Consider the following 115,343-nt stretch of genomic DNA (forward strand, 5'->3'; position numbering starts at 1 on the left):
AATTCCCGCTTGCGCGTGCGCTTCGTCGACAAGTTCAGTCCAAGGTCAGTTTGTTTCATGGGCTACATGCTCGCTGCCTCGACGATTCATGGCAAGCACTCGCGAAGGCTAGTTGTGCAGAATTTCCTTAAGCGATTAACGTGCCAATTGGTACAGTTCCTTAATATATAAAGACATTGACCAGACAATTCCTACCTGAATATTTTTTCACCAACCGAAAGCGTCTCATTCGCGGACACTTTGATACAGATCGAGCGACAGCAGGTGTCTCATCTAACAATTTCGTAATCTTTACGCAGCCCTTGCCGCTTAGCGCCCAGCCCTTTCGTCACAACGGTTTGCGAACCTTTACAGACAAAAATGGAATGATGTGAACATTTCATCTCAATAAAACTAGTGTTCGCGGCGGTTCTCGGGAAACTGTCTCAGATGTGAGTCAGCGAGAGACGGACACACTCTGTCATCCAGCCCACCCATCTCATGTAAACCATTGATTACAAACAATTTAACAAAAACACAAAAAGCTCACCGAACTTAACCGCCGTAAAAAGGTAAAGAATTCTGAACGGCTTTCCCGGATCGGAAATAGATACCGAAAATGGAGGCACCGGTTCCATTAAAAATGGTAAAACCAATTATCATTTTTCGAGGCAATTAAGCTCGTCCGAAATAAATTTAGGAATATTCCTAAATGTCAAAATTTGTGAAATGCGCATCGCATGCAAACCTCAAAAAATCCGACGTGATAATCTGAAATTGCATTTTCAACGTCAAGCAGAATTAACAAATAAAAATCGTACCTGTCTAGCCAGGCAGGGCCGATTGCGCGCGGCGCCCGGCCAGGCTCTGCGCCGTTGATCCGGATCTCCGATCCGGAAAGGACAAACCGTGACTTACCGCGAATTCAAAGAGCCCGCGACGAGGGCCGGCGGCATCATCGAGCTGCCGCACCGCACCGACGCCAACCGCTTCCTCGCAGCGCTCGGCGTCGCCGAGCGCGCGACGCTCGCGAGCCATCTGCAGCTTGTGCACGTGAAGTCCGGCCAGGTGCTGTGCGAACCGGGCATGCCGCTCGAACACGTCTATCTGCCCGTCACGACTGTCATCTCGATCCAGTACGCATCGTCCGACGGCATGACGCTCGAGATCGCGGAGATAGGCAACGAAGGGATCGTGAGCCCGCAGCTCGTCGGCAGCGACGGCGCGATTCCGTGCCGCGTGATCACATGCCGGGACGGCTTCTCGTATCGGCTCAGCGCGCGCGTGCTGTCGAACCTGCTCGAGGAATCGACGCAGTTGCGCCAGGCAGTCTTTCGCTGCACGCACCTGCTGATGGCGCAGGCGAAGCAGATCTCGTTCTGCAGCCGGCATCACGTGCTGAAGAACCAGCTGTGCCGCTGGTTCCTGCTCGCCTACGACCGCTCGCGAAGCGTCGAGATCCAGGTCACGCACAGCATGCTCGCGCAGATGCTCGGCGTGCGCCGCGAAACCGTCACCGACGCGGCCGGCGACATCCAGAAAATGGGGCTGATCCGCCAGTACCGCAGCTCGATCATCCTCGTCGATCTGCCCGGGCTCGATGCGCAATCGTGCGGATGTCACGCGATCATTCGCGAAGAGATGAAGAAGATTTTGTCCGCGCCGACGAGCGCATCGGGCGCGCTCACCGAATTGCGCAGCTAGCCCGTTGCGCGCCGCTCGTTCGCAGCGTCGCGCCTCGCACGACACCGGCGCCGCACGCGCGGCGCGCGGCTCCCGCCTTCGGCGCGACGCCCGGCAGCGTCGGTTAGGTGCCGAACAGAACCGCCTCATGCCCGATGGTCTACTACCCGTCGTACGCCACGCGGGCGTCATATGTCTTGCCCGCAGATACGGGGACCCTCATCCAAGCCGGAGCCGCCAGATGAAAAACGAATTGAGAACAATCATCAAGGACGTCGCGCATCTCGAAGCGTCGATCGACCATATCGCGGACAGCGACGACCTTTACGAAGCGGGCCTGTCTTCGCTGAACACGATTCAGCTGATGCTCGCCATCGAGAAGCGCTTCAACATCGAGATTCCGGACGAAATGCTGAACCGCCAGCTCTTCCAGAGCATCGACTCGCTTGCCGGAGCCGTCACGCATCTGCAGCGTGCCGCGCAATCCGCATGAAGCGCTTCGACGCCGAAACCGGCAACGCACGCGTCGCTGCCGTCGAATCCCTGCTCGTCGACGATCACACGTTGAACGAAGCCGCGCGCCGCGTCGCGCAAGTCGCCGCGCGCTTCGCCGACGCGGTTGATCGCGACGCGCGCTTTCCGACCGAAGCGATCGACGCAATGCGCGAAGAGCGCCTGCTCGGCGCGCTCGTGCCGACCGAACTGGGCGGCCGCGGCGCCTCGCTTGCAGCCGTCGCCGCCGCATGCCGGATCATCGGCCAGGCCTGCTCGTCGGCCGCGATGATCTATGCGATGCATCAGACGCAGGTCGCGAGCATCGTCGATCACGCGCTGTCGAGCGACTGGCACCGCCGCTTCGTCGAGCAGCTCGCCGAGCGCGAATGGCTGCTCGCGTCGGCGACGTCCGAAGAAGAAGTCGGCGGCGATCTGCGCAACAGCCGCTGCGCGATCGAAGCCGAAGACGACACCTTCACGCTCGCGAAGCTCGCGCCGACGATCTCGTACGGCGCGCAAGCGGACGCGATCCTCGTGACCGCTCGGCGCCATCGCGACGCGTCCGCCGCCGAGCAAGTGCTCGTCACGCTGCTGAAGGAAAACGCGACGCTCACGCGGCGCAGCGGCTGGGACACGTTCGGCATGCGCGGCACCTGCAGCGAAGGCTTCGCCCTCGATGCGCGCGGCCGCTGCGAGCAGATCTTCCCCATGCCGTTCGCGCAAATCGCCGAGCGAACCATGGTGCCGACGTCGCACATCCTGTGGGCGGCCGTGTGGACCGGCATTGCGAACGACGCATTCCTGCGCGCGCATCAGTTCTTCCGCGCGCAGATGCAGAAGCAAGGCGGCGCGCTGCCGCCGTCCGGCCGCCGGATCGCCGATGCGCTCGCGCTGCTGCAGGCGATGCAGGCGCGCATCGACGGCGCGCTGCGCCTGCACGAGCACAGCGCCGCGCGCTCGTGGTCCGCGTCGATGGCGCAGGCGGCCGAGATCAACACGCTGAAGACCTACGTGTCGACGACCGCGCTCGACGTGGTCAAGCACGCGACGATGATCTGCGGGATGGCGTCGTACAAGAACGGCACGCCGTACACGCTCGGCCGCCACATCCGCGACCTGCATTCGGCGCCGCTCATGATCAGCAACGACCGCATCGAAGCCAACACGGCCAACCTGCTGCTCGCGTTGCGCCCGGCAACGCTGGAGAGAGAGATTTGAACGACATGACCCATCCTTCCGCCCGCGCGGCCGAAACGGCTCAGGCGCCCATCGATCGCGACGGCGTGAACGCGCTGCGCGACGAGCTCGTCGAAGCGGGGCTGTTGATCTCAACGGGCATTCAGGGCCTCTTCGGCCGCAGCGAGAAGTTCGAGCGCGTCGTCGACGCGCTCGACGCCTACATCACGCGCCTCGGCGCCGACCAGCATGCGGAAGTGCTGCGCTTTCCACCCGCGATGAGCCGCCCCGAGTTCGAGCGCAGCGAATATCTGAAGAGCTTCCCGCAGCTCGCGGGCACCGTGCACAGCTTCTGCGGCGGCGAGCACGATCAGCAGCGCGTGCTGCAATGCCTCGATCGCGGCGAGGACTGGACCGAGAGCCAGAAGCCGACCTATGTCGTGATGACGCCCGCCGCATGCTATCCGGTCTATCCCGTCATCGCGCAGCGCGGCGCGCTGCCCGCCGGCGGCCGGATCGTCGACGCGTTCTCGTACTGCTTCCGCCACGAGCCGTCGCTCGATCCGACACGCATGCAATTGTTCCGGATGCGCGAATACATCCGGATCGGCACGCCCGAACAGATTCTCGCGTTCCGCCAGGACTGGATCGAGCGCGGCACGCGGATGATCGAAGCGTTGCGGCTGCCGAACAGCATCGACCTCGCGAACGATCCGTTCTTCGGCCGCGGCGGCAAGATCGTCGCGAGCAGCCAGCGCGACCAGAACCTGAAGTTCGAACTCCTGATTCCGATCGAATACGACGGACGCCTGACCGCGTGCCTGAGCTTCAACTACCACATGGACCACTTCGGCCTGCTGTGGGGCATCAAGACGGCCGATGCCGATGTCGCGCACACGGGCTGCGTCGGCTTCGGCCTCGAACGCCTGACGCTTGGCCTCTTCAGGCATCACGGCTTCGATCTCGACGCATGGCCGCAGGCGGTACGTGACGTACTGTGGGGACATCGATGAGCAGCATCCTGCTCGACGCGCCGGCGAACGGCGCATCGCTCGAAGAGATCTTCACCGACATCCGGCATCGCGTGCGGCACTACCGGCCGCATGCGCTGCACGGACCGCAGATGGTCTGGAAGCAGACCAACTGCTACGTCGATCTGTGGATCGAAGTGCTCGGCTGGTGGGGGCTCAATCCGTATGCGGCGCTGCCGTTTACGATCACGCTCGACTTCGAGGGCGACCAGTTCTCGTTCTTCAAGTTTCCGTTCGAGGATCTCGAGACGCTGTACGGGATCGTCGTGCAGGAGCATGCGATTTTCGAGCCGGTCGACGTGCACGTCGAGAACCAGGTCGCGCGCGGCCGTCTGATGCTCGCCGAAGTCGATGCGTGGTATCTGCCGGATACGCGCGGCAACAGCTATCAGACCGATCATACGAAGACGACGATCGGCATCGACGCGATCGACCGCGAACGGCGACGCGTCGGCTACTTCCACAACAGCGGCTACTACCTCGCGGAAGGCATCGACTACGACGGCCTGTTCGGCAAGCACGCGCCGTCGCAGCTCGTGCCGTACGTCGAATGCGCGAAGCGCCGATTCAAGCCGCTCGAGGAACGCGAGCTGTGCGAAGCGTCGCTCGCGCTTCTGGCGCGCCATCTGAAGCGGCGGCCGACGTCGAATCCGATCGCGGCGTTCCGCCAGCGGCTCGCGAGCGACGCGAAGACGATCGCGTCGCAGCCGATCTCGTACTTCCACGCGTATTCGTTCAACACGGTGCGGCAGCTCGGCGCGAACTTCGAGCTGTTCGGCCGCTATCTGCGCTGGCTCGAAGCGAGCGGCTGCAGCGGCCCGTTCGACACGCTCGTCGCCGCATGCGACACGATCGCGTCGGAATCGATGGTGCTCGAATTCCGTCTCGCGCGCGCGAGCGCGCGCGGCAAGGAGGAGCGCGGCGAAAGCAGTCTCGACATTCTCGAGCGCGCGTATGCGTCGCTCGTCGGCGGCGTCGCGCGAATCGCGCCGCCCGGCAAGGCCGAGCCGAATCCGCCATTCGGCACGCTGTACGTGCCGCCGAGGCCCGTCTCCGCGGTCAGATGAAATCCGCGCCGGATCGCGTGGCGCACAGCGCCGCCCAATGGACGTTGATCGCGACGCCCGCTGGCGCGATCGCGCGACCGAGCGAGCTCTGCGATGCCGGCTGGTGCGCCGCGCCCGTGCCCGGCACCGTCGCGCAGGCGCTCGCCGCCGCGCGGCGCTTCGATCCCGCGCATCCGTATCCGCTCGGCGACAGCGACTACTGGTATCGAACGACCTTGCACGGCGCGGGACCGCGCATCGTCCGCCTGAACGGTCTCGCGACGATCGCCGAGGTCTGGCTCGACGATACGCTGCTGCTCTGCTCGGACAACATGTACGTCGCGCACGACGTCGCCGTGACGCTCAGCGGTGCGAACCGTTTCTCCATCTGCTTCCGCTCGCTCGACCGGCATCTCGCCGCGCACCCGCCGCACGGCCGTGCGCGCTGGCGCACGCGTCTCGTCGACACGCCCGCGCTGCGCGGCGTGCGCGCGACGTTCCTCGGCCGGATGCCCGGCTGGTTTCCGGCGATCGAGCCGATCGGTCCGTGGCGCGCCATCGAAATCGCGAATCCGGCCGGCGCGCCGACGATCTTGCGCGACACACTGCGCGCGACGCTCGACGGCCGCGACGGCATCCTCGACGCGACGCTCGAATTCGCCGCGCCGCTCGCGAACGCAACGCACGCGCAACTCGTCTGCGGCGCGCACGCGGCGGCGCTCGAGACAACCGGTCCGCGCACCGCGCGCGCGACGCTCAGGATTCCGAATGTCACGCCGTGGTGGCCGCACACGCACGGCGAGCCGGCGTTGTACGAGGTCGGCGTCGAAGTCGGCGGCGCGACGATTGCGCTCGCCCAAACCGGCTTTCGCACGCTCGCCGTCGAACGCGGCGCCGATGGCCGAGGCTTCGCGCTGTCGGTCAACGGCACGCCGATCTTCGCGCGCGGCGCGTGCTGGACGAGCGCGGACCCGGCTGGCCTGCAGGCCGATCCCGCCGCATACCGCCGCGCGCTCACGCTCGCGCGCGACGCCGGCTGCAACATGATTCGCGTCGGCGGCACGATGATCTACGAAGCCGACGCGTTCTACGCGCTGTGCGACGAACTGGGCCTGCTCGTCTGGCAGGACTTCATGCTCGCGAACTTCGATTATCCGTCGGCCGACTCGCGCTTCACCGAGTCGCTGAAGCGCGAAGCCGAACAGTTTCTCGATCGGCACGCCGCGCGGCCGTCGATCGCCGTGCTGTGCGGCGGCAGCGAAATCGCGCAGCAAGCGGCGATGGTCGGGCTCGCCCCCGACGAGCGTCGCGCGCCGCTCACCGAGCAGTTGCTCGCCGAGCTCTGCGTCGCGCATCGGCCCGATGCGATCTACGTCGCCGATTCGCCGCACGGCGGCGTATTGCCGTTCGCGCCGCGCGAAGGCGTCACGCATTACTACGGCGTCGGCGCGTATCTACGGCCGCCCGAGGACGCGCGCCGCGCCGGCGTGCGCTTTGCGAGCGAGTGCCTCGCGTTCGCGAACGTGCCGTGCGACGCGACGCTCGCCTCGATCGGCTCGCCCGCCGCGCACGAGCCGGGCTGGAAACGCGCGGTGCCGCGCGATCCGGGCGCGCCGTGGGACTTCGACGACGTGCGCGACCATTACCTGCGCACGCTGTACGGCGTCGAGCCCGGGCGTTTGCGCGGCAGCGATCCCGCGCGCTATCTGACGCTGTCGCGCGCGATCGTCGCCGATCTCGTCGCCGAGACGCTGTCCGAATGGCGGCGCGTCGGTTCATCGTGCGCGGGCGCGCTCGTCTGGCAGTTCCAGGACGTGATGCCGGGCGCCGGCTGGGGCCTCGTCGACGCGCATGGCCGGCCGAAATCCGCCTGGCATGCGTTCAAGCACGTGTCGCGACCACGGCAGATCCTGCTGACCGACGAGGGGCTCAACGGTCTCGACGTACACGTGCTCAACGACACGCCCACGCCGCTCGACGCTCGCATCGAGCTCGTCGCGTTGCGTGACGGCAGGACGCCCCTCGTGCGCGTGAACCATGCGTTGCGCATCGGCGCCCACGCCGGCGTATGCATGAACGCCGCCGATCTGCTCGGACGATTTTTCGACTTCACGTACGCGTATCGCTTCGGCCCGCGCGAGCACGACGTCGTGCTCGCATCGCTGTATGCGGCCGACGGCGCGCTGCTGTCGCAGGCCTTCCACTTCCCGGAACGTACCGCGCCGACCGTGTTCGAGCGCGGCGACATCGGTCTCGAAGCAAGCGCCGCGTATCGCGACGGCCGCTGGCACGTCGACGTGCAGACGCGCACGTTCGCGCGCTACGTGCACGTCGTCGCGCCCGGCCTGCTGCCGGACCTCGACTGGTTCCATCTCGCGCCGGGTGCCGCCGCGCGAATCGAGCTCGCCGCCGACCCTCATTCCCCCGCTTCCGACGACAACCAACCCGACGCGCCCGCAGCTCGCCCTGCGCCGCCCGCGATCGAGGTGCGCGCACTGAATTCCAACAAGACCGTTCGCCCGAGGATAGAAAATTGAGACCAGTTCGATTCGACGATTGCTTAGGATGGCTGCATGAGGGGCGCACGCGACGCGGCGCCGTTATTTGCGAGGCGCTCGGACACGAGGCGTTGTGGACGCACAAGGTGGTACGCGCGCTCGCCGAGCGTCTCGCCGACGACGGCATGTGGGTGCTGCGCTTTCATTACCCGTCCGCGGGCGATTCGGCGGGCGACGATCTCGCGCCGGGGCGGCTGCCTGCGAGCGTCGCGAGCGTGCGGCGTGCGCTCGCCGTGCTGCGCGACAGCGCGTCCGTCGACGACGTCACGCTCGTCGGCCTGCGCGCGGGCGCCGCGTTCGCGACGCTCGCGCTCGCGGGCGACGACGCGCCCGCCGTCGATGCATTCGTCGCGCTCGCGCCTGTCGTGCGCGGCCGCGCCTATCTGCGCGAGCTGTCGGTCGTGCAGAAGCGCTGGCTCGACACGACGCCGCCCGCGATCCGCGAACAGCATCACGAAGAACCGTGGCTCAACATCCTCGGCCATCGCTACCCGGCCGATTTCGTCGCCGATCTGAAGCAGATCGATCTGAACGACGCGGTCGCGGCGACGATCGCGCCGCCGCGCGCCGCGCTGCTCGTCGATACCGACTACGGCGACGGTCCCGCGCTGCGCGCCGCGCTCGTCGCGCGCGGCGTGTCGACGGACCTCGAGTGTTTCCCGGAATGGCCGAACGCGCTGCAGGAAGGCGCGCGCTCGCGCGTGCCGCTCGCGGCGCTTGAATCGATCGCGCACTGGATCGGGCGCGGCGAACGTGCGGCGGAGTCGGCTTCGGAGCCGGAGTCGGCTGCGGCCGTGCGCAACGATCTCACGGCCGCCGCACCGGCGTCGGATGAGGCGATCGCGATTGCATCGCGCATCGCCGTGACGGCCAACGCAGCGAACGCTTCAAATGCAACGCGCGCCGCACATCGGGCGAAGGCCTCTGCGCCGATCACGTTCGCGTTCGACGGCGTCGCCGAAACGCTCGTCTACATCGGCGCGAAGCGCCTCGTCGGCACGCTGTGCGAACCCGTCGCGCCTGCGCGCGCCGGCACGCCGTGCCTGCTGATCGCGAGCACCGCGGCGAATCCGCGAAGCGCGGACGGCCGCATCGGCGTGCGACTCGCGCGCACGCTCGCGCAACGCGGCATCGCATCGCTGCGGGTCGACATCGAAGGCATCGGCGACAGCGGCGCACGCGCGCCGGACGATCAGTCGGTGGTGCTGTATTCCGATCCGGCGATCGCGGACGTCGTCACGGCCGCCGACTGGCTCGGCGCGCGCTGCCGGCGGCCGGTCGTCGCGTTCGGCGTGTGCTCGGGCGCGTTCGCCGCGCTGCATGCGGCCGCGCATGCGCGTGCGACCGTCGGCGTGATTGCGGTCAATCTGCCGCGCTTCATCTGGCCGCGCGGGCTCACGATCGCCGAGGCACGCAAGCAGCAGACGAACTCCGCGCGCGGCTATTTCGCGTCGATGCGCGACTGGAGCAAATGGCGCCGGCTGCTGCGCGAAGGCCGCGATCTGCGCCCTGTGCTGAGCGCGCTGCGTCGCCACGTGAGCGCGCGCCTGAGCGGGCCGGCAGGACGCTTCGCCGAACGGCTCGGCCAGCCACCGAAACGCGACACGCCGCGCGGCCTGATCAAAGCGCTCACTGACCGGAATGTCCACACGATGCTCGTCTACGGCGAATTCGACCCCGGCGTCGACGAACTGAGCCGCTACTTCGGCTCGCCGCGCCGCGCGTTCAAGCGCTCGCCGCTCGTGAGCGTCGAGATGATCCGCCTGCTCGATCATTCGGTGTACGGCACGTCGGCGGCCGAAATGGTCATCACGCTCTGCATCGACACGTTGACGGGCTGGGGCGACAAGACGCGCGGACCGCAGCCGCGCATCCGGCCGGCAGGCAGGCGGCACGGCGCGCCGCACGCGGCTTCCGCCGATGCGGCCGCGTCGTCCTGACGGCGATGCCGCTCGCACGAGCGCGCCGCTTTCGCCGCGGCGCACCGGCGCACCGGCGCATCAACTGGACGAAGCTGTGCTGCGCGGACGCTCGATGCCGTACGCTTCCATCCATCGATACAGCGTCGCGCGCGAGATGCCAAGCTCGCGCGCGGTGCCGGCGAGACGCCCGCGATTGCGCAGCAGCGCGAGTTCGATCACTTCCCGCTCGATCGATTTGCGAATCGCGGCGACCGACAGCGGCGCGACCTCGATGCAATGGTCGAGTTCGAGATCGTGCGCGGTGACGAGCCGCCCTTCCGCCATCACGAGCGCACGGCGCACGCGATTGATGAGCTCACGCACGTTGCCCGGCCAATCGTGCTTGTAGAGCGCCGAGATCGCATCGGTCGAGAAGCCGCGCACACGGTGCCGCGCATCGGCGCGAAAGCGTTCGAGCATGTGCCGCGCGAGCAGCTCGATGTCCTTGCCGCGCGCGCGCAGCGGCGGCTGATCGACGCGCAGCACGCAAAGACGGTGATACAGGTCCGCACGAAAGCGCCCGTCGTTCATCGCGCCGCGCAGGTCGACGTGCGTCGCCGAAACGATGCGCACGTCGACGGGCACGGGTTCGTTGCTGCCGAGGCGGTGGATCGTGCGCTCCTGCAGGAAGCGCAAGAGACTCGCCTGGCTTTCGAGCGGCAGATCGCCAATCTCGTCGAGCAGCAGCGTGCCGCCGTTCGCCGCTTCGACGTGGCCGATCTTGCGCGCGCTCGCGCCCGTGAACGCGCCGCGCTCGTAGCCGAACAGTTCCGACTGCAGCAGATGCGGCGGAATCGCGCCGCAGTTCACCGCGACAAACGGCCCCGCGCGGCGCGCCGAATGCTGATGGATCGCGGCCGCCGTGAGCTCCTTGCCGGTACCCGTCTCGCCCGACACGAGCACGGGCGCGTCGGTGCGCGCGATGCGGCGCACCGTGTCGAACAGTTGCAGCATCGCGTCGCAGGTGCCGATCATCCCCTGGTCGGCGGACGCGATGGGCGCCGTGCTCGGCGTGAACAGACACTCCATGCCGTACGCATGGCCGACCGCGTCGGCGATCCGCTGATGCGATGCCGGCAGCGTGATGTAGTCGAAGCAGTAATCGCGCAGCAGTGTGCGCACGTCGGGCACGTTCGCCTGTTGCGCTTCGACGAGCGCGACCCACGCGACGTTGCGCAGCGACGCGCACACGGATGCGACCGCGTTCATCTCTCCGATCGACACGGCGCTCAGATCGAGAATGCCGCCCGTGACTTCGCCTGCCGTCGTGCGCACCTGGTTCGCGCTCGTGACGACCGATATCTTCCAGTCGCGGCGCGCGAGTTCCCGGCGCAGCAGCGTCGACGGCTGATGCGTCCAGTAAATCAGCGGCCGCTGTCGGATAGATCTCCGGGAGAGCCCCCCGATGATCGCGCTAGTCGTCACTGGTGCCTCCGATAATGAACTGACTGTGTGACTCGACGAATCCATGTGTGGGCGAAGCCGACAATCGTCCGCCTGCCGGCAACGCAGCGCGAGACGGGAGCGTGTCGCGCCCCGCCCGTACACGATGCCGGGACGCGCCCGCTCGTATCGTTCGGGAGCGCACGTCAGATGCCTCTTTGGTCTCTGATTGAAGGTTAGATTTCGCAAAGAAAGCGGCGACGTATCGTTTCGGCCGCGTTTTTTTACGTGCGGCGCGCCGCGGGATCGGCAAGCGGCCTTGGACAAGTGACGCAAGCTCCGCTCCGAAAGCCGCGACACGCGTCGAATCGCCCGCGTGGCCGGGCTTGTTGAACTCGTCCGGAAAGATCGCGCGGCACACCGCGCAATCCTCATCACCTCGCTCTCTCAGGATGGCATTACTGCGTCATGCTCATGAAGCCGACTGTCGAAGTTACTCTACCATTCGCACTCTTTTACGATCGAATTCCCAACCTTGATTTGACCATCGTTGACCATTTATTGGGCAATTGCCACGGGCGGAACCGGACACCTTCACCACTGCCTGCCCATTGTGGCGCAGCCGCGCCGTAATGTTTGTGTATGAATGAAACAAATCCTTCCGGATCGATCGATGCCTGCCCGGTTTTTATTGAGATAAGACATTTGCGTTATTCCGTTGAGTCATTTCGTTGAATGTCTGCGTGGCTTCTCTGCGTTGCTTGAATATGGCTCGCGCGTTCAGCGCGTATCGTCGAGCCAGACGCGGCTCCATTCGGCGATTTTCGGCGCGGCATGCGAAATCCATGCGCTCACAGGTGCGCTTCGTCCGTAGCACGACAAGGCGATCGTGCAAGCCGCCGCGATGAACGCGATCGTCGATCGCGAAACGCCCGCGGCACGTCGTGCGGCGACGGCGTCGACGTACACGTGCGTGTTGCGATCCGCACGCATCGACATCGAATGCACCGCGCCTGCATGCGCGTCGCCTGCACGCGCTCCGGCGCGACGCAAGCGACTCGCCGTCGACATCGCGACGCCCGCGCCAAGCAGCCAGCCGGATACGATTTCGGACCACGAATGAAAGCCGAGCAGCACGCGCGAAATGCCGATCGCGAGTGCGAACGCAAGACCCGCCGCCAATGCACGCCGTACGTGTGCGTCGCGCACGCAGATCGCCGCGACGAGCGGGTACACGGCGGCGCCGAGCATCGTGTGACCGCTCACGCCGGTGAATCGCCAGGCGGCGATGCCGATTCCCCAGCCTGCGTAGACAAATTTCGTCGACGCGACCAGGCCGACCGCGCATGCGAAACCGATCGCCCAATACAGCGCGGCGCGACGGCGTCCGGTCGCGGCGAGCCAGCTCGACACCGCGACGGCGAGCGGCGCGGTAAGAAACGGGTCGCCAAAATTGGTTAACAGAACGAGTAATCGCATCACATCAGATAGAAGAAGCGCCCGCGCTCAAGTGCGCGCGAGCGTTTCGTTCCGGGAAGCGTCGTGCAGCGACGTCGTCGCGTCGCGTTCGACGGGCGCGTTGCCCGCCGAAAACAGCGACGCAAGCGGCTCGGCTTGCGTCGTGGGGACGATCGGGGCGCCCGGCGCCGGCACGGCGCCCGACGACTCGCCCAATTCCGCTTGCAAGGCAGCATAGCCTTCGAGCACGAAACGCGAGAATGCCGAGCGAAACCGCGCGGCGCTGAAACGCTCCGCATTCGCGCGACACACGTGCGGATCGAACGCGCCCGCCGGCATTGCATCGAACCGGTCGATCGCATCGATCAGCGCGTCGCACGTCTGCTTCGCATAGAAAAGACCCGTCGGCGCGGTGCCCGCCGCGCGCACCGATTCGCAGACGCCGCCCTTGCCGTACGCGATCACGGGCGTTCCGCATGCCTGCGCTTCGACGGGCGAAATGCCGAAATCCTCTTCCGCCGCGAACACGAACGCCTTCGCGCGCTGCAGATGATCGTGCAGCACGTCGAACGGCTGGTAGCCCAGCAGCGTGACGTTCGGGCCCGCGAGCGCGCGGATCTTGCCGGCCTCCGGCCCGTCGCCGATCACGACGAGCCGGCGCGACGGCATGTGCGAAAACGCTTCGACGATCAGATCGATCCGCTTGTACGGCACGAGCCGCGAGGCGGTCAGATAGAAGTCGTCCTTCGTGTCGCGCAGCGCGAGATGATCGACGTCGACGGGCGGATAGATGACCGTCGCATCGCGTCGATACGTCTTGCGAATGCGGCGCGCGACGAAACGCGAATTCGCCGCGAGCAGATCGACGCCGTTCGCCGAGCGCGCATCCCAATTGCGGATGTAATGCAGCAGCGTGCGCGCGAGCGCCGACTTCACGCCGCGCGCGAGCCCCGCTTCGTTCAGGTACTGATGCTGCAGATCCCATGCATAACGGACGGGCGAATGCACGTAGCTCGCGTGCAGTTGATCCGGCCCGCTCAACACGCCCTTCGCGACCGCATATGAGCTCGACAGGATCAGGTCGTAGCCGGACAGGTCGAATTGCTCGATCGCGAGCGGAAACAGCGGCAGGTAGCTGCGGTATTTGCTGCGCGCGAACGGCAGCTTCTGGATAAACGACGTGCGCACCGGCCGGCCACGCAGGCACGAGCGGTCGTCGAGAAAATCGACGAGGCTGTAGATGTCGGCTTGCGGAAAGCAGTCGATCATCTGCGCGAGCACACGCTCCGCGCCGCCATGCACCACCAGCCAGTCGTGAACGATTGCTACCTTCAAACAGGAAGTCCTTTTGATGTGCGCATAGGCGCGTCGAATCGAACGCAGGTTGCGTCGTCAGCGGGCGGCGCGGCGGGCACGGTGTCGCGTCGTCATCGCATGACGGACATTATCCGAACAAGCGCGGATGCTCTATGTGCGGAAGCGCACAGTACGCAGGGATCGGCGCAGCGGCTCGCGTGCGCAGCGCATCTCGGCATGCAGCACGCCGCGTCGCGCTCGTCACGCGCACGGTACGCTTTCGAACAGAACGGCACGAGGTCCGCCCGTATCTTGGCGACCATAGGCCGCATCGGAAACATCTCATGTCGCGGCGCACAAACCCCCCGCCGCACGACGCGGCACGCGGCCCAGAAACGAGGACCCTCCATCATGGACTGGACATGCTGCGAATTCAGGCATCTGAATTCGAACGAGCTTTACATGATCCTTCGCGCACGCAACGCAGTCCTGGTCGTCGAGGATGCGCACACGTATCTCGACATCGACGGCAAGGACGAATTCGCGATCCACGTATTCGCAACCGACAAGCGCGGCGAACGGCCGTCGATCGTCGCGTATGCGCGTCTTATGCCGGGTGACGACATCGATCCCGAAACGACGATCGACAAGATCCTGACGAGCGCCGCGCATCGCGAAGACAGGACGATCGACGCGCTGATCGAACACGTGCTGGCCGCCGCGCACGCGCGCTGGCCGGACGCGCCGGTGCGCGTTCAGGCGCCCGCGCATCGCGAAGACTTCTACAACCGCTTCGGCTTCCGCAAGGTCGACGGGCCGTATCTCGAGCACGGCGCGCCGTATGTCGGCATGCTGCGCGCGGCGAGCAGCCCGTCGAAGGCCGTGCGCAACCTGCTCGATTTCGTCGGCACCGCGACGACCGCGAGCGCCGTCGCGAAATCGGCGCCGCGCGCGAAGCGCAAGGCCGACGCCGAATCCGCCGCCAACGGCGAGCGCTATGCATTCGCCACCCAACTTCCCGCCGATTCCGGGATGAACCGATGACCGATCACGCCATGAACCCGACTTCCGCCGCGCCGCGCCAAGCGCTGCCGCGCATCCTGCCCGTGATTCTCGCGGGCGGCTCCGGCACGCGCCTCTGGCCGCTGTCGCGCGAGCATCATCCGAAACAACTGATCGATCTGATCGCCGACGAATCGCCGCTGTCCGCGACCGCGCGCCGCCTCACGGGCATCGCGAACGCCGAGCTCGCCGACACGCTGCTGCTCGTCTGCGGCGAGCAGCATCGCTTCACGAGCGCCGCGCAAGTGAGCGCACGCGGCCTCAAGGCGCGCATCCTGCTAGAGCCGGCCGCGCGCAACACGGCGCCCGCGCTCACGCTCGCCGCGCTCGAAGCGCTCGCGCATCACGGCGATCCGGTGCTCGCGGCGATGCCCGCCGATCATGCGGTGTCCGACACGCGCGCGTTCCAGGACACGATCGCGCAAGCCGCGCGCTACGCGCAGGACGGCGCGATCGTCACGCTCGGCGTGCTGCCGCGCCGCGCGGAGACGGGTTACGGCTACATCAAGGTAGGCGCGCCGCTCGCGGATTCGCAGGGCGTCGAAGGCGGCCACGCGATCGACAGCTTCGTCGAAAAGCCGCATCAGGAGCTCGCGCAGCAATACCTGCAATCCGGCGACTACTGGTGGAACAGCGGCATCTTCGTCGTGCGCGCGTCGACGTGGCTCGCCGCGATTCGCGCGCTGCATCCGGACATGCATGCGGCATGCGAGGCCGCATGGCGCAACGGCACGACCGAAGGTCCGTTCTTCAAGGCGGACGCGGCCGCGTTCGCCGCCTGCCCGTCCGACTCGATCGACTACGCGGTGATGGAGCGGTTGACGGGCGCGCGCGAGCTCGACATGCCGGGCGTGATCGTCCCGCTCGCGGCCGGCTGGTCCGACGTCGGCTCATGGGACGCGATCTGGGAACTGCTGCCGAAGGACGAAGCAGGCAACGTCGCGCGCGGCGACGTGCTGTTCGAAGGCACCGAGGACAGTTTCGCGCGCTCCGAGGGCCGGCTCATCGCATGCGTCGGGCTGAAGGACGTGGTCGTCGTCGAGACGCCCGACGCCGTGCTCGTCGCGAACAAGCATCGCGTGCAGGACGTGAAGACCGTCGTCGCGCGCCTGAAGTCCGGGCAGCACGAGCAGGTGCGCGATCACCGCAAGGTGCAGCGCCCATGGGGCTACTACGATTCGATCGATCGCGGCGAGCGCTTCCAGGTGAAGCGAATCGTCGTCGATCCGGGCAAGCAGTTGTCGCTGCAGATGCACTATCACCGCGCCGAGCACTGGATCGTCGTGCGCGGCACCGCGAAGGTCACGCGCGGCGACGAAACGTTCCTGCTGAGCGAGAACGAATCGACGTACATCGCGGTCGGCGCCGTTCACCGCCTGGAGAACCCGGGCAAGATTCCGCTCGAGATCATCGAGGTTCAATCGGGCGATTATCTCGGCGAAGACGACATCGTCCGCTTCGACGACCGTTATGGCCGCGCGAGCGCGCAATCCGCGCCCGAAGCGGCGAAGCCGGCCGCGGCCGGGCTCGAGCCGTCCGCCGAGCCCGCCCGCGCGCTCGGCGAGCACTGAGAATCGCGGGCGGACCGCCCGCGTCGTTTCGCATGAAAGTACTCGTCATCAACGATTTCGCCCGCAAGGGCGGCGCCGAAGAGGTCTACCGGACATCGGCCGACGTGTTGCGTGCGCAGCCGGGCGTCGATGTCGCGACGTTCGACGAAAGCGCGTTCGGCGGCGCATCGAACGGCGCGGCGCGCGCATGGAACGCCCCCGCCGCGCGCGCGCTCGCGGCCGTCCTCGAACGCGAGGCGCCGCAGCGCGTGCTCGTGCACAACTACCACAATCTGCTGTCGCCTTCCGTCGTGCCGGTGATCGCGCGCTACAAGCGGCGCGCCGGCTGTCGCGTGTACCTCACGTGCCACGACTATCACCTCGTCTTCTACAACCCGAATCTGCTGACCTATCCGGGCGGCCGCGCAACGCCGCTGCCGCTCGATGCGCTCGCGCGCGGCACGCGGCTCTTCGAACGCGCGAGCCCGCGCGGCGCGCTGCACGACGCGATCAAGAAGCTGCATTGGCATGCGATCGACGCGCTCGTCCAGCCGGCCGGCGTATTCGACCTGCTGCTCTGCCCGAGCCCGTACATGCGCGACGCGCTCGCGCAGCGCGGGATCACGCGCACCGCGCTGCTGCACAATCCGGTCAGCACCGCGCTCACACCGCGCGAACCGAAATGCGTGAATCGCGAAAAGCTCGACCTCGCGTTCGTCGGCCGCATCGATCCCGAAAAGGGGCTCGACGAATTCCTCGAACTCGCGCGCGCGTCGCGCTTCGATCGCATCGCGAGCGTGACCGTGTACGGCGACGGCGGCCAGCGCGCGGCGCTCGAACGCAAGTACGCGGACCTGATCGCCGCGGGGCAGTTGCGCTTTGCCGGCCGCCTCGATCACGCGCAGCTCTTCGTCGCGCTGCGCGAGCACGACGCGCTCGTGCTGCCGTCGGTATGGGCGGAGAACGCGCCGCTCGTGATCGTCGAGGCGGCGATGATCGGGCTGCCGGTGCTCGTCCACGACGTCGGCAGCCTGTCGAGCTTCGGCGACGAGATCGGCAACAAGATCCGCTACACGCGCAACGCGACGAGCCTCGCGCACGCGCTCGACGCGCTGCGCGCGCATCTGCGCGATCCGCCGCGCCGCTACGACTGGTCGTTCTACACGCGCCGGCATTACGCCGAGCGTCTGACCGCGTTGCTGCAACTGAGCGCCGACGAAATCCGGGAACTCGCGCCACAATGCGATTGATCGATCCGGTTCACTCCGGCGCGTGCGCCACGCGCGCACGCGCCAAGATGTCGCCCGTGCGACGCGAAGGCCACGCATGACGACCGTCCGCCAGAACTTTCTGCTGCTGATGACGCTGCAGATCTCGACCTATGTCGTGCCGCTCGTCACGCTGCCGCTCCTCACGCGCGTGCTCGGGCCGCAGGCATACGGACAGTTGTCGCTCGTGCTCGCCGTCATCACGTATTTCATCAATTTCACCAACTACAGCTTCGATCTGACCGCGACGCCGCGCGTCGCGCTCGCGCGCGACGATCTCGCCGCGCGCTCGAGGATCTTCTGGGCGACCTTCGCCGCGCAGGCCGCGATCACGGTGGCCGGCTTCGCGATTCTGCTCGCGCTCACGTTCGCGCTCGAACGCTTCGCGCTCGACCGCACACTGCTCGTCATCGGCTTCGGGATGACGGTCGGCGCCGCGCTCACGCCCGGCTGGTATTTTCAGGGCATCCAGAAGCTGCGCATCTACAGCATCACGCTGTTCGTGTGCCGCGCGCTCAGCGTGCCGGCGATGTATCTGCTCGTGCGCTCGCCGGCCGATCTGATCGACGCGGTCGCGATCAACGCCGCCGTGCCGCTCGTGTGCGGCGTGCTCGTGTTCGGCTATCTGATCGTGCAGCGCGAAGTCGAGTTCGTGCGCATCGGCGTCGTCGACGTCACCGCGTCGCTCAAGGGCGGCTGGCAGGTGTTTCTCGCGTCGACGTCGGTCGCGTTCTATGCGTCGACGAACACCGTGCTGCTCGGCTTCGTGTCGGGCAACGTCGCGGCGGGCTACTTCGCCGCCGGCGACAAGCTGATCCGCTCGGCGATCAGCCTGCTGCAGCCGCTGAAGGCAGCCGCGTATCCGCACGTCAGCTACCTGATGCATCACGCGCGCGAAGACGCGATGTCGTTCCTGCGCAAGCTGCTCGTCGTGCAGGGCGCGATGGTGCTCGCGATTTCGATGACGATCTTCGCGCTCGCGCCGCTTGCCGTGCATATCCTGTACGGCCCGACCTACGAGCCGACCGTCGGCGTGCTGCGCTGCATGGCGTTCATTCCGTTCATGGCCGGCATGACCGATCTGTTCGGCGTACAGACGATGCTGCCGCTCGGCATGAAGACCGCGTTCAGCCGTGTGCTGATTTCCTCCGGCGTGCTGAACGTCGCGCTGCTGCCGATCCTCGCGAAGTTCTTCGCCGAGCAGGGCGCGGCCGCCGCGGTGCTGATCGCCGAGACCACGGTCGCCGCCACGCTCGCGTATGTGCTGTACCGGCGCCGCGTGTCGATCTTCGCGCGCCCGGCGCCGCGGCCCGCCGCGGACGGCTGACGGACGGCGGTCCTCGGCAGCGCATACGGCGCCAGGGTCCCTTCACGCGAACGACGGGCTGGCGAACGCGCATCGCCGGTCGCAATGACGGCCGCTACGGATACACTGCCTCGCTCCACGGCACGGGCCGGCCGATGTAATAGCCCTGCGCATAGTCGACGCCGAGCGCGGTGAGCTTTTGCAGCGTCGCCGCGCTGTCGACATACTCGGCGATCGTCTTGCAGTTCATCGCGTGACCGATGTCGTTGATCGACGCGACGATGCCGAGGCTCGCCGCATCATCGTTCGCGATGTCCGTCACGAAGCTGCCGTCGATCTTCAGATACTCGACCGGCAGTTGCTTCAGATAGCTGAACGACGCCATCCCCGCACCGAAATCGTCGAGCGCGAATCGGCAGCCGAGCGCTTTCAGTTCGTGCATGAAGCGCAGCGCGCCGGCCAGGTTCGCGATCGCGGCCGTCTCGGTGATCTCGAAGCAGATCAGCGCGGGCGCGACGCCCGTCCGCGCGAACTGGTCGAGCACGTAGCCGAGAAAGCGTTCATCGCCGATCGACATCCCGGACAGATTGATCGCGTATTCGGTGAAACGCCGGTACGGCGTGCGCGCGAGCGCGTCGAGCACGGTGCGCACGACCCAGCGGTCGATGTCGGTCACGAGCCCGTAGCGCTCGGCCGCGCGAATGAACAGGCCGGGCGGCGCATTGCCTTCGCGCGCGCCGAGCGTTCCCATGCGCAACAGCAGCTCGCCGCGGCTTGCATGCGGCAAGCCTGTCATGCCGTGCGTCGCCGTATCGATGATCGGCTGCACATACAGGCAGAAATCGTCGTATTCGAGCGCCTGCCTCACGCGCGCGCACCACGATACGTCGCTGATGTGATGCGCAAGCTCGCGATCGAGCGGATCGGCAAGCTGCACGCGATTGCGTCCGCGCGCTTTCGCGACGTCGCACGCGATGCCCGCGAGGCGCACCGCATCCTCGACGCGCCGCGCGCGTTCGGGCGTACCGAGCAGCGCGACGCCGACGCTCGCCGTCACCGAGAACGGCTGGCCGTCCCAGACGAACACGAAGCCGTCGACGCTCGCGCGCAGCCGCTCCGCCGCGCAAACGGCCGCCGCTTCGTCGCTTGCGTCGAGCAGCACGCAGAATTCGTCGCCGCCGAGCCGGGCGACGACGTCGGTCGACGCCGCGCACGCGACAAGGCGCGCGGCGAGCGCGGCGAGCATCGCGTCGCCCGCTCCATAGCCGCACGTGTCGTTGACGATCCGGAAGCGATCGAGATCGACGAACAGCAGCGCGACCGGTCCACGCGCGCCTCCCGCGAGCGCGAAATCGACATGACGTTCGAATTCGGTGCGATTCGGCAGGCCGGTGAGCGGATCGTGCGCCGTCTGCCACGCGAGGCGCCGCACGAACTCATGCTCGGTCGCGAGGCTCTTCAGCACGAGCACACTGCCGCTGCTGTGCGTGCGCACGGACGGCGGCGCAATCGACGACGCCGTCGCACGCACGGCGATCTCGCCGCCGTCCGCGCGATGCAGCGTCACGTCGCAGCTTCCGCCGTCCTCGAGCTCGCCGAGCGACGCATCGGGCGAATCAGGCGATTCGGGCGGATCGGCCGCGCCGCCGTTCGCGCGCGACAGCCTCAGCGTCGTGATGAGCGGCCGCCCTCGGCAATCGTCGGCGAGCATGCCGATCAGTCGCTCCGCGGCGGGATTCAGGCATTCGACGCGCCCCGCCCGACCGGTGAAGATCACGCCGTCGCCAACAGCGACAAGCGCCGCGCGAGCGCGCGCTTCGCTCATCGCGAGCGCGCCTTCCGCTTCGCCGAGGCGAAGCGCGAGCCGCCTGATCCGAAACACGGGCAGCAGTGCGAGCGCGATCATGCCGAGCAGGCCGAGTGCAAGCGCGATGGCGGCCGGTTCGCGAAGCGTCGAATGGATCATGTCCGAATACGATTGCATGTGGGGGAGCGCCGCGGCGCCCGCATCGGGCTGCCGCGGCATCGAATTCGAAACGGCGCGCGGCGCGACATCGACGCCGACGCCGACGCCGACACTGACACCGCGATCGAGCGCATCGGCCCACGCGGACGGCGCGACCTTGCACGCTCGCACACGCCCGGACCGCCACGCGAGCAGTTCGTCCGACGTCATCACGTTCGCCGTGCACGTCGCACCGCGTGCGCGCGTTTCACGCGTGCCGATTCTGCCGAACACACGCTCGATCGCATCGAAGTCCGACGCCGCGGCGCGATGCGCCGCTTCGACGGACGCCGCCACGCCCATCGACGCCGCACTCGGCGACGATGTCGCCCCGACACGACCCGCGATGTCCACGCAGCGAAGCAGGCGCGCGCCGATGCTCGCCGGCATCGCAAAATACGCATGGCTGCGCGCGATTTCGCGAAGCTCGACCGACAGCAGCGCCATCCCGAACAAGACCGCCGTCAGCGCGGCCGCAATGGCCGATCGCGCGCACCGAACGCGCCATGCGCTCGGACCGCCGGACAGTCGACTCGGAACGGAAGCCATCGATGCATCACCGAAAGCGGCAAGCCGCGATCATTTCGAAGGCGCGTTCCATTAATCGATCGATCTGAAATTCGGATGCCAAATCGATTTCAATTTGCGCCATTCAACCTGATGCGATCATCCACGACATCAAGACACGAGTGTGTGGGCTGGATGACGCAATTCATTTCGAATTAACCGACGCTTCGCACGGCAATCTATTTTTCGTCTCCGTCACGCCTGGCGTGCATTTCCACTATGCGTCCGATGAAATTGAATCAAAGCGTTCCTGCCGCACTCACATACGAAAATAATCGAATGAAATCGAAAATCAAAACATAAACCATCAAATTTCACTTCCGAATGCAGGCGTTCCGGTTCAATTGATTCTTTATATTTGAAGTCGATCCGGTGAACGATTTTGATCGGAACAATCCGCTGCCGGCGCATTCATCCGCGGTAATTCGGATCGATCCGATCGACGATCCGCTGCAGCGCGTCGAACGCATCCTGTCCCGCGCCGTAGCGCGGATCGAGGTTCAGCGAATCGCGCGCGCACGCTTCGAGGATCGGCGTGCCGATCTCGAGCGGCGCACCGACCGCGTGTGTCGCGACCTGCACTTCGCATGCGCGATTGAGCAGCCACATCAGCGAGAACGCGTGTGCGAGCGTGCGTCCGATCGTGACCGGCCCGTGATTGCGCAGCAGCAGCACCGGACGCCCCGCCGCGCTGTCGACGATCCGCTTGCCTTCGTCGAGCCGCACGGTGATGCCCTCGAAATCGTGATAAGCGACCCTGCCGTGCAGCTGCGCCGCATAGAAATTCGAGAACGACAGTCCGTGCCGCGACGCGCAGACGGCCATCGTCGGCGTCGTGTGCACGTGCATCACGCAATGCGCGCCGGGCAGCGCCGCATGAATCGCCGCATGAAACGTGAAGCCCGCCGGATTGATCGGCCAGTCCGCATGGCCGACCGGATTGCCGTCGAGATCGATCTTCACGAGATTCGACGCGCAGACCTCGCGATAATGCAGCCCGAACGGATTGATCAGGAAGTGTGCGTCTTCGCCCGGCACGCGCAGCGAAATGTGGTTGTAGATCAGCTCGCTCCAGCCGAGATGATCGAAGATCCGATACGCGGCCGCCAATTGAACGCGCGCTTGCCACTCCGCTTCGGCAAACCGCGACGGGCGGGCGAACGGCTGGTTCGGCGCGTGAGTCATGTCGTGCGTCCCTTGTCGAATGGCATCGATGCGAACGCGCCGCGCACGCGAACCGGGCGCGGCGCGCCTGATTCCGGCGGCCGAAGCCGCCGGACTTGCCGCTACAGAAACAGCAGCGCGCGATTGAGTGCGTCTTCGTCGCGCGGCCGCTCGCGCCAGCCTTCGAGGACGGGCACCGAATACAGCCGCTGCGCGCCGAAGCGCGGCCAGAAATGGCAAAGGCCGGGCGCGATCACCTGCACGACCGGCAGGCCGATGTCGGGCCGCGTCTTGTCGACGACGAGCGTATCGATTCCCACCGCCGACAGCCGTGCGACGCAGCGCTCGATATCGCCCTTCAGATCGGCGGCGGCGCTCTTCGCGCGCGCCGATGCGCGCGTCGGCGGCAGCGCGGCGTCGGGATGGAGGAGTGCGTCGCTCGACAGTTTGTCGGCGTCCCATGGCGGCGGCGCCGACGCGCCGACGTCGAGCAGCTGGTTCACTTCGGTGAGCGCGCGCTGCAGCGCGATCCGGCTGTCGAGATGGCAGCCGAAGCCGATCGAGAAGCGCCCCGTCGCGGCTTCGCGCGCGAGTGCGACGAAGACGGGAATGCGCAGGTCGTGCGTGATGTCGAGCGCCCACAGACGCCAGCCGAGCGATGCGTATTCGGCGACGAGCGCGTCGAAGTACGGATCGCCGAAGCTCGCGATGTCGATGCTCGGCCGGCAAAGTTCGTTGTACCACCAGATCGCGACCGCATCGCGCTCGACAAGCTCGAGCAAGCCTTGCAGGATCGCTTCCTCGATGCACGCGCCCGCCGCGCAGCCGTTCGGGTTGTGCACGCAATAGGCGGCGCCGCTCGTTGCAGGCGCTTCCGCGTAGCAATAGCCGAGCGGCACGAGCCGCCGCACGCCCGTCGCGATCGACCATGCGGGCGTCCAGTCGATCACGCTGTGCGATGTGAAGCGCCGCGGCACCTGCTTGCGCGGATCGTCGGTCGTCGCGTTGTGGCGCTCGCGCCGTTCGAACTGGCGATCGCTGTACTGCTGCAGTGCGTTGACGTCGATCGGCCCGCCGCCCGGCGGCGCCTGCGCGGACAGTTCCGCGAGACTGCCGCGCAGCGCGGCTTCGTCACCCTGATAAACGCCGCTGAACCGTTCGAGCGCCTCGGCGAGCGCGCTCGCGCGCGCCTGCGCGTCGCTCGCGCCCTTGCCTGAGCACAGCTTGTCGAACCGGTTCTCGCGCGGCGCGCTCTGCGGACACACCAGATAGCCCGCGACGTACACGTGCCGGATGCCGGCGTTGCGCCCCGGCATCGGATGCAGGTAGGCGATCGGGCCGCTCACCGGAGAAACCAGATGTCCGTAGCGTTTGAAGAGTTCGCCCGCGGCGAGCGTGCGATAGCCGCCTTCGCGACCCGCGACCTCGCCCGCGTCCGCGTCCGCCACGGCGAGCGTTACCGGACGTTCGGCCTGCTCGCGCATCCACGCCGGATTCCCGCAGCGCGGGCATTGCGGCCTCCGGACCACACGATGCGCGGCGGTCGCGAGCGTATCGATGCGCAGCGACACGATGTGCGAGCCCGCGTGACGACGACGCTGCACATTCACCGCGAGCTGCTCGACGAACGATGCGACGAGCGCCGCGACGGCGGCGGCGCTCGCGCGGCTGTGCGCAGGCGGCAGACGCGCCGCGTCGCTGCCGTGCATGCGCGCGAGCAGCGCTTCAACCGGACGGTTCAGTGCCGTCCAGTAACGCACGCATTCGATGCAAGGCAGTGCATCGGCCACGCCCGGCGATGCCGCGAGCGGGCCGATCAACGGCCCGAGCAGCGGCTCCACGCGATCGGGGGCGACGACGAAGAGCGCGCCGCGTCGCGCGGCCGCGCGTTCGGCGGCATCGATCAATTCGGCGCGGCCGTATCCGTCAGTCAATGCGATCGTCATCGGCGCATCCGGCGCGACGTCGATCCCGCACGCGGCGAACGCATCGAGCTGCGCGCGCTGATCCACGCCGAACGCTTCGACAGCGACCGCGAGCCGCGATGCGATGCCGCTCGCCGCGTCGCCGTCGACGCCCGTGCGCTCGAAGAAGCCGATCGCGGCGTCGCGCTCGCTCGGCGCATCGGCGCGCACGTAGCCGCGCCGCACGAGATGATCGAGCGCGGCGAGCACCTCCCATTCCGAAAACCGCGCGGCCAGCGTCGCGAATGTCTGCGCGATCGTCAGGCCATCGCGGATGCACGCGGCCAGTGCGGGAAACACGTCGCCCGGCAGCACCGAGCGTCTGAATTCGTCCACCACGTACAACGCGCCGGGACCGGCGTCGCGCACCAGCAGATGCGGCTTGAAACGCAGTACGCGCGAGAAGTCTTCGAGCATCGTCACCCCGTATCGGATACCGCGATCGGAATGGGCGGCGCGGCCCGCGAGCGAAACGCTTCGGGCCGCGCCGCCCGTTGCCGTATGAACGGCTCAGCAGCAGGTGAACAGATAAGCAGGTCCGGCGTCGTTATACGCGGCGAGCGCGATGCCCTCGTCTGCAAGTTCGCCGGGCCGCGTCGGGATGCCGATGCTCATCGCGTTGAGCGGCAGATGCCAGCGCCGCGTATGCGGCTTCCAGCCATATCCGTCTTTCGGGTTCACTTCGACGATCTTGAGATTCAGGATCCACGGACAGCGATAGTCGAGATAGCATTCGAGCGCGTCGTACGGATCGGCGAGCAGCTTCTTCCTGAACTCATCGTTCTCCCAAGACAGCGCGATCGCGCGCAGATAGACTTCCTGAAACTCGAGCATCGATTCCTGCGAGGGGACTGCGTTGTTGTCGGCCATGTCAGATCTCCTTGCGGTCCGGTCCAAACAGACTGATGTGCTTCGCGTTGTACGCGGCGAGCGCGGCCGCCCGCTCTTCCGGCGGCGGCGCCGGCGGCAGCGCGAGCTCGAGCGTGTTGGTCTCGTTCGTCGTCCAGCCGCCGTTTGTACGCGGCGCCCACGTCGCGCTGTCCTCGTGCACCTTCAGATGCATCTTCATCGGGAACCGATAGTCGAAGTACTCGTGCAGCGCTTCGACCGGATCGTCGATCAGTTGCGCGCGAAACTTCGGGTCGTGCCAGGCCGCCGCGATCGCCTGCACGATCACCGCGCGGTATTCGAGAAACTGGTCGTACGACGGCATATTGGGGCTTTGGTCCATCATCGCTCTTCTCCCGTGGTTGAACGGAGTTCTCGTTGCAACTCGCGCAGCTCCGCCTGCGCTTTCTTCACGATTCGAGCCATGCCGCCCTGCTTCGCCGCGGCGGCGGCCTGCGCGCACAACGCCTCGACGGCGTCGCCCGCGCGGCGCCCGTGCGCTTCGTGCACGCAGCGCGCTTTCTTGAGCAGCAGTTCAGCGACGTAGTAGCGCTCGTCCGTCGATTCGGCGAGCGCGAGACATTCGTCGAGCGTCGCGACGGCGGCATGCCAATCGCCGTGCGCGGCGTCGATGTCGGCGACGACCGACGCGTAATAAGTGAGGCCCAGCAAGCATCCCGATACGCGCAGCGCGTCGACGTTCGCGCGCGCGGCGTCGCGATCGCCGTCGCACCACGCGTGCACGACGGCCGCGTAGCGCTCGACCGCATTGAGCCCGTAGCAGCGCGACAGCCGCAGCACCGCATCCGACGTCACGCGCGCGCCGTCGCGATCGCCCGCGCATTGCTGCATCCGCGCGAGATACATCATCGTCACGCCGATCGTCGGCAGATGATCGCTGCAGGTCGCGAGATAAACCGCATCGTGCGCGAGCGCGAGCGTATGCGCGACGTCGTCGTCGATGCCCCACAGCACGCTCGCGCGCGCGGTCAGCGCCCAGGCGCGCGTGTCGAGGCCGAACGTGCGGCGATGGTCGGCGTCGCGGCGCGGGTCATACGCGGCGAGCGCCGCATCGAACGCGTCGAGCGCGAGCGTGTAGTGGCCGTCGATCCAGAGGCTCATCCCGTGCAGCGTATCGGCGGCGACGCCGAGATCCGCGAGCGCCGACGCGCGCGCGAGATCCGATAGCTGCGCGCCGATGCGGCGCACCGCCGCACGATCGCCCGCGACGTGGTGATACACGGCGATCGTCCACAACGCGCTCGCCGCCGCTTTCGCGTCGCGCAGCGCGCCGACGCGCGACAGCACGCGGTCGGTGTGCTCGCGCACGCGCGGCTCGCCCCAGCCGTCGCGCGCCATCTGGGCATGCGCGAGCATCAGGTCGACCGCGACCGCATCTTCCTCCTGCCCCGGGTAGTCGCAATGCAGCAGCCAGCCGCGCACGGCGCCCGCATAGCGGATCGCATCGTCGTGCAGCGCACGCTCCAGCGCGCGGCGCGCCGACGCGATGCCGTGCGGCACCGCTTCGGCGAACGCATGCGCGTGCGCGAAATGATCAGCGATGCTCGCGGAGCGCGCCGCCGGATCGCCGCCCGCGGGACGCGCGAGCAACGCCTGCGCGACACGCCGGTGATTCGCGCGGCGCATCGCGGCCGGCATCGATTCATACGCGGCCTCGCGCAGCAGCGCGTGACGGAACACGTACGTCGCGCCGCCGATCCGGTGCTGCGCGTACAGCACGCGGCCTTCGAGCAGCCGCCTCAGACGATCGTCGAGCGCCGCGCCCGCATGCGGCGACGCGTCGGCGAGCAGCCGCGCGTCGACTTCAAGGCCGATCGTCGCGGCGAGCTGCACGGTGTCGAGCGCGTCGTCCGCGCGTTCGAGCGCGAGCTCGAGCGTCTCGCGCAGGCTGCCCGGCAGCGGGCAGCGCCCCGCCTCGGCGAGATCCTGCAAGCGCCCGCCCGCCGCCGGCACGATGCCGCCGAAAGCGAGCGCGCGCATCGTTTCCTCGACGTACAGCGGCACGCCGCCCGTGCGCTTCACGAGGAAGTCGAGCGCCGCGCGATCCGCGCCGGCATCGGGCATCAGCGACACGATCAGGTTGCGCGTCGCGGCGGCCGACAGGCGGCGCAGCATGAGCCGCTCGGTGCCGCGGCGCCAGCGCTCGAGCTGTTCCGGCCGCGACGTCAGCACGACGCACACTGCCGCGCAAGCCGGGTGATGCGCGAGCGCGTCGAGAAAATCGCCTGTCGCGCTGTCGATCCATTGCACGTCGTCGACGATCAGGAGCACGGGACCGCCGCCGCCGAGCGAGCCGAGCAACTGGCACACCACGTCGAAGAGCGCCTGCTGCTGCCGCGCGCCCGACCAGCGCAGCTTGTCGGCGCCGCCCGGCAGGCCGAGCCACGCGGCGAGCGTCGCGCGCGCGGACGCGCGATCGCCGTCGAACGCTTCGAGCATCCGGTCGAGCGCCTGCGGATCGCCCACATCGAGCTGCCAGTGCGCACGCACGAAGCGCAGAATCGGAAACAGCGCGTGGTTCGTTTGCTCCGGCAGGCACACGCACGCGGCGCACGCGCCGTGCTGCGCACGCACCGTCTCGCGCAGCGCGTGCACGAGCCGCGACTTGCCGATCCCCGGCTCGCCGACGACGAGCGTCGCGCGCCGCTCGGCCGCGTGCTTGCCGCCCGCCGCCGCGCGCACCGCGTCGCGCCACGCGCGCGCGAGCGCCGCCTGCTCGCGATCGCGTCCGACGATCGGCGCCGCGTCGCCGAGTTCGAGCGACTCGAACGGCCCGCGCTCGTAGCGCTCGCCGAGCAGCTCGCGCACCGGCTGCGGCGCCGCGCCGGGCGCGGCGAACGCGAGCGGAGTCGCCGCGGCGTCGACGTGACGCTCGAGCGCGCGCGCCGCTTCGTCGCTCAACAGGATGCGGCCCGGCTGCGCGACGCGCTGCAGGCCGACGGCCGCGCTCGCGATCGCGCCGCCCGACGCGCCGCGCGCATTCGCGAGCGCCGTGCCGACATGGATCGCGCCCGCGATCTCGACGCGCCACGCGGGCTCACCCGCGCCGTCGGCCACCGGCTGCGGCGCGCTCGCCGCCTGCCCCGCCTGCCGCGTCATTTCGAGCGCCGCGCGGCACGCGCGCTGCGCGGGCCGATCGATCCCTTCCGGATAGCCGAAGTAGAACAGCAGCGTGTCGCCGAGCGCGCCCGCGACATGGCCGCCATAGCGCACCGCAATGTCCGAGCAGCGTGTGAGCCAGTGCGCGTGGAACGCATCGAGCGCCTCTTCGGCCGCCGCCGCGTCGTCCGGCTGCGCGCCGTCCGCGACGACCGCGACGCGACAGCACAGCGCAGTGACCTGCCGCCGTCCGACGGGCGCGTCGACGGCGGTCTGCCCGCCGCGCTCGCTGTACGCGACACCCGGCTCCGCCTGCGCGCGCGGCCCGTAGCGCAAGCCGCCGACGAGCGCCGGAAAATGGATCGCGCGAAACCGGTTCGCGAGCGCCTGCGCGGACTCCGCACGCTGCCGCGGATCCTTGTTCAGCGCATCGCGCAGCACGTCGCCGAGCGGATGCGCAGCGATCGCAGGCGGCAGCGCGACGTCGACGGGGCTCAGATGCTGATACAGCACGTCCGCGACGCTCGCGCCCTGCATCACCGGATGCCCGGTCAGGCATTCGATCACCATCAGGCCCCACGCGTAGAAATCGCTTTTCGCGGTCGGCGGCTCGCCGCGCAGTTGCTCCGGCGCGCAATACTGCGGCGAGCCGAGCACCTCGGTCGTCGCGGTGAGCGTCAGCTCGTCGGCCGCATGCGCATCCGGCAGCAGCGCGCCGATCCCGAAGTCGAGGATCTTCGCGCGCGGCTCGCCGTCGATCGTCGTCACCATCACGTTCTGCGGCTTCAGATCGCGATGCACGACGCCGCTCGCGTGCGCGTGCGCGAGACCGTCGAGCACCTGCGCCATCAGCGCGCCCGTCGCCTCGGCGGGCAACGCGCCGTCGGCCGCGAGCAGCGCACGCAGCGTGCGGCCCGCGACGTGCTCGAACACCGCGAACAGCACGCCGTCCGGCGTCTCGCCGCTGTCGAGCAGCGCGACGACGTTCGGATGCGACAGCCGCGCGCACAGCGCCATCTCGCGGCGAAAGCGCGCGCGCAGGCGGGCGCTTTCGCGCACGCCGCGCGGCGCATCCTCACGCAGCAGCTTGACGGCGACGCGCTGCGACGTGTCGAGCCGGCGCGCTTCATGCACACGGCCCGCGCCGCCTTCGCCGAGCACGGCGCCCAGCCGGTAGCGATGCTCGCCCTGCAGCTCGTCGCCTTCGCCGGGCAGCGGCGGCGCCAGCATGCGCGGCGCGCGGCGATTGCCGGCGCACGCGCGTTCGGCCAGAACGGAAGAAGACATGAAGCGCCGCTCAGCCCAGCGGGGCGGGCGAGACGAACGTCGACGCGACGCGCGCGGCCAGTTCGGGCCGCGGCGCGAAAGCGTCGGCCTCGACCGACTGGCATTCGAGCCGGTCGCCGCGCACGACGCGGAACGCGAGCGCGCCGAACCGCACGCCGCCGCGGCGGCGCTCGACGAGCTCGGAAGAGCCGGGCGACAGGAGCGGCAGGAATTGCGTGCGGGCGCGATGGATCTGTACGTTGACGTGCGATTCGTCGAGACCGAGCATGCGCGCGAGCACGTCGAGCTCGATCCAGCCCTGCGATGCGGCGTCGTAGCCTGCTTGAGCATCGGCGAAGCGCGCGCGTGCGAGCGTCACGAGACAGTAATGATGGGCGCGCGCGCCGAGATCGACGGCGCCGCCGCGCGTGTGCAGCGTCGCCGTCACGTGCTCCTCGTCGCGGCTCACCATGAAGTCGATTCGCTGCGGCAGCGTTGCGTCGTGCGCGGCGCGCGGCAGCGCGGCCGTCATGCTCCGATGCGCGAGCACCAATTGCCACGCGAAATCGCCGCAGATCACCGCATCGCCGTCGTGCAGCACGCGCGACGGCGTTGTGTCGTCGCAGAGCCAGTCGCCCTGCGCGGAGCGGCTGACGGTGATCGCCGCGCCCGGCAGCGCCTGCGCACGATCGAGCGCGATCGGCTGCGCGGGCGAACGCAGCGGCCACAGCATGTCGACGGGCTCGCCGAGCTGACAGGCCCGCCAGCGAACCGAGCCGGCGCTGCCGAACTGGATCAGATCGCCGTCGGTCAGCACGACCCGTTCGCCCTCGCCGACGAATTTCCCGGACACGAATGTGCCGTTGCGGCCGTGGTCGTGCAGTTCCCATTGCCCCGCCGCCCAGCGGATGCTCGCGTGGATGCGCGACACGTAAGGATCGGCGATGACCGTGTCGCAACGCTGCGGATCGCGACCCAATACGTGGTGCGCGCGCAGCAGACAGGATTCCCCGGAAAGACCGTTTTCCAATAACGCCATTTCGTCGACCTGCGGAAAAATGCACGACAACCTGTGGCACCCCTATTTGGATATCGCGCGCGTTTTATGTGAATGATTGACGGTCGAATATCAGATTCTGTTGAATCATAGGCAAGCGCCGCATCAGCGACAAGGCGTAATTGGATGTAATGGATTTCGTCGATCGTCTCGCCTACGTTTTGTTTCACCGGCACGTCCGTATGCCGGCGAAGATTCAATATTCCGAAAATGTGACGGATATCTAGCGTTTGGAGACCACCATGGGATTCTATGGACCCGAGCCGTTCGAAAAAGCGCGCGCCACGTACGTGTGGCTGGGCCTGCGCGTACCCGGCGCCCTCATCGTCGAGGTGGAAGGCAACGCGCCTCGCTTCACGACTGGCATTCAACTGGTACGCGATCCGCACTTCGTCGGCGGATTGAAGGTGGACGTGATGGGCTGGACGGGGCCGCTGTCGAGCGGCACGCAGCCATACCGGGTGCGACATACGTTCCAGGGCGTATTCCACCCGACGATCGTCGTCCACGGCAGCAACAAGACCGAGGTCGTCGAGGTCAAGCAGATCCCGCACGAAGAAGCCGACGCGTTCCTGCAGGCGCTCGACGCCGCGTGATCGCGGCGCGCCGGCCGGATCGGAACCGGCCGGCGGCGGCGAACGCCGCATTCCGAATCGTTTGCACGACAATCGAAGACGAGCGCTTTAAAAGCCAGAAAATCGTCGAACAAGAACAAGCGAACGAAAGCACCCGGCGTCCGGCAACGGATCGCCGGGTCTTTTTTATCGCACGTACGCCGGTCTCTCGAAACGGGCGCGCCGCATCGCGATTATCGAGAGGCGAATGTGCAACGCGCCGCGTTGAATATGTTTCGATCCCGATGCTTCGCGATTTGCGAATGCCGGCGACATCGCATTCATTGTCGACTGTCACAGTCGATGAATACGTCAATCGGAATCGCGACGATTTCGCGCATGCATACGTGCATACGTGCACGCGTGCATGCCGGCGGAATCGCCTTGCGACAGGCGGCGGCAAAATCGATTTCGCGCCGAGCCGCGGCTGCGTGCGTCGACGCGAACCGGAGCGCGCCGCACGCCCACGATCCGCCGCGCGCCGCCCGTCGCGCGCGACGTAATCGGGTGTAATGGATTTCGCCGCCCCACCGCCGTACTGTTCGTTTCACCGGCACTGCCGCATGCCGGCAACGATGCTTCTCTCGATACATGACGCTGCGGGAAGCGGCGCGTGGAGACCAACATGAGTTCGTCGGACATCATCCAACCACGCCGGGTCCTCGTCTCGGTCGCGAGCGCAAAGGCTATGTATACGGCCTTGAGCCCGCACGTGCCGGGCTTCTTCCATATCGTCGCGGAAGGCGAAGCGCCGCTCTTCGTCGGCAGCATTCACCTCGCGCACGATCCCGGCTTCATCGGCGGGGTGCTGCTCCAGGTGGTGGGCATCGCCGGACGCCCGTCGCCGAGCGTCAAGAAGTACCGGACGCCGACTTGCTCGTTCGAGAGTCAGTATCACAAGGAGATCTTCATCCGTGGCGCGAACGGGATCATTCCCGTCAGCGTCGGGCTGTTCTGCCATGACGCCGCGCAAGCGCCCGTGGCGACGCTCGACGCCGAGTGAGCCGACGAACGCCGCGCTTGCGCTCCGATCGATCGCCTGACGACAACAACAGAGAACGGGCATGAACCAAGACCTGCTCGCACATATTCGGGCCGACCAGCTCGACGAGAGCATTTTCAACGCGTCCGGACATTCGGTGACGATCGGTCCGGTCACGCTGGAATTTCGCGTCAACGGGGAACCGGCTTCCGCGACGGCCGAGCTATACATCGCGCGGCAGTTGATCGGCGGCTGCACGCTGAACCCCGCGCATCCGAGCGGCAAGTTCGGCGGCGCGGTCGACAAGCTGAAGTCCGAAGTCGATCTGACGCTCGACGTGCCCGGTAAGAAGCTGGACTACAGGCTTACCGTCTGCGCGCCGATCATCGGAGGCACGAGCAAGAGCGGCACGCTCGGCCTTTGACCGTCGAATGAGGGCCGGCTGACTGCGAACCGGCCACCGCGGCAATCCGCGGCGGCGGCAAGCAGGGCACGCGCGACGGACATCGGCTTCGGCAAATCGTGCGCCGTCGATCCGAAACGGCGCCCGGCAGAGCGCGCATCGTCTGTCCGGAATAAAAAACTAAATCGGTAGCACCTTGGTATCGTTTCGCGATAACGCAAGCACGCCCGTCCGAATGCGACGGGACCGACAAAACAAGAAGCGCGCAAACGAAAAACCCGGTGGTCCGGTCAGGATCGCCGGGTTTTGTTTTTTTCGGCCGCAGCCGAGAACGACTGCGAGCGGCGCGGCGATCCCGCTTTCGTTTCTCCGATTCCGACATCGGATTGAAATACGTCTGTCAGGATGCCGAATGAGAAGGCGAGGCGGGCGCGTAGCCGTAGCCGGCTTCCCCACTGATCGATTGCAATCGCCCGCACGCCTTTCGCGCTCGAAGCGAACGCCGCGCCGACACACCGACTGCGCAGCACGGCGAACGCCGCATGCCGTCGCTTCGACACGGCGAAGCCAGTCGCACCGCTGTCTTTCGCCGACATGTAATTCTTAATTAATTGTCGACGCATATTAACTTCCTTTTAAATGAAATCGGCTAGCCGACCCAATGTCGAACGAGTTGCTTTAAAGATGAATTGACTTAATCGAATATCCGCCTAAAGTAGAGCAAGCCACGTTCCGGCAAGCGCGCGAAGTCAGAAAGAAATCGCTTGCGCGCGGCGCACGCCACAACGGGGTCTTCACGCATCCACGCAAGAACAGGACACGTCTCGACCTGGCTGCCGACGGTTTGTCCTTGCGGGCGAGTCTTGGGAATCTCGATAATCGTCGCCGACATCAACATCGCTTACAACGGATGAGCCGCCCCCGCCTGCAACAACAACGACACAGCCACCGAATCAGGCATACCATCCGCGTCGATCGCGCCCGCTCCCGCGAGCGCGCCGAGATCGCTGTCAACGCCCGCTTGTCCGACCACGAACGGCGTCGTCAGAAACGCCGGTGCCGTCAGCATGACCGCATAGCGCTGCTGGAGGTTCGTGACGACTGCCGCTTGCGCGGCCAGCACGTCGGTCTGATTTTCCAACACCTGCTGGAAGCGCGAATTGCTTGGAAAATCCCCGATCAGATGGGCCATGTTCGTACCGAGCTGCGAAGCGAGGTAGACCAGCATCAGCTCGGTCTCGGGCGTCGTATTGAACGTGCCGCCGGCAAATGCCAGCGAATGCAGCGTCGTGCCGCCGGAACTCACGGAGATGACACAGGGAAGCGCGGCGTTGAACGTGATGCTGTAGTGCCCACCGCCGTCCGACAGGGTAGCGCCCGAACCCTGCGCACAGCCGACGTTGACCGTCGCACTCGCCAGCGCCCGGCCGGTGGCGGCCGTGCCGGATAGGGCGATGGTCTGCATGCCGTTATCGTTGAAACACCCGTCGAAGCCGAAGCAGGCGTCGCCGCCGCACGCGCAGAGCGTCGCAAGCGAAGCAACGCAAAGTGCGCCCAGTGCCGGGCGAACGAAGCGCACGCTGTGAATGTTCATGGCCGGTGCAGTCGATAGAAGGAGGAAAAGACGACTGGTTCCACGCCAGACGGCAGGCGCTACGTCCAATTCTAGGTCGTGGGTTCCGAAACCGCTCATCGCGTCGATCCCATTCGCGACCGTATTTGTGCTCGCGTCATGAAGCGCCAGCAGCGTTGGGTCATCGCAGAAGTCGCACAAGGCACGAGGCGCGAGGCACGCGGTGCGCCGTGCCGACTCTTTACGACATCGGATTGGCATTCCACGATCGTCATCGGCAGGAGAAGAGCTAACGGCCTTTTCGACGATTTCCACACCACCTGACGGCCGCTTGACCTTGGAATCCGTCGTTCCCTTGATGATTCGCCGAAGGGTTGCAACGGATCGGCTATCGACACGGCCTTCAGCCGCAAGCGGATAGGCGAAGCGAGGGATTCCCGATACGCTTCACATGTCTGCAAAAACCGAAAACGATACAAAACCCGCACGAACATCAACCTCCCCTCTCCCCTCCCGCCCCTCAACAGGACTACACTAAAGGCGCCGAAAGCGGAGACAACCATGATTCCTCCCGACCCTGAAAGCACCTTCCGTGGCTTGCCGTTGACGCCCGAGCAGGACGCTGAAGTAAGGCATTACATCAAGATTCGAACGCAGCGCGGTCTGCCGTGGGATACGCCCGAGTTGCAGGCGATGATTCACGACATGATGCAGCCCCCGGAAGACGACGCCAACGAAGCCGATTTTCTGTCTGACGAAGCGAAAGCGGTCGCCGAGCGCGCGATGTCGTCGGTGGAAGACGAGATGGACCCCACCGAAGCGCGCGAGGAATGGCGAGCGGCGATGGAAGCGGAAAACATGAAGGGCCTGCGCCGATAGCCGCCCTCTCCGCGTCCAAGGCCGTCACGCACCATGCGCCGCCACGCACGACAGCGAACGTCCGTCATCGACGGTTTCCACGCACACGCGCGAGCCGCCGATCGCGTTGGCGCGACTCGACTCACGCTCCGTCCATTGAACGTCGAACGCACGAGAGGACGACCATGCGACTGATCGAACCGAGCGAACACGCGGACTATCTCGCTGCCCTGAAAAGCTGCGGCCTGTCGGGCAGCGACTTCGCGCTTCGCGAAACGGATACGACCGACCCGAAGAGCGACGAGAACATCGGGCAAATGGGCTTCGTCACGATCACCCGACGATCGACGCACGTGACGAAGGAATACCCGCTCGGCGATGCGAGCGATTGGCTCCTGCACTTCAAGAAAGATCTCGAAGCGGGCGCGTTCGACCAGGCGAACGACAACTCGCATTCCGCCGGGGCGTAACGATCAAACAATGCGCGACCATGCCGCACACGCACGACGACATCACTGCCCACCAATACATGCACGGGGCCGCGGCCTTGACAATTCCGATGTCGCTCGAATCGGGGACATCGCGCGCGCCATCAGCAAGCCGTGGTTGATCGCGCAATGATCGCAACTGCATCGTTCGCGGACGATCAGTGCGAACGAACAACACCGGATATCGCGAACACCTGCGTCGCAATGCCTCCACGGCCGCTTTGTCCGGCGCCTCGTTGCCCGCATCGCGCTCGTTGACGACATCCTCATGCACGATCGGCCGTCGCCTATTGCGCATCGCCCGCGCCCGACGATCTTTCATGCCCGGACATCCCCGGATTGATGCGACCGACGAGGGCCGTTCGAAACGCCGCACGTGACCACGCACGGCATCGATCGGTACGACGATTGTCGCCAATGGATCAATCGCTCCCTGGCACGCATCGCGCAAGTTCGAACACGTGCGATTCGCGCAGGCCGCCGAGGTGGCGTCGAACCGATTTCACCCGCTCCCCCTCCTTCCACGTACCACGGTTTTCGTGCATTTCGTCATTGCCATGAATCGAAGCCATGTTATCTGACGCAATCCTTGCGGCGGATCAGCAACCTGTCACATTAGACAGGAACATTTAAATTAGCTTGCGGCTTATTTATTTAACATGCTAGCCTTCCCAGGCCATGGATAGTTTCAAAATCATGAAATCAATTTTCTCGATTATTTCGATAAATTCCGTGGCGGCAATTTGGCTTCATGCAGACTGATGTCTTCTTATGTTGATCTACCCATTGAGGAGCAATATATGAGTATCGTCGCTGGACCTTTCCCGTATGAGAACATCACGCGCCGCACGACCGACGAGGAACGTGCTCAAATCGAACGCATCGATCTGAACGACGGCGACATCGAGCGTCTCGTCGATCTTTTCCGTGACGGGCTGCGCGAAACAGCGCAATTTCATAGCGCCGCCGTGCAAAACAACTTCCAGATCCGTGCCGAGGTTTCCGTCCGCCTGTCCCGGCCGATCCAGAGCGAGGACGGCTCCAAGGTCGAGGAAATCGTCAGTCGCGGCACCATCGACGAAACGATCGAGTCGAAAAAAGTCTTCAAGAACTGATTCTCTCGCTTCGGCGAATCACCCCTAAAGCAATTCACCTCGCCCCGCAGCGCACCACTCACTGCCGGGCGATTATCGATTCATTCGTCGAATCAATTTTCGTCGTCTTTATTGAGAATGATTGATATGCCACATTTGCTTTTCCTACAGGCAGTGTGATGCAAGAACATCCGATCTCTCTCGAGACATTTTCATCCTCGAACAATTCGTTCATGTCGCCGTCGTCGCAGGTCCTGGCTCGGACGCTTGCATTGGCGGAAGCGTATCTTGAACGCTGCGGAATCACTCGGGTCACGGATATCACCCGGATGGACGTCATCGGCGTCCCGGTGTATTCGGCCATTCGTCCGCTTTCGCTGACGCTCGCCGTCAACGCCGGAAAAGGCATGACGCGCGAGGCGGCGAAGATCAGCGCGATCATGGAAGCGATCGAATATTGGCATGCGGAGCAGATACCGGCCGAGGCCGCGCATTTTGCGTCCTCGGCCGCCATGCACGCCGAGCACGGAATTTCCATACTCGACTTTTGCCCGGAATTGGGCGCCACGCTGGAGCGCACGCAGCCCATCGGCTGGGTGCCGCTCGAAAACCTGTCGGGCGGCGCCGCGGTGTTCGTGCCGATGGAGTGCGTGTTCATGCCGTGCCCGCCTCCATACGGCGCGAATTTCCTGCGAGCCACCAGTTGCGGGATGGCGTGCGGAACGACGATCGAGCAGGCGACCTTGCATGCCGTCTGCGAAGTGGTCGAACGACATCAGCAGTCTTTCGACATCGTCGCGCCAAGATCCCGCGCCACGCCGCTGCGCCTGCCGACCGGAGACGCCGCCGAGCTTGCGGAAAAAATCGACGCGGCGGGACTCACGCTCAAGATGCGCGCTCGGTACGACATGGGCCTGTTCTACGTCGACGCCGTCGTGGCGGCCACCGAGAGCGCCAGCTTGTCGTACGTGAACGGCGGGACGTCGTGTCACTCGGACTTCCAGTTGGCCGCTCGCGCCGCCCTGCTGGAAGCGATTCAAAGCCGTCTAACCGTCATTCACGGCGGCCGCGACGATCTCGACGAACGTCTGGCGCCATCGACGAGCAAGACATACGACGTCAGCAAATCGGAGATCGAGCGAATTCTCAACGCGTATTCGAGCGGCATCGAAGTCACCGCACAGGAAATCCGCATGCACTCGCGCGAACACGCCGTCGCGCGACTGATCGACGAGATTCGGTCGGCCGGCTTTGCGCGAGTCCTGCGCCATCGCTTCACGCAGCCGGACGATCCTCTCCAGGTGGTGCGCGTCGTCATCCCGCAGATGGAGCACTTTTCCCGCGCCACCGGCAAGCTGGGGCTGCGCCTGCTGGACTACATTCGCTCGACGGGAGGGCGGCCGTGACCTGCCACATTTTCGTCGGCCCCACCGCATTCGGCTTGCCGAACCGGCTCTTCGCCCATCCGGATCTGGTGATGCACGGGCCGGCTGCGCGCGGCGACATCCGTGCGTTGAGCGGCGCGCTCTTGCCCGGCGCGTCCGTCGCATTGATAGACGGCCGCTTCGGTGACGTGCCGTCCGTCGCCCATTGGGAAATTCTGGAAATGCTCGATTCCGGCGTGCGCGTCTTTGGCCTGTCCTCGATGGGAGCCATACGCGCCGCGGAATTGCATCGGTACGGCATGACGCCGTACGGCTCGGTGGCGCAACGCTTCGTCGACGACCCCGATCTCCCGGACGACGAAGTGATGATGCTTCACTCGCCCCGCCCTCCGTACGCACCGATATCGGAGCCGCTGGTTCATCTGCGTGAATGTGCGAATCACCTGGTCGCCCGCAAACTCCTGTCTGACGAGCAAGCAGTTCGAATCGTCGACGGTCTGCGCGAACGATGGTTCGGCGACCGGACCTGGGAGACGCTGATCGAATGGGTCGCGCGGCAGGGCGTCGACACGAACGCGGTCCTTCCCGCGCTCGACGATCCGCAGCGCTTCCGGGTCAAGTCCCGAGACCTGGAGCACTTCCTCCATGACGAGCCCTGGGCACACTGACATGAAGAAGATCGACGAGATTTTTCACGGACTGCCTTTCATCGATGCGTCGTTCAAATCAAACCTGCTGCTGACGCTGGTCGGTCGGGTGCGAAAAATCCTGGCCGACGACATCGTCGGCCCCGCAATCGATGTCGACTGGCTCGATCCCGATCAAGCCTCGAGGCTTCGAAGCGCCGCCGGCATCGCATGCGACCTTCCGTTGCTCCCGCTCTCCGCCATTCAGTTGCAGCAAGTCCGGTCGGCGTGCGCGGACATCGTCGAAGAGGCGCCCGAATGGCGGCGACTGATTCAGTTTCCGGTGAAATACCATCGGCTCGAAAGCAGCGACGTGATCGGGTGCTCGTGCTATGCGACGCCGCAGCGCGTCTTTCTCTCCGAAGCCGCCTTCTCCACGAAACGGGAACTCCGCGAGCAGATCATCCACGAGCATTGCCATAACTGGATGTACTTTCTCGAAGAATTGATGCCGTTTCATCGAATCGACTATCGCGAAGTCTTCGTCCTGCCTTCCGGAACCGCCAATCGCAATCCGACGGAAATCATCGGCGCGGCACACGTCGCCGCCACGCTCTCGCAGTGGTATGCGAAGCAGGCCGACGCGGAGTCGCAACAGCGCGTCCAGCACCTGTCCGCGTATTTCGACGGCTGCGTCGGCATTCTTCGCTCGCTGCCGCACGATTCGCTGCTTCCGGCCGGCGCCGAAATCGTGCCGCTCCTCATCCGGTCCAATGAACGATTCTCCAGGAGAGGCGATCTTGTTTCGTGAAATTTCCCCTTCCCTGTGGCAATGCTGGCCCGTGTTCATCTTCCAGCAGGTGCTGGACGACGTCGCCGAGATCAACGCGCGGCTCGCGGACGAGATCTTGCGACGCGCGTCGACCGAGCCGAGTGCGAAAGCCAGCAACGCCGACGCGTGGCAATCCGCGGCGGACTTCTTCGGCCGCGGCGACGCCGACAAGACGTTCCTCGTCGAGCGCGTCACCGCGGCGATGCGCCAGATGAACCGGCTGTCCGGCATCACCACCGAAGACTTCGAGGTCATCCTGGAAGGATGGAGCGTCGTCAACCGAGCGGGGCATCACCACAACCATCACATCCATCACAGCTCGGTCTGGTCCGGCGTGTATTACGTCCGCACTCCGGCCGAATCGGCATCGGCCGCAAGCCGAGACGGCGCAATCGAATTCATCGACCCTCGTCATGCCGCGCCCGTGACCGCGCGCAGCATCCGGACGATCCGCCCGGTCAGCGGATCGCTGCTGCTGTTCCCGAGCTGGCTCGAGCACTGGGTGCATCCTCACTACGAGGCCGGCGAGCGCATCTCCATTCCGTTCAACATCTACCTGATGCCAAGGATGACCTGATGACCGACCTGATACTCGAATGGCCGACCTACATCCTGTCGGGGACGATGCCGCCGGATGCGCTGGCCGCCGCGCGAAAGCGGGCCTCCGATCCGATCAGCATCCGCCGTCTCGAAGACGCGATCGGCCCGATCGTCGCAGATGCGCCGGAAGCGCGGGCGTTCAGAGACGCCGAAGTCAACGCGCCGCGAATCGAAACCTGGTCCGGCGGACATCTCGAAGCACTCTGCGACGACATGCCCGATGCGACGCACATCGTCGTCGTCGTACTCGACGTGTATCGCGAAGAGGCCACGCCGCCAGCGCATTATTCGGGCGCCTTGATGATCCGCGATCCTCGCGCGGGCTGCGCCAACGTCTTCGTTCCCGGCCTGCCGTACGGCAGGCCGTTCGAATTCGTCGCCCGGCCCGGCGCATACGTCTGCTATCCGGCATGGCTGCGCGGCGCGGTCCTGCCCGTCAGCAACGGCCACGAGATCCGCCTGTTGCGGGCCAAACTGGTTACGATGCGCCCCGGCACGCACGATCGGACCGTGGGCCATCAACGCGATTGCAATGCGCGCCCGGACGAAAACGACATCGAACGCGCCGACCGCTCGCGCGCCTCGGCATGAACGCCAATCGAATCCTGAAAATCCTGAAGATCGAATCGATTTCGGGCGACGTGACGCGGCTCCAGATCGGCCTCGTCTGCGTCGGGCTCGCCGGCGACGCTTTCCGCTACGCGTTCGCATGGTGGGTATTGAAGATCAACGGCTCGGTGGTCGAATTCGGCAGCCTGCTCGCCGCGATGACCTTCGCGCAGACAGCGTCCACGCTCGGCGTCGGCGCCCTCGGCGACATGTGGAATCCGATGAAGGTACTGCGATCCGCCGTGTTCCTTCAGGGCGCGACGATTGCGATCCTCGCGGGGTGGGCCGGCTTCGGCCTGTTTCATTTCCCGCTCGCGATGCTGTTGTCGATCGTCTTGTCCTTGTTCGTCGGCGCCATCGAGCCGTTGACCAACGTCGCGATCGCCTCCATCGCGCCGACGGGACAGGTCACGCGAGTCATGGCGCAGCGGGGCGCGCTGGCGAGCGGAACGAAGCTGCTGGGTCCGTTGTTGGCGGGCGCCATGGTGTCGCTCCTCGGCGCGGCCGGAACCCTGCTCGCGGCGGCCTCGTTCGCCGGCGCGTCCTGCCTGATCTTCATTCCGCTTCGAATCGACAACGAGAACCGTGCCGAGCAGCCCGGCGCGATGTCGTTTCTGTCGTTATGGGTGCGCAAGACCGCGGCCGGAATCCGAACCTTTTATCAGGTGAAGGTCGATTTCTATTTTTGCGTGATGACCTGCATGGCGAACTTCGCGCTCCCTGCATTTTTTCTGGTCGCGCTCCCTTACCTGGTGATTCGGGTACTCGATTTCCCCGCAAGCATGCTGGGCATCTTCGACGGCATCTTTTGCGCCGGCATGTTCGTCGGAGGCATGCGCGTGGTGATGTGGCTCAACCGGGCCGTCGGCAAGCAGCATGCGGTGTTTCTGTCGATGGCCGTGCTCGCGGCGATGATCTTTTCGTTCACCCTCACGCATCAGCCCGTCGTCATGGGTGCCGCACTGTTCATCGGCGGGATGTTCATGATGACGATCTTCGTCAATATCGGCGGACTGCGCGCGGTGGCCACGCCGAAGCACTACCGCACCCGCATGTTCGCCACCGCATCGTTTCTCGCGTCTCTTTCGATTGCGCCGGGGATCGCGTTCGTCACGTTCGCCACGCAACGCACGGGCATCGACGCGGCGCTCGGATCGATCGCTGGCATCTGCATCTTGTCGGCGGCCGCGATCTACTTCATTCCGAACTCGCGGAAGGTTCTCGAGATGACGGAGCACGACGCTGAAAATGCCTATCAGCGGCTATACCCCTCGGCGTTTCTCAAGCCGGACACGGGCGGCCGCGAGGTGGCCGGCTGACGAAGCAGCCGGGAAGGCAGCCCATTTCGTCATTCCAATGGCAAACACCATGAGCCCGAACTCACTGGAAATCATCTTTGCGCAGAGCATTCTGCCTTACGCTTTCTTTGCCGCCTTGCGCGTCGGCTTGTATACGGCGCTCACGCGCACGCCCATGCCGGCGGAAGCGATCGCACGAAAGCTCGGGCTGTCCCGGCGAGCGGCCAGCGTGCTGCTCGATTCTCAGGTATTAATCGGGCTGGTCGAACGGGATTCGGATACACGCTATCGCGCGACCGACGAAGCCTCGACGTTTCTGCACCCGGACGGGCCGGGCTATTGCGCGGCCATCTACGACAAATGGCTGCAGTCGCTGCGCAACCTCGACTCGGCGTTGCTGAACGACGCGCCCGTCACGGACGTCACTTCGCCGGCCTTTCAATCCGAGTGGGTTCATTATGCGAGAAAGAGCCTCGTGTCCTGGCCGGACGAAGCCAGACAAGCGATGCAGGATTGGGCCGATCTCGTTTCTCAAGGCTGGGTGCATCCGGGCAGCCGCGTCGCCTACTTCGCGAGCGGCGCGGGGGTATTCGCCGCGGCGTTCGCGCAATTTTCCGAGCGTTGCCGCGTCGTGCTGCTCGATCGACCCGACGTACTGGACATCGCACGCTCCGTTGCCACGCTCATGCGGGTCGGCGAGCGCGTGGCATGCCATCCATTCGAATTGCGGCCGGAAGCTCGGGAGAACGAAGATCCCGCGCCGCTACCCGCGGTCGACATCGCGATCTTCCGCGAAACGCTCCACTACCTTCCGCCCGACGAAGTCCGGGATTTGCTCGCGCGGGCCCGGCACACGTTCGCGGACATCGACAAGATGCTCGTCATCCACCGATTCCTGAACGACGCGCGCACCGGGCCTCGCCCCTGCTTCATCGATAACGCCTATATGGCCGCCACCTCTCCGCACTGGGAAAGCTACACCGAGGCCGAAATCGGATCGATCTTCTCGGATGCCGGCTATCCGGCGCGTACGCAGATCAACGAACGAACCTGGCTCTTCTCCCGATAGCTCCCATCGATCCACTCACTGCTTGGGCCGCCACCAACATGAACGCATCCAATGTCTACAGCAATTTCTACAACGTCGAGCGAACGGGCGCAGATCATCTGAGCGACGGCGGCGGGCCGTTCGGATTCGACATCACCGTAGCGCTTCAGATCGATTATCTGATCCGTTTCCATCGATGCGACGCGATACTCGAAACCGGCAGCTTCCGCGGCGACACGACGGCCTATCTCGGTCACGCTTACCCGGACCTTCCCGTCTTGACTTGCGACATCGATCCCGACAACGCGAAGTTCACGCAAGTCCGCTTGCGCGAACGGACGAACGTAACCGCGACGCATGCGGATTCACGCGAATTTCTCCGCGACAACCTGCCGAAATACCAGCGCCCCTTCGTCTATCTCGACGCCCACTGGTATGACGACTGGCCGCTCGGTCAAGAACTGGACTTGATCGACCGGGGTGTGATCTGCATCGACGACTTCGACATCGGACACCCGAGATTCGCCTTCGATCATTACGACGGCGTGGTGTGCGGGCCTGACATATTGAAGCGGCATCGGAGCCGAATTCCGTTTTTCTATACGAACAATCCGCTCGGAAAATATCCGTTTCCCTGCCTGCAGATCGGCCGCCGAAGCGGCAAAGCGTACATGGAAATCGACATGGGGGATTCGGCGTTGTCGCAAAACGACTGGTTTCTGAAGAGGGAAAATTAAGGCGCCGCCGTCGACATCATGATCGCCAACCCCATTCATTGGCTGAACGCGCACATCCACAGCCTGTATCAAGTCGCCCATCCGGAACGATCGCATGCACGCGACGTGGCGGTTCCCTGCGTGATAGGCACCGTGCTCTTCAAACGCGGCGCGAGTCCGGCGGGACGCAGCGCGATACGTGCATGTGTCGACGACTATCTCGATCTGTTCGGTGAGCACATCGTCGGCGGAAAGAACGGGGACGAGTCTTACCGCGAAAAATCCGCAAAAGGCATCGACGATATCCGGCTGGCGATCACCCGAACCCCCAGCACGCAAAAAGTCGGGATGGAGATCTCGAACGTGCCCGATGCCGAAACGGCGCGCGAATATCACCTCGCAGTGGAAACGGCGGAAGATGTCCATGAAGCGAAATTCGGTCTGGTCTCCTGCCTGAAATTCTCGATGCCAGCCCGCGAATTCCTGCGGATCGAACGCCACCGGGTCTATCAGGATCTGCTGCTCCGAATCTGCTCGCGGCTGGACATCTGCGGCGGTTATGGCGGCTTGTCCGTCGTGCTGCCCCGCCATTACCGGCGCTACCTGCCGCACGAGTATCGGATGGCGCGAACTTTCGCAGGCCTCGAGGTTGACGCGGACCCTTTTGCGGCGCGTCGACTGGGCGCGCCGCTTCATTTCAAGAGCGTCAATTGGTACACGATCCTGAGCGAAAACGCGATCGCCGCGATCGGTGGAGCCGAAGCACTGCACGCGCGGGCAGACGATCGGGAAATCGAAATCATGCCGGCCGGCAACGGCTTGCTCGTCAAAGCAGGCAAATGCCCTTCCCTGGGCGCGCCGCAGGAAGGATTGCCCGCGGCGTACGTTGCGGCGAATCGCCTGCTGAGACGGGCGCGCCATCCGCACCATCCACCGCTTCATCCGAACCCGCTTCCGGGCCTGGGATTCGATCAGGCAGCGACCGACGAGTGGATCAGACGCTTCGACGTCGAAGCCGAGGTTCGCCGATCGGGACAGCGTTGCCCCGAAACAGGCATCTGGGAAGCGCTCGGCACGGACGCCGAACCCAGGCATCTGGCCGCAGGCGATCTCTTTCCGGACATGCGCTATTCGAACCACAACGGGGAGCCGATACTCGGCCCCGTCGACTGGCAGAAAGCCGATTCGCTCATCGGCGCCCCCTGTCGCCATCAATCGGACAACGCCCCATGAAACTGCCCCCGCTCGTCACAAGACTCCCGCCGTTGTCCAGCGAGGAATTGTCCCGCTACAGCCGGCACATCTTGCTTCCCGAGATCGGACTGCGGGGCCAGCAGCGCCTCAAGGGCAGCCGCGTGCTCGTCGTGGGCGCGGGCGGGCTCGGCTCGCCCGTGCTGCTCTATCTCGCGGCGGCCGGCGTCGGCATGCTCGGCATCGTCGATTTCGATCGCGTGGACATCTCCAACTTGCAACGGCAGGTCATCCACCGAATGTCGACGGTCGGCCGTCCGAAGGCCGACAGCGCACGCGACGCGATTCTCGATCTGAATCCCCACGTCGACGTGCGCCCTCACGACGAACGGCTCGACAACGACAATGCCGTATCGCTGTTCCGGCAATACGACATCATCGTCGACGGCACCGACAATTTCGCGACCCGCTACCTCGTCAATGACGCTTGCGTCCTGGCCGACAAACCGTATGTATGGGGCTCGATCTATCGCTTCGAGGGGCAGGCGTCGGTCTTCTGGGAGGCAGCGCCGGGCGGTGTCGGTCTCAATTACCGCGATCTGTATCCCGCGCCGCCGCCGCCGGAGTTGGCGCCGTCGTGCTCGGAAGGCGGCGTGCTGGGCGTGCTGTGCGCATCGATCGCATCGATCATGGCGACCGAGACCATCAAGCTGATCACGGGCGCGGGTGATTCGCTGCTCGGTCGGCTCGCGGTCTACGACGCGCTGGAGATGGACTGCCGATTCCTGCCGATACGGCGTGCGCCCGACCGCCAGCCGATCATCGCGCTCGCCGATTATCCGCATCTCTGCAATCCCGCCGCGCGGCAAACGACAAGCGTGGACGCAGGCGCGCCCGGCATCGACGTTGCGGAACTCAAGCGCTTGCTGGACGCCGGTGCGCCGTTCGAGCTCATCGACGTGCGCGAACCGAACGAATGGGATCTCGTCCGCATCCCGGGAGCCAGGCTTGTCCCGAAACAGCAGATGCTCGCCGACGGCATGACGACGCTCGACAAGTCTCGGCGAACGGTCGTCTACTGCAAGGGCGGCGCCCGTTCGCAAGAAGTCGTGCGGGCGATGCAGCACGCCGGTTTCACGAACGTCAGCAATCTCGACGGGGGCGTGCTCGCATGGGTCCGCCTGATCGATCCGTCGCTGCCGTCATATTGAGCGCGTCGCCGTGCCGACATGCGCGCCGCCCCTCGGCGCAACCGTTGCGATGTCGGCGACCTCCGCATTCGACGGCGACGCATCGCCGCTGAAGCTACGACGGCAGCACATGACACGTCCGCACGGCCGAAAAGCGGCAGGCGACATCCGCCGCCGACCTTACCGGGTGACCGACGAACCCGAGTCCCTCCCAACCGATTTCCTGCTCTCGCCCACCATGACCATTACGGTTCAGATTCCAACCATCATGCGCTCGTTGACGCGCGATCAGAAGTACGTCGAAACGGACGGCCAGACCGTCATCGAAGCCATCGCCCACCTCGAGCGGACTTACCCTGGCCTGCAACGACGACTGGTGCAAAGCGGCCAACTGCACCGCTTCGTCAACATCTATGTCAACGACGACGATATCCGCTTCAACGGCGGCCTCTCGGCTCGTCTGCGGGACGGAGACACGATCACCATCCTGCCGGCCGTGGCCGGTGGATAGCCTGCGCCGCGCACGACGACGCCCGTCGCGCGGCGACTTGGGATGCGCAGTCAACAAAAAAGCTCGCAACCGCGAGGGTTGCGAGCTTTGTAGCTACCGCTGCGTGAGATCCGGGTGGGGAATCAGAACGGGATATCGTCGTCCATCTCATCGAACCCGCCGCCCGCCGGCGCGCTCGGCCGGCTCGCACCGCCGCCGCCGCTGCGCGCAGCCGCGCCGCCCGCCGCACGGCCGCCGCCGCCATTGTTGCCGCCGCGCTCGGCATCGCCGCGACCGCCGCCATAACCGCCACCGTAGCTAGCGTCGTCGCCACCGCCGCCGCCGCCCGAACCGCCACGGCCGCCCAGCATCTGCATCTGGTCGGCCACGATCTCGGTCGAATAACGGTCCTGGCCGTCCTGGCTTTGCCACTTGCGCGTGCGGATCCGGCCTTCGATGTATACCGACGAGCCCTTCTTCAGATACTCGCTGACGATCTCGGCAAGACGACCGAAAAACGCCACGCGGTGCCATTCGGTCATTTCCTTGAATTCGCCGGACGCCTTGTCCTTGTAGCGGTCGGTCGTCGCGAGGCGGATGTTCGCTACCGCGTCGCCGCTCGGCAGATAACGCACTTCGGGATCGGCGCCGAGATTGCCGACGAGAATGACCTTGTTGACGGATGCCATGTGTTTCTCCAGTTGATTCGATGCCAAACAGCGCGGCAAAACCGTTCACGGCTTCATCGGCCGGCGTGTGCCGGACCGGAGCACGCCGCGCGCTTAGAAAGGCGTTCGCGTGTCAGGCTTTGCGCGGCGGCTGTTTCATGCCGGCCGCGATTATAAGCCACACGGCCACGAGTGCCGAGCACGCGAAAAACACCGTATTCGCGCCGCCGCTCTTCAGCAGCAGGCCGCCCAGGCCGCCGCCCAGCGCGAGCCCGATGGACTGCGTCGTGTTGTACACGCCCGTGGCCGCGCCCTTGCGCGATCCGGGCGCGAGCTTCGACACGAGCGACGGCTGCGACGCCTCCAGAATGTTGAAGCCCAGGAAGTAGACGAACAGGATTGCCGCGACAATCAGAATCGTATGTGTTGCAAAGCCAAGCAACAACTGGCCGATTAGGATAGCGGCAATTCCGCCCAACAGCACGGGCTTCATCTTGCCCTGTTTTTCCGCGACGATGATGGCCGGCACCATCATCACGAACGCGAGCCCCATCACCGGCAGATAAACCTTCCAGTGCGACGCGACGGGCAAGCCGCCGTCGACGAGCAGCCGCGGCACGACGAGGAAAAGCGCGGTTTGCGTCGCGTGCAGCGCGAGCACGCCGAAATTCAGGCGCAGCAGTTCGACGTTGTGCAGCACTTCGGCAAACGGCGCCGGTACGTGCACGGGCGGCGGCGCTTCCGGCACGACCCACAGCACGACGCCGATCGCGGCGACCGACAGCGCGCCGACGATCGCGAAGAGCCCGCTCATCCCGACCCAATGGAACACGATCGGCGCGCCGACGATCGCGACCGCGAACGACATGCCGATCGAACCGCCCACCATCGCCATCGCCTTCGTACGGTTGTGCTCGGACGTGAGGTCGGCGATGAACGCGAGCACAGCCGACGATACCGCCCCCATTCCCTGGATGACCCGGCCGACGATGATCCAGGTGATGTCGTGCGCGGACGCGGCGACGAAGCTGCCAAGCGCGAAGATCAGCAGACCCGTGGCGATCACCGGCTTGCGTCCGAACTTGTCCGACGCCCAGCCGTAAAAAATATAAAGCAGGGATTGCGTGACGCCGTACGCACCGAGTGCGATGCCGACGAGCACGACGTTGTCGCCGCCGGGAATCGTCTTCGCGTAGACGGAGAACACCGGCATGATCATGAAGAGGCCGAGCATGCGCAGCGCGAAGATCGCCGCGAGCGACGTGGTCGCGCGCAGCTCGGGTGCGCTCATGCGAGTGGAAGTAGCGGACGGATTGGACATCGGGCGTGTGTTCGAGTGAATCGGTAGTCCGCCCGCTGCCGGGCGGCGGAAGATCCGGGCCGGCCGCCTGCCGCCGCACGCCGCCTCGCTGCGGCTCGGGCGTCGCGAAAGCCCGCCGCCGGTAGGCGCGGGAATTGGTTGGGAGCCTGAAACGACGGACTCGAAAAGTCGTTATAGTAGCAGGTTTGGTTCTCTCCTCTTCCGCCGGGTTCATGGAACAAATTCGTATCCGTGGGGCGCGCACCCACAACCTGAAGAACGTCAATCTCGACCTGCCGCGGCACAAATTGATCGTGATCACCGGGCTGTCCGGCTCGGGCAAGTCGTCGCTCGCGTTCGACACGCTGTACGCAGAAGGCCAGCGGCGCTACGTCGAAAGCCTGTCGGCGTACGCGCGCCAATTCCTGCAGTTGATGGAGAAACCGGATGTCGACCTGATCGAAGGCCTGTCGCCCGCGATCTCGATCGAGCAGAAGGCGACATCGCACAATCCGCGCTCGACGGTCGGCACCGTCACCGAAATTCACGATTACCTGCGACTTTTGTACGCACGGGTCGGCACGCCGTATTGCCCGGATCACGAGATCCCGCTCGAGGCGCAAAGCGTGTCGCAGATGGTCGACGCCGCGCTCGCGCTGCCCGACGAGACGAAGCTGATGATCCTCGCGCCCGTCGTCGCGAACCGCAAGGGCGAGCACGCCGAGCTGTTCGAGGAGATGCAGGCGCAGGGCTTCGTGCGTTTTCGCGTCCGCTCGGGCGGCGGCACGGCGAACGAAGGCGCCGCGAAGATCCACGAGGTCGATTCGCTGCCGAAGCTCAAGAAGAACGACAAGCACACGATCGACGTCGTCGTCGATCGCCTGAAGGTGCGCCCGGACATGAAGCAGCGTCTCGCCGAATCGTTCGAGACCGCGCTGCGCCTGGCCGACGGCCGCGCAATCGCGCTCGAGATGGATACCGACAAGGAGCACCTGTTCAGCTCGAAGTTCGCGTGCCCGGTGTGCTCGTATTCGCTGCAGGAGCTCGAGCCGCGCCTCTTCTCGTTCAACAACCCGATGGGCGCGTGCCCGGAATGCGACGGCCTCGGCCAGATCACGTTCTTCGATCCGAAGCGGGTCGTCGCGCATCCGTCGCTGTCGCTCGCGGCGGGCGCGGTCAAGGGCTGGGACCGGCGCAACCAGTTCTACTTCCAGATGCTGCAAAGCCTCGCGGCGTTCTACGATTTCGACATCGACACCGCGTTCGAGGACCTGCCCGAGAAGATCAAGAAGATCCTGCTGTTCGGCTCCGGCAAGCAGACGATCCCGTTCTCGTACATCAACGAGCGCGGCCGCACGACGATCCGCGAGCACGTGTTCGAAGGGATCATCCCGAACCTCGAGCGCCGCTACCGCGAGACCGATTCGGTCGCGGTCCGCGAGGAGCTCGCGAAGTATCAGAACAACCAGCCGTGCCCGTCGTGCGACGGCACGCGCCTGCGCCGCGAGGCGCGCTTCGTGCGCGTCGGCCAGGGCGACTACGCGCGCGCGATCTACGAAGTGAGCAGCTGGCCGCTGCGCGACACGCTCGGCTACTTCGACGGCCTCTCGCTCGACGGCGCGAAGCGCGAGATCGCCGACAAGGTGATCAAGGAGATCGTCGCGCGGCTCACGTTCCTGAACAACGTCGGCCTCGATTATCTGTCGCTCGAGCGCAGCGCCGAGACGCTGTCGGGCGGCGAGGCGCAGCGCATCCGGCTCGCGTCGCAGATCGGCTCGGGCCTGACAGGCGTGATGTACGTGCTCGACGAGCCGTCGATCGGCCTGCACCAGCGCGACAACGATCGCCTGATCGCGACGCTCAAGCACCTGCGCGACCTCGGCAACTCGGTGATCGTCGTCGAGCACGACGAGGACATGATCCGCACGGCCGACTACGTCGTCGACATGGGCCCGGGCGCCGGCGAGCACGGCGGCACGGTGGTCGCCGAAGGCACGCCGAAGCAGGTGCAGGCGAACGGCAATTCGCTGACGGGCCAGTATCTCGTCGGCAAGCGGACGATCGAGTTCCCGGACGAGCGGATCGAGCCCGATCCGGAGCGGACGTTGCGGATCGCCGATGCGCACGGCAACAATCTGAAGCACGTCGACCTCGACCTGCCGGTCGGCCTGCTCTCCTGCATCACCGGCGTATCCGGCTCGGGCAAGTCGACGCTCATCAACGACACGCTGTACAACGCGGTCGCGCGCCACCTGTACGGCTCGACGACGGAACCCGCGCCGCACGAGTCGATCGAGGGCCTCGAGCACTTCGACAAGGTGATCAACGTCGACCAATCGCCGATCGGCCGCACGCCGCGCTCGAACCCGGCCACCTACACGGGCCTGTTCACGCCGATCCGCGAGCTGTTCTCGGGCGTGCCGATGTCGAAGGAGCGCGGCTACGATCCGGGCCGCTTCTCGTTCAACGTGAAGGGCGGCCGCTGCGAGTCGTGCCAGGGCGACGGCGTGCTGAAGGTCGAGATGCACTTCCTGCCGGACGTCTACGTGCCGTGCGACGTCTGCCACGGCAAGCGCTACAACCGCGAGACGCTCGAAGTCCAGTACAAGGGCAAGAACATCAGCGAAGTGCTCGACATGACGGTCGAGCACGCGTACGAGTTCTTCAACGCGGTGCCCGTCGTCGCGCGCAAGCTGAAGACGCTGCTCGACGTGGGCCTCGGCTACATCCGGCTCGGCCAGTCGGCGACGACGCTCTCCGGCGGCGAGGCGCAGCGCGTGAAGCTGTCGCTCGAGCTCTCGAAGCGCGACACCGGCCGCACGCTCTACATCCTCGACGAGCCGACGACCGGCCTGCACTTCCACGACATCGCGCTCTTGCTCGAAGTGATCCACCGGCTGCGCGACCAGGGCAACACGGTCGTGATCATCGAGCACAACCTGGACGTCATCAAGACGGCCGACTGGGTGATCGACCTGGGGCCGGAAGGCGGCGCGGGCGGCGGCCAGATCATCGCGCAGGGCACGCCCGAGCAAATCGCGAAGACGAAGGCGAGCTTCACCGGCAGGTACCTCGCGCCGCTCCTCAAGCGCGGCAAGTAAACGGGACGCGGCCGTCCGGGCGCACGCCCGGCCGCCGCCCCCCGGTCCGCGCGCAACGCGCGGCCTCCATCCGCGGCCCCCAAAAGCGGCCCCGACGCGCGGCCGATGCGGCGCCAAATTCTTCCTTACAACATCCTAATATTCAGGTCGATAATCGTTGCTATACTTCGCGGCGATGCAAGGTTATGCCCGCTTGCGGCCACAAGCGCGCCGAATAGCCTCCGAATACAGGGATATCATGGAGAAGCAATCTGAGCCGCCACGCGAGCCGCAAACGCGGGAACCGCACCTGCGCAGCGTCCGGCTGACGAGCGATTTCAGCCTGCCGAAGCTTTCGGCGATTGAGATCGGCAGCTACCTCTTCGCCCTTGTCGGCCTGTGGCTCGTCCTGCACCTGAAGCTGCTCGGCGGCCTCTTGGCCGGCCTCCTCGTCTATCAGCTCGTTCACATGATCGCGCCCGCGATCGAACGCCACATGTCGAGCCAGCGCGCGCGCTGGCTCGCGGTCGTGCTGCTGTCGGCGGCGATCGTCGGCGGGCTCGCGGGCCTCACGATCGCGGTCATCGAGCATTTCGAGCACACCGTGCCGAACGCGCAGAACCTGCTCGGCCAGGTGATGCAGATCATCGATCAGGCGCGCACGCGCACGCCCGAATGGATCTCGAACCTGCTGCCCGTCGACGCCGAGCAGATGCGCACGAAGGCCGCGGGCCTGATGAACAAGCACATGGATCAACTGCAGCAAGGCGGCAAGAGCGTCGCGCGCGGGTTCGGGCACGTGCTGTTCGGGATGATCATCGGCGCGATGATCGCGATCGGCGTCGATCGCCACAAGCAGCGCCAGCCGCTGTCGACCGCGCTCGTCACGCGGGTCTCGCGCTTCTCCGACTCGTTCCGCCGGATCGTCTTCGCGCAGATCAAGATTTCGGCGCTCAACGCGTTCTTCACGGCGATCTACCTGCTCGCCGCGCTGCCGATCTTCCATCAGCGGCTGCCGCTGTCGAAGACGCTCGTGCTCGTCACGTTCATCGCGGGCCTCCTGCCCGTGGTCGGCAATCTGATCTCGAACACGCTGATCGTCGCGGTGTCGCTGTCGGTCAGCATGGGCACCGCGATCGCGTCGCTCGTGTTCCTCATCGTGATCCACAAGCTCGAATACTTCCTGAACGCCAAGATCATCGGCGGCCAGATCGAATCGCGCGCGTGGGAGTTGCTGCTCGCGATGCTCGTGATGGAAGCCGCGTTCGGCGTGCCCGGCGTGGTCGCCGCGCCGATCTTCTATGCGTACATCAAGCGCGAGCTGATCTATCTGCGGCTCATCTGAGCGCCGCGCGTCCGCCGGCCTCGCGCCCGCGCATTCCGAGCAAAAAGAAAGGCCGCGTCCGTCGCCGGACGCGGCCTTCGTTCGTTTCGTTGCACCGCCGCCCGCCGCCGCGCATCGCGCGCCGGCCGAGCGGAAAACACGCGCGCGACTTGGCGGCTTAGCGGAACACCACCGTCTTCGTGCCGTTCAGCACGATCCGGTGCTCGACGTGCCACTTGACCGCGCGCGCGAGCGTCACGCATTCGACGTCGCGGCCGACGGCGGTCAGCTCGTCCGGCGTCATGCTGTGATCGACGCGCTCGACTTCCTGCTCGATGATCGGGCCTTCGTCGAGATCGGTCGTCACGTAATGCGCGGTCGCGCCGATCAGCTTCACGCCGCGATCGAACGCCTGGTAGTACGGCTTCGCACCCTTGAAGCTCGGCAGGAACGAGTGGTGGATGTTGATCGCGCGGCCGGCGAGCCGCTCGCACATGTTCGGCGACAGGATCTGCATGTAGCGCGCGAGCACGACGAGGTCGGCCGAATGCGCGTCGTCGATCACCTCGAGCACGCGCGCCTCCTGCGCGGCCTTCGCGTCGGCCGACGCGCCCGCGGCGAGCGGGAAGTGATGGAACGGGATGTCGTAGCTCGCGGCGAGCTGATAGAAATCCTTGTGGTTCGACACGATCGCCGAGATCTCGATCGGAAGCTGGCCGGTGCGGTAGCGGAACAGCAGGTCGTTCAGGCAGTGGCCGATCTTCGACACGAGGAGCACGACGCGCGGCTTCACCGACGCGTCGTGCAGTTCCCAGCGCATCGCGAACTGCTCGGCGAGCGGCGCGAACTCGGCGCGCAGGCCGTCGAGCGCGGTCGCGGCGTCGGCGCCGCTCGTCTGCTCGAAATGCACGCGCATGAAGAATTCGCCGGTGCGGCTGTCGCCGAATTGCGCCGAATCGACGATGTTGCTGCCGCGCTCGAACAGGAAGCCCGAGACCGCGTGAACGATGCCGCGCCGGTCCGGGCACGACAGTTTCAGGATAAAGCTGTGATCGGCCGACATGACCGCTACTCCCTTCTCTAATCTTCTGAACAATGGATTCGATTCGCGCTCAGCGAAGCGGCGGCGGCGCGAACAGCGCGTCGAGCCCGCGCGCGTCGTCGGGCGAGATCGCGCGGTGGCGCAGCAGGCTGTCGAGCATCGCGAGGCTCGCGTCGACGGTGGCTTCGCCCGCGCGCAGCCACGCGAGGACCTCGTCGACGCCGGCGAGCAGGTGCTCGGCGACTTCGCCGTCCTGATTGTGAGGCGCGAAATCGCCCGGCAGCGGCAAGTCGTAGATGAAGATCTGCTCGGCCTGCGTGCCTTCCGGCAGCGAGCACAGCACGTGCGCGACGCGGCCGGGAATCGCGCGCGCGGCGAGGTCGGCCGGAATGCCCGCTTCTTCCCAGCATTCCTTCGCGATCGTGTCCTCGATCCCGAGTCCCCAGCCGATGCCGCCCGCGACGACGTTGTCGAGCATGCCCGGATCGGTCGCCTTGGTCGCGCTGCGGCGGCCGAGCCACATCCGAAGCGGCGCCGAAGGTGCATATTCTACGATGCCGTTCAGATGCACCGCGTACGTCATCGTACCGAAGAAGCGCGACGCCGCCCGCTCGATGTACGCGAGCGGCGGATCGTCGAAGCGGTTGCGGATCGCATAGATCTCGTCGCGCCAGCCGACGATCACGCCTTCCGCCGCGAGCGCGCCGATCGGGCTCGCGAGCGCCATGCTGCGCGCGTCGACGCTGTCGTAGCGCGCGCAAAGCTCGACGCGCCCCGCCGGAAACTCGAACACGTCGGGCCAGCGCGCAAGGTGCGCGACATCGTCGCGGCGCAGCCAGCCGACCTGCCGGCCGGCGATCCGGAACGGCACGTGCGCGGCCGCGTCGAAGCGGCGCGCGGCGGCGATGCACGGAAACGTCATCGCGCGTCTCCTCAGTCCTTCAGCGCGACGCGCAGGCCGAGCGCGATGAACGTCGCGCCCGCGAGCCGGTCGAGCCACACGCCGACGCGCGGCCGGCGCTTGAGCCACACGCCGATCACGCCCGCGCCGACGCCGAACACCGAGAACACGACGGCCGTCTGCGCCATGAAGAGCGCGCCCAGCTCGAGCATCTGCAGCGCGACGGCCTGCGCGCCGTGCGGATCGACGAATTGCGGCAGGAACACGACAAAGAAGAGCGTCACCTTCGGATTCAGCAGATTGCCGATCACGCTCTGGCGGAAGATCGTCGACAGCGGCTGCGGCGCGCGCTCGTGCGCGGTCGCGAGGCCCTTGCTGCGCAGCGCCTTGATGCCGATCCAGATCAGGTACGCGCCGCCCGCGAGCTTGAGCAGATGGAACGCGACGGGCGACGAGCGCAGCAGCGCGGCGACGCCGAACGCGGCGAGCGTCGTGTGAAACAGCACGCCCGACGCGAAGCCGAGCGCCGCGACGATGCCGGCCGCGCGGCCTTGCGAGATGCCGCGCGCGAGCACTTGCAGGTTGTCTGGGCCGGGCGCGACGGTGATCGCGATCGACGTGGCGAGGAACAGCATGAAATTGGGCATCGCGGGCTCGCTTGAATCAGTGGACAAGTGGACTGACGCTGAATGAAACCTGAACCGGGGGACGGACGACGCGCGGCGGCGCGCCGCGCTCAGTGTCCGGAAAATTCGGTGACCGTATAAAGCGGCAGGCCCGCCTGGCGCAGCAGCGCCGAGCCGCCGAGATCCGGCAGGTCGACGATCGCCGCGCCTTCGACGACGACCGCGCCGAGCCGCTCGAGCAGGTTCTTGCCCGCCATCATCGTGCCGCCCGTCGCGATCAGGTCGTCGACGATGACGACGCGGTCGCCCGGCCGGCAAGCATCCTCGTGGATCTCGACGGTCGCCGTGCCGTACTCGAGCGCGTACGACTCGCGCTGCGCCTTGTACGGCAGCTTGCCGACCTTGCGGATCGGCACGAAGCCGACGGAAAGCTCGTACGCGATGATCGGCGCGATGATGAAGCCACGCGCGTCGAGGCCCGCGATGTAATCGAGCTTCGCATCGACATAGCGCTCGACGAACAGATCGACGAGCACGCGCAGCGCCTTCGCGCTCTGCAGCAGCGGCGTGATGTCGCGGAACATCACGCCCGGCTGCGGCCAGTTCGGCACCGTGCGGATGCGGCTGTGAATGAACTCGACGGGATCGAGCTGCGTGTCCGACGACGTGGACATCATGAAAATCTCCGAAAAAACGGCGCCGGAATCCCGCGCCGTTCGTCGATCGCTCGACAACCCCAAAAATCAGCGGCCGCGCGGCATCACGCCGCAGCGGTCGATCCGCCGTCGCGCCGGTGCCGCGACAACCGCTCCTCGGCCTCCGCGAGCGCTTCCGGCAACCCGCGCAGCACGACGATGTCGCTCGCGCGCAGCTTCGTCTCGGGGTCGGGCTCGACGCCGCGAATCCCGTGGCGGCGGATCGCCGTCACCTCGAGGCCGAGCGCGAACAGACCCAGCTCGGCGAGCGAGCGGCCGACCGCGTCCGCGCGCGCGTCGACGGGCACCGATTGTAGCCGCACCTGCTCGTGATCGTCGTCGTCCGCGTCGTCGGCGCCGCGGAAATAGCCGCGCAGCAGGCTGTAGCGCGCGTCGCGCATCTCCTCGACGCGCCGCACGACGCGCCGCATCGGCACGCCCATCAGCACGAGCGTGTGCGATGCGAGCATCAGGCTCCCCTCGACGATCTCCGGAATCACCTCGGTCGCGCCCGCGGCGAGCAGCTTCTCGAGGTCGGCGTCGTCGACGGTGCGCACGATCGCGGGCAGCGTCGGCTCGAGCTCGTGCACGTTGTGCAGCACGCGCAGCGCGGACGGCGTGTTCGCGTACGTGACCGCGACGGCCGCCGCGCGGTGGATGCCCGCCGCGAGCAGCGACTCGCGGCGCGCGGCGTCGCCGAACACGACCGATTCGCCCGCCGCCGCGGCCGCCGTCACGCGATCCGGATCGAGGTCGAGCGCGACGTACGAGATCCCTTCCTGCTCGAGCATCCGCGCGAGGTTCTGCCCGGCGCGGCCGTAGCCGCAGATGATCACGTGCCCCTTCTGCTTGATGCTCTGCGTCGCGATCCGCGTCATCTGCAGCGATTGCTGCATCCACTCGGCCGACGACAGCCGCATCGCGATCCGGTCGGCGTTCTGGATCAGGAACGGCGCGGCGAGCATCGACAGCAGCATCGACGCGAGGATCGACTGCAAGAGCGTCGCGTCGACGAGATGCCGGTCGAGGATCAGGTTCAGCAGCACGAAGCCGAATTCGCCCGCCTGCGCGAGCCCGAGGCCCGTGCGCATCGCGACGCCGGGCGTCGCGCCGAACGCGCGCGCGAGCCCCGTGATCATCACGCTCTTCAGCAGCACCTGGCCGACGAAGAAGCCGAACACGAGGAACGGATGCCGCCAGATCACGCTCGGATCGAGCAGCATCCCGGTCGTCACGAAGAAGAGCCCGAGCAGCACGTCGCGGAACGGCTTGATGTCCTCCTCGACCTGATGCCGGTACGGCGTCTCGGAGATCAGCATCCCGGCGATGAACGCGCCGAGCGCGAGCGACAGGCCGAAGCGGTCGGTGATGAACGCGGCGCCGAGCGTGACGAGCAGCAGGTTCAGCACGAACAGCTCCTGCGAGCGCCGCCGCGCGACGACGTTCAGCCACCGCGTCATGAAGCGCTGGCCGACGATCAGGAGCAGCGCGAGCGCGACGACGATCTTCACCGCCGCGAACCCGAGCGACATCACAAGATCCTTCGACGACTCGCCGCCGAACGCGGCGATCACGATGAGCAGCGGCACGACGGCGAGATCCTGGAACAGCAGCACGCCGAAGATGTTGCGGCCGTGCTCGGTTTCGATCTCGAGCCGCTCGGCGAGCATCTTCGAGACGATCGCCGTCGACGACATCGCGAGCGCGCCGCCGAGCGCGACGCTGCCCTCCCACGTGATGTGCATCCAGCGCTCGAAGAGCGCGCCCAGCAGCAGCGCGATCGCGATCGTGCCGAGCACCTGCGCGAGCCCGAGCCCGAACACGAGCCGGCGCATCGCGCGCAGCTTCGACAGCGAGAACTCGAGGCCGATCGAGAACATCAGGAACACGACGCCGAACTCGGCGAGATGCTCGGCGCGTTCGAGGTCGGCCGCGAAGCCCAGCGCGTGCGGGCCGACGACGATGCCGACCGTCAGGTAGCCGAGCATCGGCGGCAGGTTCAGCGAACGGAACACGACGACGCCCGCCACCGAGGCAAGCAGCAGCAGAAGCGTCATTTCGAGCGGGGAAATCACGGGCGAAGCGTCCTCGTTCGTCGTCGGCGCCGCATGACGGACGCCGGGTTGGGCCGGGAGAATACTCGGGAAAGTGGGCGCAAGGGGCCCGGCGCGGCGAACAAACGCCTTTGCTATACTCCGCGCATGATAGCGAAAATCAATGATGACCGGGCGCTCGCGCTCGCCCGCGACGTGCTCGACATCGAGGCGAACGCCGTGCGCGCGCTCGCCGATCAGCTCGACGGCGAGTTCGCCGCCGCGGTCGGGCTGCTTCTGAATTGCAGCGGCCGCGTCGTCGTTTCCGGGATCGGCAAATCGGGGCACATCGCCCGCAAGATCGCCGCGACGCTCGCCAGCACCGGCACTCCCGCGTTCTTCGTCCACCCCGCCGAGGCAAGCCACGGCGATCTCGGCATGGTCACGAAGGACGACGTGTTCGTCGCGATCTCGCACTCCGGCGAATCGGAGGAACTCGTCGCGATCCTGCCGCTCATCAAGCGGCTCGGCGCAAAGCTGATCGCGATGACGGGCCGCCCGGCATCGAGCCTCGCGACGCTGTCCGACGTCCATCTGAACGCGGGCGTCGCGAAGGAAGCATGCCCGCTGAACCTCGCGCCGACGGCGAGCACGACGGCCGCGCTCGCGCTCGGCGACGCGCTCGCCGTCGCGGTGCTCGACGCGCGCGGCTTCGGCTCGGAGGATTTCGCGCGCTCGCATCCGGGCGGCGCGCTCGGCCGGCGCCTGCTCACGTACGTACGCGACGTGATGCGCATGGGCGCCGAGGTGCCCGCCGTCCCGCTCGACGCGACGCTGTCCGACGCCCTCTTCCAGATCACCGCGAAGCGGATGGGGATGACGGCCGTCGTCGACGAAGCGGGCCGCGTGGCCGGCATCTTCACCGACGGCGACCTGCGGCGCGTGCTCGAGCGCGACGGCGATTTCCGCCGTCTGCCGATCGTCGACGTGATGACGCGCAACCCGCGCACGATCGCGCCGGACCATCTCGCCGTCGAAGCGGTGGAACTGATGGAGCGCCACCGGATCAACCAGATGCTCGTCGTCGACGACAAGGGCGCGCTGATCGGCGCGCTCAACATGCACGATCTGTTCTCGAAGAAGGTGATTTGATGTCCGCGTCCCCTGTCACGGCGGCCGACCGCGCGAGCCGCGTGAAGCTGATGATTTTCGACGTCGACGGCGTGCTGACCGACGGCGGCCTCCATTTCACCGCGACGGGCGACACGATGAAGTCGTTCAACTCGCTCGACGGCCACGGCGTGAAGCTCCTCGGCGAAGCGGGAATCGCAACCGCGATCATCACCGGCCGCCGCTCGGACGCGGTCGCCGCGCGCGCGAAGGAAATGCGGATCGCGCATCTGCATCAGGGCGTCGAGAACAAGCTGGCCGTATTCGGCGAACTGCTGCGCACGCTCGGCCTCGAAGCCGGGCAGTGCGGCTACATGGGCGACGACTGGCCCGACCTCGCGGTGATGCTGCGCTGTGGCTTCGCGGCCGCGCCGGCGAACGCGCATCCGGACGTGATCGCGCGCGCACACTGGGTCGCCGAGGCCCGCGGCGGTCACGGCGCGGTGCGCGAAGTGTGCGACGCAGTGCTGCGCGCGCAGCACCGCTACGACGCGCTGCTTGCAGCCGCCTGCGGAGCCTGACCGAATGGACGGCAAATTCCGGCTGACGTCGATGATCCCGCTCGTCGCGATGGCGGCGCTCGCGGGCGGCACGTACTGGCTGCTGCAGGCGACGCTGCCGCCGCCCGGCGAGAGCGTCGTGCGTCCGAAGTCGCACGCGCCCGACTATTTCGCGGATAACTTTTCCGTCACCGAGCTCGACCAGACGGGCTCGACCCAGTACCGGCTGACGGCCGCGGGCCTCGTCCATTACGAAGACGACGAGACGAGCGACCTGACGCAGCCTGCGCTGCGCGCGTTCCAGCCCGGCAAGCCGACCGTGACCGCAACCGCGAAGCGCGGCACGGTCAACGGCGACGTGTCGATCGTCGATTTGTATGACGAAGCGCGGATCCTGCGCGCGGCGGGCGGCACCGACCCGCAGATGCAGGCGGATTCCGAGCATTTCCGGGTGTTGGTCAACGACGATGTGATCGCGACCGAAAAGCCGGTTAAACTTCAGCGCGGCCTGTCGATCGCGAACGCCGCCGCCGGGATGAAGTACAACAACGTCACCCGAGTCATCGAACTCTACGGCAACGTGCGCGGCACGATCGCCACTTCCGACGCGTCCGGCGGCGCTCCAGGCCAACCCAAGTAACTCACCACGCGGGACTGCATGAACGAATCGTTCCCTTGTTTATTTCAGAGCGGCGCACGCCGCGCCGTCCGCGCCGCACTCGCGGCGGCGCTCGTCGCGGTGCCGCTCGCGGGCGTCGCGCCCGCGGCCCATGCCGAAAAGGCCGACCGCGACAAACCGATCAACGTCGAAGCGGACAACCTGACCTATGACGACCTGAAGCAGGTCACGGTCGCGACGGGCAACGTCGTCATCACGAAGGGCACGATCCTGATCAAGGGCGACCGCGTCGAGGTGCGCCAGGACCCGCAGGGCTACCAGTACGCGACCGCAACGGCGAGCGGCAAGAAGCACGCGTCGTTCCGCCAGAAGCGCGAAGGCATCGACGAATACATCGACGGCGACGCCGAGCGGATCGACTACGACGGCAGGCAGGACCTGACCACGCTCACGACGAACGCGACCGTGCGCCGCTTGCAGGGCCTGTCCACCGTCGCCGACACGGTCCACGGCAGTGTGATCACATATGACGGCCAGCGCGACTTCTACACCGCGCGCGGCGGCAAGGACGTCGCCGGGCCGGGCAATCCGGGCGGCCGCGTGCGCGCGATGCTGACGCCGAAGAACAGCGGCCCCGCGCCGCTGTCCGGCAGTCCGGCTCAGCTCGCGCCGTCGAACAACATCCAGGGGACACCGAACCCGTGAACGCGCTCCCCAATCGCCAACCGGCCGGCACGTCGAGCTCGCTCGTCGTGCGCAACCTGAAGAAGCGCTACGGCACGCGCACCGTCGTCAAGGACGTGTCGCTCGACGTGAAGAGCGGCGAGGTCGTCGGCCTGCTCGGCCCGAACGGCGCCGGCAAGACGACGTCGTTCTATATGATCGTCGGCCTCGTGCCGCTCGACGCAGGCGACATCTCGCTGAACAGCAGCCCGATCAGCCTGATGCCGATCCACAAGCGCGCGTCGCTCGGCCTGTCGTATCTGCCGCAGGAAGCGTCGGTGTTCCGCAAGCTGACCGTCGAGGAGAACATCCGCGCGGTGCTCGAGCTGCAGCACGACGACGATGGCAAGCGGCTGTCGAAGGACGAGATCGGCGCGCGCGCGGAAGCGCTGCTCGAAGAGTTGCAGATCGCGCATCTGCGCGAGAATCCGGCGCTGTCGCTGTCGGGCGGCGAGCGCCGCCGCGTCGAGATCGCGCGCGCGCTCGCGAGCAACCCGAACTTCATCCTGCTCGACGAGCCGTTCGCGGGCGTCGACCCGATCGCGGTGCTCGAGATCCAGAAGATCGTGAAGTTCCTCAAGCAACGCAACATCGGCGTGCTGATCACCGATCACAACGTGCGCGAGACGCTCGGCATCTGCGATCACGCATACATCATCAGCGACGGATCGGTCCTCGCGTCCGGCGCCCCGAAGGACATCATCGAAAACGAAAGCGTGCGGCGCGTCTACCTCGGCGAGCACTTCCGCATGTAAGCGGCGCGGGACACGATCCCGCAGCCGCCCTTTCCCCGGCGCGACCCGCGCCCTCTCTGCGCACGCCCGGCACGCTCCGCGCGTGCGCATTCGCGCGCCGAGCGTCATTCCGGATGCCTCAACGCGCCGCCCTCGTGGCAAACTTCCGGTACGACTCCCTTTTTGCCATGAAAGCCAGCCTCCAACTCCGCCTGTCGCAGCATCTCGCGCTCACACCCCAGCTTCAGCAGTCGATCCGGCTGCTGCAGTTGTCGACGCTCGAACTGCAGCAGGAAGTCGCGATGGCGGTCGCGCAGAATCCGCTTCTCGAAAACGAAGACGACTGGATCGCAAGCCCGCTGCGCCTCGCGGCGGACGGCTCGGTGATCGCGCAGACGCCCGCATCGTCGGCGCCCGAGCCGATGCAAGGCGCATCGAACGGCACGAGTGCGACGAATGAGCGCACCGAGCGCGACGAGCCTGCGGGCGTCGACGAATACGACAGCTATTCGGCCGACAGCGGCGATGCGAGCCAGTGGAACCTCGACGACTTCGGCCGCTCGCCCTCCGCCTCGGACGACGACGATCTGCCGCCGATGCAGATCCACGAAACGGCGACATCGCTGCGCGACCATCTCGCCGCGCAATTGCGCGTCACGCAAGCGAGCCCGCGCGATCGCGCGCTCGTGATGTTCCTGATCGAATCGCTCGACGACGACGGCTATCTGACCGCGTCGCTCGAAGAAGTCCTCACCGATCTGCCGGCGGAGCTCGAGGTCGACCTCGACGAACTGAACGCGGCGCTCGCGCTGCTGCACAGCTTCGATCCGGCAGGCGTCGGCGCGCGCTCCCCATCCGAGTGCCTGAAGCTGCAATTGCTGCGGCTCGATCCGTCCCCGACGCGCACGCTCGCGCTCGACATCGTGTCGCAGCATCTCGAACTGCTCGCCGCGCGCGATTTCACGCGCCTGCGCAAGCAACTGAAGGCGTCCGACGACGAGCTGCGCAACGCGCACGCACTGATCCGCTCGCTCGAGCCGTTCCCCGGCGCGGCGTACGGCAAGGCCGAAGCGGATTACGTGGTGCCCGACATCATCGTGAAGAAGACGGGTCAGAACTGGCAGGCGGAACTCAACCCGGAAGTCGTGCCGCGGCTGCGGATCAACCATCTGTACGCGAACATCCTGCGCAACAGCCGGGGCGATCCGAGCACGGGTTCGCTCAAGCAGCAGTTGCAGGAAGCGCGCTGGCTGATCAAGAATATTCAGCAGCGATTCGAGACGATCCTGCGCGTCGCGCAAGCGATTGTCGAACGTCAGAGGAATTTCTTCGCGCACGGCGAAATTGCGATGCGCCCCTTGGTTTTGCGGGAAATAGCTGATACGCTGGGCCTACACGAATCGACTGTCTCCCGTGTGACAACCGGCAAGTACATGCTGACCCCGTTCGGCACACTTGAATTTAAGTACTTCTTCGGATCGCACGTTTCGACAGACACCGGAGGTGCCGCGTCGTCGACGGCAATCCGCGCCCTCATCAAACAACTGATAGGAGCCGAAGACCCCAAATCCCCTCTTTCGGATAGTCGCATAGCCGAACTGCTAGCGGAACAAGGGTTCGTGGTCGCGCGCCGCACGGTTGCCAAATATCGCGAAGCCCTCAAGATCCCGGCGGTGAATCTGCGCAAGTCTCTGTAGCCCGTCGCCACGCGGTGGGCGTTTTCCGGCCGCCGCATCGTCGACGGTAAAGTCGGCCGACCGATCCGCTCGCTGCGGCGAGCGTCGGCAAACGAAATCGGCAGGCGCTGCCGCCTCTATGCGGAAGGTGGTCATTAGCTTGGAGAAGCACTATGAACCTGAAGATCAGTGGACACCATCTCGAAGTCACGCCTGCTATCCGCGAATACGTGATCACCAAGCTCGACAGGGTGCTACGGCATAGCGATCAGGTCATCGATGGCGCTGTGATCCTCACGGTCGACAATCACAAGGAGAAGGACAAGCGGCAAAAGGCGGAAATCACGCTGCATCTGAAGGGCAAGGATATCTTCGTCGAAAGCGCGAACGGCGATATGTACGCGGCGATCGATCTGCTGATCGACAAGCTCGACCGGCAAGTCGTCAAGCACATGGAGCGTCTGCAAACGCACGCGCACGAGCCGATCAAGCACCATCAGGTAGCCGAGCAAATCGAACTTCCGCCGCAATGAGCCGTGGCGCGACAGCGCCGGCCGAACCGCCCGCTTCGACGGGCGGTTTTTTATTGTGCAAACCGCTGTGGCGCGACGCACGCACACTGCGCAATAGAAGCGTTTCTCGACGTTTCGCACGGCGCGCGGCGCCGTCTGCAGTGCTCTATAATGTCTCGGTTATTATCGGGGGCGATGAGCCGGTTCGCCGCGCTTCAGAGGTCTCCGTCGCCTAACGCCGTCCTTTTTGACCGACATGGAAAATCAGTCCGCCGCGAGGAGACCCCAGGCCGCCCCTATGCCTGCCAACATGAATCGCCTAGCCAAAATCCTGCCTCTGGAGAACGTCGTCATCGACCTCTCCGTCACCAGCAAGAAACGCGTCTTCGAACAAGCCGGCCTGATCTTCGAGAATCAGAACGGCATCGCCCGCAGCACCGTCACCGATAATCTGTTCGCGCGCGAGCGGCTCGGCTCGACGGGGCTCGGCGAAGGGGTCGCCATTCCGCACGGCCGGATCAAGGGGCTCAAGCACCCGCTCGCCGCGTTCGTGCGGCTCGCCGAGCCGATCCCCTTCGAGGCGCCGGACGGCCAGCCCGTCTCGCTGCTGATCTTCCTGCTCGTGCCGGAACAGGCAACGCAGCAGCACCTCGAAATCCTCTCCGAAATCGCCCAACTGCTGTCCGATCGCGACACCCGCGAGCGTCTGCACACCGAAACGGACCGCGACGAGTTGCATGGACTCCTGACTCAGTGGCAACCTTAAGCTGATCGGGGCGGTTCGTTCCCCATTGCGTCGCGGCCCGCGCCGCCGAGCCGAGCCGCCCGCCGCCGGGCCGGAGCCGCAACCTTCGTTGCAGCGTCCGGGCGCCGGCTCCTTGGAGTAACGGACTCATGGATACGTCCAGCATCAACGCCCAGAGCATCTTCGACGACAACGCGGCCATGCTGAAGCTCAGCTGGCTGACGGGGCATGAAGGCTGGGAACGCGGGTTTTCCGCCGACACGGTCGCGAATGCGACGTCGAGCGCCGACCTCGTCGGCCACTTGAACCTGATCCACCCGAACCGGATCCAGGTGCTCGGCGAAGCCGAGATCGACTACTACCAGCGCCAGACCGACGAAGACCGCTCGCGCCACATGGCCGAGCTGATCGCACTCGAACCGCCGTTCCTGGTGGTCGCGGGCGGCGCCGCCGCGCCGCCCGAACTCGTCCTGCGCTGCACGCGCTCGTCGACGCCGCTCTTCACGACGCCGATGTCGGCCGCCGCGGTGATCGACAGCCTGCGCCTCTACATGTCGCGGATCCTCGCGCCGCGCGCGACGCTGCACGGCGTATTCCTCGACATTCTCGGGATGGGCGTGCTGCTGACAGGCGATTCGGGCCTCGGCAAGAGCGAGCTCGGTCTCGAACTGATCAGCCGCGGCCACGGGCTCGTCGCCGACGACGCGGTCGATTTCGTCAGACTTGGCCCCGATTTCGTCGAAGGGCGCTGCCCGCCGCTCCTGCAGAACCTGCTCGAAGTGCGCGGCCTTGGCCTCCTCGACATCAAAACGATCTTCGGCGAGACCGCGGTCCGCCGGAAGATGAAGCTGAAGCTGATCGTCCAGCTCGTGCGCCGGCCGGACGGCGAATTCCAGCGGCTGCCGCTCGAAAGCCAGACGGTCGACGTGCTGGGTCTGCCGATCAGCAAGGTCACGATCCAGGTCGCGGCGGGCCGCAACCTCGCGGTGCTCGTCGAGGCGGCGGTGCGCAACACGATCCTGCAGCTGCGCGGCATCGACACGCTGCGCGACTTCATGGACCGCCAGCGCCTCGCGATGCAGGACCCGGACAGCCAGTTCCCCGGCAAGCTCGTGTAACCCGCGCCGGCTCCCGCCGCCACGCTGGCGCAACGAGCCGGTGCTATGATGAAACGTCAGGATTTTCTCTTTCCATGCGCATTGTCCTCATCACTGGCATCTCCGGCTCCGGCAAGTCCGTCGCGCTGAACGCGCTCGAGGACGCAGGCTATTATTGCGTCGACAACCTGCCGCCCCACGTGCTGCCCGAGCTCGCCCGCTACCTTGCCGCCGACGGCCAGAACCGGCTCGCCGTCGCGATCGACGCGCGCTCGAGCGCGTCGCTCGACGAAATGCCGGGCCTCATCCGCGCGCTGTCGCGCGAGCACGACGTGCGCGTGCTGTTCCTGAACGCGAGCACGCAGGCGCTAATCCAGCGCTTCTCCGAAACGCGCCGCCGCCATCCGCTGTCGGGCTCGCCGTCGCACGACGCGGACGTCGGCCTGCTCGTGTCGCTCGAAGAGGCGATCGAGCGCGAGCGCGACCTCGTCGCGCCGCTCGCCGAATTCGGTCATCAGATCGACACGAGCAACCTGCGCGCGAACGTGCTGCGCACGTGGGTCAAGCGCTTCATCGAGCAGAAGAACGACGATCTCGTGCTGATGTTCGAATCGTTCGGCTTCAAGCGCGGCGTGCCGCTCGACGCCGATTTCATGTTCGACGTGCGCGCGCTGCCGAACCCGTACTACGACAACGAGCTGCGCCCGCTCACCGGGCTCGACCAGCCGGTCGTCGCGTTTCTCGACGCGCTGCCCGTCGTCCATCAGATGCTGGACGACATCGAGTCGTTTCTCACCAAATGGCTGCCGCATTTCCGCGAAGACAATCGCAGCTACCTGACGGTCGCGATCGGCTGCACGGGCGGCCAGCATCGGTCGGTGTTTCTCGCGGAGACGCTCGCCGCGCGTCTTTCGCGGCAGGCCAACGTGATCGTGCGGCATCGTGACGCGCCCGTCGCCGTGGACGCGTCGTCGCGGCTGGTGACCTAGCGCCGCTCACTTTTTCCGTCCTAGCCATGTCCTCTCTGTCGACCACGCTCATCGATTTGCCGCTCTTTCCGCTGCATGCGGTGTTGTTTCCCGGCGGACTGCTACCTCTGAAAGTCTTCGAGGCGCGCTATCTGGACATGGCGCGCGCGTGCCTGCGCGACGACGCGCCGTTCGGCGTGTGCCTGCTGAAGAGCGGCCCCGAAGTCGCTCAGGAAGGCGAAGTATCGGTGCCCGAGACGATCGGCTGCATGGCGCGGATCGTCGAGTGCGATACCGGCGAATTCGGCATGCTGTTCCTGCGCACGATCGGCACGCAGCGCTTCGAGCTGCTGTCGCATCGGGTCGAGGCGAACGGCCTGATCATCGGCATCGCCGAGCCGATGCAGGACGACATCCCGCTCGAAGGCGATGAAGCGCTCGCGCAATTCGGCGCGTGCGCGGAGGCGCTCGACCGGATCGTCGACGTGCTGCGCAAATCCGAAGCCGAGTTGCCGTTCGCGGAGCCGTTCCGCTTCGAAGACCCGACGTGGGTGTCGAACCGGCTCGCCGAAGTGCTGCCGCTCGATCTGCGTGCGCGGCAGAAGCTGATGGAGTTTCCCGACGTCGGCGCACGGATCGACGCGGTTCATCGGGAATTGAATCGTCACGGGTGGCTGTAGGCGCGAGGCGTCGTTCGATCGCCGGGGCCTTGAGACAGGACGGCCGGAACTGCTCGGCGTTTTTGGGCGTGAGCCGCATGAGCCGCGCTCGACCTGATCCTTGACCAGCGACAGGCACGTTCGTACGCGACGATTCGTGCCACCGCCGCGAACATTGCTCCATGACGAAGGCTCGTCGGCCGCAATCCGCCGCCCTTTCGCAGCGTGCCTTCGATGCCGCACGCCATCGCCGCACGGCTCGCCGGCGCGCGCATCATCCGGCCTTTGACCGACTACCCCGCCTACAGCAAAGACCCGCTCAGCCCATCGAGCAGCTTGCGCACGGGCGCCGGCACGCCGTATGCATCGAGCTTGTCGAGCGCGACCCATGCGGCCTCGTCGTCGGCGGCCTGCAACACGCCGCCCGCCGCGCTGTCGAGCTCGGCAAGCCGCGGCTCGATCTCGAGCTTGAAGTGCGTGAACGTATGCGTGAGCGGCGCGAGCGGCACGAGCTCCGCGCCGCCGAACGCGCGCGCGCGCAGCGCAAGCGAGGCATCGCCGTCCGCTTCGGGCAGGCTCCACAAGCCGCCCCAGATGCCCGCGGGCGGACGCCGCAGCAACAGCACCGCATCGCCGTCGCGCAGCACGAGCATCCATGTGCGGCGCGTCGGCACCGCCTTTTTCGGACGCGCGGCGGGCAGCTCGCGCTGCCGCCCGCTCCGCTCGGCCACGCAGTCGCCCGCGAACGGACAGCGCGCGCAATCGGGCTTGCCGCGCGCACAGAGCGTCGCGCCGAGATCCATCAAGCCCTGCGTGTACGCGGTGACATCGGCCTGCTCGCCCGCATCGGGCAGCAGCGCCTCGGCGAGGGCCCACATCTCGTTCTCGACACGCTTGTCGCCCGGAAAGCCCTCGACGCCGAACACGCGCGCGAGCACCCGCTTCACGTTGCCGTCGAGGATCGTCGCGCGCGCGCCGAACGCGAACGATGCGATCGCCGCGGCCGTCGACCTGCCGATGCCCGGCAGCTCGGCGAGCGCTTCTGGCGACGCCGGAAACGCGCCGCCGTGCAGCTCGACGACCGCCTGCGAGCAGCGATGCAGATTGCGCGCACGCGAGTAGTAGCCGAGCCCGGCCCACAGCGCCATCACGTCGTCGATCGGTGCGGCCGCGAGTGCGGCGACGTCCGGATAGCGCTCGAGAAAGCGCACGTAATACGGCACGACGGTCGATACCTGCGTCTGCTGCAGCATGATCTCCGACAGCCAGATCCGATATGGATCGCGGGTGTTCTGCCACGGCAGGTCGTGGCGGCCGTGCTTGCGCTGCCACGCGATCAGCGTCGGCGCGAAGGCGGTGTGAAGCGGCGTGATGACTGGCGGGGCGGGGGGGATGCGGGGGGGTTTCAAGATTTCAACGCTGGCAATTCGGACAAAAATAGGTGGACCGCTGGCCCTGGACGATCTGGCGAATCGGCGTGCCGCAGACCCGGCACGGCTCGCCCGCGCGATCGTAGACGGAGCAGTCGAGCTGGAAGTAGCCGCTCTCGCCGTTGCTGCCGACGAAGTCGCGCAGCGTGCTGCCGCCGCGTTCGATCGCATCGGCGAGCGTCGCGCGCACGGCTTCGGCGAGGCGCTCGCAGCGCGGCAGCGACACGCGCCCCGCCGCGGTGGTCGGCCGGATGCCAGCGCGAAAGAGGCTCTCGGACGCGTAGATGTTGCCCACGCCGACGACGATGTCGCCCGAGAGCAGCGCCTGCTTGACCGACACCGTGCGTCCGCGCGTGCGCTTGAAGAGGAGCGCACCCGTGAACGCGGGCGAGAACGGCTCGACGCCGAGGCTCGCGAGAAGCGGATGCGCCTGCACGTCGCCCGCGTCGCGCGGATGCCAGAGCACCGCGCCGAAGCGGCGCGGATCGCGAAAGCGCAGCACGAACTCGTCGAAGATCCAGTCGACGTGATCGTGCTTCGCGGGCGCGGGCGGCGGCGCGTCGTTCGGCAGCACGCGCAGCGTGCCCGTCATCCCGAGATGGACGATGAACCATCCGGCATCGACTTCGAACAGCAGGTACTTGCCGCGCCGCTCGACGTTCAGCACCTCGCGCGCCCTCAGCAACTCGGCGAAGCCGGCGGGCACGGGCCAGCGCAGCATCGCGGTGCGCACGTCGACGCGCTTCACGCGCCGCCCGGCGACGAACGGCTCGATGCCGCGGCGCGTAACCTCGACTTCCGGCAACTCTGGCATGTTTTACGGGTCTCTAATCTGGCTAATGGCGATTGTGCGCGTATTGTAGCGAGCGCGTTACAATCGGCTGAAACATCGAACGGATTTCCATGACTTTGTCCTCGAAGCTGTCCCAGAAGCGCCCAGCCGCGACGCGCGGCCCGCGCGCCGTCCCGGTGCGCCGCGCGATCGGCGCCGCGCTCGTCGCGGCGTGGACGTTCGCCGCGTTCCCCGCTCACGCGCAAGATGATGCCGGCGACGACGCCCCTCAGGCCACGTTCGCGCCGACGCTGCCGGAAGAGCAGAAGGATCTGCCGAGCGTCGCGCTGACGAGCCAGATCGTCTATCAGGTGCTCGCGGCCGAAGTCGCGCTGCAACGCAATCTCCCCGCTCCCGCCTACCAGACCTATCTCGCGCTCGCGCGCGACACCCGCGATCCGCGGATGGCGCAGCGGGCGACCGAGATCGCGCTCGCCGCGCAGAGTCCGGCCGATGCGCTGACCGCCGCGAATCTGTGGCGCGAGTACTCGCCGAGCTCGCCCCGCGCCGCGCAGGTCGACGCCGCGCTCCTCGTGCTCGGGGGCAAGCCGGCCGACGCGCAGCCGATGCTCGCGCAGGAGCTCGCGCGCGCGACGGGCGAGAACCGCGGCGAAGCGATCATCGCGCTGCAGGCGCTGCTCGCGCGCGGCCCGAATCGCGTCGGCGGCCTGACCGTGCTGCAGGATCTGCTGAAGAACGACATGAACCGGCCGGAGGCGCGGCTCGCGATCGCGCGCCAGCAGCTCGCGACCGACGACAAGGACGGCGCGACGCAGTCGCTGAAGGAAGCGCTGCGGATCAAGCCCGACTACCTGCCGGCCGCGCTGATGCTGTCGCAGATGGGACCGAACGAGCGCGCGGCCGGGGTGGTGTCGTTCGAGAAGTTCGTCCAGCAGAATCCGAAATCGCGCGACGGGCGCCTCGCGCTCGCGCAGCTCTATCTCGCCGACGACCGTCTCGACGACGCGCAGAAGCAGTTCGAGGCGATGCGCCGGAACGATTCGAGCGACCCGACGCCGCTCATGGCGCTCGCGCTCATCAAAATCCAGCAGAAGCACCTCGACGACGCGAGCACGTACCTGAAGCAGTACGTGAAGGTCGCGCAGAAGAAGCGAGGCGCGGATGTCGGCCAGGCCTACGTCTATCTCGCGCAAATCGCGCTCGACCAGAACAACGAGGCGCTCGCCGCGCAATGGCTCGACAAGGTCGACGAATCGAGCCAGCAATACGTGCCCGCGCAGGTGACGCGCGCGCAACTGCTGCAGAAGCAGGGCAAGGCCGAGGAAGCGCGCAAGCTGCTCGCGAACCTGCAGGTGTCCGACCCGCGCGACGCCGCGGTGATCGCGCGCACCGACGCGTCGATCCTCTTCACGTCGAAGCGCTACAAGGAAGCCGCGGACCGGCTCGCGCAGGCGGTCGAGGATTTTCCGGACGATCCCGATCTGCGCTACGACTACGCGATGGCGAGCGAGAAAATCGGCCAGTACACGACGATGGAGCAACAGTTGCGCCTGCTGATGCGCGCGCAGCCGGACAATCCGCAGGCATACAACGCGCTCGGCTATTCGCTCGCCGATCGCAACCTGCGCCTTCAGGAAGCGGACACGCTGATCGAGAAGGCCAGCTCGCTTGCGCCGAACGACGCGTTCATCATGGACAGCCTCGGCTGGGTCAAATACCGCCTCGGCGACACGACGGGCGCCGCGAAGATCCTGAAGCGCGCGTACGACCTGCAGCCGAACGCGGAGATCGGCGCGCATCTCGGCGAAGTGCTATGGAAGGCCGGCGCGCAGGACGAAGCGCGCGCCACGTGGCGCGCCGCGCAGAAGCTCGAGCCCGACAACGACACGCTCGTGCAGACGCTCAAGCGCTTTCAGGTGAACGGACTTTGATGACGATGCCGCGTTTCGCCCGGCCGCGCGCGCACGCCGCGCGCGGCTTCGCCCTCGCTGCGGCGGCCGCTGCCGCTGTCGCGCTCTCCGGCTGTACCACCCAGCCCAAGCGCGCGCCCGTCACCGCCCCGAACGCGCTGCAGACCGAGCAGAATCGCGCGTATACGGGCCGCTTCGCGGTCCAGTACCAGGACCAGCTCGGCAATCCGCGCAACGTCTACGGCAATTTCGATTGGCAGGAACAAGGCACGAACGTGTCGCTCGAACTGCGCAGTCCGCTCGGCCAGACGCTCGCGATCGTGAAGTCGGCGCCGAACGGCGCGTCGCTCGAACTGCCGAACCGTCAGCCGCAGTACGCGCCCGACGTCGGCGAACTGATGCAGCGGGCGCTCGGCTTCGCGCTGCCGCTCGACGGCCTGCGCTATTGGCTGCTGCCGACGCCCGCGCCCGCGACGCCCGCGACGACGGTGCGCGATCCGCGGGACGGCACGCGGATCAAGGAGATCCGCCAGGACGGCTGGACCATCGATTACGTCGCATACGCCGACGCGCCCGCCGCCGGCGTGAAGCGCATCAACCTGGTGCGGCAGACGCCGCCGCTCGACATCAAGCTCGTGCTCGACCGCTGAGCGCGCGCTTTTGCCCGACAAAGCTTTTCGCATGACCGATACGACCCGCTCGCTGCGCGACTGCCTCGCCCCGGCGAAACTGAACCTGTTCCTGCACATCACGGGCCGCCGCCCGGACGGCTATCACGAGCTGCAAAGCGTGTTCCAGTTGCTCGATTGGGGCGATACGCTGCACTTCACGCTGCGCGACGACGGCAAGGTGTCACGCAGGACCGACGTGCCGGGCGTGCCGGAAGCAACCGATCTCGTCGTACGCGCGGCCTCGCTGCTGAAGGCGCACACGGGCGCGGAAGCCGGGGTCGACATCGAGATCGACAAGCGCCTGCCAATGGGCGCGGGCCTGGGCGGCGGCAGCTCGGACGCGGCGACGACGCTGCTCGCGCTCAACCGCCTGTGGAAGCTCGACTTGCCGCGCGAAGAACTGCAGGCGCTCGCGGTGAATCTCGGCGCCGATGTGCCCTTCTTCGTGTTCGGAAAAAATGCGTTCGCGGAGGGTATCGGAGAAGCGCTGCAACAGGTAGAATTGCCGGCTCGCTGGTTCCTGGTTGTGACGCCACGGGTGCATGTTCCGACTGCAGCGGTTTTTTCTGATAAATCGTTGACAAGGGATTCAAAGCCCATCACAATTACGGACTTTCTTGCACAGCAAAGCCGCAACGCAGGATGGCCAGACAGCTTCGGCCGGAATGACATGCAGCAAGTTGTGACAAGCAAGTACGCGGAAGTTGCAAAGGTGGTCGAATGGTTTTATAATCTGACCCCCGCGCGGATGACCGGCTCTGGAGCTAGCGTGTTTGCAGCGTTCACGAGCAAGGCTGAAGCAGAAGCGGCGCAAGCCCAGCTGCCGGCCGGCTGGAACAGCGCAGTTACCGGGAGCTTGAGTGAGCATCCACTCTTCGCTTTCGCGTCATAAAGTTTTGCACCATCGGATGGCCTACACTTCCGGTGGAGCTCAGAGTTAAGTGTAGGGGAGTCGCCAAGTTGGTCAAGGCACCGGATTTTGATTCCGGCATGCGAGGGTTCGAGTCCTTCCTCCCCTGCCAAAATTTCTTTCCCGCATTTCCCGCCTAAGCCTGAAGCAGGTGCACGATGAGCAGCCATGACGGCCTGATGGTTTTTACTGGCAACGCCAATCCCGCGCTTGCTCAGGAAGTCGTCAAAATTCTTGGTATTCCCCTCGGCAAAGCGATGGTCAGCCGTTTCTCCGACGGCGAGATCCAGGTCGAAATCCAGGAAAACGTGCGCGGCAAGGATGTCTTCGTCCTGCAATCCACGTGCGCGCCGACGAACGATAACCTGATGGAACTGATGATCATGGTCGATGCGCTCAAGCGCGCATCCGCAGGCCGGATCACCGCCGCCATCCCCTACTTCGGCTATGCGCGCCAGGATCGCCGTCCGCGTTCGGCGCGCGTCGCGATCTCCGCGAAGGTCGTCGCAAACATGCTGGAAATCGCCGGCGTCGAGCGGATCATCACGATGGATCTGCACGCCGACCAGATTCAAGGCTTCTTCGACATTCCCGTCGACAACATCTACGCGACGCCGATCCTGCTGGGCGACCTGCGCAAGCAGAACTACCAGGATCTGCTCGTCGTGTCGCCGGACGTCGGCGGCGTCGTGCGCGCCCGCGCGCTCGCGAAGCAGCTGAACTGCGACCTCGCGATCATCGACAAGCGTCGTCCGAAGGCGAACGTCGCCGAAGTGATGAACATCATCGGTGAAGTCGAAGGCCGCACCTGCGTGATCATGGACGACATGGTCGACACGGCGGGCACGCTCTGCAAGGCCGCGCAAGTGCTGAAGGAGCGCGGCGCGAAGCAGGTGTTCGCGTACGCGACGCACCCGGTGCTGTCGGGCGGCGCGGGCGACCGGATCGCCGCTTCGGCGCTCGACGAGCTCGTCGTCACCGACACGATTCCGCTGTCCGCCGAATCGCTCGCGTGCACGAAGATCCGCTCGCTGTCGAGCGCGGGCCTCTTGGCCGAAACGTTCTCGCGGATCCGCCGCGGCGATTCGGTGATGTCGCTGTTCGCGGAATCCTGAAGCGATCCGCTGCTGAAATTGTTTAGCGCAAAAAGCGAAGCGACGAGCTTCGCTTTTTGCACAATCGGCCGGGACCGACGAACCCCCGGCCATTCGATCGGGGGCCTCATGCAGTCGCGGGGCCCCGTTTTACTGCCTGGTCGCGGGCAGCAAATGGAGAAACACATGAAAGTCGTCGCTTTCGAGCGCCAACAGCAAGGTACGGGTGCGAGCCGCCGCCTGCGCAACGCCGGTAAGACCACGGGTATCGTCTACGGTGGTGAAGCAGCCCCGCAATTGATCGAACTCGATCACAACGCCCTGTGGCACGCGCTGAAGAAGGAAGCCTTCCACTCGTCGATCCTCGATCTCGAAGTGGCCGACCAGTCGCAACAGGTTCTGCTGCGCGACGTGCAATACCACCCGTTCAAGCAGCTCGTGCTGCACGTGGACTTCCAGCGCGTCGACGCGAAGAAGAAGCTGCACACGAAGGTGCCGCTGCACTTCCTGAACGCTGAAGTCAGCCCGGCCGTGAAGCTGTCGAGCGCGGTCGTGTCGCACGTCGCGACCGAAATCGAAGTCGAGTGCCTGCCGGCCGCTCTGCCGGAATTCCTCGAAGTCGATCTGTCGAAGATCGAAGCAGGCCAATCGCTGCATGCGAAGGACATCGCGCTGCCGAAGGGCGTCGCGCTGGTCGCGCACGTCGACGCCGAAAACCCGGTGGTCGCTTCGGCGACGATCCCGGCCGGCGCCGTGTCGGACGAAGCGGCTGCGGGCGAAGGCGAAACGCCGGCTGCCTAAGCGCCCTTCGGGCCGTTTCGCACGACGGTCGACGACCCGCCGAGGCTTGCCCGGCGGGTTTTTTCATTTTTGCAGCCCGCGAGGGCGAGCCCTGACGGGCAAGCGTTCATCATGATCAAACTGATCGTCGGCCTCGGCAACCCCGGGGCGGAATACACCGCGACGCGCCACAACGCAGGCTTCTGGCTCGTCGACCAGCTCGCGCGCGAAGCCGGCGCGACGCTGCGCGACGAGCGGCGCTTCCACGGCTTCTACGCGAAGGCGCGCCTTCACGGCGAGGAAGTCCATTTGCTCGAGCCGCAAACGTACATGAATCGCTCCGGCCAATCGGTCGTCGCGCTCGCGCATTTCTTCAAGATCCTGCCGGACGAGATCCTCGTCGCGCACGACGAGCTCGACCTGCCGCCCGGCGCGGTCAAGCTGAAATTGGGCGGCGGCAGCGGCGGCCACAACGGCCTCAAGGACATCTCCGCGCACTTGTCGTCGCAGCAGTACTGGCGGCTGCGGATCGGCATCGGCCATCCGCGCGACCTGATTCCCGAAAGCGCGCGCGCGGGCGCGAAGCCCGACGTCGCGAACTTCGTGCTGAAGCCGCCGCGCAAGGAAGAGCAGGACGTGATCGACGTCGCGATCGAGCGCGCGCTCGCCGTGATGCCGACCGTCGTCAAGGGCGAGACCGAGCGCGCGATGATGCAGCTGCATCGCAACAGCGCGTAAGCGGGGCGCCTTTCCCGCCGCCGCTTGCCGTGCGTTCGGCGGCGCACATCGGTTAAGCTCGTTCTTTTACTGCTTCTTTTACCGCATCAGGAGCCACGTGGTGAGCCGTTACTGGAGCGACATCGTCCATCAACTCGAGCCGTACGTGCCGGGCGAGCAGCCGGCGCTCGCGCATCCCGTCAAGCTGAACACGAACGAGAATCCGTATCCGCCGTCGCCGTGCGCGATCGACGCGATCCGGCGCGAGCTCGGCGACACCGGCGAGGCGCTGCGCCGCTATCCGGACCCCGCCGCGCGCAAGCTGCGCGAGACGGTCGCCGCGCATCACGGCATCGCGCCCGAGCAGGTGTTCGTCGGCAACGGCTCCGACGAAGTGCTCGCGCACATGTTCCAGGCCCTCTTGCAGCACGACCGGCCGCTGCGCTTTCCGGACATCACGTACAGCTTCTATCCGACCTATGCACGGCTCTATCGCGTCGCATACGAGACGGTGCCGCTCGCCGACGACTTCTCGATTGACATCGACGACTATCTCGACGACACCGGCTGCGTGCTGTTCCCGAACCCGAACGCGCCGACGGGCCGCGCGCTGCCGCTCGCGGACGTCGAGCGGATCGTCGCCGCGAATCCGAGCTCGGTCGTCGTGATCGACGAGGCGTATGTCGATTTCGGCGCGGAGTCGGCGGTGTCGCTGATCTCGCGCTATCCGAACCTGCTCGTCGTGCACACCGCATCGAAGGCGCGCTCGCTCGCCGGCATGCGCGTGGGCTTCGCGTTTGGCGATGCGGCGCTGATCGACGCGCTCACGCGCGTGAAGGACAGCTTCAACTCCTACCCGCTCGATCGACTCGCGCAGGTCGCGACGCAGGCGTCGTACGAGGACGACGCCTGGTTCCAGGCGACGCGAAAGCAGGTGATCGCGAGCCGCGAGCGGCTTGTCGGCGCACTGGTCGCGCTCGGCTTCGACGTCGTGCCGTCGGCGGCGAATTTCGTGCTCGCGCGCCATCCTCGCCACGATGCGGCGACGCTTGCAACACAGCTGAAGGAGCGGGAGATTTTCGTGCGGCACTTCAAGCTGCCGCGGATCGATCAGCACCTGCGCATCACGGTCGGCACCGACGCGGAGTGCGACACGCTCGTCGCGGCGCTGCGCGCATTGCTCGCGTAACGGCCGGCCGGCGCGGATTCACGCGCGAACGCAAGCGAAAACAGGAGCGGCGAGCAGGCCGCCGCCGCGAACGAACGAACGGGCGAACGAGCGGCGACGGGCTCAACCCGCCGGCCGCCGCAACGCATCACACGCCGTCCTTCTCCGCCGCGATCAGCGCGCGATACTTCGCCATCAACTGATCCTTCGTCTCGGGACGACTCGGATCCTGCGGAATGCACTCGACGGGACACACCTGCTGGCACTGCGGTTCGTCGAAATGGCCGACGCACTCGGTGCACTTGTTCGGATCGATCACGTAGATTTCCGGGCCCATCGAAATCGCGCCGTTCGGGCACTCAGGCTCGCACACGTCGCAATTGATGCACTCGTCGGTAATCATCAAAGCCATACTGGTCTCACTTGCGCCGGCGCGCGGCCGGCCGCTTCGGGCCGCCTGCCGCGCGCGGCGCTCACGCGGACGGCGCCTGGGCCATCGCGGCCACTTTCTCCGTCAGCCATTTCTCGACCGACGGGAACACGAACTTGCTGACGTCGCCGCCCAACTGCGCGATCTCGCGCACGATCGTGCCCGAGATGAACTGATATTGGTCCGACGGCGTCATGAACATCGTCTCGACGTCGGGCAGCAGGTAGCGGTTCATCCCCGCCATCTGGAACTCGTACTCGAAGTCCGACACCGCGCGCAGGCCGCGCACGATCACGCGCGCGTCGTTCGCCCGCACGAAATCCTTCAGCAGCCCGGTGAAGCCCATCACCTTCACGTTCGGGTAATGGCCCAGCACCTCGTTCGCAATCTTCAGACGCTCGTCGAGCGAGAAGAACGGCTTTTTCGCGCGGCTGTCGGCGACGCCGACAACCAGCGTATCAAAAATGCTCGACGCGCGCCGCACGAGATCCTCGTGGCCGCGCGTCAGCGGATCGAACGTACCCGGGTACACGGCGACTACCATGTCGCTCCTCCTGTCATCGAGCCAATTGGGGTCGGGGCCAAGCGCGTCGCGCGCGGCCGCCGACATGGGCGCACGTCGCGACTGCACGCGGCGCCTCGTTTGGAACGCGCATTATTCATCATTTTCGCGTTGCAGCAAATGGTAGTGGACGGCGCCCGCCTTGCCGTGCCGCGTCACTTGCCAGCCGGCGAGCGACGCGTGCTCGGACGGATCGAGCGGCGCGCCCGTCTCGACGTACAGATAGCCGCCCGGCGCGACGAGATTCGGCGCGAGCGCGAGCGCGCGCGCGAATGCGGCCGCGTCGCCGAACGGCGGATCGACGAACACGATGTCGAACGAGCGCGGCGCGAGGCCCGCCGCGATGCGCAGCGCGTCGGCTTCGGCGATCTCGATCGCGCGCGCCGCGAGCTTGTCCTTCAGCGCGCGCAGTTGCTGCGCGGCACGCGGATGGCGCTCGACCATCACGACGCTCGCCGCGCCGCGCGACGCCGCCTCGAAGCCGAGCGCGCCGCTGCCCGCGAACAGGTCGAGGCAGCGCCGGCCTTCGAGATCCTGGCCGAGCCAGTTGAAAAGCGTCTCGCGCACGCGGTCGGGCGTCGGACGCAGACCGTCCAGGTCGAGCACCGGAAGCGGCGTGCGCTTCCAGTCGCCGCCGATGATGCGGATCGTGTGCGGCTTGCCGCGGCCGGCCTCTGGGGCTCGCTGCGCCGGCGGCCGCGCCGGAGAGGAACGGGACATACGGAAGAATTCGATACGGAAGCGTTGGAAACGGAATGAACCGGTCGGAAACGGCGCGATGCGCCGCGATGACGCGCACGTTACCACAAGCAGCGCGCATGCTCTGCCGCAGCCGCACGGTGAAGCCCGTGCGCCTGATAAAATGCCGGGTTTCCGGTGCGCGGGCACGCCGCACGCGCGCCGCCAGGCTCTCGCACAGGGCCCGGCCGCTCGGCGCACCCGGCGCCGCGCCCCGCCTCTTCCGCAAGCGAAACCATGTTCAGCTTCTTCAAACGATTCAAGAAAGCGCCCGAAGCCGCACCGGCCGAGCCGCAGCAAGCCCCCGACGCGCAGCAGGACGACGCGGGCAGCTCCGCCGCGCCCGAGATCACGCGGGTCGATACGCCTGTCGCACCGGTCGCGCGCGACGAAGCGCCGGCCGTCGCGCCGTCGAGCCCCGTCGCGCGGCCGTCCGCCGCGAGCGCACCCGCGACGCCGCCTGCCGCTCCGTCCGCCACGACGCCGGAACCGCGGGTTCAGCAGCGGCCGCCCGCAGAACCGGCGCGGCCGTCCGCCGAGCCCGCGCCTTCCGTCGTGATGACGGTCACGCCGTCCGCGAACGGCCGCAACGGGGTCGTCGAGACGGTCGAGATCGTGCCGCCGCCCGCCCCCGAGCCGGCCGCGAAGAAATCGTGGCTCGCGCGGCTGAAATCCGGCCTTGCGAAGACGAGCTCGAGCATCACGACCGTGTTCGTCAACACAAAGATCGACGAGGCGCTCTACGAAGAGCTCGAAACGGCGCTGCTGATGTCCGATGCCGGCGTCGACGCGACCGAGCATCTGCTCGACGCACTGCGCGAGAAGGTACGCACGGGCCGCCTCACCGATGCGCAGCAGGTGAAGGACGCGCTGCGCGGCCTGCTCGTCGATCTGCTGAAGCCGCTCGAGAAGTCGCTCGTGCTCGGACGCGCGCAACCGCTCGTGATGATGATCGCGGGCGTGAACGGCGCGGGCAAGACGACGAGCATCGGCAAGCTCGCGAAGCATCTGCAGAGCTTCGATCAGTCGGTGCTGCTCGCCGCGGGCGACACGTTCCGCGCGGCCGCGCGCGAACAGCTCGCCATCTGGGGCGAGCGCAACAACGTGACCGTCGTCCAGCAGGAAAGCGGTGACCCGGCCGCGGTGATCTTCGACGCGGTCAGCGCCGCGCGCGCGCGCAACATCGACGTGATGATGGCCGATACCGCGGGCCGCCTGCCGACGCAGCTGCATCTGATGGAAGAGCTTCGCAAGGTGAAGCGCGTGATCGGCAAGGCCCACGACGGCGCGCCGCACGAGGTGCTGCTCGTGATCGACGCGAACACCGGACAGAACGGGCTCGCGCAGGTCAAGGCGTTCGACGATACGCTCGGCCTCACGGGCCTCATCGTCACGAAGCTCGACGGCACCGCGAAGGGCGGCATCCTCGCCGCGATCGCGCGGCAGCGGCCGATTCCGGTGTACTTCATCGGCGTCGGCGAGAAGGTCGAGGATCTGCAGCCGTTCAGCGCGGAGGAATTCGCGGACGCGCTGCTCGGCTGAGCCGCGCGATCGATCCGGCGCGATCTTCGCGATTCCGCCCTCCCGCAACGAAACGGGCGCCCCGCAAGGCGCCCGTTTTTCATTGGCGCGCGGCCGACGCAACGCTCATTCGGCGTCGGGCTGCGCGGCGGGCGCGGCCGCCTTGAAAGCGTCGAGGGTCATCGCGTGATCGTAGATCCGCTGGATCGTCGGGAACCGCTCGAGGCCGATCGAGAAGCGGTGCGCGTTGAACACCTGCGGGACGATGCAGAGATCGGCGAGCGTCGGCGTATCGCCGAAGCACAGCTTGCCCGTGCGCGGATCGTTCGAAAGACGCGCCTCGAGCGACTTGAAGCCTTCCTCGATCCAATGTCGATACCACGCGTCCTTCGCGTAGTCGCCGACCTTCAGCGTGTGCTTCAAATACTTCAGCACGCGCAGGTTGTTGAGCGGATGGATCTCGCAAGCGACCTGCAGCGCGACCGCGCGCACGTACGCGCGGTCGGCGGGCGCCTTGGGCAGCAGCGGCACGTCCGGGTACGCTTCTTCCAGATACTCGATGATCGCGAGCGACTGCTGCAGCGCCGATTCGCCGTCGATGAGCGTCGGCACGAGCGCGTCGGGGCTGAGCGCGCGATATTCGTCGGTCAATTGCTGGCCGCCGTCGCGCAGCAGATGCACCGGCACGTAGTCGAACGGCAGCTTCTTCAGATGCAGCGCGATACGCACGCGAAACGCCGCCGAACTGCGGAAATAGCTATATAGCTTCATCAGTGTCCCTCATTGTCTCGATCGTCGATCTTCTCGCCGGCGCCCGCGCACGGTTCCCGCGATGCGCGCGAGCGCGCGAACCGCGAGACGAACGTCTACCCGTCCCGCCGCGCCGAATGCTCCGGTATCGGCCGAAAGTGTAACGCGGCTCGCGCGACGCCGGATTCGCGCCGTCGATCCGGCGGCACTTTGTCGGTGCAGCGCTGTCGCGATGCACGCTTCGCGTGCGAAACCGTTCGTTCGGCGTGCGCCGGCGCACCAGGCGCACGCGCGCGATCCACGCCCGCCTCCCCGCCGTCCTGTTAATTAGCGGCCCAATAAAAAGTGGCACGGCATTTGCTGTTTTCTTTGCATCGAACACGGGCCCCCCATGACAAGCGGCCCAGTCAGGAGATCCCCGATGCGGAAGATGAAGCTGGTGATGGTCGGCAACGGCATGGCCGGAGTGCGTACGCTCGAAGAACTGTTCAAGCTCGCCCCCGATTTGTACGACGTGACGGTATTCGGCGCCGAACCGCATCCGAACTACAACCGGATCCTGCTGTCTCCCGTGCTCGCGGGCGAGCAGACGCTCGAGCAGATCGTGCTCAACGACTACGCGTGGTACGAACGGCACGACATCACGCTGCACGTCGGCAAGAAGATCGTGAAGATCGACCGCGTGAAGCGCGTCGTGATCGCCGAGGACGGCACCGAGGCCGCCTACGACCGCCTGCTGCTCGCGACCGGCTCGAATCCGTTCATGCTGCCGATCCCGGGCGCGGATCTCGCCGGCGTGCTCGGCTATCGCGACATCGCCGACACGCAGGCGATGATCAATGCCGCCGCGCACCACACGCATGCGGTCGTGATCGGCGGCGGCCTGCTCGGCCTCGAGGCGGCGAACGGCCTGAAGCTGCGCGGGATGGACGTGACGGTCGTCCACCTCGCGCCGACGCTGCTCGAGCGCCAGCTCGACGCGACGGCGGGCGGCCTGCTGCGCACGTCGCTCGAAGCGCGCGGGCTGAAATTCGCGATGCCGAAGGAAACGCAGGCGCTCGTCGGCGACGAGAGCGGCCGCGTGTGCGCGGTGCGCTTCAAGGACGGCGAAACATGCAAGGCCGATCTCGTCGTGATGGCGGTCGGCATCCGCCCGAACACGACGCTCGCCGAAAGCGCGGGCCTCTATTGCAATCGCGGGATCGTCGTCAACGACACGATGCAGACCTACGACCCGCGCATCTATGCGGTCGGCGAATGCGTGAGCCATCGCGGCATCGCATATGGCCTCGTCGCGCCGCTCTTCGAGCAGGCGAAAGTCGCGGCGAACCATCTCGCGCAGTTCGGCATCGGCCGCTATACGGGCTCGGTGACGTCGACGAAGCTCAAGGTCACGGGCATCGATCTTTTCTCTGCGGGCGACTTTCTCGGCAGCGGCGACACCGAAGACATCACGTTGTCCGATCCGATCGCGGGCGTGTACAAGAAGCTCGTCATCAAGGACGACAAGATCGTCGGCGCGTGTCTGTACGGCGACACCGCCGACGGCGCGTGGTACTTCAAGCTGCTGCGCGAAGGCCGCAACGTCGCCGACATCCGCGACACGCTGATGTTCGGCGAGACGAGTCTCGGCGACACCGGCCACAGCGGCGCGACGCACGCGATGACGATGGCCGATGACGCCGAAGTGTGCGGCTGCAACGGCGTGTGCAAGGGGACGATCGTCTCGGCGATCAAGGAAAAAGGCCTCTTCACGCTCGACGACGTGCGCAAGCACACGAAAGCGTCCGCGTCGTGCGGATCGTGCACGGGCCTTGTCGAGCAGATCCTGATGTCGACGCTCGGCGGCGACTATTCGGCCTCGCCGAAGGCAAAGCCCGTGTGCGGCTGCACCGACCGCACGCATTCGGAAGTGCGCGCGGCGATCCGCGAGCACAAGCTGCTGTCGGTGCCGTCCGCGATGCATTTCCTCGAATGGCGCACGCCGAACGGCTGCGCGACCTGCCGTCCGGCGCTCAACTATTACTGCATCAGCACGTGGCCGCACGAAGCGAACGACGATCCGCAATCGCGCTTCATCAACGAGCGCGCGCACGCGAACATCCAGAAGGACGGCACGTATTCGGTCGTGCCGCGGATGTGGGGCGGCGTGACGACCGCCGACGAGCTGCGCCGCATCGCGGACGTCGTCGACAAGTACGCGATTCCGACGGTGAAGGTCACGGGCGGGCAGCGCATCGACCTGCTCGGCGTGAAGAAGGAAGACCTGCCGGGCGTCTGGCACGACCTCGGGATGCCGAGCGGCCATGCGTATGCGAAGGCGCTGCGCACGGTAAAGACGTGCGTCGGCTCGGAATGGTGCCGCTTCGGCACACAGGACTCGACGCTGATGGGCCAGCAGCTCGAGCGCGCGCTGTGGCGTATGTACGCGCCGCACAAGGTGAAACTCGCGGTGTCCGGCTGCCCGCGCAACTGCGCGGAATCGGGGATCAAGGACGTCGGCGTGATCGGCGTCGATTCGGGCTGGGAAATCTACGTGGGCGGCAACGGCGGCATCAAGACCGAAGTCGCGCAGTTCTTCTGCAAGGTGAAAACGCACGAAGAAGTGCTCGAATACGCGGGCGCGTTCCTGCAGTTGTATCGCGAGGAAGGCTGGTATCTGGAGCGCACCGTGCACTACCTCGAGCGCGTCGGCCTCGACCACGTGAAGGCGCGCGTGCTGGACGATGCGGACAATCGCCGCGCGCTGTGGGAGCGCCTGCAATTCGCGCTGAAGGACGAGCCGGACCCGTGGCACGACACGAACGAAGCGCAGGTCGATCTGCGCCAGTTCATCCCGATCGCGGTCGCGCCCGCCGACGCGTGATGCGCGTCGATGCGCCGCGCATCGCGCCGCACGCCGGCCAGGTCAATCAACCAGGAATTCGAAACATGTCCGTCACGCCATCCGAATGGATCGCCGTCTGCGATCTGGGCGACATCCCGCCGCTCGGCGCACGCGTCGTCACGCGTCCTGCGGGCGCACCGATCGCGCTCTTTCGCACCGCGAGCGACACCGTGTTCGCACTGCTCGACCGCTGCCCGCACAAAGGCGGCCCGCTGTCGCAAGGCATCGTCCACGGCGAGCAGGTCGCCTGTCCGCTGCACGGTTTCAACATCGCGTTCGAGAGCGGTCGCGCGCTGCCGCCCGACGACGGCTGCGCGACGGTCTTTCGCGTGAAGCGCGAAGGCGATACGGTGCTGCTCGATCGCGCGGAGCTCGCGACGCTCGGCGTCGACGATGCGCCGCAACCAATCGCATTCGTTGCGCCGGGCGCCGCGGCATGACGGTCGACACGTTGGCGCGGCCCGCGCAAGACGCGCCGGAAGCCGTGCGCGAAACGCGTTCGACATGCTGCTATTGCGGCGTCGGATGCGGCGTCGTCATCGAAACGCGACGCGGCGCCGACGGCCGTGACCGGATCGTCGGCGTACGCGGCGATCCCGAACATCCGGCGAACTTCGGCCGCCTATGCTCGAAGGGCAGCACGCTGCATCTGACCGCGACGCCCGAGCGCTACGCGCAGACGCGCGCGGCGCATCCGGAACTGCGCCTGTCGCGCGATGCGGCGCGCACGCGCGTGTCGTGGAACGACGCGCTCGATCACGTCGCGCTGCGCTTCGCGCGAATCGTCGAGCAGCACGGCCCCGACGCGGTCGGCTTCTACATCTCCGGCCAATTGCTGACCGAGGACTATTACGTCTTCAACAAGCTCGCGAAGGGGCTCGTCGGCACCAACAACGTCGATTCGAACTCGCGGCTTTGCATGAGCTCGGCCGTCGTCGGCTACAAGAAGACGCTCGGCGCCGACGCGCCGCCGTGCAGCTACGAGGATCTCGATCAAGCAGGCACCGTGCTGATCGCGGGCGCGAATCCCGCATACGCGCATCCGATCCTGTACCGGCGGCTCGAAGCCGCGCGCGCGCGCAATCCGCAGATGAAGGTGATCGTCGCCGATCCGCGGCGCACCGATTCGGCGAGCGACGCGACGCTGCATCTCGCGCTGCAGCCCGGCACCGACACGATGCTGTTCAACGCGATGCTGCACGTGCTGATCTGGGACGGCGCGCTCGATCGCGCATTCATCGACGCGCACACGCAAGGCTTCGACGCGCTGCGCGACGCGGTACGCGACGCGACGCCCGCCGCCGCCGCGCAAGTCTGCGGCCTGCGCGCCGACGACATCGTGCAGGCCGCGCGCTGGTTCGGCGTGGGGCCGTCGCTGTCGCTGTATTGCCAGGGGCTCAATCAGTCGGCGACCGGCACGACGAAAAACGTCGCGCTGATCAATCTGCATCTCGCGACCGGCCAGATCGGCAAGCCGGGCGCCGGGCCGTTTTCGCTGACGGGACAGCCCAACGCGATGGGCGGCCGCGAGGTCGGCGGCATGGCGACGCTCGCGTCCGCGCACCGCGATCTCGCGAATCCCGCCGACCGCGCGGAGATCGCGCGCCTTTGGGGCGTGCCTGATTTGCCGGCGAAGCCCGGACTGACCGCGGTCGAGATGTTCGAGCAGCTCGCCGAAGGCGCGCTGAAGGCGATCTGGATCGTCTGCACGAACCCCGCGCATTCGATTCCGAACCAGGCGATCGCGCGCGCGGGGCTCGAGCGCGCGGAATTCGTCGTGCTGCAGGACGCGTACGCGCACACGGGGACCGCGCCGTACGCGGACGTGCTGCTGCCCGCCGCGACCTGGGGCGAGAAGGAAGGCACGGTGACGAACTCGGAGCGGCGGATCTCGCGCGTCCGCGCGGCGACGGCGCCGCACGGCGACGCGCGCGCCGACTGGCAGATCGCCGCCGACGTCGGCCGCCGGCTCGAAGCGCGGCTCGCGCCGGGCCGCCCGACGCTCTTTCCGTATGCCGACGCCGAAGCCGTATGGAACGAGCACCGCGCGACGACGATCGGCCGCGATTGCGACATCGGCGGGCTGTCGTGGCCGCTCATCGCACGCGACGGTCCGCAACAATGGCCATTCCCGGCGGGCGCCGAGCGCGGGCTCGCGCGCCTGTACGCGGACGGCCGCTTTCCGACCGCCGACGGACGCGCGCGCTTCGTGCTCACGCCTTATCAGCCGGTCGCCGAGGCGGTCGACGCGCGCTACCGCTTCGCGCTGACGACGGGCCGTCTGCGCGACCAATGGCACGGCGGCAGCCGCACGGGCACGGTCGCGAAGCTGTTCGCGCATGCGCCGCAACCGTGCGTCGACCTGAATCCCGGCGATTGCGCCCGGCTCGAGGTCGGCCCGCACGACTTCGTCCACGTGACGTCGCGCCGCGGCAGCGCGCTCGTCCCCGCGCGCGCCGACGACTCGGTTGCCCCCGGCCAGGCGTTCGCGCCGATGCACTGGGGCGACGAATACGTGTCGGGCGTTGCGGGCAACCGCGCGGCGACGGGCGTCAACGCGCTGACGACGCCGATGCGCGATCCGTACTCGCAGCAGCCGGAATTGAAGCATGCGGCGATCAAGCTGCTGAAGGCCGATCTGCCGTGGCGCTGGCTGATCGCCGCACGCGTGCCGGCCGACCGGATGCTCGAGCGCCAGCGCGCCGCGCGCGCATTCTTCGCGTGCTTTCCGTACGCGAGCTGCGTGCCGTTCGGCACCGACGAGTACGCCGGGCTCGCGTGGCGCGTCGCCGCGTACGAGCCCGCGCCCGCCGAGCTCCAGCGCGAAATCGAGGCGCTCTTCGAATTGCCCGCGCACGCGGCCGACGTGATGAGCTACGGCGACGCGCGGCGCGGCGCCGGCCGGCGCGTGCGGATCGTCGGCGGCGCGCTCGCCGCGTTCTCGGTCGCGGGCGCCGCGGGCGCGACCGAAGAGAGCGCGGCCGTGCTGCGCGACTATGTCGAGAGCGGCGCGAGCGTCGGCGCGCTCGGCCGCCTGCTATTGTTCGCGGGGCGCGTGCCGCTGCAGACGGCGCCCGCGCGCGGCCGCACGATCTGCAACTGCGTCGGCGTCGGCGAGCGCGAGATCGGCGCGATGCTCGCCGCCGACGCGCCGTCCGCGACACCCGGCGAGCGGCTCGCGAACTTGCAAGAACGGCTCAAATGCGGTACTCAGTGTGGTTCCTGCATACCCGAGCTGCGCCGCCTGATCGCCGAATCGGCGACGGCCGCGGCTCCCGCTCCTCGATGACCGAATCCCAAGCCAATGCAGCCTTGCCCGATCACTTTCCGTGCGCCCGCTTCATCAAGGAGATTGGGCGCGGTCCGAACGGCGCACGCCCGCTGTCGTACGACGACGCATTGGCGCTCTACCGCGCGATGCTCGACGGACACGTATCCGATGTCGAACTCGGCGCGATCCTGATTGCGTACCGGCTCAAGGGCGAGACGGCCGCCGAGCTCGCGGCGATGCTCGCCGCCGCGCATGCGTCGTTCGAACTGCTGCACGTGCAGGACGCCGCGTTCCGCACGGTGTCGATCCCGAGCTACAACGGCGCGCGCAGGCAGCCCAATCTCGTGCCGCTCCTCGCGCTCCTGCTTGCGCGGGAAGGCGTGCCGGTGCTCGTGCACGGCGTGACCGAAGATCCGGGCCGCGTGACGAGCGCGGAGATCTTCGCCGAGCTGTCGATTCCGCCCGGCGAATCGCACGACGAGATCGAGGACACGCTCGCCGAGCGCCGCGTTGCGTTCGCGCCGATCGACGTGCTCGCGCCGAAGCTCGCGCGGCTGATCGCGCTGCGGCGCGTGCTCGGCGTGCGCAACTCGACGCACACGGTCGTCAAGCTGCTGCAGCCGTTCGAGCCGGCCGGGCTGCGGCTCGTCAACTACACGCATCCGCCGTACCGCGACAGCCTCATCGAGCTGTTCCGCGAACATCCGGAAGCGGCCGCGGGCGGCGCGCTGCTCGCGCGCGGCACCGAGGGCGAGGCGGTCGCCGACACGCGCCGCCAGGTCCAGGTCGACTGGCTGCACGACGGCCAGTGCGAAACGGTCGCCGAACCGGTGCGCTCGTCGCCCGACGCGCCGCTCGTCGAGTTGCCCGCGTCGCGCGACGCCGCGACGACGGCCGCGTGGACCGACGCCGTGATGCGCGGCGAAATCCCGATTCCGGACGCGGTCGCGACGCAAGTCGAAACGATCGTGCGGCTCTCGCGGATCGTCGAATGAGCGCCGGCGGCGCTGCAGGGATGAAGGCGGCGGACCGTTGCGATCGCGCGGACCGGCGGATGCGGGCGCCGCGCTGAGGCAGCCTGACGCGTCGACTCGCGCGCCGTGAGACGCTTCTCGGCGCGCCGCCCGGCACAAAGCCCGACACATCGCACCGGAAGCCTGGCCGGCTGCCGGCCCGGCGTTCCACGCGCCGCATCGCGCCGGCGCTCGCACGCCGGGCCTTCACGTCGCTCGCGCGTGTTCTGCCTTCTGCCTTCTGCCTTCTGCCTTCTGCCTTCTGCCTTCCGCCTTCCGCCTTCCGCCTTCCGCCTTCCGCCTTCCGCCTTCCGCCTTCTGCCTTCTGCCTTCTGCCTTCTGCCTTCTGCGCCCTGCGCCCCTGCTTCCTGCCCGTCCCACCGGCAAGCCGCGCACGCCGCCCCGGTGTCACGCCCCCCGCCTTCGAATACCCCGACGATTGACAACCGCCGACGACTTCGCATAGAGTTGTCGACATGCGTTCCTTCCCGAACACCCTCCGAATTACCTCCGGCCGCCTAGCGCGGCCGCTATCGCTACGACTAGCGTAAAGCTGTCGTGGCGCCGTGCCGTCCCGGCGCGGTCCCTCCCCTAGCTGTTCCTCGCAGTTTCTTTCTCGCAGTTTTTTACAACCCGTAGTCGTCAGCTTTCGTCCGTCGATCCGTCGGGCGAATCGCGAAGATTCCCGCGTCGTCGTGCCATCGGGCATGCACGTGCGCAGGCGGCGCCCACCGGCGCGACATGCCGTCCGTCTTCGCTCGCGACTTGACCGCCCGAGGCAAAGATGAAGCGCAACCCCGCTGAGAAATACCGACCGTTCGAACCCGTTCGCATCAACGGACGCCGATGGCCGAGCCGCACGATCGAGCGCGCGCCGATCTGGATGAGCACCGATCTGCGCGACGGCAACCAGTCGTTGATCGAGCCGATGAGCATCGAGCAAAAGCTCGAGTTCTTCGAGATGCTCGTTTCGATCGGCTTCAAGGAAATCGAAGTCGGTTTTCCGTCGGCGTCGCAAACCGACTTCGATTTCGTGCGCAAGCTGATCGACGAGCAGCGCATCCCCGACGACGTGACGATCGAAGTGCTCGTGCAATCGCGCGAAGACCTGATCGCGCGCACGTTCGACGCGCTCGAAGGTGCGCCGCGCGCGATCGTGCATCTGTACAACGCGATCTGCCCGTCGTTCCGCCGGATCGTGTTCGGGCTGTCGAAGGACGAGGTGAAGGCGCTCGCGGTCGACGGCACGCGGATCATCAAGGCGCACGCGCAGGCGCGCCCCGACACGCACTGGACGTTCCAGTACTCGCCCGAGACGTTCAGCATGACCGAGCTGTCGTTCGCGCGCGAGATCTGCGACGCGGTCGCGCAAACGTGGCGGCCGACCCGCGATCACAAGATGATCGTGAACCTGCCCGCGACCGTCGAGGCCGCGACGCCGAACGTGTTCGCCGACCAGATCGAATGGATGGACCGCAATCTCGGCTATCGCGACAGCATCGTGCTGTCCGTGCATCCGCACAACGATCGCGGCACCGCGGTCGCGGCGGCCGAGCTCGCGCTGCTCGCGGGCGCGGATCGCATCGAAGGCTGCCTGTTCGGCAATGGCGAGCGCACGGGCAACGTCGACCTCGTCACGCTCGCGCTCAATCTCTACACACAAGGGATCGATCCGGGCCTCGATTTCTCGGACATCGACGCGGTGCGCCGCGTCGTCGAGCGCTGCAACCAGATCCCCGTGCATCCGCGCCATCCGTACGCGGGCGACCTCGTGTTCACCGCGTTCTCCGGCTCGCATCAGGACGCGATCCGCAAGGGCTTCGCGCAGCAGCAGCCCGACGCGATCTGGGAAGTGCCGTATCTGCCGATCGATCCGGCCGATCTCGGCCGCAGCTACGACGCGGTGATTCGCGTGAACAGCCAGTCCGGCAAGGGCGGCGCAACGTACCTGCTCGAGCGCGGGATGGGCTTCTCGCCGCCGCGCCGCGTGCAGATCGAATTCAGCCATGCGGTGCAGGCGCTCGCCGACGCATCGGGCGAAGAAATGACGGCCGACGCGATCTGCGCGCTCTTCGCGCGCGAATATCTGGAGACGATGGGCCCGGCCGCGCGCGCGGGCGCGTCGGCGAGCTGGCATGACCGCGAAGTCGCGCTCGCGCACGCGAACGATGCGCAAAGCGCCGCGCGGCAGGCGGCCGCCGTGTTCGCCACGGCGGCGGGCGTCGCGATCGACGTCGCGTCGTGCGAAGTCGAGCGCACCGTGGATGGCGACACCGTCGTGTTCGTCGGCGCGAAGGTCGGCGGCGCCGCGCTGCGCCACGGCGCGGGCGTGCATCGCGATCCGGTCGCCGCCGCGACGGATGCGGTCGCGAGCGCGATCAACCGCTCCGCCTGGAGCCGCGACGAGCGGCGCGTGGCCGCCTGACGCGGCGCGAACGACACGCAAAAGGACAAGGCGCGGCGCACGCCGCTGCGCCAAACCGGTGCGGCGCGCGATCCGCGGCGCTCCGGCGCAAACCGTGCGGCTCACGAAGCCGCGCGGCAACGAAAGGCCCCGACGAGGGGCCGAAAGAAACGGTCGGAAAAGGGCCGGGAAAGAACCGAAAAAGCGGGCGGCAGCTGCGGGCGAGAATGGCGGGCGAAGGCGTGCTTCGTGCCTAGCTCTCGGTCGCGCAGCGCGTCGCCTGCCATGCGAGGAGGCGCCAGCGGCCGCTCTCCTGCGTCTGCACCGCGGTGTAGGCGATCGGGAACACGAGGCCGCCGTTGTTCGTCTCCATCTCAATCAGCGCGCGCCCCGCGACGACGTACGTGGCGTCGCCGACGGGCAGCACCTCCTGCGACTGGATTTCGATCTGCCGATAGCGGCGGCGCCCTGCCGTGATCGCGTCGATGAACTGCTGCTTGGTCTCGCGTTTGCCGTTGGTGTGCACGTAGTAGACCTTGTCGGACAACAGCGCTTCGAGCGCCTCGCCGTCGCCGTCGACCATCGCACGAAACCGGTCGCGCTCGAGCGCGCGAATCGCATCGATCACCTTCGCCACCATCGCCATACTCCTCGACTGCATTCGCGCCTCCGGCGCGCTGATCAGAAGTTGTATTGCACGTAGAGCTGGCTGAAATTTATACCAGGATTCGGGTCTTTGATACCCGCGTTCGACACGTGCTGGAAGCGCAAACCCGCCTGATACTGCTGACGATTGCCGAATTGCGCGCCGACGCCGACCATGTCGGCGAACTGGAACGCGGTCGACATCGAGTAGTTCTGCGAGATCGTCGGATGCGACAGGAAACGCACGCCGACGCCCGCCTCGATGAACGGCCGCACCTGGCCCGCGCTCTTGATGAAGCGCACGATGGGCGTTGCGCCGACTTCCCAGACGCTGTCGTTGATCGCGCGATCGCCCGTGTACCGCCAATACGACAAGTGTCCCTCGGCGACGAACGCGAAGTGCCAGCCGCCGATTTCCCACCAGGTCCAGTTCGGATCCCAAGCGACGGCGATATCGCCCTTTTTGATGTCGTGGTCGGCGACGCCGCCGCCGAGCTGCAATCCCCAACGATCCGCGAAAGCGGTGCCGGAAGCGCCGACAAGCGCCGCTGCCACTGCGACCCGCGCGATGACCCGCCCCGCCCGACCGCCGTTTTTATCGTTCATCTCGTACTCCAACTTCTCTGGTTGAATAGAGCCTCGCCGCAATTCGCATGTCGGGCTCGAGCGAACAGAATCTTATGGTAAAGGACTTTTCCGATCGGCATCGTCTGACGAAATGGTTTTCTGCCGAATTGACAAGAATCAGATTTCTTTACCCAAAATGCCCGTAAAACAATGACTTATGGGCGATGAGCGGAAACGGGTTCCAGCATGCGCTATCACTTCGTCAAAATCGATAGCAAAATGGGAACTCCAGCGACCCTGTTCCTTCTAAGGATTAGCACTCCGGTAGATGGAGTGCTAAGATTCATCGAGGAATCGCCCCGACAAAGGGGCTTGTCCCTGATTCCAAAGGAGTTTTTTACGTGAGCAACGCATTGACCCTTCCGAACATTCTGCGCCCGGCGTCCGCTAAGGCCGCATCGGCAGGCTCGCTGGCGCTCGCATCCCAGTCGATGCTGCCCGGCCAGTTGGGCAACATCGACGCCTATATCCAGGCCGTCAACCGGATTCCGTTGCTGACGCCGGAAGAAGAGCGCCAATACGCAACCGAATACCGCGACAGCAACGACCTCGACGCCGCGCGCCAGCTCGTGCTGTCGCACCTGCGGCTCGTCGTGTCTATCGCGCGCAACTACCTCGGCTATGGCCTGCCGCACGGCGACCTGATCCAGGAAGGCAACATCGGCCTGATGAAGGCGGTCAAGCGTTTCGATCCCGCTCAGAACGTGCGTCTCGTGTCGTATGCGATCCACTGGATCAAGGCCGAGATTCACGAGTACATCCTGCGCAACTGGCGCATGGTCAAGGTCGCGACGACGAAGGCGCAGCGCAAGCTGTTCTTCAACCTGCGCAGCCACAAGAAGGGCACGCAGGCGTTCACGCCGGAGGAAATCGACGGCCTCGCGCAGGAGCTGAACGTCAAGCGCGAGGAAGTGGCCGAGATGGAAACCCGCCTGTCGGGCGGCGACGTCGCGCTCGAAGGCCAGATCGACGACGGCGAGGAGTCGTACGCGCCGATCGCGTATCTCGCCGATTCGCACAACGAGCCGACCGCCGTGCTCGCCGCGCGGCAGCGCGACATGCTGCAGACGGACGGCATCGCGCGCGCGCTCGACTCGCTCGACGCACGCAGCCGCCGGATCATCGAGGCGCGCTGGCTGCACGTCGACGACGACGGCTCGGGCGGCTCGACGCTGCACGACCTCGCGGCCGAATTCGGCGTGTCGGCGGAGCGCATCCGCCAGATCGAGGCAAGCGCGATGAAGAAGATGCGCACGGCGCTCGCCGCGTACGCGTAACGCTCGATCACCCGGCCCACCAGGCCGCGTCGAAACGGAAAAGCCCGCTGTCTTGTGACAGCGGGCTTTTTTTGTGCACTGCGAAATCGCACGCGTTGCGCGTATGCTTGATCAACGTTATGAAAAATTCCCCCGGTGCATTGCGATTTACGCAAGTCTTGAGCCAGCTCAAGCTTTCGCGATCGCTTCGCGACGGTGTGCCGCAGCGCGGCACACCGGGTTTTCCGGGACACCTCCTACAATTGGGAGGACCGGCCAACGGATGCTGCGCGTGCACAGGCGCGTCACGAGACCGGCCTAGTTTTATGCCTATCGCGTTATCCCGGACCTCATGGCTTTGACTCTCATCAACAAAAAGGCGTCGCCCCACGATACGCCGCCCCGCCGTCCGGCGGGCTGGCGCGATCGGGTGGCCGCCTGGGCCCGCGGCCCGACCCTCACGCGCGACATCGCCATCGTGCTGGTCTTCAAGCTGATCCTGCTCGTCGCGCTCAAGTACGCATTCTTCAACCATCCGCAGGCCGAGCACATGTCGTTGCCGCCTGCCGTCGTCGCCGCGCAGCTGCTGTCGACGACGCCATCCGAACCCATTCGGGGAGACCGCCATGATAAGTAGCGAAGTCGTCGATCTGTCGCGCCTGCAGTTCGGCATCACAGCGCTCTACCATTTCCTGTTCGTTCCATTGACGCTCGGCATGTCCTGGCTGCTCGTCATCATGGAATCCGTCTACGTGATGACCGGCAAGCAGGTCTACAAGGACATGACCCAGTTCTGGGGCAAGCTCTTCGGGATCAACTTCGCGATGGGCGTGACGACGGGGATCACGCTCGAATTCCAGTTCGGCACGAACTGGTCGTACTACTCGCATTACGTCGGCGACATCTTCGGCGTGCCGCTCGCCGTCGAAGGGCTGATGGCGTTCTTCCTCGAATCGACGTTCGTCGGCCTGTTCTTCTTCGGCTGGAACCGTCTGTCGAAGGTCCAGCACTTGATCGTCACGTTCCTCGTCGCGCTCGGCTCGAACCTGTCCGCGCTGTGGATCCTCATCGCGAACGGCTGGATGAACAATCCGGTCGGTGCCGAGTTCAACTACCAGACGATGCGCATGGAGCTGTCGAACCTCTTCGACGTGATCTTCAATCCGGTCGCGCAGGTGAAGTTCGTGCATACGGTGTCGGCCGGCTACGTGACGGCCGCGATGTTCGTGCTCGGCGTGTCGGCGTGGTATCTGCTGAAGAAGCGCGACACGGACTTCGCGCTGCGCTCGTTCGCGGTCGCCGCAGGCTTCGGCCTCGCGTCGACGCTCTGCGTGATCGTGCTCGGCGACGAATCCGGCTACACGACGGGCGAAGTGCAGAAAATGAAGCTCGCCGCGATCGAATCCGAATGGGAGACGCAGCCGGCGCCCGCATCGTTCACGCTGATCGGCCTGCCGAACCAGGCCGAGGAGCGCACCGACTATGCGATCAAGATTCCGTATGCACTCGGTCTCATCGCGACGCGTTCGATCGACGAGCCGGTAATCGGCCTGCGCGAGCTAGCGAAGCGCAGCGAGGAGCATATCCAGAGTGGGATGGTCGCGTACGGCGCGCTGCAGAAGCTGAAGGCGGGCGACACGAGCGCCGAGACAAAGGCGGCCTTCGACCAGCACAAGCAGTATCTCGGCTACGGCCTCATGCTCAAGCAGTTCACGCAGAACGTGACCGACGCGACGCCGGACCAGATCAAGGCCGCGGCCAAGCAGACGATCCCGCCCGTCGCACCCGTGTTCTTCTCGTTCCGGATCATGGTGTTCCTCGGCTTCCTGTTCCTCGCGACCTTTATCGCCGCGTTCTGGTTCTGCGCGCGCCGCCAGTTGCTTCAGGACAACCGCCGCTGGTTCCTGCGCTACGCGGTGTGGGCGATTCCGCTGCCGTGGCTCGCCGCCGAGTTCGGCTGGGTCGTCGCCGAAGTCGGCCGCCAGCCGTGGACGATCGCGGGCATCCTGCCGACGCATCTGTCCGCGTCGAGCCTCACGTCGACCGATCTGTACCTGAGTCTTGCCGGATTCATCCTGTTCTACACGGCGCTCTTCATCATCGAGATCACGCTGATGTTCAAGTACGCGCGGCTCGGCCCGTCGTCGCTGCACACCGGCCGCTATCACCATGAACAGGCCGAGCGGCAGCTCGACAAGGCAGTCGCCGGAACGGCCGCCTGACGACCTCGCCACATCGAATTCGCACAAGGAATCGCTATGGACTACGCAACTCTCAAAGTCATCTGGTGGCTGCTCGTCGGCATACTGCTCATCGGCTTCGCGCTGACGGACGGCTTCGACATGGGCGCGGCCGCGCTGCTGCCGTTCCTCGGCAAGACCGACGACGAGCGCCGCATCATCGTGAACACCGTCGGCGCGACCTGGGAGGGCAACCAGGTCTGGCTCATCACCGCGGGCGGCGCGATGTTCGCCGCCTGGCCGCTCGTCTACGCCGCGTCGTTCTCCGGCTTCTATTTCGCGATGCTGCTCGTGCTGTTCGCGCTGTTCTTCCGGCCCGTCGGCTTCGACTACCGCAGCAAGCGCGACGACCCGCGCTGGCGCACGAGCTGGGATTGGGCGCTCTTCGTCGGCGGCTTCGTGCCCGCGCTCGTATTCGGCGTCGCGTTCGGCAATCTGCTGCAGGGCGTGCCGTTCGCGTTCGACACCGACTTGCGCGTCACCTATCACGGCAGCTTCTGGGCGCTCCTGAATCCGTTCGCGCTGGTCTGCGGGCTCGTGAGCCTGACGATGCTCGTCGCGCACGGCGCCGCGTTCGTCAAGATGAAGACGGACGGCGTGATCGCGAAGCGCGCGTCGATCGCGCTGCGCGTATCGTCGCTCGTCGCGGTCGTGCTGTTCGTGCTCGCGGGCGTGCTGATCGCGTCGTTCATCGGCGGCTTCCAGATCACGCAGGCGGCGCCCGTCGACACCGTCGCGAACCCGCTCCTCAAGCAGGTTTCAGCGGCCCCGGGCCTGTGGCTCGTGAACTACGGCCTGTATCCGTGGACGATCGCCGCGCCGATCGTCGGCATCGCGGGCGGTGTGCTCGCGATGCTGCTCGCGGGCTCGAAGCTGGAGAAGACCGCGTTCATCTGCACGGGCCTCATGATCACCGGCGTGATCCTGACGGCGGGCTTCTCGATGTTCCCGTTCATCATGCCGTCGTCGCTCGATCCGAAGAGCAGCCTCACGGTCTGGGATTCGACGTCGAGCCGGCTGACGCTCCAGGTGATGCTCGCCGCCGTGATCGTGTTCCTGCCGATCATCCTGCTCTACACGGGCTGGGTGTACCGCGTGCTGCGCGGCAAGGTCACGTCGCGCGCGCTCGAGGAAAACCGGCACTCGATGTATTGACGTTCGGCTGGCCGCCGCGTGCTCGGCACGACGCAGCCGGTTCTTGGCAAGATTCGGAAGGAGTCAGATCATGTGGTACTTCAGTTGGATACTCGGCATCGGCGTCGCGCTCGCGTTCGGCATCATCAATGCGATGTGGCTCGAAGCTCGGCAAAAGCGCGATGCGTAACGGCGGCGCGCGCGTCGGGCCGATCTAGCGCTGCGCCGGTTCGGCAGCGGATGCGAGCGGTCGTCGTCGTTCGCTGGTTCGCTGGTTCGCTGGTTCGCTGGTTCGTTCGTCTGTTCCGGGCTCGAGACGCGCGATTCAATGCCGCATGACAAAGCCCTCGACACGCGCGAGGGCTTTTTGTTTTTGCCTCGTGCGTGAGCGGGCTCGGTTTCGCGCGTAGCCATCGCGGATCAGCGGCGGCGCGCCGGACGGACGACGCTTTCGTTTTCGTCGCACCTGACGCCCGCGTCGATGCAATGCCGTTGATTTCGGCGTATCGCTCGCAGCCCGTTTCGCGGAAGATGAACGGCGCGCCGCGCCGCCGATCCACGTCGCTTCCGTCTTCCGCTTTCGCTCGCCCCTCCCCCGCCGGCTTCTTTCGTCGCCGCTCGCTTGCCGCGGCCGCGACTTCTCGGCGCTCATCTTCACCCTCCGCCTTCGCTGAACGCGTCGCCCACCCACCGCATCGCTCAATCCCCTTTTTGCAAAATCCAATGCCAATCCGATTCCATATTGATACCACTTGAATACCAATCGAAGGTTTCATAAGATCTTTCACACAGCCGCTCACAGGCCGCATCCACATCGGTGGAGGAGCCATGAAGGATCCCCGTTTGGCCGGCATTGTCGCTTCCAGCGCAATCGACGCAACCGGCACACACCGCTTCCGCTCGCACCGTGCCTCGATGACTCGACCTGAACGTTCGCGGGTGGCTCATCCCGCAGCGTCGACGAATCGCGCCGCGCGGCCCGCTCGTTTCACGCCCGATGCCTTCGGCATCGACATCGGCATCGGCATCACGGCAGGCTTCGCCTTCGCTCGCATGGCCGCGCGCCGCTCATGAACACACCCGCGCCCGCGCGCCGCCGCCCCGACCGACACGACCGCCCCGAATCCGACCCGTGACGCGCGACCGCGCGCGCGAACACACGCTTCGTCCTTCCTTTCGCCCGCGCGCGGCCCCCGAGCCTTCACCCGCAGCTTCCTTGAAAGACCCGATCGCAGCGACGTAATCCCACGGCGTCGTATCGCCGTTTTTTTCCAAGGAATTCCCATGAATCGAATCTCGCATTCCCTGTGCGCCGCGTTGCTGGCCGCGGCGGCGCTAGTGCCTGCGGCATCGCGCGCGCAGTTGCCCGCGCCGGCAACCGCGGCCGCGACGGCCGCACGGCCGTCCACCTCGCCCACCTCGCCCACCTCGCCCACCTCGCCCGCCTCGCCTGCCGAGCTCGCCGCGCTGCTGTCGAACGGCCTCGCGGTGCGCGTGTCCGTCGACAACAATCATGCGGCGTCGGCAGGCGTGCCATGCGCCGACCTCGGCGCCGACTGGGCGAGCTGCGCGACGGGCCGCCTGATCCTGCAGAACCGCGGCCACCCGCAGATCACCGACGGCGGCTGGCGGCTGTATCTGCACAGCATTCGACGGATTCTCAGGATCGATCGCCCCGGCTTCACGCTGCGCCATCTGACGGGCGATCTGTACGAGCTGACGCCGCAGCCCGGCACGATCAAGCTCGCGCAAGGCGAGCGGATCGAGTTGCCGTTCGTCGCCGAATACTGGCTGCGCCGCTACAGCGACGTGATTCCGCGCCCGTACGTCGTCGTCGACGGCGCGCCGCCCGCGGTGCTCCGCTACGACGACACCGACGACGAGCTTCGCTACGTCGAGACGCTGCCCGCCGACGCGCAGAGCAACTCGCCCGGCAATGCGCCGCCCGTCGCCGCGCAACCGGTCGCGAGCCGCGCGCTGCCGAGCGTGAAGCGGCAACGCGCGCTGCCCGGCGCGCTCGATATGCGCGGCGTCGATCTGACGCTGCCGGAGCTCTCGTCCGCGCAGGTCGCGGCGTTGCGCGATCGCGCGGGCACGCTCGGCCTCGACGGCGCGGGCGTGCCCGTCTGGGGCGTCGTCGCGCCGCGACGGCTGCCCGCCGACATCGCGGTGCCGGGCGGCTATCGGCTCGCGATCGGGCCACGCGGCGCGTTCGTCGAAGGCTACGATCGCGCCGGTCTGTACCACGGCGTGCAGACGCTCTTCTCGCTCGCGCCGGCGGGCGGCGGGACCGTGCCGGCGATGCTCGTCGAGGACGCGCCGCGCTTCCCCCATCGCGGGATGCACGTCGATCTCGCGCGCAACTTCAAGCAGCCGGCGACGCTGCGCCGCCTGATCGACCAGATGAGCGCGTACAAGCTCAACCGGCTGCACCTGCATCTGTCCGACGACGAGGGCTGGCGCATCGAGATTCCGGGCCTGCCGGAGCTGACCGACATCGGCTCGCGCCGCTGCCACGATCCGAGCGAAACGCGCTGCCTGCTGCCGCAGCTCGGCTCCGGGCCGGACAATCGCTCGGGCGGCGGCTATCTGGCGCGCGACGACTATATCGCGCTGCTGCGCTACGCGGCCGATCGCTTCGTCGAAGTGATTCCCGAGATCGACATGCCCGCGCACTCGCGCGCGGCCGTCGTGTCGATGGAGGCGCGCTATCGCCGCCTGCACGCGGCGGGCCGCGAGCAGGAAGCGAACGCGTATCGTCTGCTCGATCCGCAGGACACGTCGAACCTGCTGACGGTCCAGTTCTACGACCGGCGCAGCGATCTGAACCCGTGCCTGCCGGGCGCGCTCAACTTCGCGTCGAAGGTGATCCGCGATATCGCGTCGATGCACGCGGACGCGCAAGCGCCGCTGCGCATCTGGCATTTCGGCGGCGACGAGGCCAAGAACATCCTGCTCGGCGCGGGCTTCCAGCCGCTCGACGGCGCCGATCCGGGCAAGGGCCGCGTCGATCTCGCCGCGCAGGACAAGCCGTGGGCGCGCTCGCCCGCCTGCACCGCGCTGCTGCAGCGTGGAGAAATCAAGTCGATCGACGAGCTGCCGACGCGCTTCGCGAAGCAGGTCAGCGCCGTCGTGAACGCGAACGGGATCGGCACGATGGCCGCGTGGCAGGACGGCATCAAGCACGCGAACGGACCTCAGGACTTCAGCACGCGCAGCGTGATGGTGTCGCTGTGGGACACCATCTTCTGGGGCGCATCCGACAGCGCGCGCGACCTGAGCGCGAAGGGCTACAGGACGGTGCTCGCGCTGCCCGACTACCTGTACTTCGATTTCCCGTACACGCGCAATCCGCGCGAGCGCGGCTACTACTGGGGATCGCAGGCGACCGACGAGTACAAGGTGTTTTCGCTCGCGCCGGAGAACCTGCCGCAGAACGCCGAGGTGTTCGGCGATCGAGACGGCAATCCGTTCGAGGTGACGAGCGCGGGCGCGACGCCGCGCATCGAGGGCATCCAGGGGCAGGCGTGGGGCGAAGTGATGCGCAACGGGCAGTTGCTCGAATACATGGTGTATCCGCGCCTCCTCGCGCTCGCCGAGCGCGCGTGGCACCGGGCCGATTGGGAGCTGCCGTATGCGGCCGGCGTGCGCTACAAGCTCGGCGACACGCATCACGTCGACACGGCGGCGCTCGAACGCGACTGGGCGGGCTTCGCGACCGTGCTCAAGCAGCGCGAATTGCCGAAGCTCGAACGCGCGGGCATCGGGTATCGCAAGCCGACGTTCATGCTGACGGGCGAGTGATCGGCGAGCCGGGCGACGCGTTTCGTGCGCGTCGCCCGGCTCGTTCAATTTCAATGCGGGGGCGAGCGGCACTCGATCGAGCGGCAGATGTCCGGTTCGGACGCATGCGTCGCTCGCGGCTTCGCGAGACCCATGGCGGCGCGGCTTCATCGATGGGCCATCTGCCCGGCACGCCGCGACGCTCGATCGGGGCGCCGCCCGTGCGGCGAATGATCGGCTCGACCAACCTCGTCGCGCCTGATTTGACGAAGCGCGCGCTGCGAGCCATTCATTGCGTCGCCGACACGACCGCGGAAACGATGCAGACGTGCCCCGATGCCGATCGGCGCGGCGTCATGTCGAGTGCTATTGCCGCTCCCGATCGTCGCTTTCGTCGTGCGACAGGCGCCGCGCTCGCATCCGGAATCGGGTTTCGCCGCTTCGATCCGGCACGCGGCCGCCTTCTCGCTTGCCTTCTCGCTTGCCTTCTCGCTCGCCGCTTCGCAAGTCGCCACGCCGAATCGCACATCGACGCGCAATGTCTCGCGCATCGTGCAAGCCACCTTCGGCACGCCGGCGATCCACGATGTCGCGCGGCCAAGACGGCAGAAAGCCGCGACGCCGCCCGCGTGCCGTTTCCCTTGCCGTTCGCCTTCCGCAACGCGAAGACCGCCCACGCCGATCGCCGAGCCAAAGAAAAACGGCTTGCGACAATCGCAAGCCGTTTCCCGTTTGTCGATCGAAGCCGAACCCGCCGCGCGGATTCGGCCGACCCATGTCGCGTCAGGCCGGCTGAGCCGCCGCGCCGCCGTCCGTCGACGGCAGACGCGCCGCGAGCTGCTGCGCGTAGCGCGGCGCCGCCGGACCGCAGACGATGTGGAACGTGTCGCTCGACACCCACGCGACGTCGAGCGTCGCGAGGCGCTGACGATCGACCGCCGACGGATCGCGCACGACGATGCGCAGCCGCGTCGCCGCAACCGCGTCGAGCGACGCGACGTTCGTCGCGCCGCCGAACACCGCGAGCCAGCGCGTCGGTTCCGGATCGAGCGGCCCGGCCTGCGAGCCCGCGGCCGATGCCGCCGCCACAGATGCGGCCGGCGCGGCCGCAGCCGTAGACGCAGCCGTAGAGCCAGCGCCAGCCGGCGCGGACGCCGCCGCGCCGCTGCCGAGCGTCGCGCGAATCTCGTCGGCGATGATGTCCGCCTCCGGCCCGATGATCACCTGCACGCTGCTTCCGCCGCGCTTCAGCACGCCGCGCGCGCCGATCGTGCGCAGATCCGCTTCGGACACCTTGTTCGGATCGACGACGGACAGACGCAGACGCGTCGTGCACGCATCGACGACCGACAGGTTCGCCGCGCCGCCGAGCGCCGCGATGTAGCGCTGCGCGCGCGGCACGGACGCGCCGGCCGCCGGCGCGACGAAGCCGCCCGACGCGAACGACTGCACTTGCGCGTCGGTGCCGGCCGGCTCGCGGCCCGGCGTCGCCATGTTGAACTTGCGGATGAAGAAGCGGAACAGGCCGTAGTACGCGACGCCGTACGCGAGGCCGAGCGGGATCGCAATCCAGCCCTTCGTCGCCAGCCCGTAGTTCAGCACGTAGTCGATCGCGCCCGCCGAGAACGTAAAGCCGAGCTTCACGCCGAGCATCTGGCAGATCGCGAGCGAAAGCCCCGTCAGCACCGCGTGGATCACGTAGAGCACCGGCGCGAGGAACATGAAGCTGAACTCGATCGGCTCGGTCACGCCCGTCAGGAGCGACGTGAGCGCCATCGAGAACAGCAGGCCGCCGACGACCGCGCGGCGCTCCTTCGGCGCTTCATGAAACATCGCGAGGCACGCGGCCGGCAGGCCGAACATCATGATCGGGAAGAAGCCCGCCATGAAGCCGCCCGCGGTCGGGTCGCCCGCGAAGAAGCGGTGCAGGTCGCCCGTCACCGCCGCGCCGCCCGCTGCCGGCGTGAACGTGCCGAACACGAACCAGACGAGCGAATTGATGATGTGGTGCAGCCCCGTGACGAGCAGCAGGCGATTCAGGAACCCGTAGACGAACGTGCCGATCGCGCCCGCCGTCAGCAGCCACTGGCCGACCGCGTCGATCGCGTGCTGCACCGGCTGCCACACGTAGCCGAACACGATCCCGAGCACGACGCACGCGAGCCCCGTGATGATCGGCACGAAGCGCTTGCCGCCGAAGAACGCGAGGTAGTCGGGCAGCTTGATGTCCTTGTAGCGGTTGTACAGGAGCCCCGCGACGACGCCCGCGATGATCCCCGACAGCACGCCCATGTTCAGCTTCGGATCGATGTCCTTCATGATCGCGACTTCGATCAGATAGCCGATCGCACCCGCGAGCGCCGCGACGCCGTTGTTGTCCTTCGCGAAGCCGACCGCGACGCCGATCGCGAACAGCAGCGGCAGGTTGTCGAAGATCGCGCCGCCGGCGTCGGCGATCATCTTGATGTTGAGCACGTCCTGCTGCCCGAGGCGCAGCAGGATGCCCGCCACCGGCAGCACCGCGATCGGCAGCATCAGCGCCCGACCGAGGCTTTGTATTTTCAGAAACGGGTTCCCGTCCATTCGATCCTCCAATCCTTATTGTGTCTCGTCGTTGAATAATTGATCAGCCATGTGGGTTGAAACCGAAACGCACGCGATTCGCCTGACGCCGGACGCTCTTCAGTCCGCCGGCCAGATCTCGCGGCTTGCTGCCCTCACCGCCTGCGCCGATTCGAGCGCGAGCAGGTCCTGCGCGCGCTGCCGGCACAGCTGGTAATCGAGACGGCGCACCTGCGCCTTGATGCCCGGCACCGACACCGGGTCCACCGACAATTCCGTCACGCCGAGGCCGACCAAGACCGGCACCGCGACCGGGTCGCCGCCCAGCGCGCCGCACACGCCGACCCACTTGCCGTGCTTCTCGGCGCCGCGCACCGTTGCGTCGACGAGCCGCAGCACGGCGGGATGCAGGCCGTCCGCGAGCGCCGCGAGATCCGCCTGGCAGCGGTCCATCGCGAGCGTGTATTGCGTGAGATCGTTCGTGCCGATCGACAGGAAGTCCGCGTGCTTCGCGAGTTGATCGGCGAGGAGCGCGGCCGACGGCACCTCGATCATCACGCCCACTTCGACGGGCTCCGCGCGGCCCATCGCGCGCGCGAAGTCGTCGATGCGCTTGCGGATGCGCACGAGCTCGCCGACGTCCGTCACCATCGGCAGCAGGATCCGCACCGAGCCGTACGGCTGCACCGCGAGGAGGCCCTGCAACTGATCGTCGAGCAGATCCGGGCGCACCTGCGCGAGACGGATGCCGCGCAGGCCGAGCGCCGGGTTCGGTTCGGGCGGCAGCGTCAGATAGTCGACTTCCTTGTCCGCGCCGACGTCGAGCGTGCGGATGATCGCCGTGCGCCCTTGCAGCGCGTCGACGATCGATTGATAGCTCTGCCGATGTTCGGACGTCGTGGGCGCGGCCTGCCGGTGGATGAACATCAGCTCGGTGCGCAGCAGGCCGATCGCGTCGGCGCCGTTGTCGACCGCGACGCGCGCGTCGTCGAGCGTCGCGATGTTCGCGGCGACTTCGATCTTGTGGCCGTCGCGCGTCACCGCGGCTTCGCTCGACACGCGCCGGTTCGCTTCGCGCACGCCCGCGAGACGCTCCCGTTCGAGGCGCGCGCGCTCGACGTCGAGCGCGGTCGGCGCGTATTCGAGGCGGCCCGCGCTCGCATCGACGACGACTTGCGTGCGCTCGGGAATCGCATACAGCGCATCGCCGACCGCGACGAGCGCCGGGATGCCGAGCTGGCGCGCGATGATCGCCGCATGCGACGTCGCGCCGCCGCGCGCCATCACGAGCGCCTGCACGCGCTCGCGATCGAGCGACGACAGATCGGACGGCGTGAATTCCTCCGCCGCGAGCACCGCTTCGGCGGGCAGCTCGTGCGCGGTCGCGCTCGCGTAGCCGAGCGCGCGCAGCACGCGCTTGTCGATGTCGCGCAGATCGGCCGCGCGCTCGGCGAGGAGCGCGTCGTCGACGTCGGACAGCACGGCGGTCTGCGCGCGAATCGTCTCGCGCCACGCGTGGCCCGCGCTCTTGCCGAGGCTGATCAAGTCGCGCGCGGCGTCGACGAGCGCCGGGTCTTCGAGCAGCACGCGGTGCACGGCGAAGATCCCCGCTTCGCCGATCGCGCCGCGCTGCGACGCTTCGCGCACCGTCGTCTCGAGCTCCGCGTCGACGGCGGCGAGCGCGCGGTCGAGCAGGCGGCTCTCGGCCGCCGGCGTGCCGCTCGCGAGTTCGGGCGGCGCGATGTCCGCGTTGTCCCAGCGCACGAGCGCGCCGACCGCGATGCCGGGCGCCGCGCACACGCCCGCGAGCGTGTTCGGATCGAGCGGCGCGAGCCCCGCCGCCGCGACGACGGGCGCCGGAGACACGATGCGCGCCGGCGTCTCTTCGGCCTCGCCGTGCGCTTCGCGCAGCAGCTCGTGCGCGACGAGCTCGATCGCCTGCGCGGCGTCGCGGCCCGTCGCAACGAGCTCGATCGCCGCGTGCTCGCCCGCGCCCAGGCCGAGCAGGCCGACGACGCTCTGCAGCGCCGCCTTGCGTCCCTCGAAATGCACTTCGACGTGCGCGTCGAGCCCGCGCGCCGCTTCGCGCGCGCGCGCGGCAGGCCGTGCATGCAGGCCGCCCGGCTGCGTGAGCGTGATCGACTTGCGCACCTCGGCCGCGGCGCTCGCGCCGCCGCCGGCCGCGCCCGCGCCCGCGACGGCGCCCGCCGCCGCGCCGCGCGCGCGCAGCTTGAGCAGCGGCGTCTCGCCCGCCTTCGCGACGCCCGCGCCCGCGCGCTCGACGACTTCGAACGCATCCGAATTCGCGATCGCGATCACCGACACGAGGCTGTGCGCGGCGCGCGCGATCGAATCCTGATCGAATTCGATCAGCAGATCGCCCGCCGCGACGCGCGCGCCTTGCGCGACCTTCGCCGCGAAGCCGAGCCCGTTCAGCTCGACCGTGTCGATGCCGATGTGCAGCAGGATCTCCGCGCCGCCGTCGGCCGCGATCGTCACCGCGTGGCCGGTGCGCGCGACGTGCGACACGATGCCCGCGCACGGCGCGACGAGCCGGCCTTCGAGCGGGTCGATGCCGATGCCGTCGCCGAACATGCCGCCCGAGAACACAGGATCGGGCACGTCGGCGAGCGGCACGACGGGTCCCGTCAACGGAGCGACCAGCACGGTCTGGTCGTGGGATGCTTGCTTCAACTGTGACTCCTCGGCACGTCTCATGGCTGTCTCGTCTAGTCGGTGATCGTCAGTGCGTTTCGGTGACTTTGTGCAGATGGCGCGGCGCGTCGGGATCGCGGCCGCGTGCGACGGCGAGCTCGGCTGCCATCACGTAGAACGAAAGGATGGCGGCAATCGGATCGAGCGCCGGATGCGCGGTGCGCGCAAGCGGCAGCGTCGCATCGGGCGTGCCCGCGGGCGCGGCGAGCAAAACGCGCGCGCCGCGTGCGCGCATGTCGCGCGCGAGCTGCAGGAGGCCCTCCTGCTCCGGCCCGGGCGGCGCGAACACGAGAAGCGGATAGTCGCGGTCGATCAGCTCCATCGGGCCGTGCCGCACTTCGGCGCTCGAGAACGCCTCGGCCTGGATGCCCGACGTCTCCTTCAGCTTGAGCGCCGCCTCCTGCGCGATCGCGAGGCCGAGCCCGCGGCCGATCACGATCATCCGCTCGACGTCGCGCAGTTCTTCGACAGCGGACGACCAATTGAGCCTGCCCGCCTGATCGAGCGCGTCGGGCAGGCTGCGCAGCGCGGAGACGAGCGCGGCGTCGCGCTGCCAGAACGCGACGAGCTGCGCGGACAGCGACAGCATCGCGATATAGCTCTTCGTCGCGGCGACCGACAGCTCGGGGCCGGCGAGGAGCGGCAATGGGTGCTCGCACGCGTCGGCGAGCGGCGACGGCAGCACGTTGACGGCGGCGACCGTCAGCGCGCCGGCTTCGCGCAGCGCGGTCATCGTGTTGACGAGGTCCGGGCTCTTGCCCGATTGCGAGAACGCGAGCGCGAGCTGGCCCTGCACCTTGAGGGGCGCCTGCTGCAGCGTCGCGACCGACATCGGCAGCGACGCGACGGGCACGCCGAGACGGCTCATCGTCAGGCTCGCGAAATAGCTCGCCGCGTGATCGGAGCTGCCGCGCGCGACGGTCAGCGCGACCTGCGGCGCGTTCGCGGCGAGATGGAGCGCGAGCGCCTCGACGCGGCGCGTGTCCGCGAGTTGCGCGGCGACGACGCGCGCCGACTCGCGCGCCTCGTTAAGCATATTCGACAATCGATTCTCCTTCGACGAAGGTTGCAGTCAGATTCAGTTCGCGATCGAACACGGCGAGATCGGCCCACGCGCCGCGCTCGATGCGGCCGCGATCGGCAACACCGAGATAGTCGGCCGCGTAGCGCGACATCCGGTTCGACACGTCGGCGATCGGCAGGCCGAGCGACACGAGATTGCGCAGCGCCTGGTCCATCGTCAGCGTGCTGCCGGCGAGCGTGCCGTCGGCGAGGCGCACGCCGCCCAGGCACTTCGTCACGCGCTGGCTGCCGAGCCGGTACTCGCCGTCGGGCATGCCCGTCGCCGACGTGCTGTCGGTCACGACGTACAGACGCGGAATCGCGCGCAGCGCGGCGCGGATCGCGCCCGGATGCACGTGCAGCAGGTCGGGGATGATCTCCGCGTATTCGGCGTGCGCGAGCGCCGCGCCGACGATGCCCGGATTGCGGTGATGCAGCGGCGACATCGCGTTGAACAGGTGCGTGAAGCCGCACGCGCCGTGCTTGAGCGCGGCGACCGCGTCGTCGTACGTGCCGAGCGAGTGACCGAGCTGCACCCGCACGCCGCGCGCGGCCATCTCCGAAATGATCTCGATGTGGCCGGAAATCTCCGGCGCGAGCGTGACGACGCGGATCGGCGCGATCGACAGATACTTCAGCACCTCGTCGAGCACCGCGGAAACCGCCGCGTCCGGCTGCGCGCCGAGCTTGCCGGGATTGATGTACGGGCCTTCGAGATGCACGCCGAGCACGCGCGAGCCGCCCGGCGTGCGCACGCGCGCGACGTCGCCGAGATCCGCGACGACGCGCATCAACTCGTCGCGCGGCGCCGTCATTGTCGTCGCGAGCAGGCTCGTCGTGCCGTAGCGCGCGTGCGTGCGCGCGATCGTCTCGATCGCATCGCCGCCTTCCATCACGTCGGCGCCGCCCGCGCCGTGCACGTGCAGATCGATGAAGCCGGGCAGCACGTATTGCGCGTCGTTCCTCGACGGATCCGTCGCGTCGCCCGACAGCGCGGTGATCCGGCCGTTCTCGAACTCGAGCGTGCCGTGGATCCAGCCTTCGGAGGTGAGTATGTTTCCGGTCAGCATGACGTTCTCTGATATCTGGTGATGCGTATTGGGTCGGTACTGCGTACTGCTGCGAGAGGGCTTGCGGGTCGTCCGGGCTGCCGCCGACAGTCTGTCGTGTCAGCGTTTCAGCTCGGCGACGAAATCGTAATAGTCGTCACGGCAATAGGTTTCGGTCGTCTCGATCGCGCGCCGGTCGGCGCCGTAACCGATCCGCGTGATGACGAGCAGCGCGGCGCCCGGCGCGATGCCGAGCCACTGCGCGACGTCGGTCGGCGCGTTCACCGCGCGAAACCGCTGCGACGCGCGCACCACTTCGAGGCCGCGCGACTGCAGGTAGCTGTACAGCGACCCTTCGAGCACCTGCGGCTCGGGCACGCAGGTCGCGGGCAGCGTCGAGCGCTCGTACGCCATCACGATGCCGTCCGCGCGCCGCAGCCGTTCGAGGCGCGCGACCGTCGCGCCGGGCGAAAGGCCGAAGCGCGCGATTTCGTCGCGGCGCGCGGCGCGCAGGCTGCGCGCGAGCCACACCGAATCGGGTGCGAACCCGCGCTGGCGCATCTTCGCCGAGAACCCGACGAGCCTCGACAGCGGATCGGCGACGCGCGGCGTGATGAAGCTGCCCGCGCCGCGCACGCGGCGAATGAGGCCCTGCTCGACGAGGAGCGCGAGCGCGCGGCGCGCGGTGATCCGCGACACGCCGGCCGCCGACGACAAGCCGCGCTCGGACGGCAGCGCCTCGCCGGCGCACCATGTGCCGCCGTGAATCGCGCCGGCGAGATTGCGGGCGAGCTGCAGGTAGAGCGGGGTGTCGCTGCGGGCGTCCGGCGCCAGCGCCGACCAGCCGATGTCCATAGGTCTCCGGGTGCGAAAACGGGTAGGCCTCGTCCGAAAGCGAGGCCATTATATAACCAAAATAATACCAGTCAATTTGATCTAAATCGGTACGTCAAATCGCCGGAGAGCGTTGTCAGCCAACGGTTCCGGTGCACCGAAGCCCTTTATTTACAGCACGTTACGAGATAGGTATTTACCCGAACGCCGAAAACCGGGCGTCGGACGAACGCACCGGAGCAGACGGCATTTGACGGAATAGAGACTGAAATAGAGACCGAAATAGCACCAGTGCTGCGCACTGGTATGCACCGGTCCGCATCAATGGAATTCGCGGCTCTCGGTCCGCAAGCCGGCGATGAGCGGCGTCAGATCCTCGAGATATTGCGCGACCAGGTGCCGGACGTCGCTCTCGCACTGCCAGACGCCCGACACCGCGAGCAGCCGCGAATCGAGCGTCTCGCGCCGCTGCCGCGCGAGCAGCTCCGGCCGGACGATCACGTTCACGCAGCCCGTCTCGTCCTCCAGCGTGACGAACAGCACGCCCTTCGCGGTGCCCGGCATCTGCCGTGCGGTCACGAGCCCGCACGCGCGCGCGAGCTGACCGTTGCGGCGATCGCGCAGCGCAGCGGCGGACGACAGCCGCCGCACGTCGAGCTCGGGCCGCAGCAGCGCGACCGGATGCCGGTTCAGCGTGAGGCCGATCGTGTGATAGTCGGCGAGGACGTCGTCGGCCTCGGACGGCGCGCCGAGCTCGGGCTTCACCGCTTCGTCGATCGGCGCGGCGGCGAGCAGATCGCGCTCCGGCACCGCGGCGACTGCCTGCCACAGCGCGTCGCGGCGGTGACCGGCGAGCGCCGCGAACGCGTTCGCGGCGGCGAGCGCTTCGAGATCGCGGCGCTCGAGGCGCGCGCGGCGCGCAAGCTCGTCGACGCCCGCAAACGGCCCGGCCGCACGCGCCGCCTCGATCCGCCGCGCGGCGTCCTCGCCCAGGCCGCGCACGAGCGACAGGCCGAGCCGCACCGCCGGCTGCCCGTCGGGCGGCATCTCGCCGGGCTGCGTTTCGAGCGACGCGTCCCAGCCGCTTGTCGTCGCGTCGATCGGCAGCACCGTCACGCCGTGGCGCTTCGCGTCCTGCACGAGCTGCGCGGGCGGATAGAAACCCATCGGCTGGCTGTTCAGCAACGCGGCGACGAAGATCGCCGGCTCGTGGCACTTGAGCCAGCTGCTCGCGTAGACGAGATGCGCGAAGCTCGCCGCATGGCTCTCCGGAAAGCCGTATTCACCGAAGCCCTTGATCTGCTCGAAGATCTGCTCGGCGAATTCGGGCGGATAGTCGCGCTCGCGCATGCCGTCGACGATCTTGCGCCGATACTGCTCGAGATTGCCCTTGCGCTTCCACGCGGCCATCGCGCGGCGCAGCGCGTCGGCCTCGCCGGGCGTGAAGCCCGCGGCGATGATCGCGATCTGCATCACCTGCTCCTGGAAGATCGGCACGCCGCGCGTGCGCTCGAGCGCCGGCTTCAGGTCGTCCTTCGGATACGTGACGGGCTCGAGGCCCTGCCGCCGCTTCAGGTACGGATGCACGGCGCCGCCCTGGATCGGCCCCGGCCGCACGATCGCGACTTCGATCACGAGATCGTAATAGTCGCGCGGCCGCAGGCGCGGCAGCATCGACATCTGCGCGCGCGATTCGATCTGGAACACGCCGACCGTGTCGGCGCGGCAGATCATGTCGTACGTCGCCGCGTCGTCCTGCGGGATGCTCTGCATCCCGAACGGCTTGCCGTCCCGCTTGCCGCGCCACGCCGTGACCATGTCGAACGCGCGATGCAGCGCGGACAGCATGCCGAGCGCGAGCACGTCGACCTTCATCAGCCCGAGCGCCTCCAGGTCGTCCTTGTCCCACTGGATCACGCGCCGCCCTTCCATCGCCGCGTTCTCGACCGGCACGAGCCGCGTGAGCTTGCCGCGGCTGATCACGAAGCCGCCCGAATGCTGCGACAGATGGCGCGGAAAGCCAAGCAGCCGCGCGGCGAGCCCGGCCCACGCGCGAATCAGCGGCGTGTCCGGATCGAGCCCGACCGACTCGAAGCGCGCGAGCAGATCGCGGCTGCCGTCGAACCAGCGATGCTCCTTCGCGACCCGTTCGACGAGCATCGGATCGACGCCGAGCGCCTTGCCGGTCTCGCGCAGCGCGCCGCGCGGGCGATAAGTCGACACGGCAGCGGCGAGCGCCGCGCGGTCGTGGCCGTATTTTTCGTAGAGATACTGAATGACCTCCTCGCGGCGCTGATGCTCGAAGTCGACGTCGATGTCGGGCGGCTCGCCGCGTTCGCGGCTGATGAAGCGCTCGAACAGCAGCGAGCTCTTTTCCGGATGCACTTCGGTCACGCCGAGGCAAAAGCAGACGACGGAGTTCGCGGCCGACCCGCGCCCCTGGCACAGGATGTCGCGGCTGCGCGCATATTGGACGATGTCGTAGACCGTCAGAAAATACGGCTCGTATTTCAGCTCGGCGATCAGTTCGAGCTCGTACCGGATTCTCTCCTGCACCGTGTCCGGCACGCCGTGCGGATAGCGCTTGCGCGCGCCCGCCCAGGTTTCCCGCCGCAGGTAGCTCGTCGGCGTATGGCCTTCGGGCACGAGCTCGCGCGGATATTCGTAGCGCAGTTCGTCGAGCGAGAAGTCGCACGCGTCGAGTATCCGGCACGTCTCCGCGATCGCCTCGGGCGGAAACAGCTGCGCGATCCGCTGACGCATGCGCAGGTGCTGCTCCGCGTTCGGCGCGAGCGCATAGCCGCATTCGGCGATCGGCGCCCCGAGCCGGATCGCCGTCATCGCATCCTGCAGCGGCTTGCACGAGCGCGCGTGCATCGTCACGTCGCCGAGCGCGACGATGCGCATCCCGCGCCGCTCGCCCGCCGCCCGGATCTCCTCGCGATGCGCGCCGTCGAGCGCGCGCTGCAGTTGCACGAGCCCGAGCCGCGCGCGTTCGCCGAACAGTGCATCGAACCACGCGAGTTGCGCATCGAGCATGTCGGCGCGCGCCGGATACGTCGGCACGAGAATCGCAAAGCAGTCGGGCACGCCGCGCAGATGCGCGAATTTCGACGGCGGCGCGGCCAGCATCCGCGGCGTGAGCCGGTAGGTGCCCTTCGGCGCGTCCATCCGCCGCCACGAAATCAGCTCGGACAAGTTGCCGTAGCCTTCGCGATTCCGCGCGAGCAGCACGAGGCCGAATGCGCCGGGGCCCGGATCGTGGCCCGGCGCGACGTCGTCCGGCGTCACGCCGAAGTACGCGCCGACGACGAGCGGCAGCCCTTTCGCGTTCGCCGCGACGTGCATGCGCGGCGCGCCGGCAAGCGAGCATTCGTCGGTGATCGCGATGCCGCGATAGCCGTGCGCCTTCGCGTGCTCGACGAGCTCGTCCGCCGACGACGCGCCGTGCAGGAACGAGAAATTCGACCGGCAGAACAGCTCCGCGTAGTCGGGCAGGATCTTGGATGCCGCGTCCATGCCGCTCACCCGAACAGGCCGTGCAGGAACCAGCACTGCCCCGCCGCGCCGCTGCCGCGCTCCTGGTAGACCCAGTAGCACGCGCCGTCGTCGTCCTGCGCGACGCGATAGTCGCGCGCGACGAGCTGGCCGTCGAACCAGCCCGCCTCGATCCGCTCGATCGACGACACGAACTTGAGCGGCGTGCGATAGACCGGCCAGTTCTCGCGCATCACGAGCGGCAGCGGCTCCGCGAGCAGCCACGCGGGACGCGGCGGCGCGACGGGCGGCGCAGCCGGCTTGCCAGCCGGCGCGTCGAGCGGCAGCCAGCGGTTCGCCGCCTCGGGCCGGTGATCGGCGACGGGCGCCGCGCGCAGCACGTTGTCCGCGCCGAGCCGCGCGGTCAGGAGCTCGACGAGCCGTGCGCGCGCCTCGCGGGTGCCGCCCGGCTCGGGGAACAGATCGTCGGCGGGCGGCGCGACCGATTCGACGCGCGTGACGGTCAGGCGCACCGCGATCACCGCGGCGGGCAACGTGACGCGCGCGAGCCGCTCGCCGAGAACGCGCATGAAGTGCGTCTCGTCGCGCGCGGGCTCGGCGAACGCGAGCTCGAGCGACGTCGGCGGCACCGCCTGGCGGCCGCGCTCGTGCTCGAGCGCAAACGTCATCGCCGACAGCGACAGGTGCCGCGCGGCGAGCCAGCCGCATAGCTGCACGACGAGCCGCCGCGCGACGAACAGCACCGCCTCCGCATATTCGACGCGCTCCGGCAATTCGAGCCGCGCGTCGAACACGGGCGGCACCGGCATCCATGCGAGCGGCTCCGCGACGTCGCCGTACGCGCGATCGAGCGCGGCAACGAGCGCTGGACCGCAGCGGCGCGTGAGCCCCGCGCGCGGCAGGCGGCGCAGGTCGGCGAGCGTGCGGCAGCCGAGGCCGTCGAACCAGCCGGCGTACGGGCGCGCGTCGGGCAGCAGCTCGCACGGCAGCGCATCGAGCGCGCGCACGAGCGACGCCGTCCGCACGATCCGCCGCCGCGTGCGCGGCCGGCCCGGTGCGCGCGCGAGCAGCCACGCGCCGCGCCCGGTCGGCGCGGCGGCAAGACGCGCCGCGTAGCCGAACATGGTGAGCGTCGCGCGCACCTGCCGGCACAGCGACGGCAGGCCGCCGAACAGCCGCAGGCTCGCGCCGACGTCGACGACGAGCGTCGCTTCGTCGTCGAGCGCGACGCACGGCGAGAAGCGCAAGAGCGCGAGCGCGACCGCGCGCAGCGCATCAGCCTCGCGCGCCGGATCGCGCTCGACGAGCCGCGTGCCGGGCGCGAGCGTCAGCACGCCGCCGCGCTTCATGCCGGCGCGCACGCCGTGCGCGCGCGCGGCCGCGTCGGCGACCAGCACGACGCCCTGTTCGAGCACCGCACAGCCGCCGCCGCCGTCAGGCGACGACGGCACGCACACGTCGAGCGGCAGGCGCGGCAGATGGATGCCGAGCAAGACGCGCATAACGGCTCTCCACGATGGGCGACGGCAACTCGAGCGGAAGCGGCTCGCCGTGCGCCGGCCCGCGGCGCTTGACGATCTCGACCGACACGCCGCCCGGCGACGGATGCAGCGCGACACGCAGCACCGCGGGCGACGGCTGCCGCGCGGCCGCAAGCGGCCGGAACATCACGAACAGCGTGTCGCCCGCGCGCGCGGCGGCGAGATGCAGGCGGCGCAACGCATCGGCGCGCGTATTCTGCTGCCACAGCAGGAGCGCGCCGCAGCAGCCGGTCTTGAGCGCCTGCTCGGCCGCCCACAGCGCATCCGCGCCGCTGTCCGCGCGCAGCCACAGCAGCGCGTCGAGCGGCACGCCGAGGCCGGTGAACGCGCACGCATGCGGCGATTGCGGCGGCGCGACGAACGCGAGCGGCCGCCGTGCGCTGCCGGTCGCAGCAAGCGCGGGCGCGAGCACGCGCATCTCGCCGCAGCCCGCGTGCGGCACGAGCAGTTCGACGAGCCCGCCGACCGGCCAGCCGCCCCCCGGCAGCTCGGCCGACAGCGCCGCATGACCGGTGTCGACCGTGCGCGGGCCGCCGCGCGCGAGCTGGGAGCCGCGCCAGAGCGACGGATGCAGCGATTCGAGGGAAAGGGAGGAGGCGGACATCGCGTTGCCGATAACTGTATATTTGTACAGTATATGGCAACGCCTCCGCGACGCACAGCAACCGATGCGAAACCGGCCTTTCGTCAGAGGATAGGGTGGAAAAATCGAATCGGAGCCCGCGGAGCGCTACGGCAACGAGCCTCCGCTGTCCCGCTCCAGACAGCCGCAGGACAGCCGCTCGGAATTGCCCGCATCGGCAAGCCGCGACGCTCGTTCGCACGAAGTCGCGGCGGCCGGAAACGCTAAATCCCCGCCGCCGCACCGATCGAAACGAAACCGCCGCGCCCGAAACCCGAGAACGGACGGCTCGCCCCGCGTCGCGCACGCCGCCGCCTCCCTTTCGCCGCCCCGAACGCCGCGCGCAACGCCGCCGCGCCCCATCCCGCCGCCGA

98 protein-coding genes, 1 tRNA gene and 1 pseudogene are annotated in these 115,343 nt (G+C 67.0%); 64 read left to right on the forward strand and 36 right to left on the reverse strand.

Features of this window, described 5'->3' with window-relative positions:
- Positions 1-888: 888 nt before the first annotated feature.
- The 7 genes from WS62_RS01855 to WS62_RS01885 all read left to right on the forward strand — a co-directional run bounded on the left by WS62_RS01855 (position 889) and on the right by WS62_RS01885 (position 9,908).
- Positions 889-1,683 carry a Crp/Fnr family transcriptional regulator gene (locus WS62_RS01855; RefSeq protein WP_066567008.1) on the forward strand — a complete coding sequence of 265 codons (795 nt, stop codon included), beginning with the start codon at positions 889-891 and terminating at the stop codon, positions 1,681-1,683.
- A 220-nt stretch (positions 1,684-1,903) separates the two neighbouring features.
- Positions 1,904-2,155 carry an acyl carrier protein gene (locus WS62_RS01860; protein ID WP_010101690.1) on the forward strand — a complete coding sequence of 84 codons (252 nt, stop codon included), beginning with the start codon at positions 1,904-1,906 and terminating at the stop codon, positions 2,153-2,155.
- Positions 2,152-3,375, forward strand: a complete 1,224-nt coding sequence (locus WS62_RS01865) for an acyl-CoA dehydrogenase family protein (protein ID WP_066567010.1) — start codon at positions 2,152-2,154, stop codon at positions 3,373-3,375. The genes WS62_RS01860 and WS62_RS01865 overlap by 4 nt, the downstream gene beginning before the upstream one ends.
- The gene (locus WS62_RS01870) at positions 3,372-4,346 is read left to right on the forward strand and encodes an amino acid--[acyl-carrier-protein] ligase (RefSeq protein WP_082720620.1); all 975 of its coding nucleotides are present in this window, start codon (positions 3,372-3,374) and stop codon (positions 4,344-4,346) included. Before WS62_RS01865 ends, WS62_RS01870 begins: the two co-directional genes overlap by 4 nt.
- Positions 4,343-5,431, forward strand: coding sequence for a DUF1839 family protein (locus WS62_RS01875; RefSeq protein ID WP_066567016.1), 1,089 nt, complete (start codon positions 4,343-4,345; stop codon positions 5,429-5,431). The genes WS62_RS01870 and WS62_RS01875 overlap by 4 nt, the downstream gene beginning before the upstream one ends.
- On the forward strand, positions 5,428-7,947 hold the full coding sequence (locus WS62_RS01880) for a glycoside hydrolase family 2 protein (protein WP_066567018.1): 2,520 nt from the start codon (positions 5,428-5,430) through the stop codon (positions 7,945-7,947). Before WS62_RS01875 ends, WS62_RS01880 begins: the two co-directional genes overlap by 4 nt.
- Positions 7,944-9,908, forward strand: a complete 1,965-nt coding sequence (locus WS62_RS01885) for an alpha/beta hydrolase (protein ID WP_066567020.1) — start codon at positions 7,944-7,946, stop codon at positions 9,906-9,908. Before WS62_RS01880 ends, WS62_RS01885 begins: the two co-directional genes overlap by 4 nt.
- Positions 9,909-9,968: 60 nt before the next feature.
- Here the strand turns inward: WS62_RS01885 and WS62_RS01890 are convergent, their stop codons facing one another.
- From WS62_RS01890 to WS62_RS01900, 3 genes are all read right to left on the reverse strand, one after another.
- Positions 9,969-11,354: a sigma-54 dependent transcriptional regulator gene (locus WS62_RS01890; RefSeq protein ID WP_066567022.1), complete on the reverse strand. Its 1,386-nt coding sequence runs from the start codon at positions 11,352-11,354 to the stop codon at positions 9,969-9,971.
- Positions 11,355-12,092: 738 nt separating this feature from the next.
- The gene (locus WS62_RS01895) at positions 12,093-12,791 is read right to left on the reverse strand and encodes a phosphatase PAP2 family protein (RefSeq protein WP_066567025.1); all 699 of its coding nucleotides are present in this window, start codon (positions 12,789-12,791) and stop codon (positions 12,093-12,095) included.
- A 27-nt stretch (positions 12,792-12,818) separates the two neighbouring features.
- Positions 12,819-14,105, reverse strand: coding sequence for a glycosyltransferase family 4 protein (locus WS62_RS01900; protein ID WP_066567027.1), 1,287 nt, complete (start codon positions 14,103-14,105; stop codon positions 12,819-12,821).
- 18 nt (positions 14,106-14,123) lie between these two features.
- Here WS62_RS01900 and WS62_RS38745 point away from each other — a divergent pair.
- The 5 genes and pseudogenes from WS62_RS38745 (at position 14,124) to WS62_RS01920 (ending at position 19,273) form a co-directional block, all read left to right on the forward strand.
- A pseudogene (locus tag WS62_RS38745) lies at positions 14,124-14,511 on the forward strand (hypothetical protein).
- Positions 14,478-15,110, forward strand: a complete 633-nt coding sequence (locus tag WS62_RS01905; protein WP_066567031.1) for a GNAT family N-acetyltransferase — start codon at positions 14,478-14,480, stop codon at positions 15,108-15,110. Before WS62_RS38745 ends, WS62_RS01905 begins: the two are co-directional and overlap by 34 nt.
- Complete coding sequence (locus WS62_RS01910; RefSeq protein ID WP_066567033.1) at positions 15,107-16,699, forward strand: mannose-1-phosphate guanylyltransferase/mannose-6-phosphate isomerase; 1,593 nt, start codon at positions 15,107-15,109, stop codon at positions 16,697-16,699. The genes WS62_RS01905 and WS62_RS01910 overlap by 4 nt, the downstream gene beginning before the upstream one ends.
- 32 nt (positions 16,700-16,731) lie before the next feature.
- Positions 16,732-17,928, forward strand: coding sequence for a glycosyltransferase family 4 protein (locus WS62_RS01915; RefSeq protein WP_066567035.1), 1,197 nt, complete (start codon positions 16,732-16,734; stop codon positions 17,926-17,928).
- 76 nt (positions 17,929-18,004) lie between these two features.
- On the forward strand, positions 18,005-19,273 hold the full coding sequence (locus WS62_RS01920) for a flippase (protein ID WP_066567040.1): 1,269 nt from the start codon (positions 18,005-18,007) through the stop codon (positions 19,271-19,273).
- A 94-nt stretch (positions 19,274-19,367) separates the two neighbouring features.
- Here the strand turns inward: WS62_RS01920 and WS62_RS01925 are convergent, their stop codons facing one another.
- Positions 19,368-21,704 carry a putative bifunctional diguanylate cyclase/phosphodiesterase gene (locus WS62_RS01925; RefSeq protein ID WP_231748169.1) on the reverse strand — a complete coding sequence of 779 codons (2,337 nt, stop codon included), beginning with the start codon at positions 21,702-21,704 and terminating at the stop codon, positions 19,368-19,370.
- On the opposite strand from WS62_RS01925, the gene WS62_RS37215 reads away from it, so the two are divergent.
- Positions 21,634-21,861, forward strand: coding sequence for a hypothetical protein (locus WS62_RS37215; protein WP_197422748.1), 228 nt, complete (start codon positions 21,634-21,636; stop codon positions 21,859-21,861). The genes WS62_RS01925 and WS62_RS37215 overlap by 71 nt on opposite strands.
- A gap of 374 nt (positions 21,862-22,235) precedes the next feature.
- On the opposite strand, the gene WS62_RS01930 is transcribed toward WS62_RS37215, so the two are convergent.
- From WS62_RS01930 to WS62_RS01955, 6 genes are all read right to left on the reverse strand, one after another.
- A complete protein-coding gene (locus tag WS62_RS01930; protein ID WP_066495245.1) occupies positions 22,236-23,009 on the reverse strand; it encodes a class II aldolase/adducin family protein in 774 nt (257 codons plus the stop codon).
- A gap of 101 nt (positions 23,010-23,110) precedes the next feature.
- The gene (locus WS62_RS01935) at positions 23,111-25,369 is read right to left on the reverse strand and encodes a TOMM precursor leader peptide-binding protein (protein ID WP_066567324.1); all 2,259 of its coding nucleotides are present in this window, start codon (positions 25,367-25,369) and stop codon (positions 23,111-23,113) included.
- 93 nt (positions 25,370-25,462) lie between these two features.
- Positions 25,463-25,822, reverse strand: coding sequence for a BMA_0021/BMA_0022 family TOMM bacteriocin (locus WS62_RS01940; RefSeq protein WP_066567042.1), 360 nt, complete (start codon positions 25,820-25,822; stop codon positions 25,463-25,465).
- 1 nt (position 25,823) lies between these two features.
- Positions 25,824-26,186, reverse strand: coding sequence for a BMA_0021/BMA_0022 family TOMM bacteriocin (locus WS62_RS01945; protein WP_066567044.1), 363 nt, complete (start codon positions 26,184-26,186; stop codon positions 25,824-25,826).
- Positions 26,183-30,247, reverse strand: coding sequence for a TOMM system kinase/cyclase fusion protein (locus WS62_RS01950; RefSeq protein ID WP_066567046.1), 4,065 nt, complete (start codon positions 30,245-30,247; stop codon positions 26,183-26,185). Before WS62_RS01950 ends, WS62_RS01945 begins: the two co-directional genes overlap by 4 nt.
- A gap of 10 nt (positions 30,248-30,257) precedes the next feature.
- Positions 30,258-31,256 carry an FHA domain-containing protein gene (locus WS62_RS01955; RefSeq protein WP_197422747.1) on the reverse strand — a complete coding sequence of 333 codons (999 nt, stop codon included), beginning with the start codon at positions 31,254-31,256 and terminating at the stop codon, positions 30,258-30,260.
- A 269-nt stretch (positions 31,257-31,525) separates the two neighbouring features.
- On the opposite strand from WS62_RS01955, the gene WS62_RS01960 reads away from it, so the two are divergent.
- The 3 genes from WS62_RS01960 to WS62_RS01975 all read left to right on the forward strand — a co-directional run bounded on the left by WS62_RS01960 (position 31,526) and on the right by WS62_RS01975 (position 33,303).
- Positions 31,526-31,879: a hypothetical protein gene (locus WS62_RS01960; RefSeq protein WP_010101657.1), complete on the forward strand. Its 354-nt coding sequence runs from the start codon at positions 31,526-31,528 to the stop codon at positions 31,877-31,879.
- Between the two features lie 643 nt (positions 31,880-32,522).
- The gene (locus WS62_RS01970; protein ID WP_066567329.1) at positions 32,523-32,900 is read left to right on the forward strand and encodes a hypothetical protein; all 378 of its coding nucleotides are present in this window, start codon (positions 32,523-32,525) and stop codon (positions 32,898-32,900) included.
- 61 nt (positions 32,901-32,961) lie between these two features.
- Positions 32,962-33,303: a hypothetical protein gene (locus WS62_RS01975; protein WP_066567049.1), complete on the forward strand. Its 342-nt coding sequence runs from the start codon at positions 32,962-32,964 to the stop codon at positions 33,301-33,303.
- Positions 33,304-33,572: 269 nt separating this feature from the next.
- Here the strand turns inward: WS62_RS01975 and WS62_RS01980 are convergent, their stop codons facing one another.
- Positions 33,573-33,905, reverse strand: coding sequence for a hypothetical protein (locus tag WS62_RS01980; protein ID WP_156440833.1), 333 nt, complete (start codon positions 33,903-33,905; stop codon positions 33,573-33,575).
- A 278-nt stretch (positions 33,906-34,183) separates the two neighbouring features.
- Entirely contained in the window at positions 34,184-34,876 is a 693-nt protein-coding gene (locus WS62_RS01990; protein ID WP_066567056.1) for a hypothetical protein, read from the reverse strand.
- Between the two features lie 540 nt (positions 34,877-35,416).
- On the opposite strand from WS62_RS01990, the gene WS62_RS01995 reads away from it, so the two are divergent.
- The 14 genes from WS62_RS01995 (at position 35,417) to WS62_RS38615 (ending at position 47,301) form a co-directional block, all read left to right on the forward strand.
- Complete coding sequence (locus WS62_RS01995; protein ID WP_066495270.1) at positions 35,417-35,734, forward strand: hypothetical protein; 318 nt, start codon at positions 35,417-35,419, stop codon at positions 35,732-35,734.
- A gap of 164 nt (positions 35,735-35,898) precedes the next feature.
- On the forward strand, positions 35,899-36,183 hold the full coding sequence (locus tag WS62_RS02000) for a transcriptional regulator (protein ID WP_066567058.1): 285 nt from the start codon (positions 35,899-35,901) through the stop codon (positions 36,181-36,183).
- Positions 36,184-37,001: 818 nt separating this feature from the next.
- On the forward strand, positions 37,002-37,316 hold the full coding sequence (locus WS62_RS02005; protein WP_066567061.1) for a hypothetical protein: 315 nt from the start codon (positions 37,002-37,004) through the stop codon (positions 37,314-37,316).
- A gap of 158 nt (positions 37,317-37,474) precedes the next feature.
- The gene (locus WS62_RS02010; protein WP_082720623.1) at positions 37,475-38,701 is read left to right on the forward strand and encodes a YcaO-like family protein; all 1,227 of its coding nucleotides are present in this window, start codon (positions 37,475-37,477) and stop codon (positions 38,699-38,701) included.
- The gene (locus WS62_RS02015; protein WP_066567069.1) at positions 38,698-39,348 is read left to right on the forward strand and encodes a TfuA-like protein; all 651 of its coding nucleotides are present in this window, start codon (positions 38,698-38,700) and stop codon (positions 39,346-39,348) included. The genes WS62_RS02010 and WS62_RS02015 overlap by 4 nt, the downstream gene beginning before the upstream one ends.
- Position 39,349: 1 nt before the next feature.
- Positions 39,350-40,117 (forward strand): aKG-HExxH-type peptide beta-hydroxylase, encoded by a 768-nt coding sequence (locus WS62_RS37220; protein WP_066567072.1) that lies wholly within the window; start codon positions 39,350-39,352, stop codon positions 40,115-40,117.
- Positions 40,107-40,715: a TIGR02466 family protein gene (locus WS62_RS02025; protein WP_159086424.1), complete on the forward strand. Its 609-nt coding sequence runs from the start codon at positions 40,107-40,109 to the stop codon at positions 40,713-40,715. Before WS62_RS37220 ends, WS62_RS02025 begins: the two co-directional genes overlap by 11 nt.
- A 47-nt stretch (positions 40,716-40,762) precedes the next feature.
- A complete protein-coding gene (locus WS62_RS37225) occupies positions 40,763-41,329 on the forward strand; it encodes a hypothetical protein (protein WP_197422742.1) in 567 nt (188 codons plus the stop codon).
- Complete coding sequence (locus WS62_RS37230) at positions 41,326-42,666, forward strand: MFS transporter (protein ID WP_066567076.1); 1,341 nt, start codon at positions 41,326-41,328, stop codon at positions 42,664-42,666. Before WS62_RS37225 ends, WS62_RS37230 begins: the two co-directional genes overlap by 4 nt.
- A 49-nt stretch (positions 42,667-42,715) precedes the next feature.
- Positions 42,716-43,714 carry a methyltransferase family protein gene (locus WS62_RS02040; RefSeq protein WP_066567079.1) on the forward strand — a complete coding sequence of 333 codons (999 nt, stop codon included), beginning with the start codon at positions 42,716-42,718 and terminating at the stop codon, positions 43,712-43,714.
- A 257-nt stretch (positions 43,715-43,971) separates the two neighbouring features.
- Entirely contained in the window at positions 43,972-44,430 is a 459-nt protein-coding gene (locus WS62_RS02045) for a hypothetical protein (RefSeq protein ID WP_156440834.1), read from the forward strand.
- Between the two features lie 18 nt (positions 44,431-44,448).
- Entirely contained in the window at positions 44,449-45,642 is a 1,194-nt protein-coding gene (locus WS62_RS02050; protein WP_066567084.1) for a type VI immunity family protein, read from the forward strand.
- A complete protein-coding gene (gene moeB, locus WS62_RS02055) occupies positions 45,639-46,811 on the forward strand; it encodes a molybdopterin-synthase adenylyltransferase MoeB (RefSeq protein ID WP_066567087.1) in 1,173 nt (390 codons plus the stop codon). Before WS62_RS02050 ends, moeB begins: the two co-directional genes overlap by 4 nt.
- 49 nt (positions 46,812-46,860) lie before the next feature.
- Positions 46,861-47,301, forward strand: coding sequence for a MoaD/ThiS family protein (locus WS62_RS38615; protein ID WP_269435255.1), 441 nt, complete (start codon positions 46,861-46,863; stop codon positions 47,299-47,301).
- 122 nt (positions 47,302-47,423) lie between these two features.
- On the opposite strand, the gene WS62_RS02065 is transcribed toward WS62_RS38615, so the two are convergent.
- A complete protein-coding gene (locus tag WS62_RS02065) occupies positions 47,424-47,969 on the reverse strand; it encodes a single-stranded DNA-binding protein (RefSeq protein ID WP_066567089.1) in 546 nt (181 codons plus the stop codon).
- 112 nt (positions 47,970-48,081) lie between these two features.
- Positions 48,082-49,269 (reverse strand): MFS transporter, encoded by a 1,188-nt coding sequence (locus WS62_RS02070; protein ID WP_066495317.1) that lies wholly within the window; start codon positions 49,267-49,269, stop codon positions 48,082-48,084.
- A gap of 212 nt (positions 49,270-49,481) precedes the next feature.
- Between WS62_RS02070 and uvrA the strand changes: the two genes are divergently transcribed.
- The gene (gene uvrA, locus WS62_RS02075; protein ID WP_066567090.1) at positions 49,482-52,349 is read left to right on the forward strand and encodes an excinuclease ABC subunit UvrA; all 2,868 of its coding nucleotides are present in this window, start codon (positions 49,482-49,484) and stop codon (positions 52,347-52,349) included.
- A 238-nt stretch (positions 52,350-52,587) separates the two neighbouring features.
- Complete coding sequence (locus WS62_RS02080; protein ID WP_066567093.1) at positions 52,588-53,673, forward strand: AI-2E family transporter; 1,086 nt, start codon at positions 52,588-52,590, stop codon at positions 53,671-53,673.
- Between the two features lie 157 nt (positions 53,674-53,830).
- On the opposite strand, the gene purU is transcribed toward WS62_RS02080, so the two are convergent.
- The 5 genes from purU to WS62_RS02105 all read right to left on the reverse strand — a co-directional run bounded on the left by purU (position 53,831) and on the right by WS62_RS02105 (position 58,991).
- The gene (gene purU, locus WS62_RS02085) at positions 53,831-54,715 is read right to left on the reverse strand and encodes a formyltetrahydrofolate deformylase (RefSeq protein WP_066567101.1); all 885 of its coding nucleotides are present in this window, start codon (positions 54,713-54,715) and stop codon (positions 53,831-53,833) included.
- Positions 54,716-54,764: 49 nt separating this feature from the next.
- Entirely contained in the window at positions 54,765-55,616 is an 852-nt protein-coding gene (locus WS62_RS02090) for an NUDIX hydrolase (protein ID WP_066567103.1), read from the reverse strand.
- Between the two features lie 11 nt (positions 55,617-55,627).
- Positions 55,628-56,242: a LysE family translocator gene (locus tag WS62_RS02095; protein WP_066495333.1), complete on the reverse strand. Its 615-nt coding sequence runs from the start codon at positions 56,240-56,242 to the stop codon at positions 55,628-55,630.
- 89 nt (positions 56,243-56,331) lie between these two features.
- Positions 56,332-56,898, reverse strand: a complete 567-nt coding sequence (locus WS62_RS02100) for an adenine phosphoribosyltransferase (protein WP_066567335.1) — start codon at positions 56,896-56,898, stop codon at positions 56,332-56,334.
- Between the two features lie 83 nt (positions 56,899-56,981).
- Entirely contained in the window at positions 56,982-58,991 is a 2,010-nt protein-coding gene (locus tag WS62_RS02105; RefSeq protein WP_066495335.1) for a monovalent cation:proton antiporter family protein, read from the reverse strand.
- 126 nt (positions 58,992-59,117) lie between these two features.
- Here WS62_RS02105 and kdsD point away from each other — a divergent pair, with 126 nt between their 5' ends.
- The 11 genes from kdsD to WS62_RS02160 all read left to right on the forward strand — a co-directional run bounded on the left by kdsD (position 59,118) and on the right by WS62_RS02160 (position 68,373).
- Complete coding sequence (gene kdsD, locus WS62_RS02110) at positions 59,118-60,101, forward strand: arabinose 5-phosphate isomerase KdsD (RefSeq protein WP_066567105.1); 984 nt, start codon at positions 59,118-59,120, stop codon at positions 60,099-60,101.
- The gene (locus WS62_RS02115) at positions 60,101-60,640 is read left to right on the forward strand and encodes a KdsC family phosphatase (protein WP_066567110.1); all 540 of its coding nucleotides are present in this window, start codon (positions 60,101-60,103) and stop codon (positions 60,638-60,640) included. The genes kdsD and WS62_RS02115 overlap by 1 nt, the downstream gene beginning before the upstream one ends.
- 4 nt (positions 60,641-60,644) lie before the next feature.
- Positions 60,645-61,259 carry an LPS export ABC transporter periplasmic protein LptC gene (gene lptC / locus WS62_RS02120; RefSeq protein WP_066495341.1) on the forward strand — a complete coding sequence of 205 codons (615 nt, stop codon included), beginning with the start codon at positions 60,645-60,647 and terminating at the stop codon, positions 61,257-61,259.
- 18 nt (positions 61,260-61,277) lie between these two features.
- Complete coding sequence (gene lptA, locus WS62_RS02125; protein WP_066495344.1) at positions 61,278-61,943, forward strand: lipopolysaccharide transport periplasmic protein LptA; 666 nt, start codon at positions 61,278-61,280, stop codon at positions 61,941-61,943.
- Positions 61,940-62,716, forward strand: a complete 777-nt coding sequence (lptB, locus tag WS62_RS02130) for an LPS export ABC transporter ATP-binding protein (RefSeq protein ID WP_066567114.1) — start codon at positions 61,940-61,942, stop codon at positions 62,714-62,716. Before lptA ends, lptB begins: the two co-directional genes overlap by 4 nt.
- Positions 62,717-62,883: 167 nt before the next feature.
- Positions 62,884-64,392, forward strand: a complete 1,509-nt coding sequence (locus tag WS62_RS02135; protein WP_066567117.1) for an RNA polymerase factor sigma-54 — start codon at positions 62,884-62,886, stop codon at positions 64,390-64,392.
- Between the two features lie 152 nt (positions 64,393-64,544).
- A complete protein-coding gene (gene hpf, locus WS62_RS02140; RefSeq protein ID WP_010101605.1) occupies positions 64,545-64,904 on the forward strand; it encodes a ribosome hibernation-promoting factor, HPF/YfiA family in 360 nt (119 codons plus the stop codon).
- Positions 64,905-65,139: 235 nt separating this feature from the next.
- Positions 65,140-65,649: a PTS IIA-like nitrogen regulatory protein PtsN gene (ptsN, locus tag WS62_RS02145; RefSeq protein ID WP_025989646.1), complete on the forward strand. Its 510-nt coding sequence runs from the start codon at positions 65,140-65,142 to the stop codon at positions 65,647-65,649.
- A 128-nt stretch (positions 65,650-65,777) separates the two neighbouring features.
- The gene (gene hprK, locus WS62_RS02150; RefSeq protein ID WP_004195225.1) at positions 65,778-66,746 is read left to right on the forward strand and encodes an HPr(Ser) kinase/phosphatase; all 969 of its coding nucleotides are present in this window, start codon (positions 65,778-65,780) and stop codon (positions 66,744-66,746) included.
- Positions 66,747-66,820: 74 nt separating this feature from the next.
- A complete protein-coding gene (gene rapZ / locus WS62_RS02155) occupies positions 66,821-67,714 on the forward strand; it encodes an RNase adapter RapZ (RefSeq protein ID WP_066495352.1) in 894 nt (297 codons plus the stop codon).
- A gap of 26 nt (positions 67,715-67,740) precedes the next feature.
- Entirely contained in the window at positions 67,741-68,373 is a 633-nt protein-coding gene (locus WS62_RS02160) for an LON peptidase substrate-binding domain-containing protein (RefSeq protein ID WP_066567120.1), read from the forward strand.
- A gap of 281 nt (positions 68,374-68,654) precedes the next feature.
- Here the strand turns inward: WS62_RS02160 and mutY are convergent, their stop codons facing one another.
- Both mutY and mutM read right to left on the reverse strand, forming a co-directional pair.
- Positions 68,655-69,761 carry an A/G-specific adenine glycosylase gene (gene mutY / locus WS62_RS02165; protein WP_066567122.1) on the reverse strand — a complete coding sequence of 369 codons (1,107 nt, stop codon included), beginning with the start codon at positions 69,759-69,761 and terminating at the stop codon, positions 68,655-68,657.
- A gap of 4 nt (positions 69,762-69,765) precedes the next feature.
- A complete protein-coding gene (gene mutM / locus WS62_RS02170; RefSeq protein WP_010101587.1) occupies positions 69,766-70,596 on the reverse strand; it encodes a bifunctional DNA-formamidopyrimidine glycosylase/DNA-(apurinic or apyrimidinic site) lyase in 831 nt (276 codons plus the stop codon).
- An 89-nt stretch (positions 70,597-70,685) separates the two neighbouring features.
- Here mutM and WS62_RS02175 point away from each other — a divergent pair, with 89 nt between their 5' ends.
- The 8 genes from WS62_RS02175 to hisC all read left to right on the forward strand — a co-directional run bounded on the left by WS62_RS02175 (position 70,686) and on the right by hisC (position 77,846).
- The gene (locus WS62_RS02175; protein WP_066567125.1) at positions 70,686-72,506 is read left to right on the forward strand and encodes a tetratricopeptide repeat protein; all 1,821 of its coding nucleotides are present in this window, start codon (positions 70,686-70,688) and stop codon (positions 72,504-72,506) included.
- Positions 72,503-73,135 carry a lipoprotein insertase outer membrane protein LolB gene (gene lolB / locus WS62_RS02180; RefSeq protein WP_066567128.1) on the forward strand — a complete coding sequence of 211 codons (633 nt, stop codon included), beginning with the start codon at positions 72,503-72,505 and terminating at the stop codon, positions 73,133-73,135. Before WS62_RS02175 ends, lolB begins: the two co-directional genes overlap by 4 nt.
- Positions 73,136-73,166: 31 nt before the next feature.
- Positions 73,167-74,048 (forward strand): 4-(cytidine 5'-diphospho)-2-C-methyl-D-erythritol kinase, encoded by an 882-nt coding sequence (gene ispE, locus WS62_RS02185; RefSeq protein ID WP_066567130.1) that lies wholly within the window; start codon positions 73,167-73,169, stop codon positions 74,046-74,048.
- Between the two features lie 53 nt (positions 74,049-74,101).
- Positions 74,102-74,178, forward strand: a tRNA-Gln gene (locus tag WS62_RS02190).
- Positions 74,179-74,224: 46 nt separating this feature from the next.
- Positions 74,225-75,181 carry a ribose-phosphate pyrophosphokinase gene (locus tag WS62_RS02195; protein WP_066495365.1) on the forward strand — a complete coding sequence of 319 codons (957 nt, stop codon included), beginning with the start codon at positions 74,225-74,227 and terminating at the stop codon, positions 75,179-75,181.
- Positions 75,182-75,346: 165 nt separating this feature from the next.
- Complete coding sequence (locus tag WS62_RS02200) at positions 75,347-75,961, forward strand: 50S ribosomal protein L25/general stress protein Ctc (protein WP_066567338.1); 615 nt, start codon at positions 75,347-75,349, stop codon at positions 75,959-75,961.
- Positions 75,962-76,072: 111 nt separating this feature from the next.
- Positions 76,073-76,678 (forward strand): aminoacyl-tRNA hydrolase, encoded by a 606-nt coding sequence (gene pth / locus WS62_RS02205; RefSeq protein ID WP_066567131.1) that lies wholly within the window; start codon positions 76,073-76,075, stop codon positions 76,676-76,678.
- 100 nt (positions 76,679-76,778) lie between these two features.
- Positions 76,779-77,846, forward strand: a complete 1,068-nt coding sequence (gene hisC, locus WS62_RS02210) for a histidinol-phosphate transaminase (protein ID WP_066567343.1) — start codon at positions 76,779-76,781, stop codon at positions 77,844-77,846.
- 127 nt (positions 77,847-77,973) lie between these two features.
- Here hisC and WS62_RS02215 read toward each other — a convergent pair whose 3' ends face one another.
- The 3 genes from WS62_RS02215 to rsmD form a co-directional block, all read right to left on the reverse strand.
- Complete coding sequence (locus WS62_RS02215; RefSeq protein ID WP_066567137.1) at positions 77,974-78,237, reverse strand: YfhL family 4Fe-4S dicluster ferredoxin; 264 nt, start codon at positions 78,235-78,237, stop codon at positions 77,974-77,976.
- A gap of 61 nt (positions 78,238-78,298) precedes the next feature.
- A complete protein-coding gene (gene coaD / locus WS62_RS02220) occupies positions 78,299-78,799 on the reverse strand; it encodes a pantetheine-phosphate adenylyltransferase (protein WP_066567139.1) in 501 nt (166 codons plus the stop codon).
- A 111-nt stretch (positions 78,800-78,910) separates the two neighbouring features.
- Complete coding sequence (gene rsmD, locus WS62_RS02225) at positions 78,911-79,537, reverse strand: 16S rRNA (guanine(966)-N(2))-methyltransferase RsmD (protein ID WP_066567142.1); 627 nt, start codon at positions 79,535-79,537, stop codon at positions 78,911-78,913.
- Positions 79,538-79,792: 255 nt separating this feature from the next.
- Between rsmD and ftsY the strand changes: the two genes are divergently transcribed.
- Positions 79,793-81,097 (forward strand): signal recognition particle-docking protein FtsY, encoded by a 1,305-nt coding sequence (gene ftsY / locus WS62_RS02230; RefSeq protein WP_066567144.1) that lies wholly within the window; start codon positions 79,793-79,795, stop codon positions 81,095-81,097.
- Positions 81,098-81,202: 105 nt separating this feature from the next.
- Here the strand turns inward: ftsY and maiA are convergent, their stop codons facing one another.
- Complete coding sequence (maiA, locus tag WS62_RS02235; protein WP_066567148.1) at positions 81,203-81,847, reverse strand: maleylacetoacetate isomerase; 645 nt, start codon at positions 81,845-81,847, stop codon at positions 81,203-81,205.
- 400 nt (positions 81,848-82,247) lie between these two features.
- Here maiA and nirB point away from each other — a divergent pair, with 400 nt between their 5' ends.
- From nirB to leuA, 5 genes are all read left to right on the forward strand, one after another.
- Complete coding sequence (gene nirB, locus WS62_RS02240) at positions 82,248-84,692, forward strand: nitrite reductase large subunit NirB (protein WP_066567150.1); 2,445 nt, start codon at positions 82,248-82,250, stop codon at positions 84,690-84,692.
- A 65-nt stretch (positions 84,693-84,757) separates the two neighbouring features.
- Complete coding sequence (nirD, locus tag WS62_RS02245; RefSeq protein WP_066567348.1) at positions 84,758-85,153, forward strand: nitrite reductase small subunit NirD; 396 nt, start codon at positions 84,758-84,760, stop codon at positions 85,151-85,153.
- Entirely contained in the window at positions 85,150-88,002 is a 2,853-nt protein-coding gene (locus WS62_RS02250; protein WP_066567161.1) for a nitrate reductase, read from the forward strand. The genes nirD and WS62_RS02250 overlap by 4 nt, the downstream gene beginning before the upstream one ends.
- Positions 87,999-88,979 (forward strand): DNA-binding protein YbiB, encoded by a 981-nt coding sequence (ybiB, locus tag WS62_RS02255; protein ID WP_066567163.1) that lies wholly within the window; start codon positions 87,999-88,001, stop codon positions 88,977-88,979. Before WS62_RS02250 ends, ybiB begins: the two co-directional genes overlap by 4 nt.
- An 802-nt stretch (positions 88,980-89,781) precedes the next feature.
- Positions 89,782-91,422 (forward strand): 2-isopropylmalate synthase, encoded by a 1,641-nt coding sequence (gene leuA / locus WS62_RS02260; RefSeq protein WP_066567166.1) that lies wholly within the window; start codon positions 89,782-89,784, stop codon positions 91,420-91,422.
- 232 nt (positions 91,423-91,654) lie between these two features.
- Here leuA and WS62_RS02265 read toward each other — a convergent pair whose 3' ends face one another.
- The gene (locus WS62_RS02265; RefSeq protein WP_066496115.1) at positions 91,655-92,041 is read right to left on the reverse strand and encodes a nuclear transport factor 2 family protein; all 387 of its coding nucleotides are present in this window, start codon (positions 92,039-92,041) and stop codon (positions 91,655-91,657) included.
- Positions 92,042-92,082: 41 nt separating this feature from the next.
- A complete protein-coding gene (locus WS62_RS02270; protein ID WP_066567352.1) occupies positions 92,083-92,652 on the reverse strand; it encodes an acyloxyacyl hydrolase in 570 nt (189 codons plus the stop codon).
- A gap of 362 nt (positions 92,653-93,014) precedes the next feature.
- Here WS62_RS02270 and rpoH point away from each other — a divergent pair, with 362 nt between their 5' ends.
- The 5 genes from rpoH (at position 93,015) to cydX (ending at position 97,493) form a co-directional block, all read left to right on the forward strand.
- The gene (rpoH, locus tag WS62_RS02275; RefSeq protein WP_066567168.1) at positions 93,015-93,950 is read left to right on the forward strand and encodes an RNA polymerase sigma factor RpoH; all 936 of its coding nucleotides are present in this window, start codon (positions 93,015-93,017) and stop codon (positions 93,948-93,950) included.
- Positions 93,951-94,281: 331 nt separating this feature from the next.
- The gene (gene cydP, locus WS62_RS02280; protein ID WP_066567169.1) at positions 94,282-94,566 is read left to right on the forward strand and encodes a cytochrome oxidase putative small subunit CydP; all 285 of its coding nucleotides are present in this window, start codon (positions 94,282-94,284) and stop codon (positions 94,564-94,566) included.
- On the forward strand, positions 94,556-96,151 hold the full coding sequence (locus WS62_RS02285) for a cytochrome ubiquinol oxidase subunit I (protein ID WP_066567171.1): 1,596 nt from the start codon (positions 94,556-94,558) through the stop codon (positions 96,149-96,151). The genes cydP and WS62_RS02285 overlap by 11 nt, the downstream gene beginning before the upstream one ends.
- A gap of 36 nt (positions 96,152-96,187) precedes the next feature.
- Positions 96,188-97,324 (forward strand): cytochrome d ubiquinol oxidase subunit II, encoded by a 1,137-nt coding sequence (gene cydB, locus WS62_RS02290; protein WP_066495412.1) that lies wholly within the window; start codon positions 96,188-96,190, stop codon positions 97,322-97,324.
- Between the two features lie 70 nt (positions 97,325-97,394).
- Complete coding sequence (cydX, locus tag WS62_RS02295; protein WP_004550904.1) at positions 97,395-97,493, forward strand: cytochrome bd-I oxidase subunit CydX; 99 nt, start codon at positions 97,395-97,397, stop codon at positions 97,491-97,493.
- 135 nt (positions 97,494-97,628) lie between these two features.
- Here the strand turns inward: cydX and WS62_RS35800 are convergent, their stop codons facing one another.
- Positions 97,629-97,955 (reverse strand): hypothetical protein, encoded by a 327-nt coding sequence (locus WS62_RS35800; RefSeq protein WP_156440835.1) that lies wholly within the window; start codon positions 97,953-97,955, stop codon positions 97,629-97,631.
- A gap of 176 nt (positions 97,956-98,131) precedes the next feature.
- Here WS62_RS35800 and WS62_RS35805 point away from each other — a divergent pair, with 176 nt between their 5' ends.
- A complete protein-coding gene (locus tag WS62_RS35805; protein WP_156440836.1) occupies positions 98,132-98,377 on the forward strand; it encodes a hypothetical protein in 246 nt (81 codons plus the stop codon).
- A 210-nt stretch (positions 98,378-98,587) separates the two neighbouring features.
- Positions 98,588-101,107: a family 20 glycosylhydrolase gene (locus WS62_RS02300; RefSeq protein WP_066567173.1), complete on the forward strand. Its 2,520-nt coding sequence runs from the start codon at positions 98,588-98,590 to the stop codon at positions 101,105-101,107.
- Positions 101,108-101,869: 762 nt separating this feature from the next.
- Here the strand turns inward: WS62_RS02300 and nagE are convergent.
- From nagE to imuA, 8 genes are all read right to left on the reverse strand, one after another.
- Positions 101,870-103,669, reverse strand: a complete 1,800-nt coding sequence (nagE, locus tag WS62_RS02310) for an N-acetylglucosamine-specific PTS transporter subunit IIBC (RefSeq protein ID WP_066567177.1) — start codon at positions 103,667-103,669, stop codon at positions 101,870-101,872.
- Between the two features lie 99 nt (positions 103,670-103,768).
- Positions 103,769-106,366: a phosphoenolpyruvate--protein phosphotransferase gene (gene ptsP, locus WS62_RS02315; RefSeq protein ID WP_066567178.1), complete on the reverse strand. Its 2,598-nt coding sequence runs from the start codon at positions 106,364-106,366 to the stop codon at positions 103,769-103,771.
- A 25-nt stretch (positions 106,367-106,391) separates the two neighbouring features.
- The gene (locus tag WS62_RS02320) at positions 106,392-107,399 is read right to left on the reverse strand and encodes an SIS domain-containing protein (RefSeq protein WP_066567181.1); all 1,008 of its coding nucleotides are present in this window, start codon (positions 107,397-107,399) and stop codon (positions 106,392-106,394) included.
- The gene (nagA, locus tag WS62_RS02325; protein ID WP_066567184.1) at positions 107,392-108,495 is read right to left on the reverse strand and encodes an N-acetylglucosamine-6-phosphate deacetylase; all 1,104 of its coding nucleotides are present in this window, start codon (positions 108,493-108,495) and stop codon (positions 107,392-107,394) included. Before nagA ends, WS62_RS02320 begins: the two co-directional genes overlap by 8 nt.
- 99 nt (positions 108,496-108,594) lie before the next feature.
- Positions 108,595-109,329, reverse strand: coding sequence for a GntR family transcriptional regulator (locus WS62_RS02330; protein WP_066495434.1), 735 nt, complete (start codon positions 109,327-109,329; stop codon positions 108,595-108,597).
- A gap of 300 nt (positions 109,330-109,629) precedes the next feature.
- Entirely contained in the window at positions 109,630-112,827 is a 3,198-nt protein-coding gene (locus tag WS62_RS02335; protein WP_066567186.1) for an error-prone DNA polymerase, read from the reverse strand.
- Positions 112,828-112,832: 5 nt separating this feature from the next.
- A complete protein-coding gene (locus WS62_RS02340; RefSeq protein WP_066567189.1) occupies positions 112,833-114,308 on the reverse strand; it encodes a Y-family DNA polymerase in 1,476 nt (491 codons plus the stop codon).
- The gene (imuA, locus tag WS62_RS02345; RefSeq protein WP_066567191.1) at positions 114,241-114,951 is read right to left on the reverse strand and encodes a translesion DNA synthesis-associated protein ImuA; all 711 of its coding nucleotides are present in this window, start codon (positions 114,949-114,951) and stop codon (positions 114,241-114,243) included. The genes WS62_RS02340 and imuA overlap by 68 nt, the downstream gene beginning before the upstream one ends.
- Positions 114,952-115,343 lie beyond the last annotated feature (392 nt).

It is taken from the genome of Burkholderia sp. ABCPW 14, from assembly GCF_001523835.1.
Taxonomy (GTDB): Bacteria; Pseudomonadota; Gammaproteobacteria; order Burkholderiales; family Burkholderiaceae; genus Burkholderia; species Burkholderia mayonis.

Coding starts and splice junctions, on each gene's coding strand:
- WS62_RS01935 (WP_066567324.1), bottom strand. CDS start 25,369: ATGCTCGAAGACTTCTCGCGCGTACTGCGTTTCAAGCCGCATCTGCTG.
- WS62_RS01930 (WP_066495245.1), bottom strand. CDS start 23,009: ATGACTCACGCGCCGAACCAGCCGTTCGCCCGCCCGTCGCGGTTTGCC.
- WS62_RS01980 (WP_156440833.1), bottom strand. CDS start 33,905: ATGCGTCGACAATTAATTAAGAATTACATGTCGGCGAAAGACAGCGGT.
- WS62_RS02135 (WP_066567117.1), top strand. CDS start 62,884: ATGAAAGCCAGCCTCCAACTCCGCCTGTCGCAGCATCTCGCGCTCACA.
- WS62_RS02100 (WP_066567335.1), bottom strand. CDS start 56,898: ATGATGTCCACGTCGTCGGACACGCAGCTCGATCCCGTCGAGTTCATT.
- WS62_RS01915 (WP_066567035.1), top strand. CDS start 16,732: ATGAAAGTACTCGTCATCAACGATTTCGCCCGCAAGGGCGGCGCCGAA.
- imuA (WP_066567191.1), bottom strand. CDS start 114,951: ATGTCCGCCTCCTCCCTTTCCCTCGAATCGCTGCATCCGTCGCTCTGG.
- WS62_RS01940 (WP_066567042.1), bottom strand. CDS start 25,822: ATGGCCGACAACAACGCAGTCCCCTCGCAGGAATCGATGCTCGAGTTT.
- WS62_RS02005 (WP_066567061.1), top strand. CDS start 37,002: ATGAGTATCGTCGCTGGACCTTTCCCGTATGAGAACATCACGCGCCGC.
- WS62_RS01895 (WP_066567025.1), bottom strand. CDS start 12,791: ATGCGATTACTCGTTCTGTTAACCAATTTTGGCGACCCGTTTCTTACC.
- WS62_RS01975 (WP_066567049.1), top strand. CDS start 32,962: ATGAACCAAGACCTGCTCGCACATATTCGGGCCGACCAGCTCGACGAG.
- kdsD (WP_066567105.1), top strand. CDS start 59,118: ATGATAGCGAAAATCAATGATGACCGGGCGCTCGCGCTCGCCCGCGAC.
- WS62_RS37215 (WP_197422748.1), top strand. CDS start 21,634: ATGCTCGCCGGCATCGCAAAATACGCATGGCTGCGCGCGATTTCGCGA.
- WS62_RS02065 (WP_066567089.1), bottom strand. CDS start 47,969: ATGGCATCCGTCAACAAGGTCATTCTCGTCGGCAATCTCGGCGCCGAT.
- ybiB (WP_066567163.1), top strand. CDS start 87,999: ATGACCGAATCCCAAGCCAATGCAGCCTTGCCCGATCACTTTCCGTGC.
- WS62_RS02340 (WP_066567189.1), bottom strand. CDS start 114,308: ATGCGCGTCTTGCTCGGCATCCATCTGCCGCGCCTGCCGCTCGACGTG.
- WS62_RS35805 (WP_156440836.1), top strand. CDS start 98,132: ATGAAGGATCCCCGTTTGGCCGGCATTGTCGCTTCCAGCGCAATCGAC.
- WS62_RS01880 (WP_066567018.1), top strand. CDS start 5,428: ATGAAATCCGCGCCGGATCGCGTGGCGCACAGCGCCGCCCAATGGACG.
- WS62_RS02000 (WP_066567058.1), top strand. CDS start 35,899: ATGCGACTGATCGAACCGAGCGAACACGCGGACTATCTCGCTGCCCTG.
- WS62_RS37230 (WP_066567076.1), top strand. CDS start 41,326: ATGAACGCCAATCGAATCCTGAAAATCCTGAAGATCGAATCGATTTCG.
- WS62_RS02215 (WP_066567137.1), bottom strand. CDS start 78,237: ATGGCTTTGATGATTACCGACGAGTGCATCAATTGCGACGTGTGCGAG.
- WS62_RS02285 (WP_066567171.1), top strand. CDS start 94,556: ATGATAAGTAGCGAAGTCGTCGATCTGTCGCGCCTGCAGTTCGGCATC.
- WS62_RS02095 (WP_066495333.1), bottom strand. CDS start 56,242: ATGCCCAATTTCATGCTGTTCCTCGCCACGTCGATCGCGATCACCGTC.
- uvrA (WP_066567090.1), top strand. CDS start 49,482: ATGGAACAAATTCGTATCCGTGGGGCGCGCACCCACAACCTGAAGAAC.
- coaD (WP_066567139.1), bottom strand. CDS start 78,799: ATGGTAGTCGCCGTGTACCCGGGTACGTTCGATCCGCTGACGCGCGGC.
- WS62_RS01860 (WP_010101690.1), top strand. CDS start 1,904: ATGAAAAACGAATTGAGAACAATCATCAAGGACGTCGCGCATCTCGAA.
- WS62_RS35800 (WP_156440835.1), bottom strand. CDS start 97,955: ATGAGCGCCGAGAAGTCGCGGCCGCGGCAAGCGAGCGGCGACGAAAGA.
- WS62_RS01925 (WP_231748169.1), bottom strand. CDS start 21,704: ATGGCGCTGCTGTCGGTCGAGCTTCGCGAAATCGCGCGCAGCCATGCG.
- WS62_RS02195 (WP_066495365.1), top strand. CDS start 74,225: ATGAGCAGCCATGACGGCCTGATGGTTTTTACTGGCAACGCCAATCCC.
- WS62_RS01990 (WP_066567056.1), bottom strand. CDS start 34,876: ATGAACATTCACAGCGTGCGCTTCGTTCGCCCGGCACTGGGCGCACTT.
- WS62_RS02200 (WP_066567338.1), top strand. CDS start 75,347: ATGAAAGTCGTCGCTTTCGAGCGCCAACAGCAAGGTACGGGTGCGAGC.
- WS62_RS01960 (WP_010101657.1), top strand. CDS start 31,526: ATGGGATTCTATGGACCCGAGCCGTTCGAAAAAGCGCGCGCCACGTAC.
- nagA (WP_066567184.1), bottom strand. CDS start 108,495: ATGCTGACCGGAAACATACTCACCTCCGAAGGCTGGATCCACGGCACG.
- WS62_RS02040 (WP_066567079.1), top strand. CDS start 42,716: ATGAGCCCGAACTCACTGGAAATCATCTTTGCGCAGAGCATTCTGCCT.
- WS62_RS01950 (WP_066567046.1), bottom strand. CDS start 30,247: ATGTCTTCTTCCGTTCTGGCCGAACGCGCGTGCGCCGGCAATCGCCGC.
- pth (WP_066567131.1), top strand. CDS start 76,073: ATGATCAAACTGATCGTCGGCCTCGGCAACCCCGGGGCGGAATACACC.
- ptsN (WP_025989646.1), top strand. CDS start 65,140: ATGGAAAATCAGTCCGCCGCGAGGAGACCCCAGGCCGCCCCTATGCCT.
- WS62_RS02175 (WP_066567125.1), top strand. CDS start 70,686: ATGACTTTGTCCTCGAAGCTGTCCCAGAAGCGCCCAGCCGCGACGCGC.
- WS62_RS02115 (WP_066567110.1), top strand. CDS start 60,101: ATGTCCGCGTCCCCTGTCACGGCGGCCGACCGCGCGAGCCGCGTGAAG.
- WS62_RS02050 (WP_066567084.1), top strand. CDS start 44,449: ATGATCGCCAACCCCATTCATTGGCTGAACGCGCACATCCACAGCCTG.
- ispE (WP_066567130.1), top strand. CDS start 73,167: ATGACCGATACGACCCGCTCGCTGCGCGACTGCCTCGCCCCGGCGAAA.
- cydB (WP_066495412.1), top strand. CDS start 96,188: ATGGACTACGCAACTCTCAAAGTCATCTGGTGGCTGCTCGTCGGCATA.
- WS62_RS37225 (WP_197422742.1), top strand. CDS start 40,763: ATGCCGCCGGATGCGCTGGCCGCCGCGCGAAAGCGGGCCTCCGATCCG.
- rapZ (WP_066495352.1), top strand. CDS start 66,821: ATGCGCATTGTCCTCATCACTGGCATCTCCGGCTCCGGCAAGTCCGTC.
- purU (WP_066567101.1), bottom strand. CDS start 54,715: ATGTCGGCCGATCACAGCTTTATCCTGAAACTGTCGTGCCCGGACCGG.
- cydP (WP_066567169.1), top strand. CDS start 94,282: ATGGCTTTGACTCTCATCAACAAAAAGGCGTCGCCCCACGATACGCCG.
- WS62_RS01910 (WP_066567033.1), top strand. CDS start 15,107: ATGACCGATCACGCCATGAACCCGACTTCCGCCGCGCCGCGCCAAGCG.
- nirB (WP_066567150.1), top strand. CDS start 82,248: ATGCGGAAGATGAAGCTGGTGATGGTCGGCAACGGCATGGCCGGAGTG.
- lptA (WP_066495344.1), top strand. CDS start 61,278: ATGAACGAATCGTTCCCTTGTTTATTTCAGAGCGGCGCACGCCGCGCC.
- ftsY (WP_066567144.1), top strand. CDS start 79,793: ATGTTCAGCTTCTTCAAACGATTCAAGAAAGCGCCCGAAGCCGCACCG.
- WS62_RS38615 (WP_269435255.1), top strand. CDS start 46,861: ATGTCGGCGACCTCCGCATTCGACGGCGACGCATCGCCGCTGAAGCTA.
- WS62_RS02010 (WP_082720623.1), top strand. CDS start 37,475: ATGCAAGAACATCCGATCTCTCTCGAGACATTTTCATCCTCGAACAAT.
- nagE (WP_066567177.1), bottom strand. CDS start 103,669: ATGGACGGGAACCCGTTTCTGAAAATACAAAGCCTCGGTCGGGCGCTG.
- WS62_RS01875 (WP_066567016.1), top strand. CDS start 4,343: ATGAGCAGCATCCTGCTCGACGCGCCGGCGAACGGCGCATCGCTCGAA.
- WS62_RS01970 (WP_066567329.1), top strand. CDS start 32,523: ATGAGTTCGTCGGACATCATCCAACCACGCCGGGTCCTCGTCTCGGTC.
- WS62_RS37220 (WP_066567072.1), top strand. CDS start 39,350: ATGAAGAAGATCGACGAGATTTTTCACGGACTGCCTTTCATCGATGCG.
- leuA (WP_066567166.1), top strand. CDS start 89,782: ATGAAGCGCAACCCCGCTGAGAAATACCGACCGTTCGAACCCGTTCGC.
- hprK (WP_004195225.1), top strand. CDS start 65,778: ATGGATACGTCCAGCATCAACGCCCAGAGCATCTTCGACGACAACGCG.
- nirD (WP_066567348.1), top strand. CDS start 84,758: ATGTCCGTCACGCCATCCGAATGGATCGCCGTCTGCGATCTGGGCGAC.
- WS62_RS02090 (WP_066567103.1), bottom strand. CDS start 55,616: ATGACGTTTCCGTGCATCGCCGCCGCGCGCCGCTTCGACGCGGCCGCG.
- maiA (WP_066567148.1), bottom strand. CDS start 81,847: ATGAAGCTATATAGCTATTTCCGCAGTTCGGCGGCGTTTCGCGTGCGT.
- WS62_RS02080 (WP_066567093.1), top strand. CDS start 52,588: ATGGAGAAGCAATCTGAGCCGCCACGCGAGCCGCAAACGCGGGAACCG.
- WS62_RS02250 (WP_066567161.1), top strand. CDS start 85,150: ATGACGGTCGACACGTTGGCGCGGCCCGCGCAAGACGCGCCGGAAGCC.
- WS62_RS01945 (WP_066567044.1), bottom strand. CDS start 26,186: ATGATGGACCAAAGCCCCAATATGCCGTCGTACGACCAGTTTCTCGAA.
- WS62_RS02070 (WP_066495317.1), bottom strand. CDS start 49,269: ATGTCCAATCCGTCCGCTACTTCCACTCGCATGAGCGCACCCGAGCTG.
- mutM (WP_010101587.1), bottom strand. CDS start 70,596: ATGCCAGAGTTGCCGGAAGTCGAGGTTACGCGCCGCGGCATCGAGCCG.
- WS62_RS01995 (WP_066495270.1), top strand. CDS start 35,417: ATGATTCCTCCCGACCCTGAAAGCACCTTCCGTGGCTTGCCGTTGACG.
- WS62_RS02330 (WP_066495434.1), bottom strand. CDS start 109,329: ATGGACATCGGCTGGTCGGCGCTGGCGCCGGACGCCCGCAGCGACACC.
- WS62_RS02265 (WP_066496115.1), bottom strand. CDS start 92,041: ATGGTGGCGAAGGTGATCGATGCGATTCGCGCGCTCGAGCGCGACCGG.
- ptsP (WP_066567178.1), bottom strand. CDS start 106,366: ATGAGACGTGCCGAGGAGTCACAGTTGAAGCAAGCATCCCACGACCAG.
- lptC (WP_066495341.1), top strand. CDS start 60,645: ATGGACGGCAAATTCCGGCTGACGTCGATGATCCCGCTCGTCGCGATG.
- WS62_RS01920 (WP_066567040.1), top strand. CDS start 18,005: ATGACGACCGTCCGCCAGAACTTTCTGCTGCTGATGACGCTGCAGATC.
- hpf (WP_010101605.1), top strand. CDS start 64,545: ATGAACCTGAAGATCAGTGGACACCATCTCGAAGTCACGCCTGCTATC.
- WS62_RS02160 (WP_066567120.1), top strand. CDS start 67,741: ATGTCCTCTCTGTCGACCACGCTCATCGATTTGCCGCTCTTTCCGCTG.
- WS62_RS02300 (WP_066567173.1), top strand. CDS start 98,588: ATGAATCGAATCTCGCATTCCCTGTGCGCCGCGTTGCTGGCCGCGGCG.
- rsmD (WP_066567142.1), bottom strand. CDS start 79,537: ATGTCCCGTTCCTCTCCGGCGCGGCCGCCGGCGCAGCGAGCCCCAGAG.
- WS62_RS01905 (WP_066567031.1), top strand. CDS start 14,478: ATGGACTGGACATGCTGCGAATTCAGGCATCTGAATTCGAACGAGCTT.
- moeB (WP_066567087.1), top strand. CDS start 45,639: ATGAAACTGCCCCCGCTCGTCACAAGACTCCCGCCGTTGTCCAGCGAG.
- cydX (WP_004550904.1), top strand. CDS start 97,395: ATGTGGTACTTCAGTTGGATACTCGGCATCGGCGTCGCGCTCGCGTTC.
- WS62_RS02270 (WP_066567352.1), bottom strand. CDS start 92,652: ATGAACGATAAAAACGGCGGTCGGGCGGGGCGGGTCATCGCGCGGGTC.
- WS62_RS02320 (WP_066567181.1), bottom strand. CDS start 107,399: ATGCTTAACGAGGCGCGCGAGTCGGCGCGCGTCGTCGCCGCGCAACTC.
- WS62_RS01865 (WP_066567010.1), top strand. CDS start 2,152: ATGAAGCGCTTCGACGCCGAAACCGGCAACGCACGCGTCGCTGCCGTC.
- WS62_RS02335 (WP_066567186.1), bottom strand. CDS start 112,827: ATGGACGCGGCATCCAAGATCCTGCCCGACTACGCGGAGCTGTTCTGC.